General features: G+C 71.7%; 85 protein-coding genes, 1 pseudogene and 1 riboswitch (1 of these 87 only partly in view). Of the genes and pseudogenes, 33 read left to right on the top strand and 53 right to left on the bottom strand.

Going from position 1 to position 115,343, the window contains the following annotated elements:
• Positions 1–795: the 5' end (the start) of a class I adenylate-forming enzyme family protein gene (locus AC07A4_RS14910; RefSeq protein WP_478597849.1), read on the bottom strand. Its footprint begins 861 nt before the window's first position; the window shows 795 of its 1,656 coding nt (coding positions 1–795); its start codon is at positions 793–795; its stop codon lies beyond the left edge, outside the window.
• Between the two features lie 297 nt (positions 796–1,092).
• Positions 1,093–2,925 carry a CoA transferase gene (locus AC07A4_RS14905; RefSeq protein ID WP_478597846.1) on the bottom strand — a complete coding sequence of 611 codons (1,833 nt, stop codon included), beginning with the start codon at positions 2,923–2,925 and terminating at the stop codon, positions 1,093–1,095.
• Positions 2,926–3,116: 191 nt separating this feature from the next.
• Between AC07A4_RS14905 and AC07A4_RS14900 the strand changes: the two genes are divergently transcribed.
• Entirely contained in the window at positions 3,117–4,325 is a 1,209-nt protein-coding gene (locus AC07A4_RS14900) for an acyl-CoA dehydrogenase family protein (protein WP_478597843.1), read from the top strand.
• 73 nt (positions 4,326–4,398) lie between these two features.
• Here the strand turns inward: AC07A4_RS14900 and AC07A4_RS14895 are convergent, their stop codons facing one another.
• Both AC07A4_RS14895 and AC07A4_RS14890 read right to left on the bottom strand, forming a co-directional pair.
• A complete protein-coding gene (locus tag AC07A4_RS14895) occupies positions 4,399–5,703 on the bottom strand; it encodes a sugar ABC transporter permease (RefSeq protein ID WP_478597841.1) in 1,305 nt (434 codons plus the stop codon).
• 211 nt (positions 5,704–5,914) lie between these two features.
• Complete coding sequence (locus tag AC07A4_RS14890) at positions 5,915–7,045, bottom strand: MFS transporter (RefSeq protein ID WP_478598895.1); 1,131 nt, start codon at positions 7,043–7,045, stop codon at positions 5,915–5,917.
• A gap of 410 nt (positions 7,046–7,455) precedes the next feature.
• Here AC07A4_RS14890 and AC07A4_RS14885 point away from each other — a divergent pair, with 410 nt between their 5' ends.
• The 7 genes from AC07A4_RS14885 to AC07A4_RS14855 all read left to right on the top strand — a co-directional run bounded on the left by AC07A4_RS14885 (position 7,456) and on the right by AC07A4_RS14855 (position 14,898).
• Complete coding sequence (locus AC07A4_RS14885) at positions 7,456–8,373, top strand: hypothetical protein (protein ID WP_478597839.1); 918 nt, start codon at positions 7,456–7,458, stop codon at positions 8,371–8,373.
• Positions 8,374–8,627: 254 nt separating this feature from the next.
• Positions 8,628–9,374 (top strand): sigma-70 family RNA polymerase sigma factor, encoded by a 747-nt coding sequence (locus AC07A4_RS14880; RefSeq protein ID WP_478597837.1) that lies wholly within the window; start codon positions 8,628–8,630, stop codon positions 9,372–9,374.
• 255 nt (positions 9,375–9,629) lie between these two features.
• On the top strand, positions 9,630–10,847 hold the full coding sequence (locus tag AC07A4_RS14875; protein WP_478598893.1) for a glycosyltransferase 87 family protein: 1,218 nt from the start codon (positions 9,630–9,632) through the stop codon (positions 10,845–10,847).
• Between the two features lie 150 nt (positions 10,848–10,997).
• Positions 10,998–12,251, top strand: a complete 1,254-nt coding sequence (locus tag AC07A4_RS14870) for a sensor histidine kinase (RefSeq protein ID WP_478598892.1) — start codon at positions 10,998–11,000, stop codon at positions 12,249–12,251.
• Positions 12,239–12,922 (top strand): response regulator transcription factor, encoded by a 684-nt coding sequence (locus AC07A4_RS14865; RefSeq protein ID WP_478597835.1) that lies wholly within the window; start codon positions 12,239–12,241, stop codon positions 12,920–12,922. Before AC07A4_RS14870 ends, AC07A4_RS14865 begins: the two co-directional genes overlap by 13 nt.
• Positions 12,923–13,030: 108 nt before the next feature.
• Positions 13,031–14,110 carry an ATP-binding cassette domain-containing protein gene (locus AC07A4_RS14860; protein WP_478597833.1) on the top strand — a complete coding sequence of 360 codons (1,080 nt, stop codon included), beginning with the start codon at positions 13,031–13,033 and terminating at the stop codon, positions 14,108–14,110.
• On the top strand, positions 14,107–14,898 hold the full coding sequence (locus tag AC07A4_RS14855; protein WP_478597831.1) for an ABC transporter permease: 792 nt from the start codon (positions 14,107–14,109) through the stop codon (positions 14,896–14,898). The genes AC07A4_RS14860 and AC07A4_RS14855 overlap by 4 nt, the downstream gene beginning before the upstream one ends.
• Here AC07A4_RS14855 and AC07A4_RS14850 read toward each other — a convergent pair.
• The 10 genes from AC07A4_RS14850 to AC07A4_RS14805 all read right to left on the bottom strand — a co-directional run bounded on the left by AC07A4_RS14850 (position 14,840) and on the right by AC07A4_RS14805 (position 32,112).
• Positions 14,840–17,995, bottom strand: coding sequence for an ATP-binding protein (locus AC07A4_RS14850; protein WP_478597829.1), 3,156 nt, complete (start codon positions 17,993–17,995; stop codon positions 14,840–14,842). The genes AC07A4_RS14855 and AC07A4_RS14850 overlap by 59 nt on opposite strands.
• A 181-nt stretch (positions 17,996–18,176) precedes the next feature.
• Positions 18,177–19,862 (bottom strand): SWIM zinc finger family protein, encoded by a 1,686-nt coding sequence (locus tag AC07A4_RS14845; protein WP_478597827.1) that lies wholly within the window; start codon positions 19,860–19,862, stop codon positions 18,177–18,179.
• 88 nt (positions 19,863–19,950) lie between these two features.
• Positions 19,951–22,536, bottom strand: a complete 2,586-nt coding sequence (locus AC07A4_RS14840) for a GmrSD restriction endonuclease domain-containing protein (RefSeq protein ID WP_478597824.1) — start codon at positions 22,534–22,536, stop codon at positions 19,951–19,953.
• 152 nt (positions 22,537–22,688) lie between these two features.
• Positions 22,689–23,921, bottom strand: a complete 1,233-nt coding sequence (locus tag AC07A4_RS14835) for a TIGR02679 domain-containing protein (RefSeq protein ID WP_478597822.1) — start codon at positions 23,919–23,921, stop codon at positions 22,689–22,691.
• Positions 23,914–28,149, bottom strand: a complete 4,236-nt coding sequence (locus tag AC07A4_RS14830; RefSeq protein ID WP_478597820.1) for a TIGR02680 family protein — start codon at positions 28,147–28,149, stop codon at positions 23,914–23,916. The genes AC07A4_RS14835 and AC07A4_RS14830 overlap by 8 nt, the downstream gene beginning before the upstream one ends.
• Positions 28,146–29,300, bottom strand: a complete 1,155-nt coding sequence (locus AC07A4_RS14825) for a TIGR02678 family protein (protein ID WP_478597818.1) — start codon at positions 29,298–29,300, stop codon at positions 28,146–28,148. Before AC07A4_RS14825 ends, AC07A4_RS14830 begins: the two co-directional genes overlap by 4 nt.
• Entirely contained in the window at positions 29,297–30,841 is a 1,545-nt protein-coding gene (locus AC07A4_RS14820) for a DUF2397 domain-containing protein (protein ID WP_478597816.1), read from the bottom strand. Before AC07A4_RS14820 ends, AC07A4_RS14825 begins: the two co-directional genes overlap by 4 nt.
• A gap of 66 nt (positions 30,842–30,907) precedes the next feature.
• Entirely contained in the window at positions 30,908–31,330 is a 423-nt protein-coding gene (locus tag AC07A4_RS14815) for a DUF6907 domain-containing protein (RefSeq protein WP_478597814.1), read from the bottom strand.
• A gap of 97 nt (positions 31,331–31,427) precedes the next feature.
• Positions 31,428–31,859 (bottom strand): hypothetical protein, encoded by a 432-nt coding sequence (locus AC07A4_RS14810; protein WP_478597812.1) that lies wholly within the window; start codon positions 31,857–31,859, stop codon positions 31,428–31,430.
• A gap of 37 nt (positions 31,860–31,896) precedes the next feature.
• Complete coding sequence (locus AC07A4_RS14805; protein ID WP_478597810.1) at positions 31,897–32,112, bottom strand: helix-turn-helix domain-containing protein; 216 nt, start codon at positions 32,110–32,112, stop codon at positions 31,897–31,899.
• Between the two features lie 343 nt (positions 32,113–32,455).
• On the opposite strand from AC07A4_RS14805, the gene AC07A4_RS14800 reads away from it, so the two are divergent.
• Together AC07A4_RS14800 and AC07A4_RS14795 are read left to right on the top strand one after the other, a co-directional pair.
• Positions 32,456–33,019: an IS110 family transposase gene (locus AC07A4_RS14800; RefSeq protein ID WP_478597808.1), complete on the top strand. Its 564-nt coding sequence runs from the start codon at positions 32,456–32,458 to the stop codon at positions 33,017–33,019.
• Between the two features lie 119 nt (positions 33,020–33,138).
• Complete coding sequence (locus tag AC07A4_RS14795) at positions 33,139–33,654, top strand: transposase (protein ID WP_478597805.1); 516 nt, start codon at positions 33,139–33,141, stop codon at positions 33,652–33,654.
• 8 nt (positions 33,655–33,662) lie between these two features.
• Here AC07A4_RS14795 and AC07A4_RS14790 read toward each other — a convergent pair whose 3' ends face one another.
• From AC07A4_RS14790 to AC07A4_RS14780, 3 genes are all read right to left on the bottom strand, one after another.
• Positions 33,663–34,451, bottom strand: coding sequence for a hypothetical protein (locus AC07A4_RS14790; protein WP_478597802.1), 789 nt, complete (start codon positions 34,449–34,451; stop codon positions 33,663–33,665).
• 15 nt (positions 34,452–34,466) lie between these two features.
• On the bottom strand, positions 34,467–35,081 hold the full coding sequence (locus AC07A4_RS14785) for a hypothetical protein (protein ID WP_478597799.1): 615 nt from the start codon (positions 35,079–35,081) through the stop codon (positions 34,467–34,469).
• Between the two features lie 440 nt (positions 35,082–35,521).
• Positions 35,522–38,512, bottom strand: a complete 2,991-nt coding sequence (locus AC07A4_RS14780; protein ID WP_478597796.1) for an AAA domain-containing protein — start codon at positions 38,510–38,512, stop codon at positions 35,522–35,524.
• Positions 38,513–40,104: 1,592 nt separating this feature from the next.
• Between AC07A4_RS14780 and pglW the strand changes: the two genes are divergently transcribed.
• Together pglW and pglX are read left to right on the top strand one after the other, a co-directional pair.
• Complete coding sequence (gene pglW, locus AC07A4_RS14775) at positions 40,105–44,781, top strand: BREX system serine/threonine kinase PglW (RefSeq protein WP_478597793.1); 4,677 nt, start codon at positions 40,105–40,107, stop codon at positions 44,779–44,781.
• A 72-nt stretch (positions 44,782–44,853) separates the two neighbouring features.
• Positions 44,854–48,546, top strand: coding sequence for a BREX-2 system adenine-specific DNA-methyltransferase PglX (pglX, locus tag AC07A4_RS14770; protein ID WP_478597791.1), 3,693 nt, complete (start codon positions 44,854–44,856; stop codon positions 48,544–48,546).
• A 46-nt stretch (positions 48,547–48,592) separates the two neighbouring features.
• On the opposite strand, the gene AC07A4_RS14765 is transcribed toward pglX, so the two are convergent.
• From AC07A4_RS14765 to AC07A4_RS14755, 3 genes are all read right to left on the bottom strand, one after another.
• Positions 48,593–48,781 carry a DUF397 domain-containing protein gene (locus AC07A4_RS14765; protein ID WP_478597788.1) on the bottom strand — a complete coding sequence of 63 codons (189 nt, stop codon included), beginning with the start codon at positions 48,779–48,781 and terminating at the stop codon, positions 48,593–48,595.
• Between the two features lie 154 nt (positions 48,782–48,935).
• Entirely contained in the window at positions 48,936–49,247 is a 312-nt protein-coding gene (locus AC07A4_RS14760) for a Scr1 family TA system antitoxin-like transcriptional regulator (protein WP_478597785.1), read from the bottom strand.
• Positions 49,244–49,597: a helix-turn-helix domain-containing protein gene (locus AC07A4_RS14755; RefSeq protein ID WP_478597782.1), complete on the bottom strand. Its 354-nt coding sequence runs from the start codon at positions 49,595–49,597 to the stop codon at positions 49,244–49,246. Before AC07A4_RS14755 ends, AC07A4_RS14760 begins: the two co-directional genes overlap by 4 nt.
• 110 nt (positions 49,598–49,707) lie before the next feature.
• Between AC07A4_RS14755 and AC07A4_RS14750 the strand changes: the two are divergent.
• A pseudogene (locus AC07A4_RS14750) lies at positions 49,708–50,064 on the top strand (ATP-binding protein); the annotation flags it as partial.
• 97 nt (positions 50,065–50,161) lie between these two features.
• Here AC07A4_RS14750 and AC07A4_RS14745 read toward each other — a convergent pair.
• Both AC07A4_RS14745 and AC07A4_RS14740 read right to left on the bottom strand, forming a co-directional pair.
• The gene (locus AC07A4_RS14745) at positions 50,162–50,662 is read right to left on the bottom strand and encodes a hypothetical protein (protein WP_478597779.1); all 501 of its coding nucleotides are present in this window, start codon (positions 50,660–50,662) and stop codon (positions 50,162–50,164) included.
• Positions 50,659–50,958, bottom strand: a complete 300-nt coding sequence (locus tag AC07A4_RS14740) for a hypothetical protein (protein ID WP_478597776.1) — start codon at positions 50,956–50,958, stop codon at positions 50,659–50,661. The genes AC07A4_RS14745 and AC07A4_RS14740 overlap by 4 nt, the downstream gene beginning before the upstream one ends.
• 149 nt (positions 50,959–51,107) lie before the next feature.
• On the opposite strand from AC07A4_RS14740, the gene pglY reads away from it, so the two are divergent.
• The 5 genes from pglY to AC07A4_RS14715 all read left to right on the top strand — a co-directional run bounded on the left by pglY (position 51,108) and on the right by AC07A4_RS14715 (position 61,978).
• A complete protein-coding gene (gene pglY, locus AC07A4_RS14735) occupies positions 51,108–55,004 on the top strand; it encodes a BREX-2 system ATPase PglY (RefSeq protein WP_478597774.1) in 3,897 nt (1,298 codons plus the stop codon).
• Complete coding sequence (pglZ, locus tag AC07A4_RS14730; protein WP_478597772.1) at positions 55,004–57,952, top strand: BREX-2 system phosphatase PglZ; 2,949 nt, start codon at positions 55,004–55,006, stop codon at positions 57,950–57,952. The genes pglY and pglZ overlap by 1 nt, the downstream gene beginning before the upstream one ends.
• A gap of 70 nt (positions 57,953–58,022) precedes the next feature.
• Positions 58,023–59,384 carry a BREX system ATP-binding protein BrxD gene (brxD, locus tag AC07A4_RS14725; protein WP_478597769.1) on the top strand — a complete coding sequence of 454 codons (1,362 nt, stop codon included), beginning with the start codon at positions 58,023–58,025 and terminating at the stop codon, positions 59,382–59,384.
• Between the two features lie 53 nt (positions 59,385–59,437).
• Positions 59,438–61,585, top strand: coding sequence for a DEAD/DEAH box helicase (locus tag AC07A4_RS14720; protein ID WP_478597767.1), 2,148 nt, complete (start codon positions 59,438–59,440; stop codon positions 61,583–61,585).
• Positions 61,586–61,771: 186 nt separating this feature from the next.
• The gene (locus AC07A4_RS14715) at positions 61,772–61,978 is read left to right on the top strand and encodes a hypothetical protein (protein ID WP_478597764.1); all 207 of its coding nucleotides are present in this window, start codon (positions 61,772–61,774) and stop codon (positions 61,976–61,978) included.
• Positions 61,979–62,205: 227 nt separating this feature from the next.
• Here the strand turns inward: AC07A4_RS14715 and AC07A4_RS14710 are convergent, their stop codons facing one another.
• From AC07A4_RS14710 to AC07A4_RS14700, 3 genes are all read right to left on the bottom strand, one after another.
• On the bottom strand, positions 62,206–63,537 hold the full coding sequence (locus AC07A4_RS14710; protein WP_478597761.1) for a class I SAM-dependent RNA methyltransferase: 1,332 nt from the start codon (positions 63,535–63,537) through the stop codon (positions 62,206–62,208).
• A 136-nt stretch (positions 63,538–63,673) separates the two neighbouring features.
• Positions 63,674–65,722, bottom strand: coding sequence for an APC family permease (locus tag AC07A4_RS14705; RefSeq protein ID WP_478597758.1), 2,049 nt, complete (start codon positions 65,720–65,722; stop codon positions 63,674–63,676).
• Positions 65,723–66,071: 349 nt separating this feature from the next.
• Complete coding sequence (locus AC07A4_RS14700; RefSeq protein WP_478597755.1) at positions 66,072–68,339, bottom strand: MMPL family transporter; 2,268 nt, start codon at positions 68,337–68,339, stop codon at positions 66,072–66,074.
• Between the two features lie 223 nt (positions 68,340–68,562).
• Here AC07A4_RS14700 and AC07A4_RS14695 point away from each other — a divergent pair, with 223 nt between their 5' ends.
• From AC07A4_RS14695 to AC07A4_RS14680, 4 genes are all read left to right on the top strand, one after another.
• Positions 68,563–68,898, top strand: a complete 336-nt coding sequence (locus AC07A4_RS14695; protein WP_478597752.1) for an ArsR/SmtB family transcription factor — start codon at positions 68,563–68,565, stop codon at positions 68,896–68,898.
• Positions 68,895–69,134, top strand: coding sequence for a hypothetical protein (locus AC07A4_RS14690; RefSeq protein ID WP_478597749.1), 240 nt, complete (start codon positions 68,895–68,897; stop codon positions 69,132–69,134). Before AC07A4_RS14695 ends, AC07A4_RS14690 begins: the two co-directional genes overlap by 4 nt.
• A gap of 192 nt (positions 69,135–69,326) precedes the next feature.
• Complete coding sequence (locus AC07A4_RS14685) at positions 69,327–69,995, top strand: potassium channel family protein (protein WP_478597746.1); 669 nt, start codon at positions 69,327–69,329, stop codon at positions 69,993–69,995.
• Entirely contained in the window at positions 69,995–70,657 is a 663-nt protein-coding gene (locus AC07A4_RS14680) for a potassium channel family protein (protein ID WP_030682399.1), read from the top strand. The genes AC07A4_RS14685 and AC07A4_RS14680 overlap by 1 nt, the downstream gene beginning before the upstream one ends.
• Before the next feature lie 109 nt (positions 70,658–70,766).
• Here the strand turns inward: AC07A4_RS14680 and AC07A4_RS14675 are convergent, their stop codons facing one another.
• The 11 genes from AC07A4_RS14675 to AC07A4_RS14625 form a co-directional block, all read right to left on the bottom strand.
• The gene (locus AC07A4_RS14675) at positions 70,767–71,510 is read right to left on the bottom strand and encodes a DUF3159 domain-containing protein (RefSeq protein WP_478597741.1); all 744 of its coding nucleotides are present in this window, start codon (positions 71,508–71,510) and stop codon (positions 70,767–70,769) included.
• 3 nt (positions 71,511–71,513) lie between these two features.
• Positions 71,514–71,924, bottom strand: coding sequence for an OB-fold nucleic acid binding domain-containing protein (locus tag AC07A4_RS14670; RefSeq protein WP_478597738.1), 411 nt, complete (start codon positions 71,922–71,924; stop codon positions 71,514–71,516).
• A gap of 117 nt (positions 71,925–72,041) precedes the next feature.
• Positions 72,042–72,725, bottom strand: a complete 684-nt coding sequence (locus AC07A4_RS14665) for a response regulator (RefSeq protein ID WP_478597737.1) — start codon at positions 72,723–72,725, stop codon at positions 72,042–72,044.
• A 74-nt stretch (positions 72,726–72,799) separates the two neighbouring features.
• The gene (locus AC07A4_RS14660) at positions 72,800–75,346 is read right to left on the bottom strand and encodes an ATP-binding protein (protein ID WP_478597734.1); all 2,547 of its coding nucleotides are present in this window, start codon (positions 75,344–75,346) and stop codon (positions 72,800–72,802) included.
• Between the two features lie 284 nt (positions 75,347–75,630).
• Complete coding sequence (locus tag AC07A4_RS14655) at positions 75,631–76,350, bottom strand: potassium-transporting ATPase subunit C (protein ID WP_478597731.1); 720 nt, start codon at positions 76,348–76,350, stop codon at positions 75,631–75,633.
• A gap of 6 nt (positions 76,351–76,356) precedes the next feature.
• A complete protein-coding gene (gene kdpB, locus AC07A4_RS14650) occupies positions 76,357–78,501 on the bottom strand; it encodes a potassium-transporting ATPase subunit KdpB (protein ID WP_478597728.1) in 2,145 nt (714 codons plus the stop codon).
• On the bottom strand, positions 78,498–80,162 hold the full coding sequence (gene kdpA / locus AC07A4_RS14645) for a potassium-transporting ATPase subunit KdpA (protein WP_478597726.1): 1,665 nt from the start codon (positions 80,160–80,162) through the stop codon (positions 78,498–78,500). The genes kdpB and kdpA overlap by 4 nt, the downstream gene beginning before the upstream one ends.
• Positions 80,163–80,170: 8 nt before the next feature.
• Positions 80,171–80,260 carry a K(+)-transporting ATPase subunit F gene (kdpF, locus tag AC07A4_RS14640; protein ID WP_033264828.1) on the bottom strand — a complete coding sequence of 30 codons (90 nt, stop codon included), beginning with the start codon at positions 80,258–80,260 and terminating at the stop codon, positions 80,171–80,173.
• 434 nt (positions 80,261–80,694) lie between these two features.
• The gene (locus AC07A4_RS14635) at positions 80,695–81,453 is read right to left on the bottom strand and encodes a DUF3710 domain-containing protein (protein ID WP_478597724.1); all 759 of its coding nucleotides are present in this window, start codon (positions 81,451–81,453) and stop codon (positions 80,695–80,697) included.
• A gap of 1 nt (position 81,454) precedes the next feature.
• Positions 81,455–81,985, bottom strand: coding sequence for a dUTP diphosphatase (gene dut / locus AC07A4_RS14630; protein WP_478597721.1), 531 nt, complete (start codon positions 81,983–81,985; stop codon positions 81,455–81,457).
• On the bottom strand, positions 81,982–82,566 hold the full coding sequence (locus AC07A4_RS14625) for a PaaI family thioesterase (protein WP_478597718.1): 585 nt from the start codon (positions 82,564–82,566) through the stop codon (positions 81,982–81,984). Before AC07A4_RS14625 ends, dut begins: the two co-directional genes overlap by 4 nt.
• Positions 82,567–82,624: 58 nt before the next feature.
• Here AC07A4_RS14625 and AC07A4_RS14620 point away from each other — a divergent pair, with 58 nt between their 5' ends.
• Positions 82,625–83,071: a DUF3093 domain-containing protein gene (locus AC07A4_RS14620; RefSeq protein ID WP_478597716.1), complete on the top strand. Its 447-nt coding sequence runs from the start codon at positions 82,625–82,627 to the stop codon at positions 83,069–83,071.
• Positions 83,072–83,180: 109 nt separating this feature from the next.
• On the opposite strand, the gene AC07A4_RS14615 is transcribed toward AC07A4_RS14620, so the two are convergent.
• The 4 genes from AC07A4_RS14615 to AC07A4_RS14600 form a co-directional block, all read right to left on the bottom strand.
• Positions 83,181–84,182 (bottom strand): hypothetical protein, encoded by a 1,002-nt coding sequence (locus AC07A4_RS14615; protein ID WP_478597714.1) that lies wholly within the window; start codon positions 84,180–84,182, stop codon positions 83,181–83,183.
• A 12-nt stretch (positions 84,183–84,194) separates the two neighbouring features.
• Positions 84,195–84,491 carry a DUF4193 domain-containing protein gene (locus tag AC07A4_RS14610; protein ID WP_003993510.1) on the bottom strand — a complete coding sequence of 99 codons (297 nt, stop codon included), beginning with the start codon at positions 84,489–84,491 and terminating at the stop codon, positions 84,195–84,197.
• 393 nt (positions 84,492–84,884) lie between these two features.
• Complete coding sequence (locus AC07A4_RS14605; RefSeq protein ID WP_478597707.1) at positions 84,885–86,132, bottom strand: sensor histidine kinase; 1,248 nt, start codon at positions 86,130–86,132, stop codon at positions 84,885–84,887.
• Between the two features lie 4 nt (positions 86,133–86,136).
• The gene (locus AC07A4_RS14600) at positions 86,137–86,790 is read right to left on the bottom strand and encodes a response regulator transcription factor (RefSeq protein ID WP_030680296.1); all 654 of its coding nucleotides are present in this window, start codon (positions 86,788–86,790) and stop codon (positions 86,137–86,139) included.
• A gap of 342 nt (positions 86,791–87,132) precedes the next feature.
• Between AC07A4_RS14600 and AC07A4_RS14595 the strand changes: the two genes are divergently transcribed.
• Positions 87,133–87,306: a hypothetical protein gene (locus AC07A4_RS14595; RefSeq protein ID WP_478597703.1), complete on the top strand. Its 174-nt coding sequence runs from the start codon at positions 87,133–87,135 to the stop codon at positions 87,304–87,306.
• A 221-nt stretch (positions 87,307–87,527) separates the two neighbouring features.
• Here AC07A4_RS14595 and AC07A4_RS14590 read toward each other — a convergent pair whose 3' ends face one another.
• Positions 87,528–88,379, bottom strand: a complete 852-nt coding sequence (locus AC07A4_RS14590) for an inositol monophosphatase family protein (protein WP_478597701.1) — start codon at positions 88,377–88,379, stop codon at positions 87,528–87,530.
• A 9-nt stretch (positions 88,380–88,388) separates the two neighbouring features.
• On the bottom strand, positions 88,389–89,528 hold the full coding sequence (locus AC07A4_RS14585; protein WP_478597699.1) for a ferrochelatase: 1,140 nt from the start codon (positions 89,526–89,528) through the stop codon (positions 88,389–88,391).
• Between the two features lie 505 nt (positions 89,529–90,033).
• On the opposite strand from AC07A4_RS14585, the gene AC07A4_RS14580 reads away from it, so the two are divergent.
• The gene (locus tag AC07A4_RS14580; protein ID WP_478597697.1) at positions 90,034–91,314 is read left to right on the top strand and encodes an MFS transporter; all 1,281 of its coding nucleotides are present in this window, start codon (positions 90,034–90,036) and stop codon (positions 91,312–91,314) included.
• On the top strand, positions 91,232–92,593 hold the full coding sequence (locus AC07A4_RS14575) for a D-arabinono-1,4-lactone oxidase (protein WP_478597695.1): 1,362 nt from the start codon (positions 91,232–91,234) through the stop codon (positions 92,591–92,593). The genes AC07A4_RS14580 and AC07A4_RS14575 overlap by 83 nt, the downstream gene beginning before the upstream one ends.
• A 44-nt stretch (positions 92,594–92,637) precedes the next feature.
• Here AC07A4_RS14575 and AC07A4_RS14570 read toward each other — a convergent pair whose 3' ends face one another.
• A complete protein-coding gene (locus AC07A4_RS14570) occupies positions 92,638–93,843 on the bottom strand; it encodes a hypothetical protein (RefSeq protein ID WP_478597693.1) in 1,206 nt (401 codons plus the stop codon).
• 593 nt (positions 93,844–94,436) lie between these two features.
• On the opposite strand from AC07A4_RS14570, the gene sepH reads away from it, so the two are divergent.
• On the top strand, positions 94,437–95,501 hold the full coding sequence (gene sepH / locus AC07A4_RS14565) for a septation protein SepH (RefSeq protein ID WP_478597690.1): 1,065 nt from the start codon (positions 94,437–94,439) through the stop codon (positions 95,499–95,501).
• Between the two features lie 265 nt (positions 95,502–95,766).
• Here the strand turns inward: sepH and AC07A4_RS14560 are convergent, their stop codons facing one another.
• Positions 95,767–96,597, bottom strand: a complete 831-nt coding sequence (locus AC07A4_RS14560) for a sulfurtransferase (RefSeq protein ID WP_478597687.1) — start codon at positions 96,595–96,597, stop codon at positions 95,767–95,769.
• Positions 96,598–97,046: 449 nt separating this feature from the next.
• Between AC07A4_RS14560 and AC07A4_RS14555 the strand changes: the two genes are divergently transcribed.
• A complete protein-coding gene (locus AC07A4_RS14555; RefSeq protein WP_478597685.1) occupies positions 97,047–97,901 on the top strand; it encodes a VOC family protein in 855 nt (284 codons plus the stop codon).
• On the opposite strand, the gene AC07A4_RS14550 is transcribed toward AC07A4_RS14555, so the two are convergent.
• From AC07A4_RS14550 to AC07A4_RS14535, 4 genes are all read right to left on the bottom strand, one after another.
• Entirely contained in the window at positions 97,898–98,566 is a 669-nt protein-coding gene (locus AC07A4_RS14550; protein WP_478597682.1) for a thymidine kinase, read from the bottom strand. The two genes, AC07A4_RS14555 and AC07A4_RS14550, sit on opposite strands and share 4 nt — an antisense overlap.
• A 96-nt stretch (positions 98,567–98,662) precedes the next feature.
• Positions 98,663–99,862, bottom strand: coding sequence for an alkaline phosphatase family protein (locus AC07A4_RS14545; protein ID WP_478597679.1), 1,200 nt, complete (start codon positions 99,860–99,862; stop codon positions 98,663–98,665).
• Positions 99,862–100,470, bottom strand: coding sequence for a DUF5998 family protein (locus AC07A4_RS14540; RefSeq protein ID WP_478597676.1), 609 nt, complete (start codon positions 100,468–100,470; stop codon positions 99,862–99,864). Before AC07A4_RS14540 ends, AC07A4_RS14545 begins: the two co-directional genes overlap by 1 nt.
• Before the next feature lie 85 nt (positions 100,471–100,555).
• Entirely contained in the window at positions 100,556–103,420 is a 2,865-nt protein-coding gene (locus tag AC07A4_RS14535; RefSeq protein WP_478597673.1) for a bifunctional acetate--CoA ligase family protein/GNAT family N-acetyltransferase, read from the bottom strand.
• 190 nt (positions 103,421–103,610) lie between these two features.
• Here AC07A4_RS14535 and AC07A4_RS14530 point away from each other — a divergent pair, with 190 nt between their 5' ends.
• The gene (locus AC07A4_RS14530) at positions 103,611–103,892 is read left to right on the top strand and encodes an HPr family phosphocarrier protein (protein WP_478597670.1); all 282 of its coding nucleotides are present in this window, start codon (positions 103,611–103,613) and stop codon (positions 103,890–103,892) included.
• Between the two features lie 286 nt (positions 103,893–104,178).
• Here AC07A4_RS14530 and AC07A4_RS14525 read toward each other — a convergent pair whose 3' ends face one another.
• The 4 genes from AC07A4_RS14525 to AC07A4_RS14510 all read right to left on the bottom strand — a co-directional run bounded on the left by AC07A4_RS14525 (position 104,179) and on the right by AC07A4_RS14510 (position 109,305).
• Entirely contained in the window at positions 104,179–104,853 is a 675-nt protein-coding gene (locus AC07A4_RS14525; protein ID WP_478597667.1) for a GntR family transcriptional regulator, read from the bottom strand.
• A gap of 269 nt (positions 104,854–105,122) precedes the next feature.
• Positions 105,123–105,968, bottom strand: coding sequence for a cell envelope integrity protein TolA (tolA, locus tag AC07A4_RS14520; protein ID WP_478597664.1), 846 nt, complete (start codon positions 105,966–105,968; stop codon positions 105,123–105,125).
• Between the two features lie 13 nt (positions 105,969–105,981).
• Positions 105,982–106,143: riboswitch (cyclic di-AMP (ydaO/yuaA leader) on the bottom strand.
• 298 nt (positions 106,144–106,441) lie between these two features.
• On the bottom strand, positions 106,442–107,809 hold the full coding sequence (locus AC07A4_RS14515; protein ID WP_478598890.1) for a M16 family metallopeptidase: 1,368 nt from the start codon (positions 107,807–107,809) through the stop codon (positions 106,442–106,444).
• A gap of 53 nt (positions 107,810–107,862) precedes the next feature.
• Positions 107,863–109,305, bottom strand: a complete 1,443-nt coding sequence (locus AC07A4_RS14510) for a M16 family metallopeptidase (protein WP_478597661.1) — start codon at positions 109,303–109,305, stop codon at positions 107,863–107,865.
• Between the two features lie 337 nt (positions 109,306–109,642).
• Between AC07A4_RS14510 and AC07A4_RS14505 the strand changes: the two genes are divergently transcribed.
• Complete coding sequence (locus AC07A4_RS14505) at positions 109,643–112,096, top strand: DNA gyrase/topoisomerase IV subunit A (RefSeq protein WP_478597659.1); 2,454 nt, start codon at positions 109,643–109,645, stop codon at positions 112,094–112,096.
• A 267-nt stretch (positions 112,097–112,363) separates the two neighbouring features.
• On the opposite strand, the gene AC07A4_RS14500 is transcribed toward AC07A4_RS14505, so the two are convergent.
• Complete coding sequence (locus tag AC07A4_RS14500) at positions 112,364–113,551, bottom strand: CobW family GTP-binding protein (protein WP_478597656.1); 1,188 nt, start codon at positions 113,549–113,551, stop codon at positions 112,364–112,366.
• Positions 113,552–113,935: 384 nt separating this feature from the next.
• On the opposite strand from AC07A4_RS14500, the gene AC07A4_RS14495 reads away from it, so the two are divergent.
• The 3 genes from AC07A4_RS14495 to AC07A4_RS14485 all read left to right on the top strand — a co-directional run bounded on the left by AC07A4_RS14495 (position 113,936) and on the right by AC07A4_RS14485 (position 115,240).
• Positions 113,936–114,436, top strand: coding sequence for a DUF6082 family protein (locus AC07A4_RS14495; protein WP_478597653.1), 501 nt, complete (start codon positions 113,936–113,938; stop codon positions 114,434–114,436).
• A gap of 128 nt (positions 114,437–114,564) precedes the next feature.
• Entirely contained in the window at positions 114,565–114,801 is a 237-nt protein-coding gene (locus AC07A4_RS14490) for a hypothetical protein (RefSeq protein WP_478597650.1), read from the top strand.
• A gap of 196 nt (positions 114,802–114,997) precedes the next feature.
• Complete coding sequence (locus tag AC07A4_RS14485; RefSeq protein ID WP_478597649.1) at positions 114,998–115,240, top strand: hypothetical protein; 243 nt, start codon at positions 114,998–115,000, stop codon at positions 115,238–115,240.
• Positions 115,241–115,343: the final 103 nt, after the last annotated feature.

Here is a 115,343-nt window from a genome sequence, read left to right as displayed (position 1 = left end):
GTCGAGCAGCACCAGCGTCCCGCCGTGCCGGGCGAGGGTGACGGCCGTGCCGTTGGAGCCGAACGCCGACGCCAGCGGCACCAGGAACAGACAGCGCGGCGGGGCCTGTCCCGCGGGCATCAGCGAGGCGAAGAAGTTGCCGCGGCCCCCGGCGAGGGCGTTGTGGGAGTAGGCGACCATCTTCGGCTCGGCCTCGGACCCCGACGACACGAGGATGCGGGCGGGGCCGTCCGGGTGGGGGCGCTCGGCGGTGAACTCCGCCGGGTCCGAGCGCAGCAACTCCCGGAAGGACACGGCGCCTTCGGGCACGGTACCGGGGGCCACGGCGATGACGTGCCGCAGCGCGGGCAGCGCGGCGGCCGCCTCCGTGAGCGCGGCCGCCGGGCTCGCGCCCCGGTGCTCCGCCGCCGCGACGACCGCGACGGCCTCCGCGCGGCGCAGCAGGCTCGCGGCCTCCGCGGGGGTGCGGCCCACCGGGTAGGGCAGCGCGACGGCGCCGAGGGCGGCGAGGGCGAGGTCCGTGACGACGGCGGCGCGGGCGTTCGGGAGCTGGACGCCGACGACGTCACCCGGGCGTATGCCCAGCCGTCTCAGGCCGACGGCCAGACATCGGACCTTGCGGTCCAGGGCCGTGTAGCAGAGCTGGCCCTTGGCGTCGATGACCGCGGGGTGGTGGGGGGCGGTGATCTGGCGTGCGCGGAAGAGGGCGTACAGGTCGAGGTCCGGGCAGGTGCCGTCCGCCGCCCAGCCGCGGCGGAGGGGGGCGGGGAGGAGGTCGTGGAGGGCGTGGGGCATGGGGGCTCCTTGGGGTGGGGTGGGTAGATGGGGTGCGGGGGGAGCTCCCCAACCCCGCCCCTTTCCCGAAACCAAGGGGCTCCGCCCCCTGGACCCCCGTATCGCCGCTCCGCGGCTCGTCCTCAAACGCCGGACGGGCTAGAGCGTTCCGGCCGGGGCTTGATCTCCCGGGTGCGGGAATTTCAGCCCGTCCGGCGTTTGAGGACGAGGCGCGAAGCGCCGAAAAGCTTTGAGCGGGGGAACGGGGGCAGCCGCACCCGGAGCGGGAAGGGGCGGGCCTGGGGCGCCCCGCGAGGGTCAGGCCGGGCGGAGGCTCCAGGGGTCCGGCACCACCGGCGCCCCATGTCCGTCGCGCCCCACCGCGGGGTGGAGGGCGGAGAGATCGGTGGCGACGGCGGCGGCCGCGAGCCCGTGGGAGGCCAGCAGCCGCAGCGCGTCCCCGGTAGAGAGCCCAAGGAAGTCGTACGCCGCGACCGCCCCCGCGCAGGACCCCGCGGCGGCGACCCACCCGTCCCCCGTCCGCACCGGACGCCGGAACCCGGCGGGCCCGCGCCCCCGCACGCCCGCGGTGAGCGTGTCGGCGGCACCGAGGAGGGAGGAGTCGACGCGCACCCCACGGCCACCGGTGCGCTCCCGCAGGAGCAGCCCCGCGAGCACGGCCTCCGTGCCGAGCAGCCCGCCGAGCACGTCGAGCAGCGTCATCAGGGAGGGGGCGGGCGGCTCGCCCTCGGGGCGGACGGCCTCGCCGACGCCGGTGCGCGCCTGGACCATGAAGTCGGTGCCCATGGGGGCGTCGTCGAGGCGCCCGGCCCAGCCGCTGGTGTACGCGTACACCAGGCCGGGGTTGACCCGGGCCAGGTCCTGCGCGTCCAGGCCGAGCTGTGCGGCCTTGCCCGGCGCCCAGTTGTGCAGGAACACATCGGCGCCCGCGGCGAGTTCGCGCAGGCGGCGGCGCCCGGAGGGCGACTTGATGTCGGCCTCGACGGCGTCCTTGCCCCGGTTGAGGGCGAGCCAGCGGGCCGAGATCCCGCCGCACGCGGGCGGCATGCCGCGCAGCGGGTCGCCGCCCGGGGGCTCGACGCGCACGACGTCGGCGCCGAGCAGCCGCAGCAGGTGCGCGGTGAGCGGCGCCTGGATGCGGCGGCCCGCCTCCAGGACGGTGAGGCCCGCGAGGGGGCGGTCGGGGGTGGCGGCCTGGGCGGGCCGGGGCGCGGCGGCGGGCCCGTGCGGGGTGAGCGTCCACGGCGGCGCCCCGTCGTGCTCGGCGGCCCGCTCGGCGAGCGTCCGCAGGGCGCACACCTCGGCGCCGGAGGCGGCGGCCGCCGCCTGGACGCGGCGCCAGGCGCTGGCGCGGGCGGTGGCGTGCAGGGCGTCGGGGAAGGGCGCGCAGGCCGTGGCGTACCGGAACTGGAAGGGGCGCCAGCCCGCGCGGATCGCGTCGGCGGGAGCGTCCAGGGCCCGCCAGAACGCGGCCCAGGCGCCCGGGTCGAGGGTCTCCAGCTCGAAGAGGACGCCTTCGGCGCTCGTGAACGGGGGCCCGCCGGGGGCGAGCTGCGCCGCCTCGCCCTCGTCGGCGCCCGCGGCCGCGACGTACTGGGAGACGGCGAGCAGCCCCGCGCGCACCGCGCTGGTGGTGACGTGGCCCGAAGTGCCGCCGCGCGCCTGGGCGAGCAGCCCGGCGAGCAGGCCCTGCACGGCGAGGACGCCCGCGGCGGTCGCCGTGTAGTCGACGGCGAGCCCGCGCGGGGCGCCGTCGCGGCGGCCGTGCACGGCCATCACGCCGGTGGCGGCCTGCGCGGTCGCCTCGTCGACGATGGCGCCGATGGTGTCGACGGCGCCGGGGTCCGGGTGCGCGGGCCCGGCGGCGGCCACCGCGTCCCGGGCGGGCCGCATCGGGTCCGTCCAGCGCACGTCCGCGGTCACCGGCGCGAAGTCGCCGCCGCCGACGGCCACCTGGCCGGGGCCGCCGTCGGCCTGGTGGGTCTCGGCGCCGAGCAGCCGCAGGTGCGCGGCGACGATCCCGGTCAGCTCGGGCGGCCCTCCGGTGTCGCAGCGCACCCCGGCGAGGGGGTGCGTCGCGGCCTGGGGGGCGAGGGCGGGTGACGCTGTCTCCGACGCATGGGCCGTCATAGGGGCCGTCATATGGGTCGTCATATGGGTCGTCTCTCCTTCGCCGTGCGGCGACGGGCCGCCGCCGGTGTCGTTCCGAAGCCGGGAACCCGGGGCCTTCGGCACCCGACCAGTTCCTTGGAGAGTCAGTCGGGCGCCCGGGCCCGTGGGTTCCCGGCGAAGGCGAGGAAGCGGTGACGACGGTGACGACGGTGACGGAATCGAGTCGGCGGAACGGGGCGGCGGGGGCCGAGGGCGCGGGCGGCGCGGGGCTCGGGCCGCTGGGGCAACGGGTCGAGGCGTTCGTACGCCAGCAGGTGATGCCCCGTGAGGACGTCCTGGACGCGGGCGGGCCCGAGGCCGCCGCCGCGCTGCGCGCGCTCCAGGAGCGGGCGCGGCGCGAGGGCCTGTGGGCGCTGCCGCTGCCCGTCGAACTCGGCGGGCGGGGCCTTGACCTGGCCGCGTACGCGGCGCACGCGGAGGCCGAGGGCGCGAGCGACCACGGGCCCGCGGCGCTGGGCTCGGCGCCGCTCCTCGATGTGACGATGCTGCGGCGGCACGGCAGCGCGGCCGTCCGCGACAGGTATCTCCACCGGATCGTCGCGGGCGACCTGCGCGCCTGCTACGCCATGACGGAGCCGGAGACCCCCGGCACCGACCCGTACCTCACCGCGACGTCGGCCGTCCAGCAAGGCGACGGGAGCTGGCTCGTCAGCGGCCGCAAGTGGTTCACCTCCGGCGCCGCGGACGCGGACCTGGTGACCGTGCTCGCCCGTACCGACGGCGCGGCGCCGGACCGTGACGGCCTGTCACTGTTCGTCGTGCCGACGCGCTCGCCCGGCTTCCGCGTCGTGCGCGAGCTGCCGGTGCTCGGCGCGAGCGGCCAGTGGGAGATCGCGTTCGACGGGGTGTGCGTGCCCGGCGACCACCTCCTCGGCGAGCGCGGCGCGGGCCTCGCGATCGCCGCCGAGCGCCTCCAGCTCGGCCGGACGCTGCGGTGTCTGCGCTGGCTCGGGCAGGCGCGGCGCGCCTTCGACCTGATGGCCCTGCGCTGCGTCACGCGCGAGGGCTCGCGCGGGCCGCTGGGCGCCCACCAACTGGTGCAGCGCCATGTCTTCGAGTCGCTGCTCGCGCTGCGGACGGCGCGGCCGCTGGTGCACGAGGCGGTCGCCCGGCTCGTCGCGGGCGCGGACGCCCACGTCGAGGTCGGTCTGGCGAAGGTCGCGGCGGCGCGCGCGCTGCAGCAGGTCGTGGACGCGGCCGTCCAGGTGCACGGCGCCGCCGGACTCGGCCCCGACACCCCGCTGCCCGCCCTGCTCCGCACGGCCCGCGCGGCACGCATCCTCGACGGTCCTGACGAGTTGCACATCACCTCGGTGGCGCGCAGGGTCCTGAAGGGCTACGCGCGGGACGGGGTGTGACGGGCGGGACAGCGCGCGCCTCTGACGGTACGTCTCCTGGTACGTCTCTTGGTACGTCTCTTGGTACGCCGCCTCACGCGTCGCCCGGCGCCACGCGGCCCGTCAGCAGGGCGAGGCCCAGGGCCAGGAAGTAGTCGCCCCAGACCAGTTCGTGCCGGACTGCGGTGCCCGAGGCGGCGTCGTAGCAGCCGTCGAGGAGCATCCCGGCGGGCCGTGGCCCCTCTCCGGTGGTGAGGTGCGCGGTCACCAGGCGGTGCAGGACGGCGGCGGCGCGCCGGGTGCAGGCCGCGGTGTCCGCGCCGGGCAGCGCGGCGAGCTTGAGCAGCGCCACGGCGGTGATCGCGGCGGCCGAGGTGTCCAGGGGTCCTTCGGGCCGCGCCTCGTCGGCGGGCGGTACGAGGGGTCCGGTGAGGTCGCCGCCGAGCCACGCGGCCGCCTGGCGCAGCCGGTCGGGGCGCCAGAGTCCGGCGTCGGCACCGTCGGCGCCGTCGGCGGCGGCAAGGGTCAGGGCGTCGGCCACGGCGAGGAGCAGCCAGGCCCGCCCCCGGCTCCAGCCAGGGCCGGGGTCGGGCAGCGGCCGCCAGCCGGTGGCGGCCTCGTACCGCCAGGCGAGGGCGCCCGCGCGGCACAGGTCCAGATGCCGGTGCAGGTGCGACGCGGCGGCCGCGACGCCGCGCGGGCCCGCCGTGGCGAGCAGCGGCACCAGGCCGGGAACGGCGTCCGCGCGCGCCACGAGCCGCGGCCCGCCGAAGGCCTCGCCCCAGGGGACGAGGCCGAGTTCGGGGTCGAGGTCGGCGAGGCAGGCGCGGGCGGCGCGGGCGCGCAGGGCGCGGGCGGTAGGGCCGGTGTCGGCCGCGCCTGTGCCGGGCGGCCCGCCGGGTCCTGAGCGGCGGGACCCGCCGGAAGCGGATGGGGCACCGCCCAGGGGGCGACCGCCGCCCGACGGGACGGCACGCCCGGCGGCAGCGCCCGGCTGTCCGCGATCGGCCGGTGGAGCCGTGCCGTCCGGGGCGGCGGTCGCCGTCGGTGGGGAACCGCCGGCCGCGCGGGCGGCCGGACCCTCGGGGATCGTCCGGCGCCCGGCGACGGGCTCCGTCAGCCCGCCGCCGTCCCCCAAGGCCGTCCCGTACCAGAAGATGAGGCCCCGCGTCGCGGTGTCGGCGGTCGCCCACGCGGCCAGTCGCGCCGTGGCACGCGCCGCTGCCGTACGGTCCGTCAGGGAGCCCGTGGTGTGGGCGCGCAGCCACAGCAGGCCGGTCCAGAAGCCGCCGGTCCAGGCGCCCCGGCGGGTCGTCGTCCACACGCCGGTCGCGGGGTCCGCGTACAGCGGGAAGCGGTGCCCGGAGTCAGCGCCGGTCGCGGCGGCCCGGTCGAGCACGGCGCGCAGGGCGGGCGCGGCCCAGGGGGTGTGCGGCTCGGGGGTGTGTGACGCCGGGGCGTGCGACGCCGGAGCATGTGACGCCGGGGCGTGCGACGCCGGAGCATGTGACGCTGGGGTATGCGACGCCGGAGCGTGCGGCGCCGGAGCGTGCGGCGCGGGGGCGTGCGACGCCGGGGTATGCGACGCCGGGGTGTGTGACGCGGGCATCTCAGCGGTTCCCCCCGCGCTCCCGTACCGCCCACGTCAGACCCACCGCGCAGGCGGCGGCGAACTCCGCCGCCACCACGGTCCAGGCGACGCCGTAGTGGCCCGCGGCCGCGAGGAGGCCGAACAGGGGCGGGCCGACGGCGAAGCCCGCGAAGAAGCCCGCCGAGACCAGGGCCGAGTCCTGGCCCGCGCGGCCGGGCGCCGCGCGCTGCATCACCAGGACCATGGAGACCGCGTTGGCCGACACCGCGAACACGCCGACCGCGACCGCGCCCGGCCACACCAGCGGGGCCGCGGCGGCCGCGGCGAGCAGCAGCAGCGCCGCGCCCACCGAGCCCGCGGCGAGCCAGGCGGGCAGCCACTCCGCGCGGCCGGGGCGGGCCGCGCGCGACCAGCCGACGCGGCCCGCGATCCCGGCCACGCCGAGAACCGCGACCAGCGCTCCGGCCGCCGCCGGTGACAGGTCGAGGCGGCGGACGCCGTACAGCGCGAGGTAGGTGTTGACGGAGGCGATGCCGCAGCCGAGGAACAGCGAGAAGGCCGCGAGCCAGGCGATGGCCCCGCGCGGCACGAACGAAGCGGCGACCGGAGCGCCGGGCCGCGCGGGGGCCGTCCCGCCGCCCGTCCTGGGCAGCGCGCGCAGCGCCCACGCCGCCGTCACGACGGCCGCGCCCGCCGCCGTCCACACCGCGGCGCGCCAGCCCGACCACGCGGCGAGCGCGGTGAGCGGCAGACCCGCCGCGAAGGCGCCCAGCTGGACGCCGGACTGCTTCAGGCCGGTCACCGCAGCGCGCCGCGCGGGCTCGACGGACGCCAGGATCGCCTTGTTCGTGGCCGGGTTGGCGAGCGCCTGCGGCAGTCCGCCGAGCGCGACCGCCGCGAGCAGGAACCCGGCCCCTGGCGCCGCGCCGATCAGCGCGAGTGCCGCGGCCGACAGCAGCAGCAGGGCGACCAGGGCGCGGCGCGGGCCCACCCGGTCGACGATCCGGCCGCCGACGGGCGACAGGACGGCGGCGGTGCCGAAGCCGATCGTGGTCGTCAGGCCGAGCACCGTCGGCGACACGTCCAGCTCGTCCACCAGGCGCGGCCCGAGCGCGCCGAGGAGGAACAGCTGGAGCATGGAGAAGGCCATCGCGCAGGTGAGCAGGGCGGTGGGGGCGGGGCGCACGCGAGCCGCCGCAGCCGGTGGCCCTGGCGAAGCCGTGCCCCCGGCTGAGTCCCCGGCGCCCGCCGGTCCCGTCCGCTGCGTCGCCACGCGGCTGCCCCCTCTGTTCGCCTGGTGTGTCCGCCCGGTCATCCGGTGGGTCCGTCCGGCCTGCTCGCCCGGTCCGTCCGTTCGCCGCACCGGCCGCACCCGCCGCACCCGGCACGCCCGCCGGTCCGGCCGTCGCGCCGGTCGACAGTCGGCCGCCGCAGTAGTCGGACGCGGGCCCGCCCCGGTTCCCGGCGATCTTCGTGACCCGCGCCACAGGCCGGGTCGTCGGCGGAACATTCCGGACCCGCCCGCTGGCGCCGTCGCGCGGATGCAAAGATGAGGCCGCCATGACTGGGGGCCGAAGCTGTCGCGCGGTACGGGCTGCGGTGTTCGCGGCCGCCTGTGTGCTGCTCGCGGCCACCGGCCACGCCCTGATGTCCGCGTCCCCGCTGCCCTGGTGGGCACTGCCCGGCGCGGGCGCCGTCACGTTCGCGGGCGCCTGGTTCCTCGCCGGGCGCGAGCGCGGCGTCCTCACCGTCACCTCCGCGTCCGTCGTCGCGCAGGCCGCGCTGCACGCGTGGTTCTCGCTGACGCAGGCCATGACCCAGGGCCAGGCGTCCGGCGGTCCCTCGCTGGCCCAGCAGTGGGCCCAGCACCTGCTGTGCGGGGCGGGCGGCGCGGGGAGCATGTCGGAGGCGGACGCCGTGCGCGCCGTCACCGACGCGGGCCTCGCGGAGCGGATGCACGAGGCGGCCGGACACACCCGGCACTCCATGGGCATGCAGCAGACGGCGCTCCCCCCGGACGCGCTCGGCGCCTCGGGCGCCTCGGGCCTCTCCGGCTCCGCGGGCGCCTCCGGCGGGCACGGCGGCGCGATGGACGCCGCCGACACGATGAGCTCGATGCCCGACATGGGCTCGATGTCTGACCTGGGCTCAATTCCTGACATGGGCTCAATGTCCGGCATGCACGCCGGGCACGACATGGGTGGCATGTCACCGCTCGGCATGCTGGCCGCGCACCTGCTCGCCGCGCTGCTGTGCGGCCTGTGGCTCGCGTACGGCGAACGCGCGGCGTTCCGCATCGGCCGGGCTGTCGCGGGCTGGCTCGTCGCACCGCTGCGCCTGGCGTTCCGGCTGCCGCCGCCCCCGCACCGGCCGCGCCTGCGCCCGCGCCACGACCACGGCGCGCGGCGGCTGCGGCGGCTGCTCCTCGTCCACGCCCTCACCTCACGGGGTCCGCCCCTCGGGATCGCTGTCAGCTGACAGCCGGTTCCCCGGCCCGCCACGACGGCGTCCGGTGCGGCGCGCGAAGCGCCGTACCGCCCCTCGTCGTACGCGCGGACCGGGCATCGGCCCGCGCCGCTCAGGCGGCGCGGAGCCGTACGACACCTCTCACCGGCCGCGCCCCGGCGCGGCCGGTCCCGAACTCCGGATTCCCGTAAGGACATCAGGCGATGACCCCTGCCCTGACGACACCACCTGCCCGAAAACTTCCCTCTGGCCCGGAATGTCGACCGATGCCGCCGCACCGCGCGGACCAGCCGGTGAAGCCGCACCGCGCGGACCAGCCGGTGAAGCCGTACGGAGCGGAGCGGCCGACCCAGCCGCTCGGCGCGGTCGGCGCGGTCGGCACCGACCAGCAGCCCGCCAAGACGCTCGGCGCGCAGCCCGTCCGGCCCGTCAGGACCCGCCGCGCGCAGCCCGCACCGGCCCGCCGCACCGACGCCGCCGACGAGCCCGTCACGCGGCTCGCGCTCGCCGCGCGGGACGGTGACCCGGAGGCCGTCGACCGCTTCGTGCGCGCGCTCCACCGCGACGTACTGCGCTACGTCGCGCACCTGAGCGCCGACCCGCAGGCCGCCGACGACCTGGCACAGGACACGTTCCTGCGGGCGCTCGGCAGCCTGCACCGGTTCGAAGGGCGGTCTTCGGCGCGGACCTGGCTGCTGTCCATCGCGCGGCGCACCGTCGTCGACAGCCTCCGGCACGCGGCCGCCCGGCCCCGGCTCTCGGACCGCGACGACTGGCAGACCGCCGCCGAGCAGGCCCAGCCGCGCGGCCTTCCCGGCTTCGACGACGGCATCGCGCTCGCCGAACTGCTCGCCGGGATACCGGCGGAGCGGCGGGAGGCGTTCGTCCTCACGCAGCTCCTCCAGCAGCCGTACGCGGAGGCCGCCGCCGCCATCGGCTGCCCCGTGGGCACCGTCCGCTCCCGCGTGGCCCGGGCCCGCGCCACGCTGATCGAGGCCCTGGCCGCCGCCTGACGGAGCCGTCGGCGGAAGGGGGCGGCGCCGTCCGGCGCCGCCCCCTTCGCCCGGTTCCCCACCAGGTCCGAGCTGGGGCTAGCCCCACCCCGAAGACTCCATCTGCCTGTCATGACCGCACCCGGGGCGCGCGGCTGCAATGGTCGGGTGCTGATCCATCGGACGAAGACCTCCCTCGCCGCGGCCCGTCGTACCGGGCTCGCGCACCGCCGTGCCCTATGGGTCGGCGGCTGGCTCGCGGCCGCCGTCTGGGCGCTGGCCTTCCCTCTCGTGTCGGGCCTCGGGACGCACCGCGCGTGGGGGCTCAGCGCGGGCGCCGGATACACCGGTGCCGCGCTCGCCGCGTGTCTGCTGCCCCGGCCCCGGGCCCGCGCCCTGTCGGTGGGGTGCGCGCTCGCGGGCGCCGTCGTCGTCCCCCTGTCGCTGTTCCTGGTGACCGGGCACGGGCAGAGCGAGGTCGGCGTGATCGAGCGGTCGGGGGAGCTGCTCGTCAGCCAGGCGAGCCCGTATCTGACGGACCCCCAGACCGTGGGCGACTACACCCCCTACCTGCCCGGCATGGCGCTGCTCGGGCTGCCCCGGGCCCTGCTCGGCGACGACACGGCGGCCGCGCGGGCGCTCGGCGACGCGCGGCTGTGGTGCGCGGCCGTGTTCCTGCTGTGCCTGGTGGCGGGGCGGGCCGTCCTGGCCCCGCGCGCCAGGACCGCCGCGAGGGCCTCGTACCGCACCGGTCTCGCCGTGCTCGTCGCCTCCCCCGTCGTCGCGCTGCCGCTGTGCGTCAGCGGGGTGGACCTGCCGCTGGCCGGTCTGTGCTGTCTCGGTCTCGCGCTCGCCGCGCGCGGGCGCCCGCTGGCGGCGGGCCTCGCGCTGGCCGCCGCGTGCGCCCTGAAGTGGACGGCGTGGCCCGCCGTCGCGGTCGCCGCCGCGCTGCTCGCGAGCGGGCCGGGGGCGCGGGCGGCGGCGCGCTGCGCGGGCACGGCCCTCGCCGGGACGGTGGCCGCGGTGCTGCCGAGCGCGCTGCTCGCGCCGGGGCCGCTGGTCCAGCAGGTGTTCGCCTTCCCCGCGGGGCGCGGCGAGGTGGCGACACCCGCGGCGAGCCCCCTGCCCGGGCGCCTGCTCGCGGACCTCGGGCCGCTCGGCTGGTACGCGGCGGTGGCGCTGCTCCTGTGCGGCGGGGCCGCCGTCGCCGTGTCCCTGGTCGTGCGGCCGCCCGCGGGCGCCGTCGCCGCCGCCGACCGGCTCGCGGCGGGCCTGTGCCTGGCGTTCCTGCTCGCGCCCGCCGGACGGTTCGGGTATCTCGCGCTGCCGCTGGTGCTCGTGGTGTGGACGCGGCTCGCCGCGGGGGCGCGCGCGGGAAGAGGGGCGGGAACGTGGGGGAAAACCCTCCCCTCAAGTCGGGGGCAAGCCCACTCCCCGGCTGTGACCTGCGCGACTACGCTTTTCCTTGTTCGTGGAGTTCTACGGTACGAGTGACGAGTACGGGAGTTCGATGTGTCGCCGCAGGCCGCGCTGGTGCCGGGGTGCCCGGGGGACGAGCCCGTGGGCGGGAGCGGGCCCGGCGACGGGAGCGGGCCCGACGGCGGGAAGGCCCCCGGCCCCGCCCCCGTCGCGGTCTGGGCCGCGCTGCGGCAGCCGCCCCACCGTTTCCTCCGCTCCTCCTGGCCGCCGCGCGCCTTCGCCTTCCTCCTCAGCGGCGCGCTGCTCGGCCTCGGCGTCCTGGTGCTGCTGGTCGTCCTCGTCGCCAGCGGCGTGCTCCTGTCGGTGGCCGGCGTCGGCCTGCTCATCCTCACGGCGGCCGCGCTCTTCGGCATCCCCCTGGGCCGCCTGGAGCGCCGCCGGCTGCGCCTGGTCGAGCCGGTGCCCCTCGCGGACCCGCACACACCGTTGCGGGACGCCGGGGTGCGCCGGACACTGCGGACCCGCTGGAACGAACGCTCTACCTGGCGCGAGTTGGGGTACGCCTGGCTGCTCGCCCTCGTCTTCTCCGCCGCGGGCCTCGGCCTCACGGCCCTGGTGTTCCTCGCGGGCCTGCTCATCGCCTCGCCCGTCGTCGTGTGGGCGCTCGCACCGGAATCGGTGATGATCATCCCGGGCCGCGCGGTGCCCCACCCCCTCGCGGCCCTGCCGTTCACCGTCGTGGGTCTGCTCGGCCTCGCCGCGGCCGCGTATCTGGCGGCGCTGCTCGCGGGCGCGCAGGTGCGGGCGGCGCACTTCCTGCTCGCGCCCCGCGACGAGCCGCTGTCCCGGCGCGTGGTCGAGCTGACCCGCTCCCGGGTGCGGCTCGCCGACGCCTTCGAGGCCGAGCGCCGCCGCATCGAGCGCGATCTGCACGACGGCGCGCAGCAGCAGCTGGTGGCGCTCACCATGACCCTGGGCCTGGCCGAGATGGAGCTCGGCACCAGCAATCCGGCGGCGGCCGAACTCCTCGCGCGCGGCCGGGGCGAGGCCCGCCGCGCCCTGGAGCAGCTGCGCGACCTGGTGCGCGGCATCCACCCCCAGGTCCTCACCGACCACGGCCTGGCCGCGGCCGTCACGGAGGTCGCGCTGCGCCACCCGGTGCCCGTCACCGTGGACATCGACCTGCCGCACCGGCTGCCCGACGCCGTCGAGACCACCGCGTACTTCACGGTGACCGAGGCCCTCGCCAACGCGGCCAAGCACAGCGGCGCGGCCCAGGTGCGGATCGTCGGCGCGCTGGCCCGCGCCCGGCTCACCCTGACGGTCACCGACGACGGGCGCGGCGGGGCCGACCCCGCGCGCGGCACCGGCCTGACCGGACTCGCCGACCGCCTGGCGATCCTGAGCGGGCGGCTCGTGGTGTCGAGCCCCGTCGGCGGACCGACCGAACTGAGGGTGGAGGTGCCGTGCTCCGCGTAGTCATCGCCGAGGACGCCGTCCTGCTGCGGGCGGGGCTCGTGGAGCTCCTCACCCGCGGCGGCCACGAGGTGACCGCCGCCGTGGGCGACGCCCCGTCCCTCGCCCGCGCCGTCGACGCCGCCCGGCCGGACGTGGTGATCACCGATGTGCGGATGCCACCGGACTTCCGCGACGAGGGCCTCAGAGCCGCGCTCGAACTGCGCGCCCGGCACCGGGAACTGCCGGTGCTCGTCCTCTCCCAGTACGTCGCGACGGCGTACGCGACGCAACTGCTCAGCGGCGGCACGGGCAACGCCGCCCAGGGAGGCCTCGGCTATCTCCTCAAGGACCGGGTGGGCGAGGTCGCGGACTTCCTCGACGCGCTGCGCCGGGTCGCCGCCGGGCAGACCGTCGTCGACCCGGAGGTCGTCCGCGTCCTCCTGTCACGGCGGACCCAAGGCCAGCCGCTCGCCCGGCTCACACCGCGCGAGCGCGAGGTGCTCGCGCTGATGGCACAGGGCTTCAACAACCAGGCCATCGCCCAGCGCCTGACCGTCACCGAGGCCTCGGTCGTCAAGCACTCCAGCAACATCTTCGCCAAGCTCGACCTCGACCCCACCGAGGGCAACCGCCGCGTCCTCGCGGTGCTCGCACATCTGCGGGACGCCGTGGAACCACCGCCGTCGCCCTGAGCCCGCCCCCTGAGCCCACCCCCGGCGTCCGCGCGCCGCCACGGCCTCCCGGACCGCTGAAACCGCGCTGAAGCCGCCGTGAACCCGGCCCGCCCCAAGCTGTGCGCCATGACAACGACCAAGACGCCGACAGCGCACACACCGGCCGCGAACGCCCTGGCCATCGCGGCCCGAGGGCTGCACAAGGCCTACGGCGAGAAGAAGGTCCTCGACGGCGTCGACCTGGCCGTGCCGCAGGGCACCGTCTTCGCCCTCCTCGGCCCCAACGGCGCGGGCAAGACCACCGCCGTGAAGATCCTCTCCACGTATGTCACCGCCGACGCGGGCGACGCGCGCGTCGGCGGCCACGACCTGGCGACCGACCCGCGGGCGGTGCGTGCGGCGATCGCCGTCACGGGGCAGTTCTCCGCCGTCGACGGCCTGATCACCGGCGAGGAGAACATGCTCCTGATGGCGGACCTGCACCACCTCCCGCGCCGCGAAGGCCGCCGCACCGCCGCCGGACTCCTCGAACGCTTCGGCCTGACCGACGCCGCGAAAAGGCCCGCCGCCACCTACTCCGGCGGCATGAGGCGCCGCCTCGACCTCGCCATGACGCTGGTCGGCGACCCCCGCGTCATCTTCCTCGACGAGCCGACCACCGGCCTTGACCCGCGCAGCCGCCACACCATGTGGGGAATCGTCCGGGAGCTGGTGGCCGGGGGCGTCACCGTCTTCCTCACCACCCAGTACCTGGAGGAGGCCGACGAACTCGCCGACCGGGTCGCGGTGCTGCACGACGGCCGGATCGCCGCCGAGGGCACCGCCGAGGAGCTGAAGCGGCTCGTCCCTGGCGGACACGTGCGGCTGTGGTTCGCCGACCCGGCCGCGTACCGCGCCGCCGCCACCGCCCTGCGCGAGGGGGCCACCCGCGACGACGAGGCGCAGGCGCTGCGCATCCCGAGCGCCGGGAGCCAGCGCGAACTGCGGAGTGTCCTCGACTGGCTGGACGCGGTCGGCGTCGAGGCGGACGACGTGTCGGTGCGCACCCCCGACCTGGACGACGTGTTCTTCGCCCTCACCGGCGGCCTCGACCAGCCCCGCGTCGGCCAGCCCGGCCCCGACCAGCCCGGCCTCGACCAGCCCCGCCCCGGCCAACCCGGCGCCGGCCAACCCGCCCCCGCCAAGCCCAAGGAGTCCGTCCGTTGAGCTCCCTGTCCCTCGCCGCGCGCGACACGGCCACGATGCTGCGCCGCAACCTCCTGCACGCCCGGCGCTACCCCTCCCTCACCCTGAACGTCCTGCTCACACCGGTCGTCCTGCTGCTGCTCTTCGTGTACGTCCTCGGCGACGTGATGAGCGCGGGCCTCGGCGGCGGCACCGCCGACCGCTCCGCGTACGTCGCCTATCTCGTCCCGGGCATCCTGCTGATGACCCTCGGCGCCATCCCGGCCGCGACCGCGGTCTCCGTATCCATGGACATGACCGAGGGCATCATCGCCCGCTTCCGCACGATGGCGATCCACCGCGGTGCGGTGCTCATCGGGCACGTCGTGGGCACCGTGCTGCGGGCGGTCATCAGCGTGGTCGTCGTCGGCGCCGTCGCGGTGGCCATCGGCTTCCGGACCACGGACGCCACGGCGGTGGAGTGGCTCGCGGCCCTCGGGCTGCTCACGCTGGTCGCCACCGCGTTCGCCTGGATCGCCGTCGCGGTGGGCCTGGCCAGCCCGAACGTCGAGGCGGCCAGCAACAACGCGCTGCCGCTGCTGATGCTGCCGTTCCTCTCCAGCGCCTTCGTCCCCGTCGAGGCGATGCCGGGCTGGTTCCAGCCGGTCGCCGAGTACCAGCCGTTCAGCCCGGCCATCGAGACCCTGCGCGGCCTGCTCCTCGGCGGCGGGATCGGCGGCGACGGGTGGCTCGCGGTCGGCTGGTGCCTGGTCATCGGCGGGTTCGGCTACGCCTGGTCGACGTCCCTGTTCCACCGCGACCCGCGATGAGCGCGCGGGCCGCCGCCCGCAACTCCTCGCGCCCCAGGGCGGCGTACTCCGACACCGCGTCGGCGTACGCCGCCCGGTCGGCGTCCTCGGCCGCCCGCCGCGCACGGGGCGCCGACATCGTCGGCTGGAAGTCCCGCAGCGCGCCAAGCCGTTCGGCGAGCGCGACCATCCGTACGGCGCCGGTGTCCCCCGACGCGAGCCCCACCACGCCGAGCGCGTGCAGCACCGTACCGATCACGGGGAGCCCCACGGCGGTGCCGCCCGGTCCTGACAGGAGCGTCCGCAGCCGCTGCCGCAGCCGGTCGACCGGCTCCGCGACGAGCTCGACGCGGTCGGCGTGGGCGTGCGCCGTCACCGCCGCCGACTGGAGCCGCAGCGCCCACGGGTCGAGCCACGGGTCGCCGACCGACATCGAACCGTCCACGGGCAGCCGCTCCAGGGCGCCGCGCCACAGGCCGAGCCCGGTCTCCGTGCGCCCCCGGGCGAGCGCGATCTCGGCGTGCCCGGCGGACTCGGGGCTGTAGAAGGCGTCAGGACCGGCGGCCCCGTCGTCGGCTGCCTGCCGCAGCCAGTGCTCGGCCTCGTCGGGTTCGCCGCGCTGCAGGCAGGCGAGGGCGAGTCCGTGGCGGATGCCGCTGTAGTCGTGCGCGTCACCGAGGCGCGGCAACGCCTCGCTGGCCGCCGTGAGATGCCGGTACGCGACGTCCCCGTGCCCCCGCTGCAGGCTCAGCTCGCTCATCCGGGCGTGCGCCATGACCTCGAGGGACGGATTGTCGGCCCCCGCGAGGGCGGCGACCATCCGACGGGCGGAGGCGAGCACGCGTTCGGTGTCGTGCTCGTCCGTCCATACGTACGTGGCGACGCACTCCGCGAGGCCCGCGACCAGCGGCAGTTCGCTGGCGCAGAGCGCGCGCAGCACGTCGTGGCCGGGCGGCCGCATCTCGGGGATGGCGCTCAGCACGAGCGCGGCGGCGCGCAGCGGCGAGTCGGCGGGGGCCGGGGGCAGCCGCCGCAGGGTGACGAGCTGGCGCACGGCCTGCGGGCCGTAGTCCATGAACAGGCTCCCCGTGCACAACGCCGCGGCGGCGCGGGCGACTTCGACGTACGCGGGCTCGGGACGGTAGTGCGAGAGCGGCGGTCCGGTGTCGGCGGCGAGCGTGAGGACGCGGGGGTAGCTGAGGTCCGTCGACCACAGCGCGGCGAGTACGGCGGTGAGGGCGGCGGTGGCGGGTCCGTCCCCGCGGGCGAGGGCGTGCCGCAGAGCCGCCACCAGGTTGTCCTGCTCGGGTGTGATCCGCTCCCTGGCGGCGGCCGGCGCCGGGCCGACCAGCGTGTCGTAGTGCGCGACCCCGAAGTCCCGCGCCCAGGCGAGGAACCGGCCGACGGCCTCCTCTTCCCCGCCCGCCTCCGCGCGGCGGGACGCGCTGAACTCCCGTACGGTCTCCAGCATCGCGAACCGCGCCCCGGCCGGGGTGTCGGTGACGGTGAGCAGCGACTGTCCCGCCAGCTGTTCGAGGACGAACAGCGCGTCCCCGCCGAGCACGTGCTCCGCGGCCTCGGCGCCGAAGCCGCCGGGGAAGAGGGAGAGGACGCGCAGCGCGGCCCTGGCGTCGTCACCGAGGAGGTTCCAGCTCCACTCCACGACCGCGTGCAGCGTGCGGTGGCGCTCGGGCGCGTCCCGGGCGCCGCCGCGCAGCAGCGCGAACCGGTCGCCGAGGCGGCGGGCGACCTCCGGCACCGACAGGACCCGTACGCGCGCGGCGGCCAGCTCCACGGCCAGCGGCAGCCCGTCGAGGTGGCGGCAGAGACCGGTGACCGCGTCGGGGGGCAGCTCCACGCCGGTCCTGGCGGCCCGGGCCCGCTGTGCGAACAGCTCGACGCAGGCGTCGAGGCCCAGTTCGGGCAGCGCGTACACCGCCTCCGACGTGAGGCCGAGGGGTGCCCGGCTGGTCACGAGCACCCGCAGCCGCGCCGCGGCCGAGACAAGGGCGTGGACGAGGCCGGCGGCGCCCCGGATGACGTGCTCGCAGTTGTCGAGCACCAGCAGCGCGTCCCCGGAGCCGAGCACGCCCCGGATGCCCGCCACCGGGTCGGCCGGGGCGGGGCCGCCCATGACGCCGTGCCGCCCCTCCCCCACGCCGAGCGCGGCGGCCACCTCCGTGGCCACGTCCTCGTCCGCGCTGACCCCGGCGAGCGGCACGAAGTACACGACGCGCTGCTCGGCCGCGCGGCTGACGGCGTGCGCGAGGCGGGTCTTGCCGAGGCCGCCGGGGCCGACGACGGCGACGGCGCGGGAGGTCCGAAGGAGCCGTTCCACCGCGGCGACGTCCTCGTCCCTGCCGAGCAGCGGGTTGGGCTCGTGCGGCACGCCGTGGCGCACGGGTGGCGCCTCGCCCCGCAGCAACTCCCCCTGGACGGCCTTGAGTCCGCTCCCGGGCTCGGCACCGAGCTCGTCGCGCAGCTCGCGCCGGTACGCCTCGTACCGCGCGAGCGCCGCGGCCGGTCCCGCCGTCGCGGCCTCGGCGCGCAGCAGTTCGGCGAGCACCTCCTCGTCGCGCGCGTGCTCCGCGGCGACCGCGGCCAGCGGCCCGGCGGCCTCCGCGTGCCGCCCGAGCCGGGCGAGCGCCAGGGCCCGCCCGCGCACGAGGGCGCTTCGCGCGGGGGCGCGCTCACCGCGAAGGACCGCCACGGGGTCGTCGCCCTCCTCGCCTCCCCCGTCCCACAGAGCGAGCCCGGCCTCGGCGGCGGCCAGCGCCCCCGCGTGGTCCCCCGCCCTGGCCCGCGCCGCGCTCTCCTCCACGCGCAGCAGCAGCGCGGAACTGTCGACCTGCTCTGCGGCGAGCCCGAGCCGGTACCCCACCGGCGTACTGACGACGACATCGGCCCCCAGCGCCGCCCGCGCCCGCGACACGAGCACCTGCACGGCCTTCACCGGCCGCTCCGGCAACTCCCCCGGCCACAACCCCGCCACGAGCCGCTCCGTACCGCACCCACCCCGCAAGTCCCCCGCGAGCAGCGCCAGAAGCCCCCGCAACCGAGGCGCGGTGACCTCCCGCCCGCGATAGGCGACACACGACAACAGGGTCAGCTCGATCACCCGATCACACTAACGAACCCGGCCCCGCGCCCAGCCCGGCCCGACGAGGGCCCTCCGACGGGCCTCCGCAGCCGCCCACCGACCACCGACCACCGACCACCGACCACCGAACGAACTCACAGGCCGAGCTCACGGGCCGAGCTCACAGGCCGAGCTCACAGGCCGAGCTCACAGGCCGAGCTCACAGGCCCAGCGCATCCAAGCGCGCCATCAGGTTCCGCTTCCGCCTCTGCCCGGCGCGCAGCGCGGCCACGTAGGCCATGAACTCCTGTTCCCCGCCCAAGCGCCGATGGCAGTCGCGCATGCTCAGGAGCAGGCTGGTCAGCCGCTCGTAGACCGCGTCGCCGGTCCGCCGCGTCAGGGGCTCGGCCAGCCGCAGGTAGACGGTGAGCGCGTCGTCGGGGCGACGGGCGCGGATGCCGTCCGCGAGGGCGAGCCACTGGCCTTCGTCGGCTCCGCTTCCGGTCGCGGCGTGCCAGGCGGCGTCGAGGTCCTCGTCATCGAGGAGCGCGTCGACGAGAACGGGTCCGCGGCCCCGACTCGGCCGGTCGGCCCCGGCCCCGGCCTCGGCCTCGGCGCGCAGCACGGCGAGGGCGCGCTCGCGCTCGGCCGGCCAGTCGTCAGCCGCCCGCGCGGCCTCCCGCAGCTGCCGGTAGGCGGCCAGGGTGGGGTGGGCGGCGAAGTACCGGCGGCGGAGCTCCACGGCCTGCCGGAGCTGGCCGTGGAGCGCGTAGCGGGAGCAGAGGTATTCGACCAGGTCGAGACAGACATCGACGAGGTCCGGGACGTCGGCGATGCCGCGCTCCGCCCAGCGCAGCGCCTCGTCCGGGCGACCGGCGGCGTCGAGCTCACGGGCGATGGAGGCATGAGTACCGCCGTCCGGGGCGAGGTCGGCCGCGTGCAGCGCGATCACCGCGTCCACATCCCCCTCCCTCCTGGCCAGGCGCTCCATCAGGTCCTTCTCCGCCCAGCCGCCGGGACAGCGTCGCCACGCCTCGGCCGCGAGGTTCCGCACCGTGGTGACCCCTTGGGCGCCGAGCACGTCCTCGTAGTCGAGCGGGTCGATGTCGATGAGTTCGCCCGGGTCGCCGAGCGCGTGCTCGACCAGCCAGCGCGCGAGGTCGTCCGGGTCGGGGCGGGCGGCGCGGCAGGCGGCGAGGTGAGCTTCGGCGAGGCCGGTCATCACCGCGCCGAGCAGCCCGTCGGAGTCGTCGACCCGCTCGTACGCCTCCGCGAGCTGTCGCAGGGCGTCGCGGCTCAGTCTGATCGCCTCCTCGGCGCGTCCCGTGCCGCAGAGCGCGGTGATCGCGAGCACCGCTTGCTCCGCCTGCTCGCCGTAGGCCCGCGCATCGGCGTGCTCGACGTATCCGTACCGTGCGTACGGGCCGATGTCGAGGAGTTCGCGGATACGGGCCCGCACTTCGTCGAGGTCTCCCCGGGCGCCCGCGGCACGCAGCTCCAGGCGGCGGCGGAGCTGTCGGTCCTGGTCGACCTGCTCCCGTACCAACGCGAGCAGTTCGGCCTGGGAGAGCCCCGCCAGCCAGCCGTCGAGCCCGGCGGTGCGCGCCCGGGCACGAGCGCGTTGCCGGGGCAGGCTCCGCTGTCCGGCGAGCAGGTTCAGTCCGACCGCCACGAGGTGCTTGCAGAAGTTGCCTTCCACGCCGTACGGACAACTGCACTGCCCCCGCGGTCCGTCCGCCGTGTCGAACTCCAGCTCCACCTCATAGGGGTCGGTTCCCTGAACCCTCGCGGTGGCCCAGCCGTCGCCGATCTCGGTCACGGTGACCGCGTCCCGATACCTCTGAGCGCGCTCGAAGGAGCGCGCACCCGCCCGCGCCCGCAGGTCCGCCTCGGTGTATCCGCTCATGGCCCGCCCTGCTCTCGCTCTCGCTCTCGTGCCGGGACATCCCCCGAACGACTCCGCGGCGCGACGGAACCGCGGAGCGGTCCGCGCGTCAGTCCGTCTCCCTGTTCTCCCACCGCTCGCTGAACCAGCCCAGCGTCTCGATCAGCAGCTGTCGACTGCCCGGGTCCTCCAGCACGGAGAGCCGGAAGCTGGGGCGGAGCTCCAGCTTGCCCTCGGGGATGGCGACACCGTCCAACCGGTTCAGCCTCTCCAGCAGTTCGGCCCGGTGCGCGCGGTCGGTGAACGGCTCGCGGTTCGCCAGGTATTGGAACACGACCTCGGCCACGCCGCCGCGTCCACCGCCCGGATACAGGACCAGCGGCCAGATGCCCGAGCCCGGACCGCCCGCGCTGCCGAGCATGAGGAACGCGCTGGTCGTGACCTCGCCGGAGCCGTGACCGACCCAGCCGCCGAGCTCCTCCCAGCCCGCCAGCAGCTCCCGCACGGCGGACACCGTCTCCGGGGTGTCGTCGGCGGCCAGCTGACGGAAGAACCTGGCGGCGCGGGTCTCCTCACCCCGCGACTCCCCACCGCCCCGCTCACCCGCCGCCTCCCCAGCCTCGGCTTCGGCCTCGGCCTCCACGACGAGCTGAGCGAGGTCATCACTCACCAGGCGCTGAGCGGGATCAGCCGCCCCACCAGCGGTGAAATGCACACCATCGGCCCTCAGCCGAGCACGCACATCACCACGGTCCTCCCCGCTCCACCGGAACCCTTCGGCGACCTTGCCGTCGGCGTTGAGCACCCGGTAGGCGTTCACCACCCCGTCGGTCTTGGCGAGATGGGTGCCCACGGCCTGGGCTCCGGACCCGATGAACGCCGCCAGGTCTCCGTACGACGTCCAGGTGCCGTGCGGAAGCGCCGCGAGGACCTGGTGGGCGAGGTGCCAGTCCCGGCTGCGCTCGGCACGTCCGACGCCGCTCAGGGGTGCGGGCCACAGCCGGACGGCCCGCTCCGCGAGGTCGTCGGCCCGGGCGAGGATCTCCCGGGCGCCCCAGCGCTCGGTGGCCGCGATGCGCCGGTTCAGCTCCAGGTGGCTGCCGTTAAGGAGCCCCTGCTTGCGCTCGAAGGGATGGTTCGACAGCTCGGCGTTCACCGCCGTCAGCGTCAGATTGCCGAGCGTGTGCTGCAAGCGGGCGTGCAGCTCCTCCGGGCTCTCGCCGTCGGCCGCGTCCTCGCGCAGCATCCGCATCCACTCCTCGCCCGGCGACTGCGGCATGACGTGTTCGATGGTCAGCCGCGCCGAGCCGAAGTCCACCGGCTCGGGGTGCTCATGGCTTTCCTCCAGACGCTGGAGCACGAGCCTGCGCTGGTTCGGCCGACCGTACTGATAGAAGGGCGCGGTGCGGATCTTGTCGCGCAGCTCCTCGTCGTCCGGCCAGAAGCGGTTGTCGGCGGAGAGGAGCTGACGCAGCCCGTCAGCCACCGGCAGGTCGCCGGGGAGCTGGGCGGGCACCGACTGGAAGATCCGGTTCAGGTTGTTCGCCGGCACCCGGCAGATCGTCCGCCGTACCAGGAAGCTCTCGACGTACGACATGGCCCGGGCGGTGTCGCGCTGGTCCAGCTCCCCTCGCGCCCGCCGGTCGAGCAGCAGCATCAGCGCGGGATGGGTCACCACGGCCTGCCAGTCGTGCAGTCGGCTCAGATGACCACGGACCGAGGGGTCGCCCTCCTCCGCCGGGTGGATCACCTTGCGGTAGTGCGCACTGCGCCGATGCAACTCCTTGATGTAGGCCTCGATGTCCGCCTCGGTCTGGGCGGCGCTCGTCTCCCGCCGCTCGAAACGCTGCTGCTGCGCGGCGTACAGATCCTGACGGCGGACCCGGTCGTCCCCGTCGAGCACCAGCTGCAGCCACATCAGCTGTTCGAGCTCATCGTTACTGAGGCTGCCCTGCAGCGGCAGCCAGTACGTCTCGTACACGTACTCACCACGCGTAGGCAGCCGCATGAACAAGTAGTTGCGCAGCAGATCCGCCTGACTGAGCTTCAGCCCGGTGTTGTTGAGCGACTCGAAGATGCGATGGACGTTGTCACCGCGCTCGGCGGTGACGGCCACCAACGTGAGCCGTGAGGTGATCGCCTCCTCGATGCGCAGGACGTCCTGCGGACTCGCCGGATCGGCCGCCTCGACGAGCTTGCGCCGGAAGAAGCGGTACGCGGTGGCGACCCTGTCCCCGGCGGCCTGCTCCTCCTGAACGCTGTGGATGTGCGCGGCGAACTGCGGACGATCCGCCTGAGTGGGCAGCAGCCTGAAGCGGTCGTCCCCCGTCTTCCGCTTGTTGATCAGATACTCCTCGTCGATCCGCTCGGCCTCATCCGGCCGCGCCGCGGCGATGTGATCGCGGATCGCCGCCAGCGCGAGGGACAGCGTGGTCAGCCGCTGCTGACCGTCGACGACGAGCCACCGGGGAAAGGTCGCCTCGTTCTGCGGGGACGGCGCGAGCACCACCGACCCCAGAAAGTGCGTACTCGCCGACGCCCCGCTCTCCAGCAGCTCGGCCTGCTCGAGAACATCGCTCCACAGCTGCCCCAGCTGCCGCTCCGACCAGGAATACGTCCGCTGATACAACGGCACCTGGAACTGCTGGGCCCGCCCCTGAACCAGATCAGCGAACAGTGTCTCTTTGGCCTGCATAGCGCCGCCCGTCCTCCCCTACCTCGCCCGGCCAGAGCCGTTTGGGAAGACGATAGGACCTACCGCCGACAGCCGTTCACCAACACCCCAACCGGACAACTACCCACGGCACCCCCTCCGGGCGCTCTGACCCGTCAAGAACGCGGCAGCCGTCACGCATGCGCCTGATCCAAGTCATCGAGGAGCGTGGCGAGGAGGGCCTCCTCGTGCAGTGGGGTGCGGTGCTCGGTGTAGAGGTCACGGAGCTGACGGAGTTCGGCTGCCTGATCTCCGGCGTGGGCCGGACAGTCCGTGAGGCCAAGGTGGCTGGCATACGTCCAGCTGTCGTATCGCCAGGTACTGGCAGCTGGCGCCGCGGAGCGAACCTGATCGACCACGACGAACCCCGCATCGTCGACGTCGGCCCGGACCGCGATCGTCCGCGTGCAGGCGGCGAGGCCGGACACCAGGTCGAGGGCCGCGTGGGACGGCATGCCGTCCGTGCAGATCAGCGCAGGGCACCGCGGACCCAGTTCGTCCGCGGCGGCCTCGACCACCGTGGGGTTCTCACAGACGTAGACCTTGATGTCAGCGGAAACCGACCAGGTCCCGGTGAGCGAGCGCAGCGACAGCCACAGCGGCTCACCACGAGCCGCAGCGCTCCACCGTGCGGCGGGCGCCTCACCGCGCAGGGGGAGATTCAGCACCAGAACACGCGAGGACACGCCGTCACACCGCACTCCCGCAGCGGCCCATGCGCGTCGCCAGTCCCGTCCTGCCCGCAGCGGCCGCGGCACACCGTACGCATAGGCGATCAGCCTCGACACCGCGCGGCCGAGTTGTTCCTTGTAGTCCAAGGCATGCGCGTCTCCGAGCACGGTCGCGGCCAGTTGGGCCAGCCGGACGCCTGGCCGGTCCGCGCCCGGGAGATGACGCCAGACCCGAACCGTCTCGTCCGCCAGGGCGCGGAGGTGACCGTCGCCTGGGCGTGGCATGCCGGGGTCAGCCAGCCACGCCAGTGCATGAGCGGCCTCGATTCCAGCGTCAGCCAGCTGCGCGACCGCGGCTGACCGCTCGGCGTCCGCCGTGGCCCGCTGCGCGGCGCGCACGCGCGTCAAACTGCCGAGAGGGGATCCGTCGAGGTTCTCCACGAACTCCCGTACGGTCAGTCCGTGGTCGTGCAGGGCGGCAGCGAGGTCCTTCAGTCGAACCGGTCGGCCGGAGGCATCCCAGGCCGCGCCTACCAGTCTGGCTACCTCGCGGCGCTGCGAGGCAGTGAGGGTGATCCGCAACGTGCCGTTCTCCGTATGGAAGCCTCGTTCGGCCCGCCGCCGTACGGCATCCAGCACGAGGGACGGTCCAGTCAGCCGGGCCCAGGCCATCAGCCCCTCGGGGAGTTCATTCATCGCCGTACGCTCCGAACAGCCCCTCGGCCATGGGCTCCGCCGCTTCGGCCGACACACCGAGACGGTTCACGTCCACCTGGGTCATGGCGCCGCCGCACCACAGGTAGGGCATCGCGTCCACGCCGGGCAGGTGTCGCTGGCGGGCCAGGTCGTACACCGCGACTGCCGGCACCGTCGGGTAGGTGCACCACTCGTCGTGTGCCGTGAGCATGATGTCCAGTTCGAAATCGACAGTGAGACCCATGAATGACGCCTTGATCGCGGCGTCCACGCCCGTCATCGCCTCGTCCAGCCACACCCAGCGCGGGGCATGCGGACCGGCCGCGTCGTAGGCGACGACCACGGCGGCGAACAGCGGCTGGGACAGCAGTACGACCTTCTCCCCACCGGACTTCGCGGCGTGCCTGGCCGAGTCGAACGCCGCCCACGTTCCGCCGGCACCCAGCCTGTACTTCAGTGAAAGGCGGAGCCAGTCCCGGTAGTCCAGGGCCCGCGCGAGCTGTTCCTTCCAGTCGGCTACGCCCTCGGCGGTCGCATCACCGCGGGCTTCATCGATCTTGCGGGCGAGGAAGGAGCGCACCAGTTCCTGCCGATCCGCCGAGAGCTCGGCGTACCCGCGCCCGAGCGCCGAGACGACCGCGCCGGCGTCGGGGTCCGTGGGATCGGCCTCGCAGTCCACCCTGACCACATGACCGTGCCGGGTCGGGTGCCTGGCCAACTGAGTGTTGATCTTGGCGAAGGTGTGGGTGGTGTGGTCGAGGCGATCCTTCAGGTGCTCGATGAACGTCGAGCCGAGGAGGGTGGTGAGTACGCGCTGCTGCTCGGCGTCGTATCCGTCCTGCTGCTGGCGCACGCGCTCCGCCAGCGCGTCGGCGGCTCTGTGCGGAGGTTGCCAGCCGTCCACCGGGTCAGCCAGGATCACGATCTGCTCGATGCCTGGGGTGCCCCGTTCGTCTTCCTCATCGAGCGCTCGGGCATCGCGGTTGGGGAGCAGTTCCTGTCGCAGCTCCTCCAGTTGCTGGTAGCAGCGGCGCCGCACCCGGTCCTCGTCCACGGCCAGCGCTGGAACGTCGAGCTCTCTCCGCGCGGTGGCTGCGAACTCGCGTGCGGACTGTACGTTGCGCCGTTCAGGCGACGTCAAGCCCACCGGTTCCGCCAGGCCTCCGTCCACAGCGGCCCAGAGCGCTGTCATCGCCGCGTCTCTCGCTTGTTCGGCCCGCTCCCGCCGCTCCTCGTGACCGTCCAGGACTTCCTCTGCGCGGGCGGCGGAGATCTTCGCCTCGGACAGGGTCTCCGAAAGCCGTTCGATCCGCCTTTCCAGGGCTGCGGTTTGGAGGTCGAGCTCGTCGCGTCGACGCAGCTGCGCCTGATGGTCGGTGCCGAGTACCGACTCCGCCGTCGTCAGTTGCACGGCGGCCTGCCGCAGCCTTCCTTCCAGCTCGGCGACCTCGGACTCGGCCGACTGCCGCTCACCTTGGCGTTGCTCGAGCACCAAGGAAGCGGCATCCAGTGCGTCCTGACGGGCCGCCAATACCTCCAGCTCGCCGGACAGCGAAAGGAGACACGACCGGAGGTCCTGCAGAGCCGCGGCCTGCCCGTCGAGGTCGCGCAGACCGAAGCGGTGGGCACCGGCGTAGTCGGCGAACCGCGCCCACGCCTCGTCCCGCCGGGTCAGGTGGGCCGCGTGTCGCCCTCGCTCGTCGCGGGCTTCGTCTTCACGGTCCAGATGGCGCCGGGCACGGTCGGCCAGCCTGACCACGGTCGCACCCAACCCCTGCTCGACCTTGTCGGGGAGCGCACGGTCCTGCTCGTCCAAATGCCCCCTCATTTCCGAGAGGCCCAGCAACTCGTTGTCCAACAACGCGAGTTCATCACCCAGCTCAGAAAGTTCCGCTTCGAGCCGTACGATCCTCCGCTGCCGGGCAGCCGCACGCGCCGCCGCGCCCAGATAGGCGGCGGGCCCGGTCGGCTCAGCGCGACCGACGAGTCCTCCCACCCGCCAGCCGCCGTCCGCAGCCACCCAGTCAGCGCCCTCATCACCAACCGGCTCAGCGGTCTCGCGCCAGCCGATTCCGGCGAGAAGACGTCGTACGACATCACAGCCCACTCCCCCTGCCGAGTCCGGCCGCAACACACTCAACAAGCTCTGCCCCGGCAGTACCTGGGCGGGCACCGGCTGCACATCGGCGACCGGCACGCCCTCCCGCGTCGACAGACATCCGTCCGGCGTGACCCATGCGTCGAGCAGCCCCGACGCGGCCAGAGCCGCCTCAAGCAGTGCCAGCCGGTCCTCCGCCACGTCCCGCGCGGGGTTGACGAGACGCCAGAACGGGGCGCCTTGCCCCTCCGCGAGGTCCGGCCGCTCGCGTCGCGCCCACACCGCCGGCTCCGGCGGTGAACTCTCGGTGCGCTCCCGCACAGCGGCCAGATCGGCTTCGGCTACGTCGCGACGGCCCTGCAGCGGAGAGCGTCGCAAGCGGAGCCGTTCCACCCGCCCGGCCAGCTCGTCGCGGGCCGCCGCCACGTATGCGCGCATCGCCTCAATGGGCGACTCTCCCTGCTGGACCTTCCCCGTCCGGGCATCGAAGACGGTCAGCTCATCGACCCTGTCGCACCAGCTGTCGACGAGTTCGACCGGGCAGCGGACAACGCGGGTGTCCACGGCCCAGTCACGAATCTGCTCGCGCAGCTCGCCTACCTGCCGCTCGGCCTCGGTCCGTGCCTCGTCATCTTCTTGGCGGGCCATGTCCAGGTGCTGTTCCGCACGCTCCACCGCATGAGCGGACCGCTCTGCCACGCGCTCGGTCTCGCCGTGTCCGGCCCGTAACTGACGCAGGGTCTCGAAGCGTTCGGCACGAGTGCCGTAGTCGGCCAAGAGCGCTTCGACGTCGCGGGCGGGCCAGTGCCGTTCGACGGAGTCCGCCAATCCGGATGGGTCAGCCAGAGCGCGCAACGGCTCCCCGTACGACCGTGCCTTCTCCTCAGCCTGACCGACCGCGTTCCGTGCCTTCTCGGCCTGTCGACCGGCATCGTCCATAGCGGACTGCCGACGGTCCGCCCGGTCCCGCGCCGCGTCCGCCTGATCCGACAGGCCGGACGCCATGCGGCGCAGCCCCTCCACTCGCTCGGCCGCGGACACCGCGTCCTGGTACGGGCGGGAGTCGAGCAACTCGCGCAACTCCGTACCACGGTCCTGCTTCTCCTGTTTGGCCTCGACGAGCTGGGATTGGGCAGTCCCCACCTGGGACCGGGCGGTCTCCAGGTGAGTCGCCGCCTTGTTCTTGCCGCGTGTGGTGTTGTCCAGAGTGGTGGTGGCCGTGGTGAACTCGTCGGCGCGTCGACGTATCACGACTCGCACCCACGGCCGCCACCCGTTGCTGACGAACCGCGCCACCGCCGTGGCAGCGGCCTCGGTCTGCTCCACCGCACGGCGCAGTTGCTCCAGGTGATCCCAGCCCTCGGCGAGCTGGGTGATCTCATGGCCCGACAGGGGCGGCAGGGCCGCGCGCAGTGTCTCGGCCAGGCTGACCGGGTTGAGCCGTTCCCCGAGTTTGGGCTTACGCAGCTGCTTGAGCAGGTCCGTGAGGTTGTCGTACGACTCGCTCGTCAAGCCGAACAGCTCCTCGGCCAGCCGTGCGCGGTACGCGAGGGCAGTGCTCGGCACCGCCATTCCGTCGATCTTCTTGAGTTCCTTCTCCTCGATCGCGCGGCCCGCTGAGACCAGCACGAAGTCCTTGCCGGGGCGCTGCGCGGTAGTGAAGTGCCAGGTGGCGACGGACCCACCGCCTGTTCCTCGCCGGGCACTCGCGCCCATGCCGCACACGAAGAACCGCGAGGCGCCGGCCTCGTCCCGGCGTCCGAACTCAGCCCAGGCATAACCGAGTCCCGAGTCAGCGGGGCCGCGTGGATCATCGCCCTCTCCTGTGGGCAGCAGGTTGAACCGCATGGTGCGGTGCTGTGAGCCGAAGGGGTCGAGCACCGAGGCGGCGATCTCGCCACGCAGCAGCATCAGCGTGGTCAGTTCGAGGACCTTGGTCTTACCCGCCCCATTGCCGCCGCGCAGCACCAATCGCCCGTCGGCGAACCAGAATTCCGCGTCGTCGTACTCCCAGAGATTGACGATGCCGACGCGCAGCGGCTGCCAGCGGGACCGGGTCGGCTCGGGCAGCCCGCCACCAGTGGCCGCGGCGAGCCACGCAGGTTCCAGCTCGGGCTGATGCGACATCATGGGTTGCGCACCTCCTCGAAGCTCGCTGCCACCGACGTCACCTTTGGGTCGCGGAACCGTGCCGCCGCTGGTGAGATCCGCCACCGGTGGGGCTCTGCCGCGGGCCGCAGCAGGTCCAGGGCTTGCAGCAGTTCCACGGCGTGCTCACGGATCGCCTGGCCCGTCTGGAGTTCCTTCGTCATGGCCTTGAGGTGGCGTCCGCGTACTTCGGCAGCGGAGCGGTCGAGCTGATCGTCGTCAAGCAGGCCCTCGTCGTCCTGACGGTCCAACAGCTCGCCCAGCATCATCAACGTGGCGAAGTCCACTCCTCGCAGGCGCGGGAACGGCAGGTCCGTGTCGCGCTCGTCGGTGACCACAAGGGCCAGCCCTTCGGCACGCTGTTCCGCCACCCAACCCGTCATCTCCGTACACCAGGCCACAATCCGATGCCGCTGACCTGCCAAGTAGCCGCGCTCGTCAGAGGTGAGGTCTTCCCAGAGGCAGACCGGGAGCTCGATGAGCCGACGCATCACGCCGAACCGGGCGGCCGGATCGGCCACCGCCCCCTCGCTCTCGTCGCCTTGGGTCAACGTCGCGCGCAGCGCGGCAGGATCCACCAGGCGCAGCAGCAGCTCCCGTCGCACCTCGTACGCTCCGCCGATCGCGTCCCGGTTGTGTGCCCAGCCTTCGCGCTGTTCGTCGGTGCCCCGGGCGACGGGCTGCAGCGCCCCGCTGTCCACCAGCAGCCCGATGGCCTTGACGAAGAGCTGCCGTTCGGCGAAGCGGTCCGGCTCGTACGGGGCGAGGCCGACGTCCTCATACCGAGTCAGTGCCCGCACCCGGTCCGAAAGGTCTTGGGTAGTCGTCACGTCCTCGGCGTCCTCAGCGCCTGCGGCGGCGAGGATCGCGAGCACCAGAACGCGCCGGGAGGGCGCGGCGAACCGTCGTGGCGCCGTGACCGTACGGCCCAGGGGCAACCGAAAGAGCCGTGCGGCGGAGTCGGTGACGACGAGCCGGTACGCCAGCCGGGAGGCGAACCACTCTGTCAGCACCGGCCGGTGCCGCGGATGCCGGATCAGGGCGAACAGCTCCGGATCCCGTCGGCGATCGACCACCGGACGCGCCAGCAAGCCGGTGAAAGCGCGCCGTCTCTGCTCCATGTCGCCGCTCATCGTGCGGGCTCCAGTTCGAACAGCCAGTTCGTCGTCACGAATCGCCCCCGGGGACTGTGCAGCACGGTGGTCGCGGGGCCGCCATCCGGTGGCGTCAGGCTCACCCGCCATCTCCCGTCTCCGGTCACCGCCGTCCGGGCTCCCGAGCCGGTCCTGCAACGGGCCCCACCGAGCAGTTCGAGCAGCAGGTCCAACTCCGGCTCGGACACCCGGTCCCACCCGGCGAGGCGGCTGCCGGAGCGGGCCCGGAGGGTCGCCTCCGCGTCGGCACGTGCGGCCAGAGCGGCGGCGCGTGCCCGCCGTGCGGCCATGCGTCCCGCGCTGTAGTCCACCGTGCTGGTCCTGCGGCCCACGGCGGACCGGGCTCCCTGCTCCCGAAAGCGTGCGGTGACCGGCGCTGCGGGCGCGTCGGCCCACGAGCGCGTGTGGTCGTCGGCGGCATCGGCGGGCAACATCAGGTGCCGCGCGGAGAAGAGGGCCGTCGCGGTGTCCCACATCCGCCAAGCGCTCTCCTCATCGGGCGCCTGCTCGATGGCCCGCGCCAGTCGCAGCAGTTCGGCCCGGCGCGTGACGGTGCCCCCGGTGTCCATCAGGATGTGCATGTTGCGTGCCCAGGGCGCCACCAGATCGCGCAGCTGACGCCGCAGTCGCCGCGCCTGCCCGGCGGCACCGGTGAACCAGCTGGACAGGGCCGCCCACGTCCGCGCCCACCTTTCCGCCTGGGTTCCCACGACGTCGTCTGTCGTGTCCTCGGCCAGCGCGGTTCGTGCGCAGGCCCGCCACACCGACTCGCTGAGGGCCGGGCCCAACTCGTCGATCAAGGCGGCGATCCGCGGAGTGTGTACGTCCACCTGCTCGCCCCACATGGCGACATAGGACTGCAGCGTGCGCCACAGAACCTCTTGCTTCTCCGGATCGGGGCCGCCGGACAGAGCGTGCGCCAGACTGCGCTGCCAGACGCGCGCGGCTGCCGCCATCCCCTGGTGCACCACGATGACCTGCTGGTATTCGGCCGCTGCCGCGGGGTAGCGCCGTTCCCGGACTGCCCGCGCGAACATCTCTAGGCGATCGTGGATCGCCCGCGGCGCGAGCGTCAGGTCCGCCGCGGCGTCCTCGTCAGCCCTCAGCTCCGACGCCCAGAACACATGCAGGCGAGCGGCCACTGGGGTGAGCTGGTAGCGGTCTCGGCGGCGCAGAAAGTCGTCACCAGTGCGCGCCGCGTCCTGCCAGCGCGTGAGGACGCCCCATCTGACGAGCTGGTCGAGCCGGGTATCCAGGCTGAAGCCCTCGGCGGCGGCCAGTCGGCCAACGGTCTCGGGCGGCAACCTCGCGGACAGATACCCGGGAACGCGTGCGTTGATGTCCTCGTACGACACTCCGACCAGGCTGGCGTCCTGCGCCTCCAGCAGGATGTCGAGGATCACCCGGTACTGGGCGGCGTACCGGGAGACGAGGTACGCGGGTACCAGCTCCTGGCCGGGCAGATGCCCCGCCCATGGGTCCGGTCGGCTGGGCTCGGGCAGCACCTCGTCCTCCGGCATAGCCATCAGCGTAGGTTCAACTGCCTTCCGTTTAAGGCAGGTTGGCCTGACTGCCGCTTGGCCATGTCAGGCAGCCGACCTCGGCGGCCTGCGAGCGGAGTGCGCGTCGGCGCCCCCGGACATGCCGGTGACCACGGTCACTCCCGCGAGGATCGCGGCGTACCGGGTCCGTAGCGCACGCAGTCGCAGCGCATGGCTCTCCACATCCCGGATGTGATCGTCGAGCTGCTGCAAGTTCAGTTCGGCGCTGCCTCCGTCGGAGAACACCCAGATTTCCGGTGTGCGGCCGTCGGCCCCCTCTTCATCCTCGTGCAGCCAGGCGAGGTGTGCCGTGATCATCGGCGGCGAGGGCCGTCCGCCCTGCTCCCCGGGCACCTCCAGGTGCACCGGAGCACCCCAGTGCGCGCCGTCGCGGTCCGGGCCGCAGTTCTCGACACACCAGGACGGGCACCGGCGCGGCTCGTGTTGTCTGTTTTCCTTCCGCGACATGACAGGGCCCCTTCCTCAGGAGTCGTCGGCTCAGCGCCTCGGCAGTGACGTCCACGGCCTTCTACGTGTACGTCCAAGACGGCAGCGGCTGTGTCACTCATGCCGCCCGCCGTAGCGGATCCGCCATGTCGGCCATGTTCCGGTACACACGGAAGTCGCAGTCTCCCGGCCGCCCGCCGAGCCGCTGGACGATGAGCGCGGCGACCAGTCCCCATCCAGGCCGTACGACGGGGTGGCGCTCGCGGCCGACCAGCAGGATTCCCCCCGCTCCGGGCCCGACGCAGCGGTCGGCCAGCGCGCCTGCCAGCGCCGTGCCGAAACCCCAGAGATCGACCCTGAGGCTGGTCGGCAGCTCGGCCCTGACGGACACATACGGCCTCGGCACACCATTCCTACGGGGGGCCGCCACCACCGCTCCGAGAGCATCCGGGACCAGGCCGTCCGAAGGCAGGATGTCCCCGGCCTCACCGCCCAGGCGTTCGGTGATGACCGCTCTGACGGCGAGGATGACGTCACGGTCGGACCTCAAGCCGTGGCGGGGCGCCCGTCCAGCGCCCCGGAATTGATCACGGCCGCTCATCGCCAGGGCCCTTGGGGCCGGGCAGGCCCACCAGGCTGATCAGGTGCGCGGTAGGAACGCGGTAGCTGTTGCCGATCCTCAGGAGCGGACAGGGGAACCTGCCTCGGCGGGCCAGGTCGTACGCCCTGGTCCTGCCCAGCCGCAGCACCTTGGCGGCCATACACAGATCCACCACGACCGGCAGAGCCAGCAGTTCCCGCACGGTGATCCCCTGTGTGGCGGTTCCTTCCTCAGCCAGGTGGTCTGATGCCGCATCGGCGCCTCCCCGCGCGGGTTCTCGCCGCGTGATCCGCGGAGTTTCCGTTTCGTTCTTCATGTCATGCCGCCCTAGCTTCTTTCGCACGGCCCGGTCGTTCGCGACGATGGGGTCGCGCGAGCGGGGCAGGGATGGGTTTCATGCTTGCTGCCATGGATGGCTGCGGAGGCTGTTCCCCCTGTCCCGCCACCTCTTCTGAACTGCTGATTAGGCTCTGCGGACCATCGCTTGGTAGGGCGAGGACAGGCGGAAGGGGACGCGCCGCACATTGCACGGCGAGGGGAACATCATGGTCGCCACCGCAGGATTCGACACCGCCAAGGACTTCCACTGGCTGACGGTCATCGACGACCGCGGCCGACACTTGCTCAGCCACCGCGTCGACAACGACCCCGAGTCGATCGACCAGGCCATCACCGAACTGCTCACCGTTCAGGACGAACACGGTGCTCTCACCGTGGGTCTGGACCTGTTGGGAGGCATCGCGGGACTGCTGACCGCCATGCTGCTGAACGCCGATCTGCGCTGCGTCCACCTGCCCGGCCTGGCAGTCAACCGCGCCCGGCGCGGCACCCGCGGCGGAGAGAACAAGTCCGACCCCCGGGATGCGAGGGTCATCGCCGAACAGGCCATGCTCCGGGACGACTTGCGCGTCATCGAACTGCCCGAGGAGACTACGGCCGAACTGCGGCTGCTGGTCAGCCACCGCAAGGTGCTGGTGAAGGAGACCACCGCCCGCGTCAGTCGCCTGCGCGACCTGCTGACCAGCATCCATCCTGGTCCGGAACGCATCGTCGACCCCACCCAGAAGTCGAGCCTGCATCTGCTCTCGCGCTACATCACCCCAGACTAGATCCGGCGTGCCGGCACCACACGAATCACCGCATACCTGCGCCGCCAGGGCGTCTACCAGCCCATGGCCGGCAAGCTGGCCGACGCTCGGTCACCGCTGCCCGCGCCCAGCACACCAGCGTGGTCGGCGAACGCCGCACCGCCCAGCTCATCCGGGAACTCGCCGCCGACCTGCTGGTCTCCAAGGACCGGCTGCGGACCGTGGAAGCTGAGATCGAGCAGAGGGTGGACGCACACCCTGACGGGGCCCTCATCCGCAGTCTGCCGGGGATGGGGGCCAACCTCAGCGCCGAGTTCATCGCGATGGTCGGCAGCATCAACCGGTTCACCAGCGGCGACGCCCTGGCCGCCGCTGCCGGACTCGCCCCCGTCCTCGCCCAGTCCGGGAAGATCCGCTACTCGCGCGGTGCCCTGGGCGGTGACAAGGCTCTCAAACAGGTCTTCTACCAGTCCGCGTTCTGTGCCATCCAGCGAGACTCCGTCTCCCGAGCCTTCTACGACCGCAAGAGAAGCGAAGGCAAGCGGCATCACCAAGCCCTGATCACCCTGGCGCGCCGCCGCGTCAACGTCCTCTACGCCATGCTCCGCGACCGCGAGCCCTACAGAGCACGCCCTCAACTGCGCCTGATCGCTTGACAACAGCATTAGGCAGCCTCTGCCAGTTCCGCGAGGGTCGGGCTTGCGGGAAGATTCCGCCTCGTGTCAGCTCCCGGGACCAGCAAGTAGCGGGCGAGGCGTTCTTCGGCGACCGCGCGCCGGACGCGGCACGCGGTGTATCCGATACCGAGGCGACGTGCGGCGTCCGCCAGTCCCTCGTTCTCCATCCGGGTGCGGCCGATCAACTCGGCCTCGTCGGGGGTGACAGCGCCGGCACGCACCGCTCGGTCCAGGACGAAGTCCGGGTGACCCGAGGTCGGGCGGTGGGCGTGCAACACCCACCGCTCGATCAGGGGGACGGCTCGTAGCCCACCCGTGTAAGTCGCCCGGGCGCGCAGCCCGGCCCGGTAGCCGGCCCACCACAGTCGCGACGCCACGCCGCGCACATCGACGTCGATCGACTTGAGTTCCTTCAGGAAGCCCTCGATCACTTCGGCCTCCGCGTCCGGAAAGGGCAACCCTCCGCCTCGTACCACCCGGGCCGCGGCTCCACGAAGCCCGGGCGCCATCATCCATACCGCGGCGAGGGGCCAGTCCCCTCCCTCGCTCTGTGCCCGGAAGACCAGTTCCTTCCACACGTCCTCGCGGACCGCGTAGGGTGTCGCCCTGCCCAGGAGCCGAGTGCGAAGGTCCCGCAACGGAGCCTGCTTTTCAGGGAAATCATGCTCGATGTCCATGCCGTCGACATCGAGTGAGAAGATTGCCGACTTGGAATCAAGGTCCCGGAATGCCGCTTCGATCGAATCCAGCGGCGTCCATTCACCTGCCCACGGCATCTGGACTCCTCGCTCTTACGCCGCGACGGGGCGTGCGCTGAAAGGCTCGGTTCCGCGCCCGTTCTCGCTCGTGGACAGTTGCCTCTGCCCGATGTTCCGCAGGGTGAACGGTCGAGCGGCACTAGCTGCCCTAGGCGGACGCCACTCTGATTCACTTCGGGTCAGATGTTCCACGACGCGACGTTCCGCCCGACCGCGTCGCTTACTACATGCCTCGTAACTGATGCCGAGTCGCCGTGCGGCAACCGCGAGCCGTTCACCTTCGATGCGCGTCCGGCCGATGAGGTCTCCTTCGGCTTGGCTGATGACTCCCTCCTTACACAGCCTGGCCAGCGCGAGATCCGGATGGCTGGGGACATGTGGCGCCGAGGGCACGCACTCACCGAGATCCGATGCGAGATGCCGAACGGCATCCAGATCGTGCAGCCGGGCGCGGTGTGCGCCTCGGAACGCTGCCCACCACAGTCGCTTCGGCAGGCCGTCGGCCGTTGGATCGACCTTGTTCAGTGCGGACAGAAAGGCGGCGACGGCCTCGGAGTCCAGATCTCCTCGGTCCACCTGTGGTGCGCTCGCCTGGTTCTTGCTGATGCGGCGCAGGCCCGGCAGCATGACGCCGATCGCGGCGAGCATCCACACTTCCCGATCCGTACCTCTGTGAGCGCGGTGGACGAGCGCTCGCCAGACGGCGTCCCGGGTCTCCGCTTCCGCGGACTCCAACAGCCGTGTCCTCGCTTCGTCCACCGGAACCGGCCTGGACAGAGCGTCCTGCCCGAATACGTCTCCGTCGAGGGTGAGTGGATTGGGGTCGGCAGCGAGTGCTTGAAAGACGGATTCGACTGTGTCCAGCAGTGAGCGGTTCACGGCAGGCGACATCGCCTATCTCCCTCTGGATTTCCTCACGGCGCCGGGCGGCTGGCACCCCCGGCGATCACCCCCCACTACATAAGACCGCCCTATCCATCCTGCGGGGACACGGGTGACCGGAATTCCTCGGTCTTGTCTTCCAGAACTCGAAGTGCGACTGCATCTGATGCGTTCGGCACTCGAGTCGGACCACCGAGATCAGCCCCTCAAGGCGACGGCGGCAGCCATCGCGCCGCCTGTTCACGACTGACCCGCTCGGCATCCACGTACCACTGACGACGCTCCTTGTCCCAGCGGGCGCCGAGAGACCGCTTCGCCTCGTCCTTCTCCGCGTACGGAACGTTCAAGTACAGCCGCTTCCCGCCCTGCACCGGGGCCCTTCCGCCCGCGGACCTGGGGTTCCACGCGGCCCGCTCCTTGCGCGCCCGCTCGATCACGCGGCCCACCCGCTCGCACGCCTTAGGGTCCGTGAGTCGCATCATGAGGTCGGTCGGGCCCGCATTCGCCAGCAGGTTGAGGGAACCGTGCCACAGCACGGCACCGTCGAGGATGAGCACCTTCTCGTGCATGCGCTCGCGGAACTCCACTTGGCAGCCGATCGACCGCAGCTCATCAGTCAGTCCCTTGACGCGTTCAGCCGCGGCGTCCGTGGTCTGCTCCTCGGCCGGACGCGTCCGGACGATCACGCGGACCCCGTCGGATATCCGCTTGGCCAGCTGTGCCGACCACGCACGTACGGGCCGGGGATCGAGGAACGGGCAGTAGATGTCGATGCTGCGCCGCGCCCTGTCGATGTCCCACCCCACCGCCCTGGGCACTTCGTCGGCGGGGAAGAAGGCCGGACGGGCCAACTCGTCGTCCGGAAGCGAGGCCAGTTGGGCGGCTTCGCGCACGGGGATGAGTTCATCGACGGACATGCACTGGGCGTGGGCCTCAAGGTGGTCCAGCATGCGCCGCGCTTCGCTCTCGACCGGCAGGTGCTGGCGAAGGTGTTCGACGTCGGCGAGGACGATGAGGTGGTCCTGAGCACGACTCAGGGCGACATTGAGCAGCCGACACGTGTGCGAGGACAGACCTGTGCCTTGGAAGAAGTAGCCGGGCTTCGCTCCGGCACCGGCTGTGGTGTCGAGAATGACGATGGGCCGTTGGCTTCCCTGGAACCGGTGCACCGTGTCCACCAGCCCCTCGAACTGCTCCCCGAAGCGGTAGCCGAGGCTGCTCTTCAGCGCCTTCACCTGCGCCCGGTACGGAGCGATCACAGCCAGCCGGTCGGTGGCTCGCTCGCCGGCTGGCACGCTCTCCCATTTGCGGCCGGGCAGCACCCCTTCGTACTGCAGGCCGCGGACGAGTTCATGCACGGCCGCCTCGTGGACGGTGTTGGTGAGGTGGTCACGGTTGGGGATGCGTTGACGCGAGGTGTCGATGAGGATCAGTGGAGAGTCGACGAGGGTATTGAACGGGATGCGGGAGTCGTCCCCGCGGCCGGTCCGCAGTGGCGCGTCGGGATAGGCGACTGTGTTCACGAGGGCGCAGATGGCGCTGTGCATGCGGTACTGCGTGTCCAGGGCCACGAGCCGTGTGTCGCGGTTCACCGACCCTCCGGCGCCGACTAGACCGGCCGTGTGGAACACGTCGTGGGCGGTCCATCGCCGGGCATGGTCACGCTCGGGGCCGGTCGCCTTGCGGTCACCGTCGCCCTTCGTCACGGCGGGCAACTGCCGGAAGTCGCCCGCCACCACGACTCGCTTGCCGGCGAGCCCGGCCGCGTACCAGGCCGACGGCAGGTCGACCATTCCCGCCTCGTCGATGACGACGACGTCGACCCGGTCGAGCAGCTTCCGGGACTGCACGGCCTTGGCGACGGTCGCGCCGAGCACTCGGCACTTCGACCGGACCGTGTCCTCGATCCCCCCACGCTGCTTCTCAAGTGCGTCGACGTCCGCCTGGAGTTGCTCGGCCTGCTTGTCCAGGGCCACCCGGTTCGGCAGTACCGCCAGCTTCGGCAGCTCGGCCGAAAGCGCCGCCCTGATCCGCGTGATCTCACCCGTTGCCCGGCGCAGGTCCCGGTCGGCGGCGGCCAGGACCGAGGCCGCGTTCCGGATCAAGGCCTGAGCTTGGGCAATTGCAGCCTGCGCGGTGTCCAGCTGGCTCCGCTTCCGAGCCGCGAAGATCCCGCTCGGGGCCCCGATCCGCGCCATCACCGCCTCCTGGGCGGATATGTCGGCACGGGCCGCGTCCTGCGCCTGGGTCCACATCACCCGTGCTTGCCCCGCCCCTCCGTAGGCACTCTGCGCCGAAGCAAGGTCGCCCCGAAGCCCCTCCACCTTGTCGTGGGTGGCGATGCCCTCGCGCACCTGCCGGAGCGCCGCGGCGTTCTCGGTCAGGGCGGCGTCGATATGCGCGGTCAGCCGTGCGGCGATGCGCTCCGGGTCCACCTCATCCCCGTACTTCTCACTGAGTGAGGCAACGGTGATGTCACCAGCACGCTGTACGAGACCGTCGGCGAAGCCCTCTTCTCCGGAGAGGAGCTCACAGATCCGTTCGAGGGCTTGGTCCACGGCGACCTTGGTGGGCGCGAGGAAGAGCACCGAATGGCCCTGCCGAAAGGTGCCTTCGACGATGTGCGCAACCACGTCGGTCTTGCCGGTCCCCGGCGGCCCCCAAAGAAACAGCACCTCGCTGGCGAGCGCCTGCTCGACGGCCTGCCGCTGACGCGGATTCAGCTGGAGCGAAGCCCAGTCGGCCACCCAGCGCCCGGCCGTGCCGTCATTCAGAAGCTTGGGGGCACCGCGCCCGAGCATCCACCCCGCGCTCTCCACCCGCACCGGGTGATTAGGCTGCCCCACCGTTTCAAGCCGCTCCGAGAGGACCCGCCACGAAGCCGCGTCGTCCTCCCGGATCTGCACATGGGCCGGCGTCTCCCCGAGATCACCCTCGGTGACGAGCCGCACCTTGCCCTCGGGCATACGCGTCACCTCGGCCGGAGCCCAGACGCCGGTGGACCGCGACGCACGGACCAGAGCCGGCTTGCCGTTCATGGCGTCGAGCCACTTCCGGTACTCGAACAGATATTCGTTCCACCCTTCGATAACCGAGACCCTGCGCCCCGCGGACAGGGAAACCTTCTGGCCGTCCTTTCCCTCACTGCGCAGCTCGGCGGCGATTTCCAGCCGTACCGCCGTCAGCAATTCGGTCACCGGATACGGCCGTGCCGATTCCCCACCCATTCCGCCCCCTGTCATCCCACAGCCGCGGCAGCTGTGCGTTGCACATGCCATGCAGTCCGACTGTAGACAGAGCGAACCGCAGGACTCAGGCTTTCTGGCCAGGACCTGCCCATACCCCACGAGCAACCCGGACACCGGGACGAAGCCCCACAACGTGCGGGCCGAACGCCTCGTGGCGCAGCAGCTACTCGCCGCCCACTCTCCAACAGCACAAAAGGGGACACACCCCCGGAGAGCCCCAGGCAGGCTGCTGTTGCCATGACGGAACTCGCGGTTACCGGCAAGTACTCCTAGTTCAGGCCTCCTCGCTACGGCTACTCCCCGCTGACCGCTTGTACCGAGCAACTTGCCGAGATCGTGCAGGAGGTCCGCATCAGTGGAGAGGCAACCGAACGCGAGCGCCTGTCCGACTTGAAGGAAGCATGGTGGAAGTGCCAGCGATGGGAAGCCTCGAAGCACAGCCCGCAGCGTGGAAGCACGCCACGCGCTTCGTCGAGCGCACAGGCGCACTCCGACCTGTACAGAAGGTCTACCGACCGGGCCGACCATGGCCGAAGCACAGGCGTGGATCGAGTAGGCCGAGTGCTACGCGAAGCGCCTGAACCCACTCAACGGTTCACCATTGCAAGAAGCGACCAACCTTCGCAACCGAGTGACGCCCCGCCGGGGCGGGCGTCAAATGTGCGCCACGGGTCCAGGCTCCGCCCGTCGCGACCCTGCGCCCCAGCCCTCCACCGACCTGTCGCGGTCCCATGAACACGCACGGTCCAGGACCACTCTCTGCGGGAGAGAAGAGCGGACTCCGGCAGGTCCCTGCGGCAAGCACCGAGCGGCCAACTCGCATCATCACGGCCGACCGCCTCGGCTCCTGCCAGGCCTCCCAGCCCCCACGCCCACCAGGGAATCGCAGCCCATCCTCCTTGGCTGCGGCTCCGCCGCATCAGGTGGCTGCCCCGAAGAGCGTCCACACTCCGAAGGCCAGGCCGAACAGTGCGAGTTCCGCCAGGTCGGTAACCGTGACAAAGGTGAAGCCGTGATCCTGGCAACGGGTGAATAGTCCTTTGCGCCTACGGCGGCACGACCGGTGGTATGGCGTCGTTCCACCACAACGAGAAACTCGCACATATCCACCTATACCTAACAATCCCACGACAAGTGGTACTGAACCCCTCGATATCCCGCTCAATCTCTCACACGTACAGAAGAGTTGCGTGTTCCGACCCGTACGTCTTCGGACGAACCGCAAGGCCCACATTCCGGTCACTCGCCCATGGCCCTCACCCACGCCGCCCCGCTCAGCCACCGCAACGCTCACCGAACACCCCGCCGACTTCGACGGGACCCGTCCTGTCGCTCACCTCGACTCCCGGCTGACCCGACACGGCCGGCTCCCCTCCAGCCCTCTGGACTGCCCTTGTATGGCCGCTGTCACATCTGGCCCGCCTGTTGTCAGTCTCACCGTCTAGGATTTCTTCCAGGGATTTCAGCCGGGTTGCCTGGGCCGCACCAGCAGGAATGCGACCGGCATACACGCAGATGAGCCGAGACGGGGCAGGAGCCGCATGGAGGATGGCCGGTGGACGACGGTCACCGAGTCCGAGTTCGAGCACGAGCGCCGCGGTCTTGAGGCGATCCGCAGGCTCCTGCCGAACGAGGAGCCTTGGCGCGCCTGGTCGAACTTCACCTTCACCGCGAACAGCGGGCACGTCCGCGAGATCGACCTCATGGTCACCGCGCCGGCCGGTGTGTTCCTGGTCGAGCTGAAGGACTGGCACGGGTCGGTGAGCGGCGGCGGCAACAGCTGGGTGCAGACGACACCCGGCGGCACCCAGCGTCGGCACGGCAATCCGCTCCACCTGACGAATCAGAAGGCCAAGGAGCTGGCAGGTCTGATCGGCAACGTCGTGGGGCGTGGCCCCGGACGGCCGAGGATCTGGGTGGGTGAGGCGGTCTGCTTCACCGACGACAGGTTCCAGGTGAATCTGGCGGGCGCCGACCTGAACGGCGTGTACAAGGTCAGGCAGCTGGTGGAGATGCTCGCCGTTCCACCGGACGACACCCGGGGGCAGGTGACTGCCGGGGTCGCGCGCCAGGTCGACGCGGCCCTCAAGCAGCTCGGCATCGCGTCCGTCCGCCGTCAGCACGAGGTCGGGTCGTACCTCCTGGAGACGAAGTCGTTCGACTCCGGCCCCACCTGGGCTGACTACCTGGGACGTCACACCCAGTTGCACGACCTGGCGCGAGTGCGGGTCTTCCTCAGCGAGCGGGGCGCTTCGGACACCGAGCGCGCCTCGGTGGAAAAGGCCGCCGCACGCGAGGCGACGGTGCTCAGCCGGTTCCGGCACCCGGGCGTCGTCCAGCTGAAGAGCTACCTGCCGTCGGGGCACCCCGCAGGCCCGACGATCCTCTTCGACTACCACCCGGAGACCCTCAGACTCGACGACTACCTGGTGGAGCACGGCGAGCGCCTCGGCCTGCCGGGCCGTCTCGCACTGGTCCGCCAGCTCGCCGAGACTCTCCGTTCCGCGCACTCCAACCGGCTCCATCACCGCACGCTGTCGGCGCATGCAGTGCACGTGATCCCGCGCAACCGTGGTCCGCGCGGGCGCGAACTGGGCGAGGAGCAGCGCTGGCTGAGCCCCCGGCTGCAGATCGCGGACTGGCAGATCGCCTCCGGGCACAGCGCCAGCCAGGGCAAGCCGCTGACCCTTGCCACCTCCCATGTGTCCGGTCTGCACGTCTCCCAGCAGGCCGACCCGTATCTGGCGCCCGAGCTGCGGATCCCGAAGGCGGACCCGGTCCGGCTCGATGTGTACGGGCTCGGCGTCCTCACCTATCTCCTGGTCACCGGGCAGGCGCCGGGTGCGACCCAGAGCGAGGTCCTGTCCCGTCTGGAGGCGGGCGAGACCCTTGCGCCGAGCGCGCTGGTGGACGGCCTCAACCCCGACATCGACGACTTGGTGGAGGCGTCCACCGCGTACGAGCCGAACCGCCGCCTCTCCACGGTCGACGACTTCCTGGAGATGCTGGAATACGTCGAGGAGGCGTTCGCCGAGAAGGCTGAGTCCCCCGACGACGCGGCGGGCGGCGGTTCGGCCGGCGCCGGTCAGCCCCCGACATCCGGCGGGGAACAGCCAGAGCCGGAGAAGGACCCGCTGGAAGCCGTGGCCGGTGATGTGTTCGCCGGGCGCTGGGAGATCGTGCGCCGTCTCGGTACGGGCTCGACGTCGCGGGCGTTCCTGGTCCGTGACCTGGCCGGTGAGCCCCGTCGTAGCGGCAGCCTGCCGGTCGCGGTGCTCAAGGTCGCGCTCAGCGAGGCGAAGCACGTGGTGCTCGACCGGGAGGCCGATGTCCTGGGCCGGATCCACCGGGATTCCAGCATCATCGCGCTGTACGAGCGGGAGCCGCTGACCCTCGCGGGCCGCAGGGTGCTCGCCCTGGAGTACGTGGGCGACAGCCGCGCACTGGACACGGAGGGCACGGGCAAGCCCGCACGCCGACGCGAGGACACCGTCGCCCGTCAGCTGCGGGACTACGGCCGCCTCCGCATGGACCAGCTGGAGACGTACGGAAAATACCTGTTCGGCGCGGTGGAGCACCTGGAGGCGGAGGGCATCTGGCACCGGGACCTGAAGCCGGACAACATCGCGATCCGGATCCGCCCCAATGGCACCCGCCAACTCGTGATGATCGACTTCTCGCTCGCCGGTTATCCCGCGAAGGAGATCGAGGCGGGCACCGAGGGCTATCTCGACCCGTTCGTCGGGATCATCACGCGCGGTTCGTACGACGGCCACGCCGAGCGGTACGCGCTGGCTGTCACGCTGCACGAGATGGCGTCCCGCGAGCTGCCCCGCTGGGGTGACGGCTCGGTCACGCCCCGGCAGACAGATCCGGAGGAGTGGCCGTACCCGCAACTGGCCGCCGACGCCTTCGACGACCCGGTGCGGGACGGCCTGGTGGCCTTCTTCCGCAAGGCCCTGGCCCGGGACGTGAAGGACCGCTTCCCGGACCTGAAGCCGATGGAGCGCGCCTGGAACGCGATCTTCCTGGACGCCCAGCGGACGACAGCGCCGAGCTCCGGGCACGGCAACAAGGTGGTGGCGGTAGAAAGCGCTGCGCCGCAGATCGGCCAGAGCGACGACGACACCTCGGCCGAGGAGATCCGCGACGAGCAGGCGGAGCGGGCCGCCCGTTCCACACCACTGTCGGTGGCGGGCCTGACCCTCGCGGCGCAGTCCCAGCTGTTCGACCTGGGCCTGAACACCGTGGGGGACGTCCTCGACTACTCGGTGCGGAAGTTCCTGACCGCGCCGGGCATGGGCGCACGGACCCGCACGGAGATCCAGAACCGGCAGAAGCAGTGGAACCTGCGACTCGGCAAGACACCGGCGCCGATGAGCAAGGAGGCGCTCAAGGCCGCCCGCGAGGAGGTCACCGAGCTGGAGCAGGCGGTCGCCGAATCGGTCGCGGCGGGCGGCGGCAACACAGGGCCGGAGGTGCTGCGCGCGCTGAGCCTGGACGCGCTGGCGTCCCGCCTGGTGCCGCGCCCGTCGGGCGGCAGCGCCCGTTCCAACGCGAAGGAGCGCGAGGCCGTCCGGCTGCTGCTCCGGCTTCCCGATGAGAACGGTGATCTGCCCGAGGGACTGCCCTGGGTCCGGCAGACGGACGTCGCCAAGGCCCTTGCCCTCACCGTGGGCCGCATCCCGCAGATCGTGAAGAAATCGCGCGAGCGCTGGTACAACGATCCCGCGCTGAAGCTGCTGAGCGAGCAGGTGATCGAGCTGGTCGCCGATCGCGGCCGGGTCGTGCCGGTGCTCGAACTCGCCGACGCGCTGCTCGCCCAGCGCGGCAGCAAGGTGGCGAAGCGGCGCGACCGGCGTGCGCTGGCGCTGTCGCTGCTGCGTGCGGTGGTGGAGCGGGAGCAGTTCCGGGAGCAGTACGAGGAGACGCCGCCGCGGTTCCGGTACTTCCACGCCCGGCTGCCCAAGGGTGCAGAGCCGGTGCTCGGACTGATCGTCATCGACGTCCGCGACGGGGAGGACAGTGACGACGGGGCGGACACCCCGACCCTGCCTGCCCTCCAGGAGTACGCGCTCAAGCTGGGTACGCAGGCGGACGAGCTGGCGGGCCTGGAGTCCCTGCCGACGGCGAGCACGGTTCTCACCAAGCTGGCCGCGGTCCGGCAGCCGCCGGGGGCGCTCGGCTGGGACGAGCGGCGGACAGCCGAGATCGCGGTCGCGGCTTCCCCGGGTGCCGCGCTCACGCCTCGCCTGGAGATCTATCCACGAGATCTGGATCTCGTACGTGCACTGCGGATCACGCAGGCCGGTGTAGTCGCCGTGCAGCCGGGTGTCGAGGAGGAGCGCCAGCCGGGCCTCACCGTCGACGCCCTGCACAAGCGGGTCTTCACCCGCTTCCCCGACCTGGGCGACGATCCCCTCGTCCCGTGCGAACTGCCGGTCGGCAGCGCGCTGGTGCGGTTGCTGAAACAGGCCGGTTTCGAGCTGAAGCTGGCGACCCGCTACGACAAAACCCTCCGGCTCGTCCCAGACCGCCCCGCCGGGGAGTTCACCAGCGGGCTGACGTCCGCGAGCTGGGGTATCGCCGCCTCGGCGGCGCGGCGGTCCGCGCCCACGCAGTACGACGCGGACGCGGCGGTCGCGGCGGCGGTGAAGGCCGAGCAGCGGCTCGTGCACTCGGCGGGGCAGGACGGGTTCCGGGTCCTGACCGTGCCGGACCGGGGTGCGGAGACGGCGGTACGACGGCTGGCCGGCCAGCCGTACGGGGCGGCGGTGGTGTCGCTGACCGGGCTGTTCCTCGCCGAGCTGCGCGGCGTGATCGCCGAGGCGGCCAAGCCGATCTGGGAGACCGTCCTCAAAGCGGACGCCACCGAGGCGGGCACGCGGCCCCACCAGCAGTTGCGGGTCCGTACGGACAAGGCGTGGGGCCGGGTCGAGCCGCTGCTCCGCGACCGCCTGGCGCAGGGCAGCGGTCCGCTGCTCCTCACCGACACGGCGGCACTCGCCCGGTACGACGCGTTCGACCTTCTGGGCCGGCTCGCCGAGGAGTCGCGGCAGGGCGGCAACCCGCTGTGGCTACTCGTCGCCCAGTCCGACCCGGCGCGCGCGCCGAGGCTGGCCGGGCAGAGTGTTCCGTACCAGGCTGGCTTCGACGAGTGGATCGTCGTGCCGGACGCGTGGGTGGCGCGGAAACATCTGGCGCCGGACGCCGTCTGACGTACGGCGGATCGTCGCCTCTTCTCTCCTCCTTCTCGTCTCGCCTTTTAGTCACAACTTCGGGAGCAGTCCGTGATCGACCGCAAGAGCCTCCTCAGTGACCTGCAGAAGCAGGTCAAGGCGGCAGAGACCGACCTGGACGCGCAGGTCAAGGCCGTTCCCGAGGTCGGGGCGCGACTGCGCGGCGAGTACGACCAGGCGAAGAAGCTCGGCCGCACGGCGGCGACCTGGAACAGTTGGCTCGGGGAGCGGGTCACTCAGGTCGCGGTGGCGTGGGTGCTCGGCACGGTCTTCGTGCGGTTCAGCGAGGACAACCGGCTGATCGCGGAGCCGTACATCACGGCGCCGGACGTGGCGGGGCGGGAGGTCGCCCAGGCGCGGTACGAGGAGTACATGGCGAAGGACGCCGACCCGACGTATCGCGGCTGGCTGGAGACGGCGTTCGCGGAGCTGGGCACGGGGCAGGCGGGGCGACTGCTGTTCGACCGGGATCACAATCCGCTGTACCAGATTCCGCTGTCGCATGACGGGGCGGGAGCGCTGCTGGCGTTCTGGCGGGAGCAGAAGTCAGTGGCGGCGGAGGCGGAGGACGACTCCGGCAGCACGTCGGCCGCATCAGTGCTGGTGCACGACTTCACGGACCCGCTGAGCGAGGACGGTACGGAGGGGTGGGACACCCGGTTCCTGGGTGACCTGTACCAGGACCTGAGCGAGGCGGCGCGCAAGACCTACGCGCTGCTCCAAACCCCGGAATTCGTCGAGGAGTTCATCCTCGACCGGACGATGACGCCTGCGGTACGGGAGTTCGGCTTCGAAGAGCTGAAGATGATCGACCCGACGTGCGGGTCGGGCCACTTCGTGCTGGGCGCGTTCCGGCGGCTCGTGCGGATGTGGGCCGAGGAGCGGCCGGAGGTCGGGGCGTACGAGCGGGTACGGGCGGCGCTGAAGTCGGTTCACGGAGTGGACCTGAACCCGTTCGCGGTGGCGGTGGCGCGGTTCCGGTTGCTGGTCGCGGCGATGGCGGCGAGCGGGATGCGGACGTTCGGGGCGGCGCGGGAGTACGAGTGGCCGATCCAGTTGGCGGTGGGCGACTCGCTCATCAAGGACCGGCAGTTGGAGCTGCAGCTGGGGCTCGGGGAGGAGGGGGCGGGTCGCGACCCGCTGGCGGAGTTCTCGTATGCGACGGAGGACGTGCAGGAGTTCCCGGGGATTTTGCGGGAGGGGCGGTACCACGTGGTGGTGGGGAACCCGCCGTACATCACGGTCAAGGACAAGAAGCTCAATGAGCTGTATCGGGAGCTGTACGACGCCTGCGCTGGGACGTACGCATTGTCCGTCCCCTTTGCCCAGCGCTTCTTCGAGCTAGCCAAGCGGGGCGGAGGTGACGGGCACAGCTACGGCATGGTCGGTCAGATCACCGCGAACTCCTTCATGAAGCGAGAGTTCGGGACGAAGCTGATCGAGGAATACTTCGCGCACAAGGTCGAGCTGACCGAGGTCATCGACACGTCGGGAGCGTATATCCCAGGGCACGGAACGCCGACGGTGATCCTAGTGGGACGGCCCAAGGACGGGGCGAAGCGACAGACAACGATCCGGACAGTCCGAAGCGTACAGGGCGAGCCTTCAGCACCGGACAACGCGGAGAATGGCCTCGTCTGGCGGGCGATCGTGGACCAGATCGACCAAGCCGGGAGCGCGGGGCAGTGGGTATCGGTAGACGACTTGGAGCGACGTCGGCACTTCGAGAAGCAGCCGTGGATCCTGACTGACGGCGGGTTGGAGCTCAACGAATCAATCGCAAGTTCGGCACGTAACAAGTTGCGGGACACCCTGTCTCGCCCAATTGGATTCGCTAGCTTCCCCGGCCAAGATGACGCATTCATCAGTACGCCCGATACCTTGCAGCGCAGGGGTGTTTCCGATTCTGTATCACGTAATTTTGTCACGGGTGCAGTAATCAGGGACTGGGCCGAGAACTACATCGAGTCCGCGATCACCCCGTATGCCGCAGACTTGAAGCCCCTTGATTGGGATGAACACACTCCGTGGGGGCGGATCCTGTGGCCACTGCGCTCACAACTGAAGTCCACGAAGGACTTCGATGGCAAGTCCCATGCCGATACAGGAAAGGCTTGGTGGGCGTGGTATCGATGGGTCCCTGAGCGATATCTCACTCCCTTGTCACTCACATTCGCCTCCGTAGCGACGCACAACCACTTCGCCCTTGACCGCGGCGGCAACGTGTTCAACAGGCATGCACCTGTAATTAAGCTGCGGAAGGGTTCGCCGGAGGAGGAGCACGTCCGGCTGCTCGGGCTACTCAACAGCTCCACGGCCGGATTCTGGCTCAAGATGGTGAGCCACAACAAGGGAAGCACCGTAGACGCACGAGGGGCACGCCAGTCAACAATCCCCTTCGAGGATTTCTACGAGTTCACTGGAACCAAGCTCCAGGAATTCCCTCTTCCCGCCGAGTTTCCTACGGCCCTCGCCACCGAACTCGACACCCTCGCCCAGCAAATCTCCGCCACAACCCCCTCCATCCTAGCCGCCAAAGCCACCCCCACACCTCCAGTCCTCCGCGACGCCCAAACCCGCTATGCCTCAGCCCGCGCCCGCATGATCGCCCTCCAAGAGGAACTCGACTGGCAGGTCTACTCCCTCTACAACCTGCACTCCGAGGACCTCCGCCTGCCCGATTCCTCCGCGGTCCCCGAACTCACCCTCGGCGAGCGCGCCTTCGAGATCGTTCTCGCGCGCCGGGTTGCCGCCGGTGAGGCCAGCGGCGAGTGGTTCAAGCGGCACAACTCCACCCCCATCACCGAGATCCCCGCCAACTGGCCCGACGACTACCGCGCCCTCGTCCAGAAGCGCATCGACGTCATCGAGTCGAACCGAGCCATCGGCATGATCGAGCGCCCCGAGTACAAGCGCCGCTGGGCTACCGAAGGCTGGGACTCGATGCGTCAGAAGGCGCTGAAGTCCTGGTTGCTCGACCGGATCGAGGACCGCTCGTACTGGTTCGACGCGAACGGCAACCCCACCGTCACCACCCTCGCCCGGCTGACCGAATCCCTGTCCGCCGACGAGGACTTCACCTCCGTCGCCGACCTCTACGCGCCCCGCCAGGACCTCGCCAAGACCGTCCGCGACCTGCTCTCCGAGGAGCACGTCCCGTTCATCTCGGCTCTCCGCTACAAGCCCGCCGCGCTCAAGAAGCGGGCTGACTGGGAACACGTCTGGGATCTCCAGCGCGAGGAGGACGCCGCGCCGGACGAGCCCGCCAAGCGGAAGATCCGGGAGCGGACGCCCGTACCACCGAAGTACACGTCGGCCGACTTCCTCAAGCCCAGTTACTGGCGCGCCCGCGGCAAGCTCGACGTGCCCAAGGAGCGGTTCGTCTCGTACGGCACGGTGAACGCGCAGTCGCCCGAACTGTACGGGTGGGCCGGCTGGGACCACCTGGAGCAGGCACTCGCGCTCGCCTCGTACATCCAGACCGCCGGTCTCGGCAGCGAGGAGATCGTGCCGTTCCTGGCCGGGCTCCTTGAGCTCCAGCCCTGGCTGGACCAGTGGTACGGCGAGTACGACGCCGAGTTCGGTGCCTCCCCCGCCGCCGAGATCCTCGCCTTCCGACAGCAGAAGCAGGGCGAACTCGGCCTGACCGACGACACGTTGCGCGCCTGGCGCCCTGCCCCCGCCACCCGCGCGAAGAAGGCCGCCGCCCCGAAGAAGACGGCGGCCTCCGCAGAGTCCGACTGAGCAGTGTGTCTGTGAGGCGGCGGATCCGCCGCCTCACAGACGACAGTCAGAAAGCCGACACGTGCGTGGTGAAAGCCGCCCAGGCACTGGAGGTGACGGCGAACGAGTCACGGCCGAGGTCCTTGGAGTCCCGAACGCGGACGGCTTTGGCGTCCAGCGCGACCTCGATGCAGTTGTCGCCTTCGCTTCCGCTGTAGCTGCTCTTGAACCAGTCCAGGTCTTCCGTGGTGCTCATAGCGCTCCTCGCGCCTGATTTCCAGCAAGCTCACCGTAGCCCAGCAATCCAGAGCCTGGGAACGCAGCTTGCCATAGCGTTGGAGGAGAACACTTACGTCGTTCGGAGCGGCGATCAGGCTGCTGGAGCGCTGGCCTTCGACGTAGCCGATCCACTAATGGCCAGGCCGCTCGGCCAAGTACATCTGACCGTCGACGCCGGTGTGATCCTCCTGCCAAAGCGGCATGACCTGGATCTCCACGTTGCGAGTGACCTCAACTCCTCCCAAGCGGCGTTCAAGAAGCGCTTGCTCGATGACAAAGCTGAAGACGGTGTTCGGCCGCTGAGTGAGGAGTTGCTGCCGGTCCAGTCGAGCGGCGACCTCGCGTTCCAGTTGCTCCTCGGTTACAGGCGGGAGCCTGCAGTCGAACACCGCCCGGATATATCCCTCTGACTGCAACAGCCCTGGGAATCCCCCGGCACTCATACGCGTACAGCGTGATCGCCTCTTCCTCGATCCCCGCCCGTTGCAGGAACCAGGACGCCAGCCCGGCCTTCCTCCGCAGGGTCTTCGCCGCTACGGCAAGGACCTTGCCCGCGACCGGCTCCAGCACTTCGGCCGTCCGGTCCGGAAGGTTCTCTGGAAGGGAATCGCTCGCCCTGCTCGATCTTCGCGACGTACGCCGCCGAATACCGCACCCGGACCGCGAACTCCTCCTGGGTGAGCTCTCCCGCCTCCCGCAGCGCCTTTAAGACGGCCCCGAACGTCCTGAGGCTGTCCGACAGTTCGGGTTTGCCACCCGCCGCCGTACCGCCGTCGTCCTGGTCCGCCGTCATCGCCGCCCCGCTTTCCGTGCCATGCGCCCCGCGCCCCGCGTCGGCCAACCTGCCTATGGTTACGGCTAGTTACCCGCCCAGTCCAGGACGTTAACCTCCCCGCCACCCCACTCGGCGCGAGCCTCGCCCGCCGGACCGCCGTGGCCCGGCTCGACGACTGGGGCGTCCCGCCCGGCAGCCCGTTCTCCGACACCGTCGCCCTCCTCGTCGCCGAGCCCGCGGCCAACGCCGCCCGCCACGGCCACGTACCGGGACGGAACTTCGAGCTACGCCTCCTCCACAAACACGCGCACACGACCGCAGTCGTACGCGTGGAGGTGTCCGACACCCACCCGCGACGGCCCGACCCCACGACGGTCACCACGGCCGACGGGGACGCCGACGGCGGCCGAAGACTCGCCCTCGTACCGGCCGTCGCCGACGACTGGGGCGTCGAGGATTGCACCGGCCCCGGCAAGACCGTTTGAGCACAGACCGGGCCGACCGGCCACCCGGACCCGAGCGGACCGGACCGCCCCTGACACCGGCATCGCTCACCGACGCCCGGCGAGGGAACCGGACGACTCAGAGCAGCACACGCTTGCCCTCAAGGAATCCCGCCAGCTCCGGCACCGGCAGAATCCGCACGCCCGTGCCGCCCTGATCCAGAGCGTTCCGGTAGGCGCACAGCCCCCGAGGGTCGGACGTGACCACGACCGCCTCCGGGTGACGCGCCGCGACGACGACCGCGAGCGCGTCCACCGCGTCGGGGCGCTCCTCGTCCGGCAGACCAGTCAGTGCGAGGACCTGCCCGGACCGCTTGGCGTCATCGGTCACGTGTCCGCCCTGGCACACACCGCACGGCGGCGGCTCGGCACTCCGGGCTCCGAAGACCACGCACTCCGAGATCAGCCTGGTCAGCGGCGTCCACCTGCCGGGCCGCCACGCCTGCGCGAGGACGGGCAGCGGGATCACCGGCGGGTGGCCCGGGCCGAGCAGCGCGCGGTGCAAGAGGAGTGCGGGGCGGTCCTGGCGGTCGACAGCGAGGAGCATTCCGGCGTCGTAGACGAATACCGGGTGGTTCACGCGACGTGGTCCTCCGCGGCGGCCAACGCCTGAGCCATGCCGGCCCGTGCTGCCGCGACGTCCTCCTCCGTGATGTCCACCGCAGCCTCGACCGGCACCGGAGCGGCGTCCGTGGCCGCGATCGCGGCGTCTATGCCCGCGAACCGGCGCACCACGACCTCATCCTCCGCCATCTGCCGCCGCACCGCGGCCGTGACGTACGCCGAGACATCAAGGCCCAGCGCCTCGGAGGATTTCTTGACCGCCGCGTGCAGCACGGGGTCCATGCTGATGCTGAAACGCGCCTTCATGGCCATACCCCAAAACGTAACACGCCGTGTTACGCGGTTGCTGCGAATCGGCGAATCGGACGGCCGGGTGTCAGTACCACCCTTTACGATTAATCGCGCAGCTCAGTTCCTGATCGAGCTGAAGGACCGGCCGGGCGAGGAGCATCACAGACACCATGGCGTTCATGAGCAGGAACACCCCGCGTCCCGAGGACCGCCCCCTCCTGCGCGAGCTGATCCGCATCCCGGAGCGGGTGTCGACCTCCGACTTCGTGCTGAAGCTCGGTGAGGCCGTCACGCCCGGGGGCGCCGAGGCCGCCCTGCGGGACTATGTCGTCACCGACCGCCTGCGCGGCAACTTCGACGAGGCCCTTGACCTGATCAAGTCGGCGCTCGACAGCCACTCCTCCAAGGCTGCCTATCTGCACGGTTCGTTCGGTTCCGGTAAGTCGCACTTCATGGCGGTGCTCTACGCCCTGCTCTCCGGCCATCAGGCCGCCCGCTCCAAGACGGGCCTCGATCCTGTCCGCGCCCACCACTCCTGGCTGGACGCGGGAGATCGTAAGTTCCTTCTTGTCCCGTACCACATGCTCGGAGCCAAGTCCCTTGAGCAGCGAGTTCTCGGCAAGTACGTGGAGCACGTACGCAAGGTGCACCCCGGCTGCGATCTGCCGCAGGTCTATCTGACCGACGGCCTCTTCGAGGACTTCGCCGCCCATCGCCGTGGCAGCGGCGACGACCGTGTGATCGCGCAGCTCGCCGAGGCGGACAGCGGCGAAGGCGACGAGTGGGGCGAGGCGTTCGCCTGGACCACCGAACTGCTCGACCGGGCCGTCGCCGCGCAGGAGGAGCACGAGAACACCAAGGGTTTCGACCTGGACAACCCGACCACCCCGCAGGAGCTGCGGGCCCGGCTCGTCCAGGACCTGACCAAGACCCTCTTCCCGTCCTTCGCCCGCAACGCCTCGGAGAACGCCGACGGTTTCGTCTCCCTGGACAAGGGCCTCGGCATCATCGCCGCGCACGCCAAGTCCCTGGGCTACGACGGCCTCGTCCTCTTTATGGACGAGCTGATCCTGTGGCTGGCCACCCTCATCCACGACCAGAAGGCGCTCGGCCGCGAGGCAGGCAAGGTCACCAACTTCGTGGAGGGCGCCGACGAGCGCCGCGCCATCCCCGTCGTCTCGTTCATCGCCCGCCAGCGTGACCTGCGCGAGCTGGTCGGCGAGGAGATGTCCGGCGCCGCCGAGGCCGCCGTGCAGGACACGCTGAAGCTCAACGGCGGTCGGTACGACTCGATCGTCCTGGAGGACCGCAACCTGCCGACGATCGCGCAGGCCCGTCTGCTGCGTCCCGTCGACGACGAGGCCGAGGCGAAGGTCGCGGCGGCCTTCGACGAGGCCAAGAAGCTCGGCCCGGACGTGTGGCAGACCCTGCTCGGCCACAAGGACTCCACCACCGGTGCGGACGAGGACGCCTTCCGGCGCACGTACCCGTTCCCGCCGGCGTTCATGGACACCCTGGTGCACATCTCCGGAGCGCTGCAGCGCTCCCGCACCGGCCTGAAGCTGATGAGCCAGCTCCTGGTCGACCACCGGGACGACTGGCGGCTCGGCCAGCTCGTACCGCTCGGCGATCTGTACCCGGCGATCGTCGGCGGCGGCGACAAGGCGTTCAGCGGCGAGACCAGCGTCCACTTCGAGGCGGCGGACAAGCTGTACCGCGAGAAGCTGCGCCCGTACCTGCTGAAGACCAACCAGGTCACCGAGGACGACGTGGAGACGTACAGGCGTCGTCCGGAGACGATCAACGACCCGCAGGTGAAGGCCCGTTGCCGGGACTTCACCGGTGACAGCCGGCTGATCCAGACGCTGCTCCTGTCCGCGCTCGCACCGAGCGTCCCCGCCCTGTCCGACCTGACCCTCGCCCGGCTCAACGCGCTCAACCACGGGTCCATCACCACCCGGATCGCCGGAACCGAGATCGGCCGTCTGGAGCAGAAGGCGAAGGAATGGGCGGCGACCTTCCCCGAGATCAAGGTCGCCGGCACCGGTCCCGGCGCGGTGGTCCGCCTGGAGCTGACCGGTGTCGACCTCGACGCGGTGCTCGCCAACGCCCAGGTCCACAACAACCTGGGCAACCGCCGGACCAAGATGCGCACCCTGCTCAAGGAGTCGCTCGGCGTCACCGACGGGACCGGCGGGTTCGACCCGTACGACACACTCGACCTGGTGTGGAAGGGCACCGAGCGGCAGGTCGAGGTGGTGTTCGGGAACGTCGCCGACGTCGACTCGCTGTCGGATGCGGCGCTGCGGCCCAACCAGGAGGACGCCTGGCGGCTCGTCGTCGACTTCCCTTACGACGAGGGCGAGTTCGGGCCGATGGACGACCTCCAGCGGCTGCGTACGCTGCGGGAGAAGGCGGGCGGGGACTCGCGGACCCTGGCCTGGCTGCCGACTCATCTCACCGACGCCACCCGCGGCGACTTCGAGCGTCTCGTCGTCATCGACAAGGCGCTGTCCGACGAGGCCCGCTTCGACTCCGAGTTCGCGCGCAGTCTGAACGCCGACGATAAGGCCCGCGCCAAGGGGATGCTGCAGTCGCAGCGGGAGGTCCTCACCGAGCGGGTCCTGGGCGCGCTGAAGCAGGCGTACGGACTCGCGCAGAAGCAGGAAGGCGTCGTCGACCTCGGCTTCGGCAATCACCTGGAGGCCCTGCAGCAGGTGGCGGACCTGCAGCTGCCGATCGGCGCGCAGATGGACGATGCCGCACGTCAGCTGTCCGGGAAGCTGCTCACCCACCAGTTCCCCGCCCACCCCGACCTGGATCCGGAAGGCACCGGGAAGCCGCTGCGGGCCACCGAGGTCAAGACCGTTTTCGAGTACGTGCGCAAGGCCGCCGAGGACCGTGACGGGCAGGTGGAGGTCGAATCCAAGGACCGCAAGGTCATGGCGCGGATCGCGGGCGGCCTGGGGCTCGGTGTGATGCAGGAGGCGTACTACCGGCAGTCCACCGCCTGGCTCGACCACTTCAACGGGCAGGCCCGGCGGGACGGCGTCGCCGAGCCGACCCTGGTCAAGCTCGCCCACTGGAGCGACCAGCCCGACCCGCGCGGCCTGCCCGAGCCGCTGCGCCGACTGCTCGCCGCCGCGTATGCGGAGATGTCCGACCGCGTGTGGGTGCGCGGCGGGGTCGCCGTCGAGCCCGCACCTCTGCCGAGCGATCTGAAGCGTGACTACGCGCTGCGGGAGCAGCCGCTGCCCACCGAGGCGGAGTGGGCCGAGGCCCGCAAGCGGTACGAGACGGTGTTCGGCACGCCCGCACCGCAGTTGCGGCGCGGGCGGATCGTGAACCAGTTCGCCGGGGAGATCCGTAAGGCTGCGAACGCGTTCGCCACCGATGCGGGACGGCTCGTCACGGAGCTGGAGAAGCACCGGCAGTTCCTGCACCTGGACGACGCCTCGCCCCGCCTCGTGCTCGCCCGGCGGGCCCAGGAGCTGGTGGACGCGGTGCGGGCGGAGAACCTCGGCGCCAAGGCTGTGGTGGACCGGCTGGCCGGCTTCGACCTCGGCGGGTTCACCGCGCACCGGTACAGCATGTCGCTGACCAGTGCCAAGGCCGTGGCCGATGCGCTGCAGAACACCAGCTGGGGTGAACAGCTGGAGCTGGCCGACACGCTCGGCCGGGACGGTGCGGCGATCCTGGAGCGGGTGCGCGACGCCGCGGCCGGTGATCCCGGCGACTACCCCGACCTGCCTGCCGTACTGAAGAAGGGCAGCCGGGAGGTGATGGCGCTGCTGCGGTCCCGGCAGAGTCCGCCGTCGGCCCCGCAGCAGCCCGCCGCCCCGGCGCCCAGCTCCGACACAGTGCCCCTGGACGGCGGCTCCGCCCATCCGCAGGTGCTGCCGACGCCGCCGCCCGCGCCGCGTGATCCGTCGCGCCCGGTGGCCCGCTCCGGCGGGGGCCGGACGACGGCCGCCCGGGCGGCTGCGGAGTTGCAGGCCGAAATCGCGGCACTCGCCGCGGCACACCCCGACGCCACCGTCGAGGTCACCTGGAAGGTCGTCGGCTGATGTCCGGTACGATCACCACCGCGCCCACCGTCGGGCCGGGCCCCTCGGCTGCGGGTCCCGCCCGCCTGTCGGTGAGCACGGTCCGCCAGTTCGTCGCCGCACGCAGCAAGCTCTGCGATGGCGCGGTCCGCGTCATGCTGCTCCGGGCCGCCCCGCAGTGGGACGGGGCTGCCGAGCAGCCGACGGTGGGCGGGACGCAGGTACGGGTGACTGTCGCGCCGTCCGTCCTCGCGGTGCACGAGCAGATCCTGGACCACCTGGAAGCGCAGGTCCCGCCGGAACCGCGCGTCCTCATCGTCCTCACCGACCGGGAGAACACCGAGCTCGACCCCGGTCTGCTCGCCCGCGTCTACAGTCGCCGCATCAGGTCCGTCGACAACTGGGAGGTCGTGCAGGAGGCGTTCGGCGCGAGCGGCCTCGACACCCGCCTGCGCGGCGAGACTTGGGCCGCCGAGGCGCTCCTGGACGCGGCGGGCACCCGGGGCTGGCGCTCGATCGGCAGGGGCGTGCTCTCCCGCGACGAGGCCCTCACCCGGCTGACCCGGCGGCGTCTGCGCCTCGACGACAGCAGCGGGGATGCACCGGCGGGCCGCGCCCTGCCGGGAGAGTCGGACCGGGTCGACCCCGTCGCCCTGTTCCGGTGGACCCTCACCCCCGGCGGCCCGGACCTCCTGCGCGAGCTGCGCGGACCGGAGAAGGCCGGCCTCGCCCGCTTCCTCGCCGCACCCGAGCAGGGCGGCTCCGCGGGCAGGGTGATCACTGCCCTGGTCGATGCCGAACACGGCCCCGACGCAGCTGCGTACGCGGTGGTCTGCGCCGCCCTGTGGGGGCACGCGGAGGCCGACCACGACCTGTACCGCGCGCGCGGCCGGGCCGAGCGCTGGCTCGGCGAGCAGCCGCCCGCCCAGGGCGACGAACTCGACCGGCTCCTGGCCTCCTTCGCCCGCAGCGGTGAGGCGTACGTACGCGATCTCATCGACCGGGGCGAGCATCGCCTCGCCGACCCGGTCCTGACCCGGGCCGCACAGCTGGTCGCCCAGTTCGGGGCGCAGGCAGCCGCCACCGCCAGTCCGCTGCTGCCCGCCGGGCTCGACGCCCGGTTCACCGCGGCCGGTCACGCGCTGACCGGCGGCTCCCCCGAAGCCGTCACGGAATCCGTCACCGCGCTCCGCGCGCACGCCCTTGCCACCACAGACGGCGAGACCCGGGCCCGCATCGAGCGGGTCCGGATGGCCGTACGGCTGCGACGGTGGCTGGCCGGGAACCCGTCGGACGAGATCGAGTCGGTGACCGACGGGACGGACCGCCAGATCCGCGAGCTCGGCTGGGCCGACCGCGCCCTGGAACACCTGGAGGCGGGCGGCGACCCCGACTCCGTACTCGCCGCCGCGTACAGCAGGATCGGCGACCAGGCGCGGCGGACCCGCCGCACGCTCGACCACTCCTTCAGCGAACGGCTCGCGGTGTGGACGGCGGACGGCAGCTCCCCCGGTTCCCTGCTCACCGTCGAGTCCCTCCTGACGCGGGTCGTCGCGCCGGTCGTCGCCGAGCCGGGGCGCCGGGTCCTGCTGCTGCTCCTGGACGGGATGAGCGCGGCCATAGCAGCCGAACTGGGGCAGGAACTGCGAGAGCAGTGGGCCGAGTTCGACCCGCTTCCCGGGGCTCACGGCGCGCCGGTGCGGCGGGCCGTGGCCGCAGCACTGCCCACACTCACCGCTGTCTCGCGCACCTCGCTCTTCACCGGAACGCTGATGACGGGCGACCAGAACGACGAGAAGCGCCTCTTCCCTCAGCACTCCTGCTGGCGGGGCGCCCCGGCGGCCGTCTTCCACAAGGACGACCTGCGCGGCCCCGACACCGGCTCGCCCTTCTCCACCGCCCTCGGTGAGGCCCTCGCCGACGAGCGCATGCATGTCGCCGTCGTCCTCAACACCGTCGACGACCGGCTTGCCAAGGAACAGAAGCTCGGGGACGGCGCCTGGCAGGCCAAGGAGGTCGGCGGTCTCGAACCGCTGTTGCGGGCCGCGCGGGCGAACGGCATGACCGTGCTCCTGACCTCCGACCACGGCCATGTCATCGAACGGCGGGGCAGCAAGCTCGACGCGCCCGCAGGCACCATCGGTTCGGCGCGTCACCGCGGCCCCGGCGGCCCGCTCGCGCCCGCCGAGATCGCGTTGGCCGGGCCGCGGGTGGTCTGGCCGGAGCCCGGTTCGAGCATCGTCGTTCTGCGCGACCACGACGCCCGGTACACCGCTCTCAAGGCGGGTTACCACGGCGGCGCGACCCTCGCCGAATTCGCCATCCCGCTGCTCGCCCTGCTGCCCTTCGGCACCGAACCACCGCAAGGATGGCGGGAGTTGGGCGATCCGGCGCCGCTGTGGTGGTCGGACGAGACAGGCATCGAGACGGAATCCGGCGCCGAGGCCGTCGCCTCGTCCGCCCCCGCTGCCCCCGTCGCCACGCCGTCGCGTCCGGGCGCCAAGCGGTCCAAGAAGGCCGCCCCGCCCGTGGCCGAGGGCGTCATCGGTCTCTTCGGCGAGGAGGAACTCGCCCCTCCGACCCCTCCCGCGCCCGAGAAGCCCGCCGGCCCCGAACCCGAGACCGAAGCCCCCTCCACCCCGGCCCAGCCGCCCGCCGTCGCACTCGTGGAACGTCTCGTCGCCACCGAGCTGTACGCGGCGCAGCTGAACCTGCTCGCCCGGAAGCCGCGGGAGCCGTCCGTCCTGCCCAAGGCGCTGGTCGCCCTCGTCGAAGCAGGCACCCTGCCCATGACCGCCCTGGCCGAACGCGCGGGCCAGCCCGCCGCCCGCGCCCCCGGCTTCGCCGCGACCCTGGCCCAGCTCCTCAACTACGACGGAGCCCAGATCCTGGAGATCCTCCCCGACAACCGCACCCTGCGCCTGCACCGGGCCCAGCTGATCGAACAGTTCGGACTGCGCACCCCGTGAGCACGACGAACCGGATCCGCCCGCCGGCATTCCAGCGGTCCGGCGACCTCCCTGATGGGAGACTGTCCGGGTGAACGCGTTCGGACCCTCAGCCCCTCGTGCCGGTACACCCGTCGGCGCCGTACGCCGCCGCGCCGTCGTGGACGCACTGCGGCGCGGCGCCGTCCCCGAGAGCGGTCTCGACCTGCTCGCCACCGGCCTGGGCCGCTTCGAGCAGGCGGTCGACGAGGAACTGGACACCGTCGCCGCCGGAGGCTCGGTGTTCAAGGCGGTGCGCGGTGAGTACGGATCCGGCAAGACCTTCTTCACCCGCTGGCTCGGCGAGCGCGCAAAGCGGCGCACCTTCGCCGTGGCTGAGGTACAGGTGTCCGAGACCGAGACCCCGCTGCACAAGCTGGAAACGGTCTACCGGCGGCTCACCGAACGCCTGACCACCGCGAGCTTCCCGCCCAGCGCCCTGCGGCCCGTCGCCGATGCTTGGTTCTACGCCCTTGAGGAGGACGCGCTCTCCGACGGCGCGGCCGAAAGTGAACTGCCGCAGGCCGTGGACCGGCTGCTCACCGCCCGCCTGGCCGAGGTGTCCCGCCAGGCCCCCGCCTTCGCCACCGCCCTGCGCGGGTACAAGCAGTCCCTGGACGCCGGCGACGAGGCGACCGCCGCCGCGGTGATGGCCTGGCTCGGCGGCCAGCCGCACGTCGCCGCTGCCGCACGTCGCAGCGCAGGAGTCCGCGGCGACCTCGACCACTTCGGCGCCTTCGGCTTCCTGCAAGGCCTGCTGACCATGCTCAAGGACGCGGGGCACGCCGGGCTCGTCCTCGTCCTGGACGAGGTGGAGACACTGCAGCGGGTCCGCTCCGACGCCCGTGACAAGGCCCTCAACGCCCTGCGTCAGCTCATCGACGAGGTTCATTCCGGCCGCTTCCCCGGCCTCTACCTCGTCATCACTGGCACGCCCGCCTTCTACGACGGACAGCAGGGCGTCCAGCGTCTCGCCCCGCTCGCCCAGCGCCTGGCCACCGACTTCACCACCGACCCGCGCTTCGACAACCCGCGTGCCGTGCAGATCCGGCTTCCCGGATTCACCGAGGAGTCCCTGACCGGTCTGGGCGCCACCATCCGCGACCTGTACGCGGACGGCGTCTCCTCCTCCGACTCCGCCGAGCGGATCAAGCGGCTCGCCGACGACGCGTACCTTGCGGACCTGGCAAGAGCCGTGGGCGGGGCGCTGGGCGGGAAAGTCGGAGTGGCACCGCGCCTGTACCTAAAGAAGCTGGTCGGGGACGTACTCGACCGGATCGATCAGTTCGACGACTTCGATCCGCGTACGCACTACAAACTGACCCTCGGCACCAGAGATCTCACTGCCACCGAACGCAACCTCGCCGCGCCCCCGGCGGCCGCGTCGGCCGACGACCTCGACCTCGACCTCTGATCTGACGCCTTCCCCTCCCGTTCCCGGAAGACCAAGCGCAGGGAGCCACCCACGTGCAGGACCAGCCGCCCGGCGCCGACCCGCTCGAACGCCTCGATCCGGTCGTCCTGCACCACATCGTCAACACTCTCGGATGGCCTGATCTGCGCCCCCTGCAGAAGGCCGCCGTGGAACCACTGATGGACGGCGAAGACGCGATCCTGCTCGCGCCGACCGCGGGCGGGAAGACGGAAGCCGCCACCTTCCCCGTCCTGTCCGCCATGCGGAAGCAGCACTGGACCGGCACCTCCGTCCTCTACCTGGCCCCGCTCAAAGCCCTCCTCAACAACCTCGTCCACCGCGTCGACACCTACGCACAGTGGCTGGGTCGCCGCGCCGCGCTCTGGCACGGCGACACCCCGGAGTCCGTACGCCGCCGTATCCGCACCGAGTCGCCCGACTTCCTGCTCACCACACCCGAGTCGCTCGAAGCGATGCTGATCAGCGTCAAGACCGACCACACACACATGCTCGGCCGCGTCCGTGCCGTGATCATCGACGAGGTGCACGCCTTCGCGGGCGACGACCGGGGCTGGCACCTCCTTGCCGTACTCGAACGGCTGGAGCGGCTGGCCGGTCACCGGATCCAGCGGATCGGGCTCTCCGCCACCGTCGGCAACCCGGACGCACTGCTCACGTGGCTGCAGGGGGCACGCCCCGCCGAACGCCCTGGACGGGTCGTCGCGCCCGGCATCACCCTGCCGGACACGGCCGTGGACACCTCCCTGCCGAGGCCCGTGGGAGACGTCGAACTCGACTACGTCGGCTCACTTGCCAACGCCGCCAAGGTGATCTCCGCCCTGCACCGTGGCGAGAAGCGTCTGGTCTTCTGCGACTCCCGCAAGCAGGTCGAGGAACTCGGTGCGGCGCTCCGGGCCCGCAATGTCACCGTGTTCCTCTCGCACGCCTCGCTCTCCACCGATGAACGGGCCCGCTCCGAGCAGGCGTTCGCCGAGGCGCGCGACTGCGTCATCGTGTCCACCTCCACCCTGGAGCTCGGCATCGACGTGGGCGACCTCGACCGAGTACTCCAGATCGACTCCCCTGGCACCGTCGCCTCGTTCCTGCAGCGAATCGGCCGCACCGGCCGCCGCGCCGGCACCTCCCGCAACTGTCTCTTCCTCGCCACCCGGCCCGAGTCGCTTCTGCAGGCCGCCGGACTGCTCACCCTGTGGGCCCGGGGCTGGGTCGAGCCCGTCACCCCGCCACCGTCGCCCCGTCACCTCGTAGCCCAGCAGCTGCTCGCGCTCACCCTGCAGGAGCACCGCATCGGCGACCGGCTCTGGCCGGACCGGTGGAACGGCCTCGCGCCCTTCGATCGGTCGGCCGCCCCGCTCCTGAAGCATCTGGTCGACGAGGGCTTCCTGGACAGCGACGACGGCATGCTCTTCATCGGCTCCGAGGCCGAGAAGCACTTCGGCCGCCGCCACTTCATGGAACTCACCGCCTCCTTCACCGCGCCGCCCGAGTTCACCGTCCTCGCCGGGCGCACCGAGATCGGCACCACCGACCCCACCGTGCTCACCGAGGAACGCCCCGGCCCACGCCGTCTCCTGCTTGCCGGGCGCAGCTGGCAGGTCACGTTCATCGACTGGGCCCGCCGCCGTGCCTTCGTCGAACCCGTCGAGGACGGCGGTGTGGCCACATGGCAGGGCAGCGAGGCGCGCGGTCTGTCGTTCGCCCTCACCCGCGCCATGCGTGAGGTACTCCTCGGCACCGATCCCGACGTCCTGCTCACCCGCCGCGCCACCGCTGCCCTCGCCGAGCTGCGCACCGATCGCGCCGCTCACGAGGTCCACCCGGCCGGCACTCTCGTGGTCCGCGATGCCGACGCCACACGCTGGTGGACCTGGGCCGGCTACCGCGCCAATGCGACCCTCGCCGCCTCCCTCGGCAACCTCGCCGATCCCGTCCAGCGGCCCTCCGACACCGATCTCCGCCTGCGCCAGGACCTCTCCCCCGCCGACTGGAAAACCGCCCGCGCCGAACTCCCGGGCTCCCTCACCCTGCCCACCGTCGACCCGCGCGCCGTCCGCGGCCTGAAGTTCTCGGCTGCCCTCCCGCCGCGCGTGGCAACCGCCACACTGGCCGAACGTCTCGCCGACTTCGACGGGGCACTGACCACGGCGCGAGAGCCGGTACGGCTCGAATGGGGGATGTGAACTCCGCTCCTGGCAGGGCGAGTTCCGCTACCGCCCCAGGTCTCTTCGCCTCTCCTCCAGGCACCGCTGCCACCTCCGCCACGCCCGCCGAGCCTCGGCCAGTGAGGCCCGCGAGAACTCCTCCTGTGCAAAGCCCGACCTGGCTGCGGGCACCACATGTTCGACGGTTCGGGAGATCCGTTCCGCATGGGCGAGTTCGAGCATGAGGGTCGGCTGCTCCTCCCGGGCTGCGACGGCCAGCAGGTCATCGAATGCCTTGCAGTCGTCGTAGGCGGACGGAAGCGCGGGCAACGCATCCTCGCCGAGCCTGCCTCGATTCCGCACGCCGCATCGGCCGCGTCACGACCGAGGGTCCGGTTCAACATCTGCAGTACGGGTACCGACGCCCAGTGAAAGCCACCCGTGCCCACACACGACCCCATCTGAAAGCCCGTCGGAACGAGCGTCATGCCAGCGTCAGGACTCCCAAGACACCCCGTCCGCAGACCAGGCAACAATCAGCCACCGCACCGGAAAAGCCCAGGCCGGAGCCCATAAGGCCAAGCCATCACGCCTCGAACCGTTCCCTCCAGGGAAAGGCGTCGAACTTCAGCCCCCCCTCCCCCCCGCAAAACTGCAGGTCAGCGACCCTTCGCGGCGGGCTCAAGAATCGCCACGCACTCCACATGATGAGTCATCGGAAAAAGATCAAACGCCCGCAACATCCGCACCCGATACCCCACCCCCCGGAAATACCCCAAGTCCCGAGCCAACGCCGCCGGATCGCAGGCCACGTAGGCGATGCGGCGGGCGCCCAGGCCCGCCAGGTGGTGGACCGTTGACTTGCCCGCGCCCGCGCGGGGCGGGTCCAGGACGATGAGGTCGACCTCGGTGATGCCGGTGCGCGGCAGGACCGCCTCGACCTTGCCCTGCTCCACGCGGACGCGGTCGAACGCGGCGAGGTTGTGGCGGGCGTCCTCGACGGCCCGCTTGGAGGACTCGATGCCGAGCACCGCGCCCTCGTCGCCCACCCGGTCCGCGATCGCGCCCGCGAAGAGGCCGACGCCGCAGTAGAGGTCGAGGGCCGTCTCGCCCTTGCGCGGGAGGAGGCCCTGCATGACGGCCGTGACCAGGGTGTCCGCCGCCTTGGGGTGGACCTGCCAGAAGCCGCCGCTGCCGACGCGGTACGTGCGGCCGTCCGCGCGCTCGCGGACGAAGGGGCGGCCGTGGACGCGGTGCGTGCCGCCGTCCTTCTCGCCGACGCGCATCACGGAGACGGGGCGGTCGAGTTCGACGATGGGCAGGCGGGCGCCGGGGCGCGGGGTCAGGATCACCTGGCGGTCCTGGGAACCCGTCGCCGCGATCGCCTCGACGGTCTCCATGCCGGACCAGTCGCGCCGCTCGACGCCGAGCTCCGTGACGCCCTCCGCCGCGATCAGGCAGCGGTCCACCGGCTCGATCTCGTGGGAGCGGTGGCGGCGCAGTCCCGCGCGGCCGGAGTCGGCGTCCACCGCGTACTGCACGCGGGTGCGCCAGGACGGGACCTCGCCCGCGGGCAGCTTGTCGCCCTCGGCGGGCATGACCGTGCCGTCCCAGCCCGCCTCCTCCGGCGTGAGCCCGGCGAGGTGGGCCAGCTGTTCGGTGATGACCTCGCCCTTGAGGCGGCGCTGCGCGCCCGGCTTCGCGTGCTGCCAGTCGCAGCCGCCGCAGCGGCCCGGGCCCGCGTAGGGGCAGGGGGCCTCGACGCGGTCCTTGGACGGCTCCAGGACGGTCACCGCGTCGGCGCGCAGGAAGCGCGAGGACTCGTCGCCCTCCGTCACCCGGGCGACGACCTTCTCACCGGGCAGGGTGTGCCGTACGAACAGGACGCGGCCGTCCTGCGTACGGGCGATGCAGTGGCCGCCGTGGGCGACGGGGCCGACCTCGACCTCGTACTCCTCCCCGACCAGCGTGTTCTTCGGTTCTGCCTGCATGGCGGGGTGACTCCACTACATAAGGGGAAAGCGGCCGGACAACAGCCCACCAGTCTACGTGGGTGTCGCCCGGCCGCTCGCCGGGGCCGATCGCACAGAAGATCACACAGAAGATCACACAGAGGGACGCGAAGGGTCAGGCCTTCTTGCTGGGCTCCTTCGCCCGCTTCTCCACCGGACCGCGCCGCACCGAGCCCGGCGCGTTCCACTCCTGGCGCTTGCGGGCCCGCTTCTTCGCGGCCTCGGAGGACTCCAGCTGGTAGGGCACGGAGGTGACCATCACGCCGGGCGTGAAGAGCAGCCGGCCCTTGAGGCGCAGCGCGCTCTGGTTGTGGAGGAGGTGCTCGTACCAGTGCCCCACCACGTACTCGGGGATGATCACGCTGACCGCGTCGCGCGGGCTCTCGCGGCGCAGCGACTTCACGTAGTCGATGATCGGGCGCGTGATCTCGCGGTAGGGGGAGTCGAGGACCTTGAGCGGAACGCTGATGTGGCGGCGCTCCCACTCCTCGCGCAGGGCCTTGGTCTCCGCCGCGTCGACGTTGACGCTGAGCGCCTCCAGGGTGTCCGTGCGCATCAGCCTGGCGTACGCGAGGGCGCGCAGCGTCGGCTTGTGGATCTTGGATACGAGGACGATGGAGTGGACGCGGGAGGGGCGGACGCTGTCGTCGGAGGGGCCCTCGGGGGCCGCGATCTCCTCGGAGACGCGGTCGTAGTGGCGGCGGATCGCGCTCATCGTCACATAGAAGATGACCATGCCGAGCAGGGCGACCCAGGCGCCGTGGGTGAACTTCGTGACGAGGACGACGATCAGGACCAGGCCGGTGAAGAAGGCGCCGAAGGTGTTGATCGCGCGGGAGCGGATCATGTGGCGGCGCTTGCCGGGGTCGCGCTCGGTGGCCAGGTGGCGGTTCCAGTGCCGGACCATGCCGATCTGGCTGAGCGTGAAGGAGACGAAGACGCCGACGATGTAGAGCTGGATGAGGCGGGTGGAGTCCGCGCCGTAGATCCAGACGAGCAGCGCGGCGGCGCCCGCGAGGAGCACGATGCCGTTGGAGAACGCGAGGCGGTCGCCGCGGGTGTGCAGCTGGCGCGGCAGGTAGCGGTCCTGCGCGAGGATCGAGCCGAGCAGCGGGAAGCCGTTGTACGCCGTGTTGGCGGCGAGGAAGAGGACCAGGGCGGTGGCCGCGGCGAGGACGATGAACAGGAAGCTGCCGTTGCCGAAGACCGCCTCGGCGACCTGGGAGATCACCGGGTTCTGGACGTAGTCGCCGCCGACGGGGACGCCGTTCTCCAGGAGGTCCTTGGCGGGCTTCTCCGCCATGTGGACGTTGGTCGCCATGGCGAGGCCGATGATGCCGCAGAACATGGTGACGGCGAGCGCGCCCATCAGGGCGAGGGTCGACGCGGCGTTCTTGGACTTGGGCTTGCGGAAGGCGGGCACGCCGTTGCTGATCGCCTCGACGCCGGTGAGCGCGGCACAGCCGGAGGAGAAGGCGCGCAGGAGCAGGAAGACGAGGGCGAAGCCCGCGATGCCCTGGTGCTCGGCCTTGATCTCGAAGTCGGCGGTCGGGGCCTTCATAGTGTCGTCGAGGACGAAGCCGCGGAAGGCACCCCAGGCGATCATGAGGAAGACGCCGACGACGAACACGTACGTCGGGATCGCGAAGAGCTTGCCGGACTCCTTCACGCCGCGCAGGTTCATCAGCGTGAGCAGCACGATGACGATCACCGCGCACAGCACCTTGTGCTCGACCACGAACGGGACGGCGGAGCCCAGGTTCTCGATGCCCGAGGAGATCGACACGGCCACGGTCAGGACGTAGTCGACGAGCAGGGCGCTCGCGACGGTCAGTCCCGCCTTGGGGCCGAGGTTGGTGTTGGCGACCTCGTAGTCGCCGCCGCCGCTGGGGTACGCGTGCACGTTCTGCCGGTACGAGGCGACGACGGTGAACATCAGCACGACGACCGCGGCGGCGATCCAGGGGCTGTAGTGGTACGCCGACGCGCCCGCGATCGACAGGACGAGCAGCACCTCGCCGGGCGCGTACGCGACGGAGGACAGCGGGTCGGACGCGAAGACGGGGAGGGCGATGCGCTTCGGCAGGAGCGTTTCTCCGAGCCGGTCGCTGCGCAGTGCGCGCCCGATGAGGATGCGTTTGGGCACGTCGGTCAGTTTGGACACGCAGAGGATCGTAAGCGTTGCATCAAGATGCCGCCCACCCAGTACCCCCGTCCGCCAGGGAATACCAGCCACAGGGGTGCGGAGGCCGCGGCGGGCGGCCGCGGGCCCGGGATTCCGGGCCCGCGGCCGCTGTTCGGGGGGCCTCGCACACCCCCGGTGACCAGGCCTTCGACCGCGGGGGCGGGTGGTCGGACGTCACGGCTTCCGACCACCCGCCCTCGCGGATCGATGTCCCCTCCCCCTTATCTACGGGCGATTACCTACGGTTATCCCTGGGCCCGCGGCGGGCCCTGATCCGCCGGTCGTAAAAACCCGGCAAATTCCCAGCCGTGCGGCGTCAGGTGCGGCGTCAGGTGCGTACCGGGTGCGGCTCCGCCGCGGCCCCGGCCCCGGCCGAGGCCCCGTACCCCCGCGTCAGCCGCTCCTCCGCGCGCCGCACCGCCTTGGACGGCCACCACGTGGCGCGGCCGAGCAGGAGCAGCGCCGCGGGCAGGATCATGACGCGGATGACGAAGGCGTCCACGAGGACCGCCACCGCGAGCACGAAGCCCATCTGCTTCATCTCCAGGATGTGCAGCATCACGAAGCTGGCGAAGACGGTGACCATGACGATCGCGGCGCTGGTGACGACCTTGGCGGAGGAGGCGATGCCGTCGATGACGGCCTGGCGCGTGGGCACCCCGTTCAGGGCCGCCTCGCGGATGCGGCTCACCACGAACACCTGGTAGTCCATCGAGAGCCCGAAGAGGATCACGAAGAGGAACAGCGGGACGCGCGAGGAGATGCCGTGCAGTGACACGAAGGACAGCAGGTCCTCGGCCCACTCGCCCTGGAAGACGAGGACGAGAAGCCCGAGCGCGGAGGCGGCCGACAGCAGGTTGAGGCCGACGCCGAGCAGTCCGAGGACCACGGACCGGAAGGCGTACACGGTCATCGCGAAGGTCAGCAGGAGCAGCACGCCGAGGACGAGCGGCAGCTTGTCGTTCTGGTGGGCGACGTAGTCGACGCCGCGGGGCACGTCGCCGCTGACGGCCGTCTCGACGCCGTCGAGCTTGCCGACGGTCGCGGGCAGGTAGTCGTCGCGGAGGTGGTCGAGGGTCCGTACGGCGTCGTCGGAGTACGTGACGTGCCGGGCGCCGAGGTCCAGGGTGCTGATGCGGCGGTCCTTGGACGTCTTGATGCGCGGCTTGGCGTGGTCGGCGAACAGCGGGTCGGCCGCGGCCTCCCGGTCGAGGGCGCGCAGGGCCCGGACGACGTCGTCGGACCGCTCGGGCGTGGAGCGCGCCACGACCTGGAAGCGCAGGCGCTCGTCGGGGAAGGATTCGAGCAGCCGGTCGTACGCCCGCATCGCCGCGATGTCGCGCGAGAAGCTGTCCCTCGCGGGGTCCTTGAGCTTCAGGTCGAGGGCGGGCAGCGACAGGCCGACCAGGGCGAGGACGGCGAGGCCGAGGGTGAGCGCGGGCCGCTTGCGGGCGGGCGCGAGCAGGATGTTCCAGACCCGGCCCGGCTTCTTGTCCTCGCGGAGCCGCACGGGCTTGCCCCGCGCGCGCCGCTTGGCGGCTCTGCGCTCGGCGCGCAGGCCGAGCTTCACCAGCATCGCGGGCAGCGCGGTCACCGAGCTGGCGACGGCGACGGCCACGACCAGGATGGTGCCGAGGGCGAGCGAGTCGAAGATGACGTCGTCGGCCAGGAACAGCGCGGCCGTGGAGACGATCACGGCGAGACCGGAGACCACGATCGCGCGGCCCGCCGTCGCGGCGGCGGCCTCGACGAGCGCCTCGGAGGAGAGCCTGCCGCCCGCGCGGGCCCGCTCCTCGCGCTCGCGCTTGAGGTAGAAGAGGGTGTAGTCGACCCCGACGGCCATGCCGATGAGCAGGATCATGCTCAGTCCGACGCCGGTGTCGGGCAGCAGGTGCGAGGCCAGCATCGCCAGGCCCATGGTCGCCATGATCGAGGTGACGGCGAGCAGCAGCGGCACCCCGACCATCAGCAGCGAGCCGAACACCAGGGCCAGCGTGATCAGCGTGATGGGCAGCGTGATCGCCTCGGAGAACGCGAGGTCCTTGTCGCGCTGGTCGTCGACGCCCTTGCTGACGGAGGCGACGCCGGTCTCCTCGATCACCAGGCCGGGGTGGGCCTTCTTGACCTTCTCGGTCTGCTCCTGGAGCGGGACGACGTTCTTCTTGCTGTCCTGCTCGGGGCCCTTGAGGCTCACCGGTACGCGGATGACCTTCCCGTCCTTGGAGCGGACCGGCGCGGCCACCTCGTCGACCCCGGGCAGCGCCGTCATCCGCCGGGTGACGTCCCGCACGGCGGCGTCGGCCGCCGCCTGGTCGAGGGGCCCGGACCTGGCCTTGATCAGGATCTGTTCGAGGGGCCTGATCTGCAGGCCGCCCTCGGAGGCCATGGCCTCGGCGCGCCCGGCCTCACCGACCTGGAAGTCCTCGGAGGTCGCGCTGTTCATCCCGGCGGTGATGCCGAGGCCGAGGCACAGCGCCACGAACAGGAACCACCCGACGATCGCCCGCCACGGGTGCAGCGCGCTCCACCGGGCCACGCGCACGGTCACGGACCGCCTGCCCCCGCCCGGCTCTCCGCCGGATCCTCGTATCCCCATCGCCGACCCCCTCATTTCCGACCCCCTCGTCTTCACGGCCGCCCCCGTCCTTCATGTGTAAGAGCAGGCTTACGGGTGATGTGTAAGCGCAGACTGACAGGTGAAGGATGAATGCGTCAACTGTCAGAGGAAGGCGAAGTTCGGGCCGACGAAGGGTTTGACAGTGGTTCACGGCGTGCGTAAGCCTTGGCTGACAGGTATCGGGACGGCACAGAGGCGGGCCATGAACAGCGAGGAGCTGCTTGCCTTCCTCTCAGCGGTAGGCCACGCGCAGCGCATCCGGATCATCACGGAGCTCGCCCCGGGGCCGCTGTACGTCAGCGAGCTGGCGCGGCGCCTGGGGGTCTCGCGCCCCCTGCTCTATATGCACCTGGAACGCCTGGAGAAGGCGAGCCTGGTGATCGGCCGCCTGGAGCTGTCCGACGACGGCAAGGCCCTCAAGTACTTCGAACTCGCTCCGTTTGACGTGCAATTGAACGTCGATACGATTCTGGCTGCTGCCCGGCAGGACGGGGCGAGCGAGCACGGACAGCACTCTCCCGAGGGGACGCCCCAATGAGCGACGCGATCATCCCGATCGCCTTCTTCCTGATCCTCGCCGGCGCGATAGTCGCCGTCGCGTACTTCCAGACGCAGCGCAGCCGCGAGCGCGACCGGGAGTACAAGGAGGCCATGGACGCCTACCACAAGGCGGTGGAGAGGTCCCGGGCGGAGGCCGAGACGATGCGCACGCAGCTCGTCGAGCTGAACGTGCGGGTCAGGTCGATGGAAGGCATGTTGCGCGACGTGGAGTGAGGGCGCACTCGGGCTCCGACCCCCTCGCGAAGCCGTTAACGTGGACTCTGCACACGCACCGGGAGATACACCGGACCGGCCGGGAGCGCCCCGCGAAGCGGATGGCGCCGCGCTGGAACGCGTGCCGAAAGAGAGTCATGAGTAGGGCATTTACGCAGGTCAAGTGGGCCATGAGGAGCGCGGGGTAACGACGTGCACATCGTCATCATGGGCTGCGGAAGAGTCGGTTCGGCTCTCGCGCAGACCCTGGAACAGCAGGGGCACACGGTCGCCGTGGTCGACCAGGACCCCACCGCCTTCCGCCGCCTGGGCTCCGGCTTCGGCGGCCGCCGCGTGACCGGCGTCGGCTTCGACCAGGACACCCTGCGCGAGGCCGGCATCGAGGACGCGGGCGCCTTCGCCGCCGTCTCCAGCGGCGACAACTCGAACATCATCGCCGCCCGCGTGGCCCGCGAGATGTTCGGCATCGAGAACGTCGCGGCCCGCATCTACGACCCCCGCCGCGCGGAGGTCTACCAGCGCCTGGGCATCCCCACGGTCGCCACGGTCCGCTGGACCGCCGACCAGATGCTGCGCCGCCTGCTTCCGTCCGGCTCGGAGCCGCTGTGGCGCGACCCCACCGGCGGCGTCCAGCTCGCCGAGGTGCACGCGTCGCCCGCCTGGATCGGCCAGAAGATCAGCCGCCTCCAGGAGGAGACCGGCGTGCGCGTGGCCTTCCTCACCCGGCTCGGCGAGGCGGTCCTGCCGACGTCGCAGACGGTGCTGCAGGAGGGCGACCTGGTGCATGTGATGATGCGCACCGACGAGGTCGAGAAGGTCGAGGCGGCGTTCGCCGAGGGCCCCGAGGAAGGCGGTCACTGATGAGGGTCGCCATTGCCGGAGCGGGCGCGGTGGGCCGTTCCATCGCCGGAGAGCTCCTGGAGAACGGGCACGAGGTCCTGCTCGTGGACAAGGCGCCGACGGCCATCTCCGTCGAGCGCGTGCCGCAGGCCGAGTGGCTCCTCGCCGACGCCTGCGAGATCACCTCCCTGGACGAGGCGGCGCTCCAGCGCTGCAACGTCGTGATCGCCGCGACCGGCGACGACAAGGTCAACCTCGTCGTGTCGCTGCTCGCCAAGACCGAGTACGGCGTCCCGCGCGTCGTCGCCCGCGTCAACAACCCGAAGAACGAGTGGCTCTTCAACGAGTCCTGGGGCGTCGACGTCGCGGTCTCCACGCCGCGCCTGATGTCCGCGCTCGTCGAGGAGGCCGTCAGCGTCGGCGACCTGGTGCGCCTGCTTCGCTTCAGCCACGGCGACGCGAACCTGGTCGAGCTGACGCTGCCGCCGGAGTCCGCGCTCGCGGGCACCCGCGTCGGCGACGTCCAGTGGCCCGAGGACACCTCGCTCGTCACGATCATCCGGGGCACCCGCGTGCTCACGCCGACCCCGGACGACTCGCTCGAAGCGGGCGACGAACTGCTCTTCGTGGCCGCGCAGGCCCGCGAGGAGCAGCTGGAGGACCTGCTGTCGGCGCGCAACTAGAGCCGTAGGGCTTTGTACGCAGGTGGGGGCGCCCGGAAGATTCCGGGCGCCCCCACCTGCGTTGCCGTGTATCGGCCCTTCGGGCCTCGTCCTCAAACGCCGGACGGGCTTAGTTCTCCGCGGCCGTCCTGCGGCGTTCCTCCTCGGCCTTCTCCTCTGCCTCCATCTCGGCGAAAACGTCGATCGGCGGCGGGGCCTTGGCCAGGAAGACCCAGGTGAAGTACACCGCGAGGACCATCGGGGGCAGCTTCAGGGCGATCAGGACCCAGCCGAGCTGCTCGGTGTCACCCCACCAGTAGAGCGGGAAGAGGATCGCGTACTTGGCGAGGAAGATCAGGCCCCAGGCGAGCGACGCCTTCGTGTAGGCCTTCTTGCGGCCCGGGTTGCGGGTGCGCCAGGACATGTTCTCCCGGAACACCGGGCCGAGGAGCATCCCGAGCAGCGGGTAGCCCACGAGCGCCGAGAGGAAGAACGCGGCGCCGAGCCCGACGCCGTAGATCATGCCCGGCAGATAGAAGTCCTTGGCGTTGCCCGTGAACATGGCGAAGGCCACGCCGAAGGCGACGCCGAAGACGCCGCTGAAGGCGTGCTTGACGGTGTCCCGGCGGACCAGGCGGACCACGACCAGGAGCAGCGCGACGCCGAGCGCCGCGATCGCCGAGACGTGCAGGTCCTTGGTGATCGTGTAGATGAGCACGAACAGCAGGCCCGGCACCATCGTCTCGACCGTGCCGCGGATGCCGCCGAAGGCGTCGAAGAGCGCGGCCTGCGTCATCGCCTTCGTGTCGGTGCCGTCATGGGCTTCGGGGTGCTCCCCCGCTGCCTGGTGGGTCGGCTTGTCGACTGACGTCACCGGCTACTCCCGTCCGAGCGGTCTGAGTTCGTACTTGGGGTTGAAGAGCACTCTGCGGCCGCGGTCCACGGAGATCCGCCCCGAGGCGATCAGCCGCCGCCCCGGCTCGATGCCGACGATGGAGCGCCGGCCGAGCCAGACCACGTCGAGCGCGGCGGAGCCGTCGAACAGCTCCGCCTCCAGGGCGGGGACACCGGCACGTGGCCGCAGGGTGACCGTGCGCAACGTACCAGTAACCGTGACGATCTGGCGGTCCTGGCAGTCTCCGATGCGGGTGCAGCCGGCCGTCTCCGCGTCCTCGCGGAGCTCCTGTGAGTCCAGGTCCTGCTGGGAGGACGACAGCCGGTCGAGCATGCGCCTAAAGCGGCTCCCCGGCTTACCGGAGCCGGCACCAGAAGCAGGGACAGCACTCATACCGAAAGCGTACCGGTGGGCACCGACGCTCCCGCAATGGGTGCGCTCACCTGTGCATATGCCGGGCCCATGGGGGCGGGGCGGAGGCAGCGCCCCCGCCCCGTCCTTCCCCTGGCGCTATCTCTCGAACCGGTACCCCATGCCGGGCTCCGTGATGAAGTGCCGCGGGTGCGCCGGATCAGCCTCCAGCTTGCGCCGCAGCTGTGCCATGTACACGCGGAGATAGTTCGTCTCCGTGCCGTACGAGGGTCCCCACACCTCCTGCAGGAGCTGCTTCTGGCTGACGAGCCTGCCCGCGTTGCGCACGAGGACCTCCAGGAGGTGCCACTCGGTGGGGGTCAGGCGTACGTCGCGCCCGTTGCGGTTGACCTTCTTCGCGGCGAGGTCGACGGTGAAGTCCTCGGTCTCGATCGTCACGTCGTCCTCCCCCGCGCCGGTGGGCTCCGCACGGCGCACGGCGGCGCGCAGGCGGGCGAGGAGCTCGTCCATCCCGAAGGGCTTGGTCACATAGTCGTCGGCGCCCGCGTCGAGGGCCTCGACCTTCTCGTCGGAGCTGTGCCGGGCGGACAGGACCAGGATCGGCACCCGTGTCCAGCCGCGCAGCCCCTTGATGACCTCCACGCCGTCCATGTCGGGCAGGCCGAGGTCGAGCACGATCACGTCGGGGTGGCGGGCGGCGGCGAGCTGAAGCGCCGTGGCGCCGTCCGGTGCCGCGTCCACCTCGTACTTGCGTGCCTTCAGGTTGATCACGAGGGCGCGTACGATCTGCGGCTCGTCGTCGACCACGAGCACCCGGGTCATTCCTACCTGCCTTTCGGGCTTGTCAGCGCCGCTCACGCGGCTGTCGTTGCCACGTACGCGGCTGTCGGTGGCGGTCACGAGATCATCTGGGCGGTGAGATCGGGCACGACGGGCGGTCGGCCGCTCGCCGCCTTCAGCGTGAGCACCATCGTGAGGCCGCCACCGGGGGTGTCCTCAGCGTTGAGGGTGCCCCCCATGGATTCCACGAAGCCGCGGGCGACGGCGAGGCCGAGGCCGACGCCACTGCCTCGTGGTGCGTCACCGTAGCGCTGGAACGGCTCGAAGATGCGGTCCTTTGCGTCATCGGGGACACCTGGCCCCCGGTCCACTACCCGCAGTTCCACGCGCTCCCCCAGCGCGCTCGCCGACACCAGGACGGGGGCGTTCTCTGGCGCGTACTTGACGGCGTTCTCCACGATGTTGGCGACGGCGCGCTCCAGGAGGCCCTTGTCGACGGCGACCATCGGCAGGTCCTCGGGGATGTCGAGGTCCGCGCTGCCGTCGGGTACGCCGCCCAGGGCCATCGGCACCACCTCGTCGAGGTCGATCTCGCGGATCAGCGGCGCGACGGTGCCCGTCTGCAGCCGGGACATGTCCAGGAGGTTGCCGACCAGGTGGTCGAGCCGGTCGGCGCCCGCCTCGATGCCTTCGAGGAGTTCGGCCTGGTCCTCCTCGGACCACTCCACGTCCTCGGAGCGCAGCGAGGTGACGGCCGCCTTGATCCCGGCGAGCGGGGTGCGCAGGTCGTGGCTGACGGCGGCGAGCAGGGCGGTGCGGATGCGGTTGCCCTCGGCGAGGGTGCGGGCCTCGTCGGCCTGCGACTGGAGGCGCTGGCGGTCCAGGACCACGGCGGCCTGCGCGGCGAACGCGGCGAGCACGCGCCGGTCCTCGGCGGGCAGGACCCGTCCCGACAGGGCGAGCGCCATGTGGTCGCCGACGGGGACGTCCACGTCGGCGTCCTCGGGGCGGCCCACGTGGGCACGGGCGCCGACGCTGCCCGCGCAGGTCCACGGCGCCACGTCACCCTCGCGCTCAAGGAGGGCGACGGCCTCCATGCCGAAGGTCTCCCGGACGGTCTCCAGAAGCGCCTCCAGGCTGTTCTCGCCGCGCAGCACGCTGCCCGCGAGGTGGGACAGTATCTCGGACTCCGCCCGCAGCCGGGCCGCCTGGTGGGTGCGCCGGGCCGCCAGGTCGACCACGGAGGCGACGGAGACGGCGACGGAGACGAAGACGCAGATCGCGACGATGTTCCTGGCGTCGGAGATCGTCCACTGGTGCAGCGGCGGGGTGAAGTAGAAGTTGAGCAGCAGGGAGCCGAACGCCGCGGACGCGAGCGCCGGGAGCATGCCGCCGAGCAGGGCCGCCGCGACCGTCAGGGTCAGGAACAGCAGCATGTCGTTGGCGAGGCCGAGGTCGGCGTCGATGTGCGTGAGCAGCAGCGTGAGCAGCGCGGGGCCCACGATGCCCGCGAGCCAGCCCCAGATGATCCGGGAGCGCCCGAGCCGGGCACCGCGCGCGACGGGAAGACCGCGCCCCTTGGCGACCTCGCTGTGGGTGACGATGTGGACGTCGAGGTCGGGCCCCGAGTCCCGGGCGACGGTCGCGCCGACGCCGGGCCCGAACATGTACTGCCAGGCCTTGCGGCGCGAGGAGCCGAGGACGATCTGGGTGGCGTTGACGCCCCGGGAGAAGTCGAGCAGTGCCGCGGGGACGTCGTCGCCGATGACGTGATGGAACGTTCCGCCGAGGTCCTCCACGAGGGTGCGCTGGACCGCGAGTTCCTTGGGGGACGCCGCGGTCAGGCCGTCGCTGCGGGCGATGTAGACGGCGAGGATCTCGCTGCCGGAACCTTTCGCCGCCATCCGGGCGGCCCGGCGGATCAGGGTGCGGCCCTCGGGTCCGCCGGTCAGGCCGATGACGATGCGCTCGCGGGCCTGCCAGGTGGAGCGGATGTTGTGCTCGCCGCGGTACTGCTGGAGGTACTCGTCCACGCGGTCCGCGACCCACAGCAGGGCCAGCTCGCGCAGTGCGGTGAGGTTGCCCGGGCGGAAGTAGTTCGCGAGGGCGGCGTCGACCTTGTCGGCCTTGTAGATGTTGCCGTGCGCCATGCGGCGGCGCAGGGCCTGCGGCGACATGTCGACCAGTTCGATCTGGTCCGCGCGCCGCACCACCTCGTCGGGCACCGTCTCGCGCTGACGCACCCCGGTGATCGACTCGACCACGTCGCCGAGCGACTCCAGGTGCTGGATGTTCACGGTGGATATGACATCGATGCCGGCGTCGAGGAGTTCCTCGATGTCCTGCCAGCGCTTGGCGTTGCGCGAGCCCGGCACGTTGGTGTGCGGGAGCTCGTCGACCAGGGCGACGGCGGGGGCGCGCGTCAGGACCGCGTCCACGTCCATCTCCGTGAAGCGCGAGCCGCGGTACTCGAGCTCCTTGCGCGGCACCTGCTCCAGGCCGTGCAGCATCACCTCGGTGCGTGGCCGGTTGTGGTGCTCCACGAAGGCCACGACACAGTCGGTGCCGCGCTCGATCCGCCGGTGCGCCTCGGAGAGCATCGCGTACGTCTTGCCGACGCCCGGTGCCGCACCGAGATAGATCCGAAGCTTGCCGCGTGCCATGGCCTCATTGTCTTCCTGAAACTGCTGTGTACGCAGCGTCGACCTTACGGCCAATAATTACGGCAAATCGGGTGAGCGAGACGTTCCGGGGGCTCCTTGACGCAACCCTGATGCCCAGGGTTGCGTCAGGAGCCCTCATTTACGCGCGATTTTCGGCCTTTCCGGATACTCGGCCGCCGGTCGTCGGCCGGGTTGTCCGCGGGCGTGGGCGTCTCTCGGACGAGGAAAGGCCCGCGGGACCCGGATCATCCGGGTCCCGCGGGCCGTGCCCGTGAGCGGGGGTGTCAGCCCTTGTCCGCCACGAGGTGCTTCAGGGCGATGTTGAGCTTCAGGACGTTCACCCGGGGCTCACCCATGAAGCCGAGGATGCGGCCGTCGGTGTGCTCGTCGACCAGCTTCTCGACGTCCTTGACGTTCAGGCCGTTCTTCTCGGCGACGCGGTGCGCCTGGAGGTCGGCGTACTTCGGCGTGATGTGCGGGTCCAGGCCCGAGCCCGAGGAGGTGACGGCCTCCGCCGGGATGTCCGAGACCTTGACCTTGAAGCCGGCCGTCGAGTTGTCCTTGACGACGGCGTCCTGGGCGGCCTTCACCTGGGCGCACAGCCCTTCCGTGGCCTTGGGGTCACAGACCTGCTTGCCGTCCTTCTCGATGGCGCCGGAGTCGCCCGAGAGGTTGGTGGCACCCGACAGGATCAGCTTGTACTTCGTGTTCACGCTGTTCTCGCCGAGCCCGTTGGACGGCCGGGGCTGGAACCACTTCAGGTCCGGCTCCGGGGTCTCCTGGCCCTTCTTCAGGGGCAGGTCATAGCGCTGGCCGATGAGCTCGGAGCCGACGACCTTGCCGCCGTCCTTGATCTCCGAGCCGTTGGCCTTGTCGTTGAAGAGGGCCTGGGCGACGCCGGTGACGACGAGCGGGTAGATCACGCCGCAGACCACGGTCAGGACGAGCACGGCACGCAGGCCGGCGCCCAGCAACCGGGCGGTGTTTCCTACGGAGTTATTCATGCCAAGTCACCCAATGCCAGGGATGAGGGAGATGATCAGGTCGATGAGCTTGATGCCGATGAACGGCGCGACCAGACCGCCGAGGCCGTAGATGCCGAGGTTGCGCCTCAGCATCTTGTCCGCGCTCATGGGCCGGTACTGCACGCCCTTCAGGGCCAGCGGCACCAGGGCCACGATGATCAGCGCGTTGAAGATGACGGCCGACAGGATCGCGGACTTGGGGCTGGACAGGTCCATGATGTTGAGCTTGTCCAGGCCCGGGTAGACCACCGCGAACATCGCCGGGATGATCGCGAAGTACTTCGCGACGTCGTTGGCGATCGAGAAGGTGGTCAGCGCGCCACGGGTGATGAGGAGCTGCTTGCCGATCTCGACGATCTCGATGAGCTTCGTCGGGTTGGAGTCCAGGTCCACCATGTTCCCGGCCTCCTTGGCGGCCGAGGTACCGGTGTTCATGGCCACGCCGACGTCGGCCTGCGCGAGCGCCGGGGCGTCGTTGGTGCCGTCACCCGTCATCGCGACGAGCTTGCCACCGGCCTGCTCGCGCTTGATCAGCGCCATCTTGTCCTCGGGCGTGGCCTCCGCGAGGAAGTCGTCCACGCCCGCCTCGTCGGCGATCGCCTTGGCCGTCAGCGGGTTGTCACCCGTGATCATGACGGTCTTGATGCCCATGCGGCGCAGTTCGTCGAACCGCTCCCGCATGCCCTCCTTGACGACGTCCTTGAGGTGGATGACACCGAGCACCCGGGCGCCGTCGGCGTCCTCCCGGGCCACGAGCAGCGGCGTGCCGCCCGCCTGCGAGATCTTGTCGGTGAGCTCCTGCGCCTCGGCCGTGACCGTGCCGCCGCGCTCCTCGACCCAGGCGACGACCGAGCCGGTCGCGCCCTTGCGGACCTTGCGCCCGTCGACGTCCACACCCGACATGCGGGTCTGGGCGGTGAAGGCGATCCACTCGGCGTCCACGAGCTCGCCCTGGTGGCGCTCGCGCAGGCCGTACTTCTCCTTGGCGAGGACCACGATGGAGCGGCCCTCGGGCGTCTCGTCGGCGAGCGACGACAGCTGGGCGGCGTCGGCCACCTCGGCCTCGGTGGTGCCGCGCACCGGCACGAACTCGGCGGCCTGGCGGTTGCCGAGCGTGATGGTGCCCGTCTTGTCGAGCAGCAGCGTGGAGACGTCACCGGCGGCCTCGACGGCACGCCCGGACATCGCGAGGACGTTGCGCTGGACCAGGCGGTCCATGCCCGCGATGCCGATCGCGGAGAGCAGGGCGCCGATGGTCGTCGGGATGAGGCAGACCAGGAGCGCGCAGAGCACGATCATGGACTGCTCGGCACCGGCGTACACCGCGAACGGCTGCAGCGTGACGACCGCGAGCAGGAAGACGATGGTCAGCGAGGCGAGCAGGATGTTCAGCGCGATCTCGTTGGGTGTCTTCTGCCGGGCCGCGCCCTCGACCAGGTTGATCATCCGGTCGATGAAGGTCTCGCCGGGCTTCGTCGTGATCTTGATGACGACGCGGTCGGAGAGGACCTTCGTGCCGCCCGTGACCGCGGACCGGTCACCGCCGGACTCGCGGATGACGGGCGCCGACTCACCGGTGATCGCCGACTCGTCGACGCTGGCCACGCCCTCGACGACGTCGCCGTCGCCGGGGATGACGTCGCCGGCCTCGCAGACGACCAGGTCACCGATCTTGAGCGCGGTGCCGGGCACCTGCTCCTCGGTCTTGCCGTCGGCGGACAGGCGCCGGGCGACCGTGTCGGTCTTGGCCTTGCGCAGGGTGTCGGCCTGGGCCTTGCCGCGGCCCTCGGCGACCGCCTCCGCGAGGTTCGCGAAGATCGTGGTCAGCCACAGCCAGCCGGCGATCGCCCAGCCGAACCAGTCGCCCGGGTCCTTGACGGCGAGGATCGTGGTGAACACCGATCCGATCAGGACCACGAACATCACGGGAGACTTGACCATCACCCGCGGGTCGAGCTTCTTGATGGCGTCCGGGAACGACTTCAGGAGCTGCTTGGGGTCGAACAGACCGCCGCCGACCCTGCCGTCGTCCGGCTTGTGGCCGGTCGGCACGTCCTGGTGCGGCGCGCGCGTGGGAGTAGCGGTCGTCATGGAGCTGCGCTCCTCTTGCTTCTTGGTTTCGGTGGTCATGACGCCAGACCCTCAGCGAGCGGCCCGAGCGCGAGCGCCGGGAAGTACGTCAGACCGGTAATGATCATGATGGTGCCGACCAGGAGGCCCGTGAACAGCGGCTTCTCGGTGCGCAGGGTGCCCGCCGTCGCCGGGATGGGCTTCTGCTCGGCCAGCGATCCGGCGAGCGCGAGGACGAACACCATCGGCAGGAAGCGGCCGAGCAGCATCGCGAGACCGATGGTGGTGTTGAACCACTGGGTGTCCGCGTTCAGACCCGCGAAGGCCGAGCCGTTGTTGTTGGCTCCGGAGGTGAAGGCGTACAGGATCTCGGAGAAGCCGTGGGCGCCGCTGTTCGTCATCGAGTTCTTCGGCGTGTCCATGGCCATGGAGGCGCCGGTGAAGCCGAGGACGAGCGCGGGCGTGACGAGGATGTAGCAGGCCGCGAGCTTGATCTCGCGGGTGCTGATCTTCTTGCCCAGGTACTCCGGCGTGCGTCCGACCATCAGACCCGCGATGAACACCGCGATGATCGCCATGATGAGCATGCCGTAGAGGCCGGAGCCGGTACCACCGGGCGCGATCTCGCCGAGCTGCATGCCGAGCAGGTTGATGCCGCCGCCGAAGCCGGTGTTGGAGGAGTGGAAGGAGTTGACCGCGCCGGTCGAGGTGAGCGTGGTGGCGACCGAGAAGATCGCCGAGCCGCCGATGCCGAAGCGGGTCTCCTTGCCCTCCGTCGCGCCGCCCGCGAGGTCGAACGCCGGGCCGCCGTGGTGGAACTCGGTCCACATCATCAGGGCGGTGAAGCCGATCCAGATCGTCGCCATCGTCGCGAGGATCGCGTAGCCCTGCTTGACCGAGCCGACCATCTTGCCGAACGTGCGGGTCAGGGCGAACGGGATGACGAGGATCAGGAAGATCTCGAAGAGGTTCGAGATCGGGTTCGGGTTCTCGAAGGGGTGGGCGGAGTTGGCGTTGAAGTAACCGCCGCCGTTGGTGCCCAGCTCCTTGATGACTTCCTGCGAGGCGACCGCGCCGCCGTTCCACTCCTGCGAGCCGCCCATGAACTGGCCGACCTCGTGGATGCCGGAGAAGTTCTGGATGGCGCCGCAGGCGACCAGGATGAGCGCGCCGATCACGGAGATCGGGATCAGGATGCGGATGACACCGCGGACCAGGTCGGCCCAGAAGTTGCCGAGCTCACCGGTGCGCGAGCGCGCGAAGCCGCGGACGAGCGCCACGGCGACGGCGATGCCGACGGCCGCGGAGACGAAGTTCTGCACGGCCAGACCGGCGGTCTGCACGACGTGGCCCATGGCCTGCTCGCCGTAGTACGACTGCCAGTTGGTGTTGGCGGTGAACGACGCGGCCGTGTTGAAGGCCTGGTCGGGGTCGATCGCCTTGAAGCCGAGCGAGCCGGGCAGGGAGCCCTGGAGCCGCTGCAGCAGGTACAGGAAGAGCAGGCTGGCCGCGGAGAAGGCGAGCACGCCGCGCAGATAGGCGGGCCAGCGCATCTCGGTGCTGGGGTTGGCACCGATGCCCTTGTAGATCCACTTCTCGACGCGCAGGTGCTTCTCGGAGGAGTAGACGCCGGCCATGTAGTCGCCGAGGGGACGGTACGCGAGGGCCAGCGCGGCGATGAGCGCGAGCAGCTGGAGCACGCCAGCGAGTACGGGACTCATATGAGGACTCAGAACCTCTCCGGGAACACAAGGGCGAGGACGAGATAGCCCAGAAGGGCGACGGCCACGACGAGGCCGACGATGTTTTCGGCGGTCACAGCTTTGCCACCCCCTTGGCGACGAGGGCCACCAGCGCGAAGACCGCGATCGTGGTGACTACGAAGGCCACGTCGGCCATCGTGTGCTCCTAGATGAGATTCGGAATTACTGACGTGACGAGGAAACCGTCTCGATGGCGGGTTCCGATCGTCGTTGACGTCTCCCTTACGGCCATTGGCGCCGCGTTGACGAGTCTCTTACGGCATTCCCTACGGCCAGCGAAAACGCCAATGGGCCGCACCCCCTAAAAGGGAGTGCGGCCCATTGGCTCGCAACATTTGAGGCTGCTGTGACGCCTGCTACACGGACACGGCCGTGGCCTGCCACAACACGGCGGCGGCCGAATCGAACCCCTCGTTCCGCTTGAACCCGCCAGCGGTACGGGGGTCAGCGACCGGCACCGGCGCGGGCACCGGCGGCCGACGCGACGCCGTCAGCGGACCTCGGTGATCTCGGGGCCGCGCGCGAGCTGGCCCATGCCGCCCGAGAAGCGCGAGGTCTCCTGGTCCTCCTGCTGAACGCCCTCGGCGACCATCTGCGCGTCGTCCGGCAGCTTCAGGACGATCGGGTCGCGCGGGGCCATCGGGCCCTCGCCACGGACCACGACCGTGTCCCGGAAGATCTGCTCGAGAAGCCCCGCGGCCCCCGGCTGCACCGCGCCCTGCCCGGAGATCACTCCGCGCAGGAACCAGCGCGGGCCGTCCACGCCCACGAACCTGACGACCTGGAACCCGCTGGTCCCGTCCGGCAGCTGCACCGGCACCTGGGCGCGCAGCTCCCAGCCGAGCGGCCCCTCGACCTCGTCGATGACCCCGCCCTGCTGGGTGATGCCGGAGGCGATCTCCTCGCGCACCTCGCCCCAGATGCCCTCCCGCTTGGGAGCGGCGAAGCCCTGCAGCTGGACGGCGCTGTCCTGGAGCACGACGGTGGCCGCGACGATCGCGTCGCCCGCGACCTCCACCCGCAGCTCCATGCCCTCGACCCCCGGCACGAAGAGCCCGCCGAGATCCACCCGGCCCTCGCCGGGCTCGAGGACCTCGGAGACGTCCCACGGCCCGTCCGGGCGCGGCTCCGGCTCCAGGCGCACGCGCTGCGGCGCGGCGTCCTCGGCGTTCTCAGCGCTGTCGACGACCTGCTCGGCCTCGCTCGCCGCGTCCTCGGCGGCACCACTCTTCTTGCGACGTCCGAACACGTCACTGTCCTTCCCGGTCGGATACGACCGACGCGTATTGATTCCCACCCGTTTGTCCACCCGAGCTGACGCCCACGGCGGCGTGGCCGCCGGTGGACCCGAATCCCCCCTCGGCCCGCGCCGAGTCGGGAAGCTCCGCCACCTCCTGGAAGCGGACCGTCTCGACCTGCTGGACGACCAGTTGGGCAATCCGGTCGAAGCGCTCGAACCGCACGCTCTCGCGCGGGTCGAGATTCACCACGATCACCTTGATCTCCCCACGGTACCCGGCATCAATCGTCCCTGGGGCATTCACCATGGCGACACCGCAGCGGGCGGCGAGGCCGGAGCGGGGGTGCACGAAGGCCGCGTACCCCTCGGGCAGGGCGATGGAAACCCCCGTCGGCAGCACCGCGCGCTCACCGGGCGCGAGTTCGCAGGCCTCGGTCGTGCGCACATCGGCTCCGGCGTCGCCGGGCATCGCGTACGACGGCAGCGGTACGTCGGGGTCGACGCGCCGGATCAGCACGTCCAAGGGGGCTCGGTCGGTCACGGGTTCACCTCGAAAGCGCGGGCACGGCGGATCTGGTCCGGGTCGTTCATGGCCGCCCTGATCTCCTGGGGGCGGCCGTTGTCGATGAAGTGGTCGACCTTCACCTCGATGAAGAGGGCGTCGGCTCGCACGGCGACGGGCCCCTCGGGGCCGCCTATCCGTCCGGTGGCCTTCGAGTAGATCTTCCGTCCGGCGACGGCGGTGACCTCGGCCTCCAGGAACAGGACCGTGCCGACCGGCACGGGGCGTGCGAAGTCGGTCTCCAGGCGTCCGGTCACGGCGATCACCCGCAGCAGCCAGTTCAGGGAGCCGAGCGTCTCGTCGAGCGCGGTCGCGAGCACGCCGCCGTGGGCGAGGCCCGGCGCCCCCTGGTGCGCCTCGCGCACCGTGAACTCGGCGGTGACGGTGACGCCTTCACCGGCCCGCGCCGCGAGGTGCAGACCGTGGTCCTGGCCCCCGCCGCAGCCGAAGCAGTGCGCGTAGTGCGCGCCGATCAGCTCGCCCGGCGCGGGCGCGTCGGGGTGACGCACGGGGGGTATGGCGTCGGCCGGGGGCCGCAAGGCCGCTGTTGTACCACTCACAGGCGCAGACCTTACCTCCGCGTCAGCCGAGGTCGCGCACCATGCCAAGCTTGGCCGTATGCAGTCTTACGAAGAACGCCTGACCGCGCCCCGTTCGTGGTGGCTCATCTCGGCCCTCGTCGGTTTCGCGACGGGCCTGATGCTGCTGCCGCTGGGGACGCTGCCGCTCCTGTGCGGCCTGGTCGGCGGGACCGCGCTCGCGGCGGTGCTCACCAGCGCCTACGGCTCGGTCCGCATCCGTGTCGTCGCGGGTTTCCTGGTCGCGGGCGAGGCGAAGATCCCGGTCACGGCGCTGGGCGCCGCACAGCCGCTGGACGCCGCGGAGGCCCGCGCCTGGCGGACCCACAAGGCGGACCCGCGCGCGTTCATGGTCCTGCGCAGCTACATCCCGACGGCGCTGCGCGTGGAGATCACGGATCCCGAGGACCCGACGCCGTACGTGTACGTGTCGACGAGGAACCCGGAGGCGCTGGCGAAGGCGCTGGAGGCGGTGCGGGCCGCATAAGGGCCCTCTCGTAAGGGCCTGCCCATAAGCCTGCTCGTAAAGGGCTAAGCCTGCCCGCAAAGGGCCCGCTGATAAGGGCTCGCGGCCCCGCGGCCGCGGCCGTCGAAGACTAGGCGTCCAGCTCCTTGGGGCCCGGCAGCGGCGGCAGCTCGGTGAGGGCGTCCCAGGGCACCTGGGACCGGCGCAGGTCCGCGCGGATGCGCTCCGCGAGCTTCTTGGTGTCCCGCCGGTTCATGAAGGCGCCGGCCGCCGCGCCCACCATGAAGGGCATCAGGTTCGGCAGGTTCCGCACCATCCGCTTCATGATCTGCTGGCGCAGCTCGCGCTTCATCTGGCCGCCCAGGGCGGCGTTTATCGACAGCGGCTTGGCCACGTCGATCCCGCGCTCCTCGGTCCACGAGCGCAGATACGCGGAGCTGCGCTCCTTGAGGTTGCCGGGCGGGCGCTGTCCGTACACCTCATAGAGCTCGGCGATCAGCTTGAGCTCTATGGCGGCGACGCCGGTGATCTCGGCGGCGAGTTCGGCGGGCATGGCCGGGGGCACCGGCAGCATGGCCGCGGCGCCGATTCCGGCGCCCACCGTGGAGGTCGCGTTCGCCGCGCCGGCGATGAGCTTGTCCGCGAGCTGCTCGGGGCCGAGGCCCGGGAACTGCTTGCGGAGCGTGGCCAGGTCCCGCACGGGGACCCGGGGGGCGTTCTCGATGATCCGGTCGGCGAGATAGCCGATGCCGGCCTTGGCGCCGCGGCCGCCGCGGCGCACCCCGTCCTTCAGGCCGTTCGCGACGGCGGCGAAGCGCTTGCCCTTGGTCGTGGGGCCCTCGCCTCCCGCCGTCGTGTCCTGCTCCACGGCCTCGACGGCGGCCTGGGGCGACGTCCGCACCGCTGCCCGGTGCATGAGTGCGGGAACCGCCTCATAAGCCGCCTCAGCGCCGTTCTGCGCCCCGCTGGGGCCCAGGGGGCCCGCCGGGCCCGCGGGAGCCGCTCCCGGGGCGCCGACGGGCCTGAGCGAGGCCTCAGGGCCTCGCTCCGCGTCCGTCGCGCCGTCGGGCGCCTGCGCGTCCGCTTCGTGGTCGCCGAAGCGGTTCTTCCCGGGCGGGGTCGAGCCAGTCACGGCCGACCCCGCTCAGTCGCAGTCGCGGCAGATCGGCTGGCCGTTCTTCTCCCTGGCCAGCTGGCTGCGGTGGTGCACCAGGAAGCAGCTCATGCAGGTGAACTCGTCCTGCTGCTTGGGAAGCACGCGGACGGCGAGCTCCTCGTTGGACAGGTCCGCGCCGGGCAGCTCAAGGCCTTCGGCGGCCTCGAACTCGTCGACGTCGACGGCCGAGGCCGACTTGTCGTTCCGCCGGGCCTTCAGCTCTTCAAGGCTGTCCGAGTCGACGTCGTCGTCGGTCTTGCGTGGGGTGTCGTAGTCCGTTGCCATGTCGCTCTCCCCCTCTGGGTGTCTGCGGGTGTCTCAGCGCACGTAACGCGTGAGAGGCCGGACTTGTGCCCGACCTGAGGCGGAGATTTTGCCTCACATCAAGGTCTGTTACTCAATCGACACCCAACCGCACCCCTGAAGAGGTGATCGGTTTGGATGGCGATCGGGACCGTACACGGTCCGAATGTCGCACTTCACGGGCGCCACCCCGTGTACTTCCCGTGATCAAGACACCTGAAAACCCGGATTTTCCCGGCTTTCCGACGACTTTCGCGGTCACGGAGAGTAGAGGGCTAAAAATTCGCTCCTGTGATCGATCACACACGAAATCTCCGGGAACAGGTCCCGAAAATTCCGCTCAAAGCGAACATCCGCGCGCCACGCGGCAGCATCTCAGATCTGCAGGGTGACACGCATCACGAGCCCTCCCCCCTCGCGCGGCTCCGCGATGATACGGCCCCCGTGCGCCCGCGCCACCGACCGGGCGATGGACAGGCCGAGACCCACTCCCTTGTCGCTGCCCGTCCGCTCCGTGCGGAGCCTGCGGAAGGGCTCGAAGAGGTTGTCGACCTCGTACGCGGGCACCACGGGTCCGGTGTTGGTCACCACGAGCACGGCCTGGCCGTGCTGGGCCTCGGTGGTCACCTCGACCCAGCCGTTCTCCTTCACGTTGTACCGAACGGCGTTCTGCACCAGGTTCAGCGCGATGCGCTCCAGGAGGACGCCGTTGCCCTGCACGATCGCCAGATGGCGCTCGCCGCGGATCTCGACGCCCTTGCTGTCGGCCTCGGCCCGCGCCTGGTCGACGGCGCGGTCGGCGACCTCGGCCAGGTCCACGGGCTTGCGCTCGACGATCTGGTTGTCGCTGCGGGCCAGGAGCAGCAGGCCCTCCACGAGCTGCTCGCTGCGCTCGTTGGTGGCGAGCAGCGTCTTGCCGAGCTGCTGGAGCTCGGGCGGCGCGTTCGGGTCCGAGAGCTGCACTTCCAGGAGCGTGCGGTTGATCGCCAGCGGGGTGCGCAGCTCGTGCGAGGCGTTGCCGACGAAGCGCTGCTGGGCCGTGAAGGCCCGCTCCAGGCGGTCCAGCATCTCGTCGAAGGTGTCGGAGAGCTCCTTCAACTCGTCGTCGGGGCCGTCCAGTTCGATGCGGCGCGTCAGGTCCGTGCCCGCCACCCGGCGGGCGGTGCGCGTGATGCGGCCCAGCGGGGACAGGACGCGGCCCGCCATCGCGTACCCGAAGGCGAAGGCGATCACGGCGAGGCCGAGCAGGGCGAGCAGCGAGCGGCTCAGGAGGTTGTCCAGGGCGACCTGGCGCTGGTGGTCCGTGCACGAGCTGATCGCGGAGTTGAACTCCGTGAGCGTCAGATTGCCCGAGGCGGCCTGCGGGCAGTTGTCGCTGGTCACCCTGATCTCTCTGCCGCCCACGATCTTGAACAGCGGTTCGTTGCCCGTGTTCAGCGCCTGCGCGGCCAGCAAGTAGATGATCGAGAGCAGCAGGATGCCCGCGATCAGGAACATGCCGCCGTACAGGAGCGTGAGCCTTATGCGGATGGTGGGGCGCAGCCACGGGAAGGGCGGCTCGGCCTTCCTGGGGTCCCACGTGGGCTTCGGGGGCGCCGCTGGTGGCGCCGGGGTCGCGGCCACCGCGTCAGATCCGGTAGCCCGAGCCGGGGACCGTGACGATGACGGCCGGCTCGCCGAGCTTGCGGCGCAGGGTCATGACCGTGACGCGGACGACGTTGGTGAACGGGTCGGTGTTCTCGTCCCAGGCCTTCTCCAGGAGCTGCTCGGCGGAGACCACGGCGCCCTCGCTGCGCATGAGCACCTCCAGGACCGCGAACTCCTTGGGGGCCAGCTGGATCTCACGGCCCTCGCGGAACACCTCGCGGCGGTTCGGGTCGAGCTTGATGCCGGCGCGCTCCAGGACGGGCGGCAGCGGGACGCTGGTGCGCCGCCCGAGGGCGCGCACGCGGGCGGTGAGCTCGCTGAACGCGAAGGGCTTGGGGAGGTAGTCGTCGGCGCCGATCTCCAGGCCCTCGACGCGGTCGCTGACGTCGCCGGAGGCCGTGAGCATCAGGACGCGGGTCGGCATGCCGAGCTCGACGATCTTGCGGCAGACGTCGTCGCCGTGCACCAGGGGCAGGTCGCGGTCCAGGACGACCACGTCGTAGTCGTTCACGCCGATGCGCTCCAGGGCGGCCGCGCCGTCGTACACGACGTCGACGGCCATGGCCTCCCGGCGCAGTCCGGTGGCCACCGCATCGGCGAGCAGCTGCTCGTCCTCGACGACGAGTACACGCACGTCGCTGTCCTTCCGCTGTGCCCGGCTCCGGTTTCTCCCGTGAGCGAGGCAGGTCTGATCTGGGGGTGAGGCCTCCATCCTGCCCCTTTCGGCCATAAACCGGCTGTAAGACGGCTCCCCGTCCCAGGAGCACGGGAATTTCTCGGACTTCTCTCCGGGTTGAGGTTTCTCTGAGGAGGGGCGAGGGGAGGACGGCCTTACACCCCGCGATCACGCTTCGTATGTGACGCGCCACGACCTGCTTCACGCAGTGGGCGGCGTCGGACGTGATCGCCCCTTCTAAGACACACCGGCACACCCCCGTGCCACCGACCCACACGACCCAGCCGAGGGGGCGCAACCATGGACGCATTCACCGCAGGTCTCCTGCAGCGCATAAAGGCCACGGAATCCGACCTCGCGCAGGCCCGCGAAACGGGCGACGACTTCTTGGCCGAGGTCGAGCTGGCCGAGCTGGAGGATCTGCACCGCCTGGCCGCCGAACACGGCGTGGAAGTCGCCGTGTCGACCTCCTGATCAGCACCTGAGCTCGCACGACAGGGCCCCGGTTCCGCGCCCGCGGGACTGGGGCCCTGTCGTGTCTGGGGCGGGTCTGGCTCGGGTCTGGGGCGTGACTGGGGCGGGTCTGGGGCGGGTCCGTCTCCGCGTCGTGCCTGTCGTCGCGTCGTGCCTGTCGTCGCGTCGTGTCCGTCGTCGCGTCGTGCCTGTCGTAGCGTCGTGTCCGTCGTCGCTCGGCGTCAGTCGTGCCAGGCGCCGCGCTCGTCCAGGAACGCCCGCAGCGGCTCGAAGAGGCCAGGCGGGCCCGCCACCGTCAGTTCGCCCGACAGGGGCTCGCCGGGGCGGCCGCCGGTGAGCGCGCCCGCCTCGCGGGCCACCAGGTCTCCGGCGGCGAAGTCCCAAGGGTTCAGGCCGCGTTCGTAGTACGCGTCCAGGCGGCCCGTGGCCACGTCGCACAGGTCGATGGCCGCCGAGCCGCTGCGCCGGATGTCCCGCACGCGCGGCAGCAGCTCCCGGACCACCTCGGCCTGGTGGGCGCGGCGCTCGGCGACGTACCCGAAGCCCGTGCCGATCAGCGCCTGGTCGAACGGCGGTGCGGGGCGGGTGCGCGCGAGGCGGTCGTTGACGTACGCGCCCTGGCCGAGCACCGCTCGGTACGTCTCGCCCCGCACGGGCGCGTGCACGACGCCCACCAGGGTCTCGCCGCCCTCGCCGGTGCGGCGGGCCGCGATCGACACCGCCCAGTCCGGGCGCCCGTACAGATAGTTCACCGTGCCGTCGATGGGGTCGATCACCCACTGGATGCCGCTGCTGCTCTCGGTGCTCGCGCCCTCCTCGCCGAGCACGCCGTCCCCGGGTCTGCGGGCGGCGAGGAAGTCCGTGATCAGCTTTTCGGAGGCGATGTCCATCTCGGTGACGACGTCGACGGCGCTGCTCTTGGTGGCGGCCACCCCCAGGTCGTCAGGGCGGCCGTCGCGCAGCAGCTCACCGGCGCGGTGCGCGGCCTCCAGGGCGACGACGAGGAGTTCGGCCTTCAGGGCGTCGGAGGCGTCCGAGGCGGCGCGGTCGGCGGGGGCGGCGGGGTCCGTCACGGGGGCTCCTTACGCGAACGGGCTGTCGGCGCCCGCGGCGGCGGGCTTCGGGCTGCGTGCGGGGCAGCAGCCCACCGGGCACAGGTCGTGGCTCGGGCCGAGCGCGCCCAGGGCGCAGGGCGCCACGGGACGGCCGCTCTCGGCGGCGGCGCGCTCCAGGACGAGCTCGCGCACGGCCGCGGCGAACCGCGGGTCGGCGCCCACGGTGGCCGAGCGCCGGACGGGCAGGCCCAGCTCCGCCGCCTTGGCCGTGGCCTCGGTGTCGAGGTCGTACAGGACCTCCATGTGGTCCGACACGAAGCCGATCGGGACCATCACCACGGCGGGCGCGCCGGCGGCGTGCCGCTCCTCCAGGTGGTCGCAGATGTCCGGCTCCAGCCACGGGATGTGCGGCGCTCCGGAGCGCGACTGGTAGACGAGCTCCCAGGGGCGGTCGACTCCGGTCTCCGCGCGCACCGCCTCCGCGATGACCCGCGCGACGTCCAGGTGCTGTCGCACATACGCCCCGCCGTCGCCGTGGTCCGCCGCCGGGCCCGAGGTGTCGGCCGCGGCGGTCGGGATGGAGTGCGTGGTGAACGCCAGGTGCGCTCCGTCGCGCACCTCCTCGGGGAGGTCGGCGAGTGACTTCAGGACGCCGTCGGTCATGGGGCGCGCGAAGCCCGGGTGGTTGAAGTAGTGCCGCAGCTTGTCCACGCGCGGCACGTCCAGGCCCTCCTCCTGGAGCGTGGCCAGGGCGTCCGCGAGGTTCTCGCGGTACTGCCTGCAGCCCGAGTACGAGGCGTAGGCGCTGGTGGCGAGGGTGAGGACGCGGCGGCGGCCGTCGCGGGACAGCTCGCGCAGGGTGTCCGTCAGATACGGCGACCAGTTGCGGTTGCCCCAGTACACCGGCAGGTCGAGGCCGTGGTCCGCGAAGTCCTTGCGCAGGGCGTCGAGCAGGGCGCGGTTCTGGTCGTTGATGGGGCTGACGCCGCCGAACTGGAAGTAGTGCCGCCCCACCTCCTTGAGGCGCTCCTTGGGGATGCCGCGGCCCCTGGTTACGTTCTCCAGGAACGGGACGACGTCGTCCGGGCCCTCGGGCCCGCCGAACGAGAGCAGCAGCAGGGCGTCGTACGGAGTGGGATCCAGTGGGGCATCGAGCGCATCGGACATGTCTTTGATCCTGCCACCCACCACTGACAGCCGAAAACGGCGGTCCGCGCCTGCGGAGGGTGACGATCCCGTCCATCGGAACATGACGGTCCGCATCGCGGGCGGCACACCTAGGGAACGCGGGCGGCACACCTGAGAAAGGCGCTATGGGAAAACGGCTGCCCCTAGGACTCGCCGTGGCTGTCTACGGCGCCGTCTATGGCGCTGTCTATGGCGCTGCCTACGGCCGAAAAGTGGCCCTCCAGCCGTCGAAATCCGGTCGTAGTCGGGCTGGAAAGCACGCCTCGCGCTCTCCTGGAAACGGCACCCCACGCGCCCGGAAAAACGGCACCCCACGCGCCCGGAAAACGGGTGCCCGCGCCACGGGAGAACAGGTGACCGCTCCTCCTGAAAAAGACGGTGCGTTCCCGGCTCGGCGGCCGTAACATGTACCAGCCATCTTCACGCCTTACCGGAGCCGCACACCCGACCCAGGGAGCCGCCCCGGCCCCTCTGCGGAGTCCACGTGCCAAGCCCCTACCGCGCCATCTTCGCCGCCCCCGGTACCAAGGGGTTCTCCGCCGCTGGCCTCCTCGGCCGGATGCCGCTGTCCATGATGGGCATCGGGATCGTGACGATGGTCTCCCAGATCACCGGTCGGTACGGCCTCGCGGGCGCGCTGTCGGCCACCGTCGCGCTGTCCGCCGCGGCGATCGGCCCGCAGATATCCCGGCTCGTGGACCGGCACGGCCAGAGCCGTGTGCTGCGGCCCGCGACCCTGGTGTCGCTCGTCGCCGTGGCGGGCCTGCTGCTGTCCGCGCGCCTGGAGCTGCCGGACTGGACGCTGTTCGTCTGCGCCGCGCTCGTCGGCTGCGTGCCGAGCCTCGGTTCGATGGTCCGCGCGCGCTGGGCCGCCCTGTACCGCGACACTCCGCAGCTGCACACGGCGTACTCCTTCGAGTCCGTCGTGGACGAGGTCTGCTTCATCTTCGGGCCGATCATCTCGATCGGCCTGTCCACGGTCTGGTTCCCCGAGGCCGGGCCGCTCCTGGCGGCCGTGTTCCTCGCCACCGGCGTCTTCTGGCTGACCGCGCAGCGGGCCACCGAGCCGGTGCCGCACCCGCGCGAACACCACACCAAGGGCTCGGCGCTGCGCTCTCCTGGACTGCAGGTCCTGGTGGCCGCGTTCGTCGCCACGGGCACGATCTTCGGCGCCGTGGACGTGGTCACGGTCGCCTTCGCGGAGGACGAGGGCCACAAGAGCGCGGCCAGCCTGGTGCTCGCCGTGTACGCGTTCGGCTCGTGTCTGGCGGGCGTGGGCTTCGGGCTCATGCACTTCAAGGGGTCGCCCGCGCGCAGGTGGCTGCTGGGTGTCTGCGCGATGGCCGTGAGTATGATCCCGCTGCAACTGGTCGGGAGCCTGCCGTTCCTGGCCGCGGCGCTCTTCCTCGCGGGCCTGTCCATCGCACCGACGATGATCACCACCATGGCCCTCGTCGAACAGCACGTACCACGCGCGAAGCTGACCGAGGGCATGACCTGGGTCAGCACCGGCCTCGCCGTCGGGATCGCGCTCGGCTCCTCCGCGGCCGGCTGGGTGATCGACGCCGCGGGACCGAGCGCCGGGTACGGCGTGGCGGGCGTGGCCGGGGCGCTCGCGGCCGCGGTCGGATTCCTGGGGTATCGCCGGCTGAAGCAGCCGGATCCGCGACGGGGAGGGACCCATGGGCACGGGAACGGGCAGGGGCACGGACGCGGCAGCGGAAGCGGAAGCGACCAGCGCGAGGAGTCGAGCGGCGTGGCGTAACTGGGCGGGCACCGTCGCCGTGCGCCCCGCGCGCGAGGCGACGCCCGCCTCGGTCGACGAACTGGTGGCGGCGGTGCGCCGCGCCAGGGAGGACGGCCTGACGGTGAAGCCCGTCGGCACCGGCCACTCCTTCACCGCCGCCGCGGCCACCGACGGCCTGCTGATCCGCCCCGACCTGCTCACGGGCATCCGCCGGATCGACCGCGCCGCGGGCACCGTGACCGTCGAGGCGGGCACCCCGCTCAAGCGCCTGAACGCCGCGCTCGCCCGTGAGGGCCTGTCGCTGACGAACATGGGCGACATCATGGAGCAGACGGTCTCCGGGGCCGTCAGCACCGGCACGCACGGCACCGGCCGCGACTCCGCGTCGCTCGCCGCCCAGATCACCGCGCTCGAACTCGTCACCGCCGACGGCCGCGTCCTGACCTGCTCCAAGGAAGAGCACCCCGACGTCTTCGCCGCCGCCCGCCTCGGGCTCGGCGCGCTCGGCGTCATCAGCGCGATCACCTTCGCCGTAGAGCCCCTGTTCCTGCTGCGGGCCCGCGAGGAGCCGATGGGCTTCGACGAGGTCACCGGCGCGTTCGACGAACTCGTCGCCGAGAACGAGCACTTCGAGTTCTACTGGTTCCCGCACACCGGCAACTGCAACACCAAGCGCAACAACCGCAGCCTCGGCCCCGCCGCCCCGCCGCACGCGGTGAGCGCCTTCGTAGCGGACGAGTTGCTCTCCAACGGCCTCTTCCAGGCGGTCAACTCCCTCGGCCGGGCCGTCCCCGCCACCATCCCCGCCATCGCGAAGATCTCCAGCAAGGCCCTGTCCGCCCGCACCTACACGGACATCCCTTACAAGGTCTTCACCAGCCCGCGCCGGGTGCGCTTCGTGGAGATGGAGTACGCCGTGCCGCGCGAGGCGCTCGTCGAGACGCTGCGCGAGCTGAAGGCGATGGTCGACCGCTCCCCGCTGCGCGTCAGCTTCCCCGTGGAGGTCCGCACGGCGCCCGCGGACGACATCACACTGTCCACGGCGTCCGGCCGCGACAGCGCGTACATCGCCGTCCACATGTACAAGGGCACGCCCTTCCGTACGTACTTCGGCGCCGCGGAGCGGATCTTCGTCGCCCATGACGGGCGGCCCCACTGGGGCAAGCTCCACACCCGCGACGCCGCGTACTTCGCCAAGGCCTACCCGCGCTTCGCCGAGTTCACGGCCCTGCGCGACCGCCTCGACCCGGACCGGCTCTTCGCCAACGCCTATCTGCGGCGCGTGCTCGGCGACTGACGCGACGGCCTAGGGGGCGTGGCACCGCACCAGGGGCCGCGCCCTCACTGCTCCGGAGACCGCTGCTGTTCCTGCACGCCGTTGTCCGAGCCGTTGTCTGAGCCGTTCCCGCCACCGTTCGACGGCGTGGGGGTCGGCGTCGGCTTGGGGGTGGGCGTGGGGGTCGGCGTCGGGTCGACCTTCGAGCCGTCGTCGTCCTTGTCCCCGCCGTCGTCCGGCTTGCCGCCCTGGTCCTTGTCGGTGTCCTTGCCGGTGTCCGAGCCGGTGTCGTCGTTCGGCGAGGGCGTGCCGCTCGGGTCCTTGGACGTGCCGTCGTCCTGCTGCGAGCCGTCGCCCTCACTGGGCGTGGCGTCACCGGAGGGCTGGTCGGAGTCGCCGGCCGGCCGCTCGTCGTGGGACGACGACGAGTTGCGCCCCTTGAAGGCATCGCTGATCGTCGTGCTCTTGCCGTCCCCGCTGAAGCTCTGCCCGCTCACCAGCTCGTACGTGGTGATGCCGGTGAGCGCCACGCCGAAGACGACGGCGGCGGCGACCAAGGGCCGCTTCCAGCTGGTCACCCGCGCGCGGTGCGTCGTCCCCTCGGTGAACTCCTCGGACGGGAGCGGCGGTTCGCCGGGACCCGCGGGGGCCGCCTGGCGCAGCACCTGGGTCCGCTGGTCGCGCGGCAGCATCCGCGTGGCGTCCACGGCACCGAGGAGCTGGGTCGCGTCCGCGTCGGAGGCACCGGCCCCGGCCTGCGGCAGCATGGTCGTGGGGTCGGCGTCACCGACGTGTGGGAGCACGGTGGTGGGGTCGGCGTCCGGGGCGGCGTGGTCGGCGTACTGCCGTCCCCACGTCGTGGTCACCGGGCCCGTGCCCGCGGCGTAGGGCACGGAAGGCGTCGGGGGTGCGGAAGGCACCGAGGGCGCGGCTCTGAACGCCTCGGGCACCGGGGCGTTCGCTCCCGCCGGAACCTGCTGCGCCTTCGGCTTGGCCTGCACCGCGACGTCGCGTATCTGCTCGCCCGTGCGCTTGAAGAAGTGCTGGAACACCGTGCCGCCGCAGGTGGCGATGCCGCTCACCACACCGGCGCCGAGGATCGTTCCGTACACGCCGAAGCTGGACGCGAGCTTCGCGGCCAGCACGGCGGCCACGGCGCTCCCCGCCACCTGCGGCACGCTCAGATCGAGCCGCCTCTTGCCCTGCGTGTCCTCCGACGTGTCCTCCGACGTGTCCTCCGACTCCCCGCCGGAATCCGGCTGTCCGCGCATCTCCCGCCCTTGCCTGCCCTTCTCGCTTTCTCGACATCTCGACTTCTCCGTATAGTTCGGCGCATCCCGGTTCTTCTCGGCTCATCTAGGCGCGTTCGCCCTGAAAGCCACGAGTCATGCGTCAGCGGAGATAAGGCCCGTCGTCGTACGATCTACGCGAGCCACATGAGATAGGGACGTACACCCGAAGGAAATAGTTCCGATTCAGGTGATTACGTGAAGAGCGCCACTCGCGCGCGGGCGCATCGCGCCCCTTGACGCCATCAACTCCCTTCACCCGGGAGAAGTTCGGCAGCGTGCCGGTCCACCCGGGTGGCCCGAATGGAGTAGTGTTGCGAGCCCTGGGCCCGGTCTCCAGCCAGGGTGCCCGGGGCCAGCCAGGACCGCCGGGAGGGGGCTCGCTGCACAGAGTGACGAGTTTGGTCACTTAGCGTTGCGAATAGGTAACCGTGCCATAACGGCGATCCAGGGCCCATGCCCGACACGCCGGGCAAATCGGCAAGGTTGTGGCAGGCTGCACCCGGGCAGGCCACACTCGACTAGCGGAAGCAGCGACGCACGTGACGTCGGCAGGCACCACCCGGGAGGTCCCCATGCCCGAACTGCGTGTCGTGGCCGTCAGCAACGACGGCACACGGCTGGTGCTGAAAGCTGCCGACAGCACGGAGTACACGCTTCCGATCGACGAACGGCTCCGCGCCGCCGTGCGCGGCGACCGGCCCCGGCTCGGCCAGATCGAGATCGAAGTCGAGAGCCACCTCCGGCCCCGCGACATCCAGGCACGTATACGCGCCGGAGCCAGCGCGGAAGAAGTCGCCTCGCTCGCCGGCATCCCCGTGGACCGCGTCCGCCGCTTCGAGGGCCCCGTGCTCGCCGAGCGCGCCTTCATGGCCGAGCGCGCCCGCAAGACCCCCGTGCGCCGCCCCGGCGAGAACACCGGCCCCCAGCTCGGCGAGGCCGTCCAGGAGCGGCTGCTCCTTCGCGGCGCCGACAAGGAATCCGTCCAGTGGGACTCCTGGCGCCGCGACGACGGCACCTGGGAAGTGCTGCTCGTCTACCGCGTCGCCACCGAGCCGCACTCCGCGAGCTGGACCTACGACCCGCCGCGCCGCCTCGTCCAGGCCGTCGACGACGAAGCGCGCGCCCTCATCGGCGAGACCGACGACATCGCCGCGCCCGAACCGAGCTTCCCGTTCGTGCCGCGCATCGCCCGGCTCCCCCGCGAGCGCTCCCTGGAGCGCGCCCTCGACCGCCCCGGCGGCCCCGAGACCACCGAGGAACCCGCGAGCACCGGCGCGAGCGCGACCATCGGCGAGCAGGAGCGCGACTCGCTCACCAGCCTCCTGGAGGCCGTCCCGAGCTTCCGGGGCGACATGGTCGTCCCCGAGCGCCCCACCACCGCACCCGCCGAACTGCCGCCCGCGCAGGAGGAACCGGAGCAGGAGCCCGAGGCCGAAGAGGCCCCGGCGACCGCCGCGTCGGCCGGATCCGCGTACGCGGACGTGCTCATGCCGCGCGCCGTGGCCAGCCACCGCGAACGCCTCGTCGGCTCCACGGACCGCCAGGCGGAGGCCGACGGCGTCCGCCCCGGCCGCCGCGCCGCCGTGCCGAGCTGGGACGAGATCGTGTTCGGCACCCGCCGCAAGAAGCAGGAATAGCCGCCCCGGAAACAGGGAAGAGCCAGCCGCCCGCGCCTCGCACGGGCACCGCGAAGGGCCCGTACGCAAGATCCGTACGGGCCCTTCACATGATCCCCACGCGTCACGGAGCGTCACGACGTCCGGGACGTGTCACGGAACGTCACAGCGAACCGTCACTGCGGTCTGACCCAGCGGTCTGACCCAGCGATCGTCATGGCGACACGGCAATCCGTCACAGCGGTCTGACACGACGGTCTGACACGACGTCCGGCGCGCCGCGGTGCTAGCTCGGCTCCGGGCCCGTCGCCACCGGGCGGGAGGCGTCCGAGGACCACTCCGACCAGGAACCCACGTACAGCGCGGCCGGAACGCCCGCCACCGCGAGCGCGAGGACCTCGTGCGCGCCGGAGACGCCCGAGCCGCAGTAGACGCCGACCTCCCCCGCCTCGGCGGCCCCCAGGGACGCGAAGCGGGCCGCGAGTTCCTCGGCCGACCGGAACCGGCCGTCCTCCGCCACGTTCTCCGTCGTGGGCGCCGAGACCGCGCCGGGGATGTGGCCGCCCACGCGGTCGATCGGCTCGACGTCGCCCCGGTAGCGCTCGGCCGCCCGCGCGTCCAGGAGCAGGCCCGACCGGGCCAGGGCAGCCGCGCCGTCCGCGTCCAGGCGCCCGATCGAGTCCGGCACCGGCGTGAACGTGCCCTCGGCGGAGGGGCGCACGTCACCGGACTCCAGCGCGCCGTCCCACACCGCGAGCCCGCCGTCGAGGACCCGCACCGAAGGGTGCCCCGCCCAGCGCAGCAGCCACCAGGCGCGCGCCGCCGCCCAGCCCTGGCCGCCGTCGTACACGACGACGTCCCGGTCCGCCGACACGCCCGCCGCCCGCATCGCCGCGCCGAACCGCTCGGCGTCCGGCAGCGGATGCCTGCCCGCCGCACCGGCCGGGCCCGCCAGCTCGGCGTCCAGGTCGACGAAGACCGCCAAAGGCAGGTGCCCCTTCTCGTAGGCGGGCCGCTGGTGCGGGCCGCCGAGCTGCCAGCGGACGTCGAGCAGCACTGGCGGATTCTCGCCCGCCAGGTCGCTCGCGAGTTGGGATGCGGAGATGATGGCATTCATAAGCCCCAACCTTGCCCACAGGGTGGCCGCCACGTCCAGGTCCGGCTACCCTGCTCGGCCGGACCACGCCCGAACACGTGACGTACGGGACCGGGCACACCGCGTACCGCCAGCGGACACAGCCCGGCAACCGCGCGTTCACGGATGCGAAACGGCCCACCGGGCATCCTCCGCCAAGAGACCGGAAAAGGCGGCGCGGCCGGGGAGCGCGGGGCGACCGGTGATGCAAGCATCTGCACGGACGGGCATGCGCGCGGCCTGAGTACGCGCGTTCGAAAAGCGAATCGAAGCGGAAGCGAAGCGGAGTGGCGACGGCTGAGCGACGACGGACGGCAGCGGCGGACGGCGGGCGACGGGTGGCGGCCTTCGGCATCCGTTGACCGGCCCGCCCACCGATGCCTGCCGTCGCCCGGCGGCCGACGCCCCATGGGCCCGAGGAGAGAGTGACGATGACCAAGGCACGGTGGCCGGAGAGCCGACGCGTCCCGACCGCGCGGCCCGCACCCGGCACGCCCTGCTGGGTGAGCCTGATGGCGCACGACCTGGCCGCGACCCAGGAGTTCTACGCCTCGCTCTTCGGCTGGACGTATCAGCCAGGACCCCAGCAGCTCGGCCCCTATGTGCGCGCCGTCCTCGACGGCCGCGAGGTGGCCGGGATCGGACAGCTTCCCCACGACCGGCACCTGCCCATCGCCTGGACCCCGTATCTGGCGTCGGACGACGCGGACGCCACGGCGGAGTGCGCGCGGCACTGCGGCGGCACCGTGGGCGTCGGGCCGCTGGACGCCGCGGAGGCCGGGCGGATGGCGATCGCCTCGGACCCGTCGGGCGCGGTGTTCGGCGTCTGGCAGGGCGCCGGGCACATGGGCGCGGGGGTGGCCGGAGTGCCCGGCGCGCCCGCCTGGAACGAGCTGCTCACGCGGGAGACGGCGGAGGTCGCCAAGTTCTACCGGACCCTGTTCGGCTACACCGAGGAGGCGTCCGACGTCGCCGGCCTGGACTATCTGACGTTCTTCCTCGACGGCGAGGCGGTGGCGTCCGCGCACGGCGTCGGGAGCGCGCTGCCGCGCGACCGGGGCGCGCACTGGATGACGTACTTCGAGACCGCGGACGTGGACGCGTCCGTGGAGCGGGTCGACGCGCTGGGCGGTCGCGTCGTGGAGCCCGTGCGCGTCGGTACGCACGGGCGGGTCGCGACGGTCGCCGACCCGGAGGGGGCGGTGTTCACGCTCGTGCACTCAGAGGAGGGCACAGCATCTGAGGGGTCCGGGCACACCGGCCAGGAGCAGGCCGGACGCGGTTAGGAGCGGACCGGCGCGTCGGCGGGGTCGACCGGCAGGACGTCGGGCGAGAGGGCACCGGCGCGGGCGGAGGCGGCGGTCATGCGGCGCCGGTGGTGACGGCGGCACAGCACCTCGTAACCGACTTCGTCGGCCGCCTGGTTGACGTCCCCGACGACGACCTGGGCGCCTTCGACGACCATGTGGCCGCCGACGGTGCGGGCGTTGTGGGTGGCGCGGGCGCCGCACCAGCACAGGGCTTCGACCTGGAGGACCTCTATGCGGTCGGCGAGTTCGACGAGCCGCTGCGAGCCGGGGAAGAGCTTGGAGCGGAAGTCGGTGGTGATGCCGAAGGCGAAGACGTCGAGGCCGAGGTCGTCGACCACGCGCGCGAGCTGGTCGATCTGCTCGGGGGCGAGGAACTGCGCCTCGTCGGCGATGACGTAGTCGGCGCGGCCGCCCTGGGAGAGGTGGTCGACGAGGTGGGCGTAGAAGTCGAGGTCGTCGGCGACCTCGATGGCCTCGGTGACCAGGCCGAGGCGCGAGGAGAGCTTGCCCGCGCCCGCGCGGTCGTCGCGCGCGAAGATCATCCCCTGGAGTCCGCGGGTCGAGCGGTTGTGCTCGATCTGCAGTGCGAGGGTGCTCTTCCCGCAGTCCATCGTTCCGGAGAAGAACACCAGCTCAGGCATGGGAGGGTGAGGGCCTTTCATCGTGTGCGGGGGGTGCGGGGGGCGTGCGCGGGCAGGTCAGCGGCGCGGGTCGGCTAGCCGCGCACCAGGTACGTACTACGTGCGTACTTCGAGGAGCGGTACGAGCTGTTCCGCCGGGGTCATGGAGCCGTGGTTGCCGACCATCGCGGACTCCTTCGGCTCCGTCCGCGAGGCGATGATCACGGCGTCGTCGTGGGCGGCGGCGACGACGTCGCCGATGCGGCCGTGCACGCGCTCGTCGACGTGGCGTCCGAACCAGCCCGCGGCGATGGCCTCCTCGCGGCTCGCGACCCAGAAGCGGTCGCCGAGGACCTCGCGCCACACGGTGAGGACGTCGGCCTCGGCGCCGGGGACGGCGTAGACGTGCCGGGCACGGCCCTCGCCGCCGAGGAGGGCGACCCCGGCGCGCAGCTCCCAGTCCTCGTCGAAGTCGATCCGGGAGTCTTCGTCGAAGGCGATGTCGATCATGCCGTGGTCGGCGGTGATGTAGAGGGCGCTGCGCGGCGGCAGTCGCTCCGCGAGGCGCTGGGCGAGGCGGTCGACGTACATGAGCTGGCCGCGCCAGGCGTCGGAGTCGATGCCGAACCGGTGGCCCTTGCCGTCGACTTCGGCGTAGTAGGTGTAGACCAGGGCGCGGTCGGCGGCCGCGAGCTGCTCGGCGGCGAGGTCCATGCGGTCCTCGCCGGAGAGGCGGCCGCGGAACGTGCCGCCGCTGAGGGCGACCTTGGTGAGCGGGGTGTGCTCGAAGGTCGGCGAGGAGACCTGGGCGGTGCGCACGCCCGCGTCGTGGGCGCGCTGGAAGATCGTCGGATACGGCTGCCAGGCGTGCGGGTCGGTCCAGGGCTTCCAGCGGAGCTGGTTCATCAGCTCGCCGGTGGCGGGGTCGCGGACGGTGTAGCCGGGCAGGCCGTGGGCGCCGGGGGGCAGGCCGGTGCCGACCGAGGCCAGGGAGGTGGCGGTGGTGGCGGGGAAGCCCGCGGTGATGGGGCGTCCGGTGCCGCCGCGCGAGGAGCCGAGCAGCGACGTCAGGAAGGGCGCTTCGGCGGGGTGGGCGCGCAGCTGCTCCCAGCCGAGGCCGTCGATGAGGAAGACGCAGGCGCGGTCGGCGGGGGCCAGCTCGGGGATGACGGGGGCGAAGCCGTCGACCTCCTGGTGGGCGACCAGCGTGGGCAGCAGGTCGGCGAGCGATCCCGCGCCGTACTCGGGCAGGGGTGCGGTGGCGAGGTCCAGCGGCCGTACGTCGTCCCAGCCGCCGGCCCAGTCGGCCGTGGTCATCAACGGCCGGTGCCCGTGCCGGTGGCGCCGGTGGCCGCCGTGATCTCGGAGAGCGCCTGGGCGAAGACGAGGGTCTGCCGGACGGTGTCGGGGCCGTCCCCGGCCTCGCTGACCCGCAGGCTGAGGTCGTCGGCGGTGGAGCTGCCGGTGTAGCCGTGGTCGGCCTCGCAGTTGGGGTCGCCGCAGGCGGCGGGTTCGAGGTCGATGCGCGATACGGCGCCCCAGCCGATGGTGAGGACGACCTCACGGGGCAGGGAACCGGGGACGTACTTCTCGGGGTTGGCGACGACGCGGCTCACCACGACCGACGAGATCCGGCCGATCTTCACGGATTCCGTGGAGGTCGTGGCGTACGGGGTCGGGGAGGTGCTGTCGGCCGCCTGCTCGTCGGTGTGGCTGACGATGAAGCGGGTGTCGGTGAGGACGAGGACCGTCACGTGGCGGCGCACTTCGTTGGCGTCGAACGTGGTCTCCTGGTGGACCAGATACGACCCGATGGCCTCGCCGCCGACCGCGGCTTCCACCGCCTCGGCCACGAGGGCCGGGTAGTAGCCGCTGCGCTCGATCGCCGCGCGCAGCCCCTGGGTCGTGGTACCGGTCTTTGCCATGCGGTCCATCCTACGGCCCGACGCCCGCCCCGAGGCGCGCGGTGGCGGCCTCGGGGCTTCGCCCTCCGGCTCGCGACGACCTCGGCTAGTAGGCGGGCAGGGTGCGCGGCCCCAGGTCGTCGCGGGCCGGGGGCGGGGCGAGGCGGACGGTGCCGCTGAGTACGGACAGGCCGTGCTGGGCGACGACCACCGGTTCCAGTGAGACGGTGACCACTTCAGGATGGTCGTCGACGAGCCGGGAGACGCGCTGGAGGAGCTCCTCCAGGGCCTCGACGTCGACGGGGGCGGAGCCGCGCCAGCCGAAGAGGAGGGGCGCGGTCCGGATGGCTCTCACGAGGGTGCGGGCGTCGCGGTCGGTGACCGGGATCAGTCGGTGCGCGGTGTCGCCGAGGAGTTCGGAGGCGGCGCCCGCGAGGCCGAAGGAGAGGACCGCGCCCGCGGCGGGGTCGTGCCCCGCGCGCACCACGGTGTCGACGCCGCGCGCGACCATGGCCTGGACGACGGGCCGCAGCTCGGCCGGGCGCCCGAGGGCGTGGGTGAGCTCGCGGTAGGCGCGGCGCAGCTGTTCCTCGTCGGCCAGGTCGAGGCGTACGCCGCCGAGGTCGGGGCGGTGGCGCAGGTGGGGGGCGGTGGTCTTGAGGGCGACGGGGTAGCCGAGCTCGCGGGCGGCGTGCGCGGCGGCGTCGGCGTCGGGCGCGGGCAGGGCGGGGCGGACGGCGATGCCGTAGCGGCCGAGGAGGTCGCGGGCGTCGTGGACGTCGAGGGTGAGGCCTTGGGCAAGGCCTTGAGTGACGCCTTGGGTAAGTCCTTGGGTGAGTCCTTGGGGGTCGTCGCCCTTGGTGAGGAGCGCGGCGATGAGGTCGGCGGCTCCCTGTTCGTCGATGTCGTCGTACTCGGGCACCTTGCCGGGGTCGGCGATGTCGTGCCGCCATTGGGCGTAGGCGACGGCTTCGGCGAGGGCGCGGACGGCGCGCTCGGCGGCCGGGTAGGCGGGGATGCGGGCGTGCGGCGGCGGGGCTTCGGCCGCGGGCGGCGCGGCGGGCGCCGGGTCGGCGGGGCGGGCGGCCGCCCGGGGCTTGGTGCTCGCGGCCGCGGAGAGGGCCTCGGCGAGCTCGCCGAGCTCCACGTGGACGACGGCGACGGGCTTGGTCGGGCAGGAGGCGGCCGCGGCCCGCAGCGCGGCGGCCAGGGTCTCCCCCTGGCCCTCGCGGCTGGACTCGCCGAGGGAGGGGATGACGGTGACGACGGCCGCGTCGCAGGTGTCGGCGGCGAGCGCGGCGCCGAGCGCGGCGCGGAAGTCCTCCGGGGTGGCGCCGGTGGTCAGGTCGCGCGGGGGCAGCGGACGCAGCCCTTCGGCGACGCAGGCGTCGTACGTGAGCAGGCCGAGGGACTCGGAGTTGCCGAGGATGGCGACGCGGGGTCCCGCGGGCAGGGGCTGGCCGGCGAGGAGGAGACCGGCGTCGACGAGTTCGGTGACCGTGTCGACGCGTATGACGCCCGCCTGGCGCAGCAGCGCGGAGACGGTGGCGTGCGGGAGGCGGGTCGCAGCGCCCGCGTGGCCGGTGGGGGCGATGCCGCTGTGCCGGGCGCCCTGGACGACGACGAGGGGCTTGGCGGCGGCGGCGCGGCGGGCGAGGCGGGTGAACTTGCGGGGGTTGCCGATGGATTCGAGGTACATGAGGGCGACGTCGGTGTCCGGGTCCTCGTACCAGTACTGGAGGACGTCGTTGCCGGAGACGTCGGCGCGGTTGCCCGCGCTGACGAAGGTGGAGACGCCGGTGAGGCCCGCGCCGCGGCGGTGCAGCCGGGAAAGGAGGGCGATGCCGATGGCGCCGGACTGGGTGAACAGGCCGACGCGCCCGGTGGCGGGCAGCTCGGGGGCCAGCGAGGCGTTGAGGCGCACGTCGGGGGACGTGTTGAGGACGCCGAAGGCGTTGGGGCCGATGAGGCGCATGCCGTAGGAGCGGGCCTGGCGGACGAGCTCGCGCTGCCGGTCGCGTCCTTCGGGGCCGCTCTCGGCGTATCCCGCGCTCAGGACGACGAGCCCTTGGACGCCGTGTTCGCCGCAGTCGGCGACGGCTTGTGGGACCCGCTCGGCGGGAACGGCGATGACAGCGAGGTCGACGGGCTCGGCGACGGCCCGCACCGAGGGGTGGGCGGGGACGCCCTCGACGCCCTGGGCGGTGTCCTCGTCGGTGAAGGCGTGGTTGATGGCGTACAGGCGACCGGTGAAGCCGGAGCGGCGCAGGTTGCGCAGGACGGTGCGGCCGACGCTGTCCTCGGCGCGGCCGACGCCGATCACCGCGACGGAGCCGGGGGCCAGGATGCGCTGCACGGAGCGGGCCTCGGCGCGCTGTTCGCGGGCGCGCTGGACGGCCAGGGAGCGGTCGGTGGGCTCCAGGTCGGCTTCGAGGCGGACGACGCCGTCCTCGAAGCTGCGCTCCTGGCGGTACCCGGCGTCCGTGAAGACCTTGACCATCTTGGTGTTGGCGGGCAGCACCTCGGCGGTGAAGCGGCGCACGCCACGCTCCCGGGCGACGGCGGCGAGGTGTTCGAGCAGCGCGGAGGCGACGCCCCGGCCCTGGTGGGCGTCCTGGACGAGGAAGGCGACCTCGGCCTGGTCGGCCGGGGACGAGGCGGCCCGGCCGTCGGCGTCGACGCGGTCGTAGCGGACGGTGGCGATGAACTCGCCGCCGACGGTGGCGGCGAGCCCGACGCGGTCCACGTAGTCGTGGTGGGTGAAGCGGTGCACGTCCTTGGCGGACAGGCGCGGGTAGGGCGCGAAGAAGCGGTAGTACTTCGACTCGTCGGAGACCTGCTCGAAGAAGCTGACCAGACGGTCCGCGTCGGCGGCGGTGATGGGCCGGATGCGGGCGGTACCGCCGTCGCGCAGCACCACGTCGGCTTCCCAGTGCGAGGGGTACGCGTGGCCGTCCGCCGGGGTGTGCATGGGGCCAGGGTACGGGTCGCGCGGCCGCGCGGGCCGGGGCAGTGTAGGAGGCGTCGCACGGCGGTCGGGTGGCGGCACGGCGCGGGACGAGGGGCCGCGGGCAGCCGCGGCGCCGGTCCGGCCGGAGCACCCGGGTCGGCATGAGACACTGGTCTAGACAAGTGTGAGACACCTGGAAGGGCAGCAACACATGGCTGAGCGCCGCGTCAACGTCGGCTGGGCCGAGGGCCTCCACGCCCGGCCCGCCTCCATCTTCGTCCGTGCGACCACGGCCTCGGGCGTGCCCGTGACGATCGCCAAGGCCGGCGGCAACCCCGTCAACGCGGCCTCGATGCTCGCGGTGCTCGGCCTGGGCGCGCAGGGCGGCGAGGAGATCGTGCTCGCTTCGGACGCCGAGGGTGCGGACGCCGCCCTGGACCGTCTCGCGAAGCTGGTCGCGGAAGGGCTTGAGGAGCTCCCCGAGACCGTCTGACACCGTCTGACACCGTCGGACATCGCGGTACGGAGCCGCGCGAACCCAAGGGTTCGCGCGGCTCCGTCGTGTTTTCGGGGGCGTGCCGCTTTCGGGGTGTGCCGCTTTCGGGGTGCGCCGGGGCTGCCGGGGTGTTCGGCGCGAATTGAACGACGTGCGGGCATGCCGCTTGAACGAAGCGCGACCATGCCGCTGTCAACGTGCCCGTGCCGCCGGGAAAGAAAGAAAGTGGCGCCGGGCGGGAAATCCGGTACGGAATTCCCGCTCTTTGTCTACGGGCTCGCCGTTAATTCCGCGCGCCCACCGTGTTTACGGCATGTTGCGGACCCCTCACACGACCGGCGCGCGGCCGGTGCGCGGACGCCGTGCGCTCGGCGCACAGGACGGTCAGCGCGCGGGCGCGGTCGGCGTCCTTGCGGGTGACCGCGTCGACGACGGCGGCGTGCCCGGCCCAGACCTCCGCGGGCGCGGCCGGGGCCTCCGCGACGTACATCCACGCGATCTTGTGGCGCAGCTGGGTGAGCAGGGCGATCAGGCTGGGGCTCGCGGACGCCTGGGCGAGCGTCTCGTGGAACCAGCCGTCCAGCGAGCGCAGGTCCTCGCCGCCGCCCCGGCGGGCCCGCTCCTGGCCGAGCCTGACGAGGCCGCGCAGCACCTTCAGATGGGCCTCGGTGCGGCGCTGTGCCGCGCGGGCGGCGGCCAGGGGCTCCAGGAGCGTGCGGACCTCCAGGAGGTCGGCGGCGTCCTGTTCGGTGGGCTCGGCGACGCACGCGCCCGCGTGCCTGCGGGTGACAACGAAGCCCTCGGCCTCCAGGGTGCGCAGGGCCTCGCGCACGGGGACGCGGGAGACGCCGTAGCGGCGGGCGAGCAGTTCCTCGGTCAGCCGCGTGCCGCGTTCGTAGACACCGGCGACGATGTCGTCCCGGATGGCCGTGCACACCGAGTGCGCGGGAATGCGCATGACGGACCTCCGCTTTACTGCCCTTAATGCCCGTGAAACGCGTCGCACGACGCACTGAATGACGCTTGCGCCACGAACCTATGGACTCTGCCACGACGGACTCTATTGCAGGCAGCCACATTTTCCGATGGTGCGCGGTAATCCATGGATATCTTTTGGCCAAGGGTGTGCGCCCAGGACGCGTGCGCGCGGAGCGCGTGCGCGGCGTACGCACGCGGAAAGCCCCGGCTCGGGGAGCCGGGGCTTTCGGAAGCGTGGGTGACGGCGGGTCAGACGCTGACGCCGTGGGAGCGCAGGTACGCCACCGGGTCGATGTCCGAGCCGTAGTCGGCGCCGGTGCGGGCCTCGAAGTGCAGGTGCGGGCCCGAGGAGTTGCCGGTGGAGCCCGAGAGGCCGATCTGCTGGCCGGGGGTGACGGCCTGGCCGACGGTGACGCTGATGGACGACAGGTGGCCGTACTGGGTGTACGTGCCGTCGTTCATCTTGATCACGATGTTGTTGCCGTAGGCGCCGCCCCAGCCCGCCTCGACGACGGTGCCCGCGCCGACGGCCTGCACCGAGGTGCCGGACCCGGCGTGGAAGTCGATGCCGGTGTGGCTGCCGGAGGACCACATGCCGCCGCCCGCGCCGTAGGAGGTGGAGACATACGAGCCGTTGACCGGGGCCACGTAGGCGTTCAGGCGCTTGCGCTCGGCGTCGCGGGCGGCGCGCTCGCGGGCCCGCTCCTTGGCCTCCTTCGCCGCCTTGGCCTCGGCCTCCTTCTTGGCCTTCGCCTCGGCCTTCGCCTTCGCCTCGGCCTCGGCCTTGCGCTTCTGCTCGGCGGCCTTGTGGCGCGCGGCCTCCTCGGCCTTCTGCTGCGCGGCGGCGTCGTTGGCGGCCTGCTTCTGGGCGTTGGCCTGCGCGTCGATCTCGTCGGCCAGCGTGTCGTTGATGGCGATGGCCTGGGTGAGACCAGTGCTGCCATGGTCGGCGGAGCTGTCCGCGGCGAGCGCGGGAGCGGCCAGGCCCGAGATGACGCCGGTGGTGGTGAGGGCGGCGACGCCCGCGGCGCTCGCGGTGGTGCGGGTGATGCGGCTCGGGCGACGGTGCTTGCCGGTCGGGCGGATGAGCGCCATGAAGCGGCTGGTCCTTTCCTTCCTTCTCGCCTACCGGGTTAGCTGACGGGTTCGGAGCAGGAAGGTCTCCTACGGGCTCCTCGCCTCGCGGCAAGGGGTCCGATTCACCCCAGGGGACGTGTGGGTCCCCGGCTCCCCTGGCTCGCGCCGTACGGGGACTCGGCGATGACTGTCCGGTGCCGCGGACGCGGCGTACTGCCTTACGGACAGCCGCACTGACGCTAAACGCCTCATCTTTCAATCGACAAACGGATCCCGGCTTTTGTAGCGCACGCCACACGGCAGACGCCCAACCTCCATGTCAATTCGGACATATGGCGGCATGACGGGACCCCGGGGGCATCTCTAGCCTCCGGGGTCCCATGAGTCAGGCGATGTTGGTGCCGGTTTGTCCGTGGCGTGTTGGTGCCGGTTTATCCGTGGCGCGTTGGGGCGGTTTGTCCCTGGCGCGTTGGGTCGGTCCGGCCTTGGCGTCAGCCGGTGACTACGGTCACCTCGCCGATGCCGAGTGCCTTCACCGGCTCCGCGATCTGCGCGGCGTCGCCCACGAGGACCGTCACCAGCCGGTCGCTCGGGAAGGCGCTCACGACGGCCGCGGTGGCCTCCATGGTGCCCGTGTCGGCCAACTGCCGGTACAGGTGCGCCTGGAAGTCGTCCGGCAGCTGCTGCTCGACCTGGTCGGCGAGCGTCGACGCCACGGCGGCGGCCGTCTCGTACTTCAGCGGGGCGACGCCCACCAGGTTCTGCACGGCGACGTCGCGCTCGGCGTCCGTGAGGCCCTCGGCGGCGAGGGTGCGCAGGACCGTCCACAGGTCGTCCAGGGCCGGGCCCGTGTTCGGCGTGTCCACGGAGCCGCTGATGGCGAGCATCGCGACGCCCGTGCCGCCCCGGTCGGAGCGCAGCACCTGGCCGAACGCGCGCACGCCGTACGTGTAGCCCTTCTCCTCGCGCAGGACGCGGTCCAGGCGGGAGGTGAGGGTGCCGCCCAGGCAGTAGGTGCCGAGGACCTGGGCCGCCCACACGCGGTCGTGCCGGTCGGGGCCGACGCGGCCGATGAGCAACTGCGTCTGGACGGCGCCGGGGCGGTCCACGATGACGACGCGGCCGGTGTCGTCGGCCGTCACCGGCGGCATCGGGCGCGGTTCGGCGCTGCCGCCCGTCCAGGCGCCGATGGTGTCGGCGAGGATGGCGTCCAGGTCCGTGCCGGTGAGGTCGCCGACGACCACGGCGGTGGCCGTGGCGGGGCGCACGTGCTTCTCGTAGAAGGCGCGCACGGCCGCGGAGTCGATCGCCGTGACCGTCTCCTCGGTGCCCTGGCGCGGGCGCGACATGCGCGCGTCGGCCGGGAAGAGCTGCTTGGCGAGCTCCTTGGCGGCGCGGCGCGCGGGGTTGGCGGTCTCGTGCGGGATCTCGTCCAGACGGTTGCGGACGAGGCGCTCGATCTCGCTGTCCTCGAAGGCGGGCGCGCGCAGGGCGTCGGCGAGCAGGCCGAGCGCCTTCGGCAGCCGGGAGACGGGCACTTCGAGCGAGAGCCGGACACCGGGGTGGTCGGCGTGCGCGTCGAGCGTGGCGCCGCAGCGGTCGAGCTCGGCGGCGAACTCCTCGGCGGAGTGCTTGTCGGTGCCCTCGGAGAACGCGCGCGCCATGATCGTGGCCACGCCGTCCAGACCCTGGGGCTCGGCGTCCAGCGGCGCGTCGAGGTGGACCTCGACGGCGACGAGCTGCTGGCCGGGGCGGTGGCAGCGCAACAGCGTGAGGCCGTTGGCCAGGGTGCCGCGCTCGGGGGCGGGGAAGGCCCAGGGCTTGGCGGTGCCCGCCTGGGGCTGCGGGTGGAGATCCATCGTCACGGACGTCTCAGTCTCAGTTGTCTCAGTCTCAGTCGTCTCAGCCTCAGTCACTTCGCCGCCTCCCCTGCCTGCTCGGTGTTCTGCTCTGCGTCCTGCTCAGTGGCGTCGGTGGCGTCCGTGGCGTCCTCCGCGGGGGCCACGGGCTCGTACACGAGCACCGCGCGGTTGTCCGGGCGCAGACGGGCCTTCGCCACCTCCCGCACCTCCTCCGCCGTGACCTCCAGGACGCGCTGGACGGCGGTGAGGGCGAGCTGCGGGTCACCGAAGAGCACGGCGAAGCGGCACAGTTCGTCGGCACGGCCCGCGACCGTGCCGAGGCGGTCGAGCCATTCACGCTCCAACTGGGCCTGGGCGCGTTCCATTTCCTCCGGGGTGGGGCCCTCCTCGGCGAACCGGGCGAGCTCCTCGTCGACGGCGGCCTCGATGACGGGGACCTCGACGTCGCCGGAGGTCTTCACGTCCAGCCAGCCGAGCGAGGGCGCCCCGGCGAGCCGCAGCAGGCCGAAGCCCGCGGTCACGGCGGTGCGGTCACGGCGCACCAGGCGGTTGTAGAGCCGCGAGGACTCGCCGCTGCCGAGCACCGTCAGGGCCAGGTCGGCCGCGTCGGACGCGCGCGTGCCGTCCTCCGGGAGGCGGTAGGCGGCCATCAGGGCGCGGGCCGGCACGTCCTCCTCGACGACCTCGCGCAGCTCCTGGCCGATGCGCTCGGGCAGCGAACCGTCACGCGGCGGCTGCTTGCCGTCGTGCGAGGGGATGGAGCCGAAGTACTTCTCGACCCAGGCGAGCGTCTGCTCCGGATCGATGTCGCCGACGACGGAGAGGACCGCGTTGTTGGGCGCGTAGTACGTACGGAAGAAATTCCGGGCGTCGTCGAGGGTCGCCGCGTCCAGGTCGGCCATCGAGCCGATCGGGGTGTGGTGGTAGGGGTGGCCCTCCGGATACGACAGGGCGGTGAGCTTCTCGAAAGCCGTGCCGTAGGGGACGTTGTCGTAGCGCTGGCGGCGTTCGTTCTTCACCACGTCGCGCTGGTTCTCCATGGACTCCTCGTCGAGGGCCGTCAGGAGGGAGCCCATGCGGTCCGCCTCCAGCCAGAGGGCGAGCTCCAGCTGGTGGGCGGGCATCGTCTCGAAGTAGTTGGTGCGCTCGAAGCTCGTCGTGCCGTTCAGCGAGCCGCCCGCGCCCTGCACCAGCTCGAAGTGGCCGTTGCCGTGCACCTGCTTCGAGCCCTGGAACATCAGGTGCTCGAAGAGGTGAGCCAGGCCCGTACGGCCCTTGACCTCGTGGCGCGAGCCGACGTCGTACCAGAGGCACACCGCGGCGACCGGGGTCAGGTGGTCCTCGGAGAGCACCACTCGCAGGCCGTTGGCCAGCCGGTGCTCGGTCGCTGTCAGGCCGCCGGAGCCTGCCTCGGCTGTGGCCGTGTGACCCATGGGCATGTACGTCCCTTCGATCGCGGAATCCTCGATAAGTGCTGTCGGTCCTGCCACCATATGCAAGGCTGCAGACACCTGGCGAAGTTCCCGCTCCGCCCTCGGCGTAGTCGGTGTTCGCCGTGGGCGTGATCGCGGCGAGGCGGGGCACGGGGGCGGGAGCGCGGGCCGCGCCCCTCGCGCCCCCGCACGGCGGACCCGTGGGAGGGCTCGCCGGGAGCGTCCCGTCGGCTGCCTCGCGAGGGCGGCTCGTCGGGGCGTCCGGACCGCCTCGGGCACCGCCGACCGCCTGGTCGTGGCGCGGCCACGCCCGGGTCGTGGTCGGCGTTGTCAGTGGGACGGTCCACAATGGTCGGCGTCAGATCCCGCACTTGTTGGTGAAGGAGCCGCAGCAGCGATGGCCCGCCGCAGCACGAAGACCCCGCCGCCCGACGACGCGTTCGAGGAGAAGATCCTCGACATCGACGTCGTCGACGAGATGCAGGGCTCCTTCCTCGAGTACGCCTACTCGGTCATCTACTCCCGCGCCCTGCCCGACGCCAGGGACGGCATGAAGCCGGTCCAGCGCCGCATCGTCTACCAGATGAACGAGATGGGCCTGCGCCCCGAGCGCGGCTATGTGAAGTGCGCCCGCGTCGTCGGCGAGGTCATGGGCAAGCTGCACCCGCACGGCGACGCGTCGATCTATGACGCCCTCGTCCGCATGGCACAGCCCTTCTCCATGCGCCTGCCCATGGTCGACGGCCACGGCAACTTCGGCTCCCTGGGCAACGACGACCCGCCCGCCGCGATGCGGTACACGGAATGCCGCATGGCCGACGCCACCTCCCTGATGACGGAGTCGATCGACGAGGACACGGTCGACTTCACGCCGAACTACGACGGCCAGGAGATGGAGCCGGTCGCCCTCCCCGCGGCCTATCCGAACCTGCTGGTGAACGGCTCGTCCGGCATCGCCGTCGGCATGGCGACGAACATGCCGCCGCACAACCTGGGCGAGGTCATCGCCGCCGCCCGCCACCTGATCAAGCACCCGGGCGCCGACCTCGAGACGCTCATGAAGTTCATCCCGGGCCCGGACCTGCCCACGGGCGGCCGGATCGTCGGCCTGTCCGGCGTCAGGGACGCGTACGAATCGGGGCGCGGCACCTTCAAGATGCGGGCGACGGTCGCCGTGGAGGCGGTGACCGCGCGCCGCAAGGGCCTGGTCGTGACGGAACTTCCGTTCAGCGTCGGCCCGGAGAAGGTCATCTCCAAGATCAAGGACCTGGTGGGCTCCAAGAAGCTCCAGGGCATCGCCGATGTGAAGGACCTCACCGACCGCGCGCACGGCCTGCGCCTGGTCATCGAGATCAAGAACGGCTTCGTCCCGGAAGCCGTCCTGGAGCAGTTGTACAAGCTGACGCCGATGGAGGAGTCCTTCGGCATCAACAACGTGGCTCTGGTCGACGGCCAGCCCCTCACGCTCGGCCTCAAGGAGCTCCTGGAGGTCTATCTCGACCACCGCTTCAACGTGGTGCGCCGCCGCAGCGAGTTCCGCCGCGGCAAGAAGCGGGACCGGCTGCACCTGGTGGAGGGCCTGCTCGTCGCCCTTCTGGACATCGACGAGGTCATCCGCCTCATCCGCTCCAGCGAGAACAGCGCGCAGGCCAAGCAGCGCCTGATGGACCGCTTCTCCCTGAGCGAGGTCCAGACGCAGTACATCCTGGACACGCCGCTGCGCCGTCTCACCAAGTACGACCGCATCGAGCTGGAGTCAGAGCGCGACAAGCTGAACGCGGAGATCGAGGAGCTGACCCGCATCCTGGAGTCGGACGCCGAGCTCCGCAAGCTGGTCTCGACGGAACTGGCCGCCGTCGCCAAGAAGTTCACCACGGAGCGGCGCACGGTCCTGCTGGAGTCCTCCGGCGCCACCACCACCGCCGTGCCGCTCCAGGTGGCGGACGACCCCTGCCGGGTGCTCCTGTCGTCGACGGGCCTGCTGGCGCGCACGGCCAACGGCGAGCCGCTGGCGGACGCGGACGGCAAGCGCGTCAAGCACGACGTGATCGTCTCGGCCGTGCCGTCGACGGCGCGCGGCGAGGTGGGGGCCGTGACGTCCGCGGGGCGCCTCCTGCGGATCTCCGTGGTCGACCTGCCGCAGCTGCCGGAGACGGCGTCCGCGCCGAACCTCTCCGGAGGCGCGCCGGTCACGGAGCTGCTGTCCCTGGAGTCGGACGAGAAGCTGGTGTGCCTGACAACGCTGGACGAGTCCTCGCCGGGCCTGGCCCTCGGCACCGAGCAGGGCGTGGTCAAGCGCGTGGTCCCGGACTATCCCTCCAACAAGGAGGAGCTGGAGGTCATCACGCTGAAGGACGGTGACCGCGTCATCGGCGCCGTCGAGCTGCGCACGGGCGAGGAGGACCTGGTCTTCATCACGGACGACGCGCAGCTGCTGCGCTATCCGGCGGGTCAGGTCCGCCCGCAGGGCCGCCCGGCGGGCGGCATGGCGGGCATCAAGCTCTCGGACGGCGCCAAGGTCATCTCCTTCACGGCGATCGACCCCGCGGTGGACGCGGTGGTGTTCACGGTCGCGGGCGCGCGCGGCACGCTCGACGACTCGGTGCAGACGACGGCGAAGGTCACCCCGTTCGACCAGTATCCGCGCAAGGGCCGCGCCACGGGTGGCGTGCGCTGCCAGCGGCTCCTGAAGGGTGAGGACTGCCTGAGCTTCGGCTGGGCGGGGCCGACGCCCCCGCGCGCGGCACAGCGCAACGGCACGCCGACGGAGCTGCCCGAGCCCGACCCGCGCAGGGACGGCTCCGGGGTCTCCCTGGCGAAGCCGGTGGCGGCGGTGGCGGGGCCGGTTTAGCGACGCGTTCGGGGCGGGGCCCGGCGTCCGGCTGGGCTCGGCTTCGGCTCGGGGTCGGGTCGGGCTCGGGCTCGGGCTCGGGTCAGGCCCGGGCAGGGTTCCGCCTCATCCAGAGTTCGGCCTCAGCCTCAGCCTCAGCCTCTGCCTCTGCCGTGGGCGCTGGGACTCGGCCCTGGACTGGCACTCGGCCCTTGGCTGGCACTCGCCTCTGGGCCAGGGCTCATCCGTCGGCCAGGGCTCATCCGTCGGCCAGGGCTCATCCGTCGGCTAGGGCTCGATCTCGGTCTCGGGGTCGAGATCCGTTCCGGGGTCCAGACCCGGCTCGGTCGCGGCCCCCGCGCCCGGCACTCCCCCAGCCACGGCATCAGGGTCGGCGCCCGCCTCCGGCTCCTGTACGTAGCGCAGGACGCCCCACATCCCGAACTCATCGGCGTGCGGGGCGTCCTCGTCGTTCTCCCTGCACAGGGTCAGCCGCGCGTGCAGCGCCGGTACGTCGATGCCGGACCCGATGAGGACGAGCTGGGTGAGCCGCTTCTCGCCGGGCGCCCACGGCTCGGGATAGAAGCGCAGGAACCGGCCCACGGCGTGCACGGCGTACCGGTTGCGGGCGTCCGCGGACCCGAAGTCGACATGGCCCTTGATCCGGTAGAGCCCCTCGGGCCTGCTGTCGAGGAAGGCCATCAGCCGCCGGGGGTTCAGCGGCGCCTCGGAGGTGAAGGCGAGGCTGTCGTACGCGGCGTGCAGGTGGGCGTGCCCGGGGTCGCCGCACTGGCAGTCGCCGCCGTCCTCACCCCGGTCGCCCTCGCCGTGGTCGTGCAGGTCGTCGAACGACAACTGCCCGACGCGCTCCCCCACGGGCTTGCGGTCGAGGACGAGCCCCACGTCCACGCGCCCGTACGAGGCGGCGACGACGGCCGCCCGGTCGGTACGGCCCCTGACCGCGTCGAGCACGCGATCACGCTCCGGGGCGGGCACGCGGTCGGTCTTGTTGACCACGACGAGGTCGGCGATCCTCAGATGCCGGTCCACCTCGGGGTGCCGCTCCCTGGTGGCGTCGAATTCGGCGGCGTCGACCACCTGCACCAGGCCTCCGTAGACGATGCCCGGATTCTCGCTGGCGAGCAGCATCCGCACGAGTTCCTGCGGCTCCGCGAGGCCGCTCGCCTCGATGACGATGACGTCGATGCCCGTGGAAGGGCTCGCGAGCCGCTCCAGGTACACGTCGAGTTCGCTGGCGTCCACCGCGCAGCACAGGCATCCGTTGCCGAGGGACACAGTGGAGTCGCCGAGTTGCCCGGCCACGGCCATGGCGTCGATCTCGATGGAACCGAAGTCATTGACGATCGCGCCGATACGCGTACCGCCGCTGCGGTGCAGCAAATGATTGAGCAGTGTCGTCTTGCCGGACCCGAGGAAGCCGGTCAGGACAACGACTGGAATCTGCTGCTCACTCACGCGTGGCCCCTCGCATCAACACACATCAAGATGGATCAAGTCGTCAATGCGCGTACACCTCACTGGGGACGACCATGTGACGTCCATGTGCGGTCCATGTACAGCCATGTACGGCATTTGAAGACGGCTCCAGGATATGTGCGCGTAGACGTGCCGGTAGGCGAACGATTCTCCGTGGCGCTCTTGGGGCACACATTGGGCACGGCCCAGGGATGTGTGAGCCCGGTCCCCTGCCGTGCTTCCGTGCGCCTCTTCTCCGCCTCCCGGCCGATCAGAGCCGCTCGGCACCCTGGGAGACGGCAAGCGCCGCCCATCGCTCGCCGGTCGCACCCTGCCGCCCCGCACCCGAAGACCGGCGGACGGCCGCCCGATTCGGGGGTTGACATGGCCACACAGAAATACTGGATACGGGGGATCGGTCCGGCCGCCATGGCGGGGCTCGCGATCACGACCGGAGCACTGACCCTCGCGGCCGCCCGGCTCCGCAGGCACCTGGCTCTCGCCGAGCAGCACCGTCTGCACTTCGCCCTGCTCTGCAAGGCCATGGAGGACGAGGCGCTCGCCGCCGTCCTGGACACCTACGAAGACGAGGTGCCCCCGGAGCGGCAGCGGCAGTTCCTGTTCGCCAACGCCCTCTACACCAACGCTCTCCACGCCTACCGGACCGGGGCCATGAACCTGGGAGAGCTGTACGGACACCTTCGAGTGATGTGCCAGAACCCGGTCTTCCGCGCGTACTGGGAAGCCACCCGCCACCACCGCGCCAGCCTGCGCTCCTCCTCCGAGGAAGCGGAGCTGGGCCGCGTCATGGATCGCCTGGCCCGAGACCTCCGGGAGGCGGACACCGACGAGTGGTGGGTCGTGGGGAATCCGCCCGGCGACTGACCGGCTCTAACCCCCCTTGGGATGAGTCCAGTTGGAGCACGCCACAACGCGCTCCGGCGAAAAACAGCGGCTAATCTGTCGTCGCCTCAACACCCCCATTCCCTCATCCCCCAAGGACCACGATCCCCTTGAACATCCTGCGCCGTATCGGCGCCTCTCCCCGCCAGCGAGGCAGCGCTACTGGCCAGACTTGCCCCGACATCTTCGAACTGAGCACGGGCGATTTCGCCGTGATCGGAACCGAGATGACCGCCGCTCTGGAGGGCGTCCTGCCCGCCGACGCGGCCCGCGCCGACTACGAACGCATCGTCGTGATCAGCCGAGACACCCTCATCCGGGCCAAGCCGGACATCCCCAAGGCCTGATCCGCTCCCGGAACCGGACGCGGCGCCCGACTCCGGCGTTCCGCCTCCGAGCCGCCTTCATGTGGGCGATCCCCCACCACAGGCGCCTCCACTCTCCACGATTACCTCCGCGCGCCATTCCCACCGCGCGCCCTTTCCTCACGCGGCCGCGTTCCCTCTCGCAGCTGTTTTCCCTCTCGCGCAACGGAGCTTTGTCATGCCCGAAAACCCTCTCCGCCGAATAGGTGACACTCCGCGCGAGCGGGGCAGCCTCGGCGGCGCCAACTGCCCGGATATCTTCGAACTGCCCCACGGTGATTTCGCCGTGCTCGGCACGGACATGACCACCGCGCTCGAGGACTCACTGCCCGACGGCGTGACCCGCGCCGACGATCAGCTCATCGTCGTGATCAGCCGAGACACCCTCATCCGGGCCAGGCCCGACATCCCCGACGCCTGACCGGCCACGGGTCACACAGCCCTGCGGCGCCCGCCACCTCGGGCGCCGTTTCTCGCCCCCACCCCTGGGAAGAATCCCGCCCAGGGGTGACTGATGCCGGGTC

Source organism: Streptomyces sp. NPDC043996 (assembly GCF_056435225.1).
Note: the sequence above shows the minus strand (reverse complement) of the source record. Positions and strands in the feature narration are given on the sequence as shown.

Coding starts and splice junctions, on each gene's coding strand:
- AC07A4_RS14670 (WP_478597738.1), bottom strand. CDS start 71,924: ATGAGTGCTGTCCCTGCTTCTGGTGCCGGCTCCGGTAAGCCGGGGAGC.
- AC07A4_RS14680 (WP_030682399.1), top strand. CDS start 69,995: ATGAGGGTCGCCATTGCCGGAGCGGGCGCGGTGGGCCGTTCCATCGCC.
- AC07A4_RS14890 (WP_478598895.1), bottom strand. CDS start 7,045: ATGGCCTTCTCCATGCTCCAGCTGTTCCTCCTCGGCGCGCTCGGGCCG.
- AC07A4_RS14905 (WP_478597846.1), bottom strand. CDS start 2,925: ATGACGGCCCATGCGTCGGAGACAGCGTCACCCGCCCTCGCCCCCCAG.
- pglW (WP_478597793.1), top strand. CDS start 40,105: ATGGAGGATGGCCGGTGGACGACGGTCACCGAGTCCGAGTTCGAGCAC.
- AC07A4_RS14515 (WP_478598890.1), bottom strand. CDS start 107,809: ATGGATCTCCACCCGCAGCCCCAGGCGGGCACCGCCAAGCCCTGGGCC.
- pglZ (WP_478597772.1), top strand. CDS start 55,004: ATGTCCGGTACGATCACCACCGCGCCCACCGTCGGGCCGGGCCCCTCG.
- AC07A4_RS14570 (WP_478597693.1), bottom strand. CDS start 93,843: ATGCGCGGACAGCCGGATTCCGGCGGGGAGTCGGAGGACACGTCGGAG.
- AC07A4_RS14660 (WP_478597734.1), bottom strand. CDS start 75,346: ATGGCACGCGGCAAGCTTCGGATCTATCTCGGTGCGGCACCGGGCGTC.
- AC07A4_RS14740 (WP_478597776.1), bottom strand. CDS start 50,958: ATGGCCATGAAGGCGCGTTTCAGCATCAGCATGGACCCCGTGCTGCAC.
- AC07A4_RS14860 (WP_478597833.1), top strand. CDS start 13,031: ATGACAACGACCAAGACGCCGACAGCGCACACACCGGCCGCGAACGCC.
- AC07A4_RS14505 (WP_478597659.1), top strand. CDS start 109,643: ATGGCCCGCCGCAGCACGAAGACCCCGCCGCCCGACGACGCGTTCGAG.
- AC07A4_RS14485 (WP_478597649.1), top strand. CDS start 114,998: ATGCCCGAAAACCCTCTCCGCCGAATAGGTGACACTCCGCGCGAGCGG.
- AC07A4_RS14820 (WP_478597816.1), bottom strand. CDS start 30,841: ATGCCGGAGGACGAGGTGCTGCCCGAGCCCAGCCGACCGGACCCATGG.
- AC07A4_RS14620 (WP_478597716.1), top strand. CDS start 82,625: ATGCAGTCTTACGAAGAACGCCTGACCGCGCCCCGTTCGTGGTGGCTC.
- AC07A4_RS14610 (WP_003993510.1), bottom strand. CDS start 84,491: ATGGCAACGGACTACGACACCCCACGCAAGACCGACGACGACGTCGAC.
- AC07A4_RS14585 (WP_478597699.1), bottom strand. CDS start 89,528: ATGTCCGATGCGCTCGATGCCCCACTGGATCCCACTCCGTACGACGCC.
- AC07A4_RS14825 (WP_478597818.1), bottom strand. CDS start 29,300: ATGAGCGGCGACATGGAGCAGAGACGGCGCGCTTTCACCGGCTTGCTG.
- AC07A4_RS14700 (WP_478597755.1), bottom strand. CDS start 68,339: ATGGGGATACGAGGATCCGGCGGAGAGCCGGGCGGGGGCAGGCGGTCC.
- AC07A4_RS14530 (WP_478597670.1), top strand. CDS start 103,611: ATGGCTGAGCGCCGCGTCAACGTCGGCTGGGCCGAGGGCCTCCACGCC.
- AC07A4_RS14800 (WP_478597808.1), top strand. CDS start 32,456: ATGGTCGCCACCGCAGGATTCGACACCGCCAAGGACTTCCACTGGCTG.
- AC07A4_RS14525 (WP_478597667.1), bottom strand. CDS start 104,853: ATGCGCATTCCCGCGCACTCGGTGTGCACGGCCATCCGGGACGACATC.
- AC07A4_RS14835 (WP_478597822.1), bottom strand. CDS start 23,921: ATGAATGAACTCCCCGAGGGGCTGATGGCCTGGGCCCGGCTGACTGGA.
- AC07A4_RS14760 (WP_478597785.1), bottom strand. CDS start 49,247: ATGAGTGCCGGGGGATTCCCAGGGCTGTTGCAGTCAGAGGGATATATC.
- AC07A4_RS14560 (WP_478597687.1), bottom strand. CDS start 96,597: ATGAATGCCATCATCTCCGCATCCCAACTCGCGAGCGACCTGGCGGGC.
- AC07A4_RS14555 (WP_478597685.1), top strand. CDS start 97,047: ATGACCAAGGCACGGTGGCCGGAGAGCCGACGCGTCCCGACCGCGCGG.
- AC07A4_RS14595 (WP_478597703.1), top strand. CDS start 87,133: ATGGACGCATTCACCGCAGGTCTCCTGCAGCGCATAAAGGCCACGGAA.
- AC07A4_RS14545 (WP_478597679.1), bottom strand. CDS start 99,862: ATGACCACGGCCGACTGGGCCGGCGGCTGGGACGACGTACGGCCGCTG.
- AC07A4_RS14880 (WP_478597837.1), top strand. CDS start 8,628: ATGCCGCCGCACCGCGCGGACCAGCCGGTGAAGCCGCACCGCGCGGAC.
- AC07A4_RS14885 (WP_478597839.1), top strand. CDS start 7,456: ATGACTGGGGGCCGAAGCTGTCGCGCGGTACGGGCTGCGGTGTTCGCG.
- AC07A4_RS14785 (WP_478597799.1), bottom strand. CDS start 35,081: ATGCTCGCCGCGATCGGCGTCATGCTGCCGGGCCTGCGCCGCATCAGC.
- AC07A4_RS14755 (WP_478597782.1), bottom strand. CDS start 49,597: ATGACGGCGGACCAGGACGACGGCGGTACGGCGGCGGGTGGCAAACCC.
- AC07A4_RS14495 (WP_478597653.1), top strand. CDS start 113,936: ATGGCCACACAGAAATACTGGATACGGGGGATCGGTCCGGCCGCCATG.
- AC07A4_RS14540 (WP_478597676.1), bottom strand. CDS start 100,470: ATGGCAAAGACCGGTACCACGACCCAGGGGCTGCGCGCGGCGATCGAG.
- AC07A4_RS14575 (WP_478597695.1), top strand. CDS start 91,232: ATGGGCACGGGAACGGGCAGGGGCACGGACGCGGCAGCGGAAGCGGAA.
- kdpA (WP_478597726.1), bottom strand. CDS start 80,162: ATGAGTCCCGTACTCGCTGGCGTGCTCCAGCTGCTCGCGCTCATCGCC.
- AC07A4_RS14550 (WP_478597682.1), bottom strand. CDS start 98,566: ATGCCTGAGCTGGTGTTCTTCTCCGGAACGATGGACTGCGGGAAGAGC.
- AC07A4_RS14715 (WP_478597764.1), top strand. CDS start 61,772: ATGGGCGAGTTCGAGCATGAGGGTCGGCTGCTCCTCCCGGGCTGCGAC.
- sepH (WP_478597690.1), top strand. CDS start 94,437: ATGCCCGAACTGCGTGTCGTGGCCGTCAGCAACGACGGCACACGGCTG.
- AC07A4_RS14790 (WP_478597802.1), bottom strand. CDS start 34,451: ATGCCGTGGGCAGGTGAATGGACGCCGCTGGATTCGATCGAAGCGGCA.
- AC07A4_RS14695 (WP_478597752.1), top strand. CDS start 68,563: ATGAACAGCGAGGAGCTGCTTGCCTTCCTCTCAGCGGTAGGCCACGCG.
- kdpB (WP_478597728.1), bottom strand. CDS start 78,501: ATGACCACCGAAACCAAGAAGCAAGAGGAGCGCAGCTCCATGACGACC.
- pglY (WP_478597774.1), top strand. CDS start 51,108: ATGGCGTTCATGAGCAGGAACACCCCGCGTCCCGAGGACCGCCCCCTC.
- AC07A4_RS14830 (WP_478597820.1), bottom strand. CDS start 28,149: ATGATGTCGCATCAGCCCGAGCTGGAACCTGCGTGGCTCGCCGCGGCC.
- AC07A4_RS14655 (WP_478597731.1), bottom strand. CDS start 76,350: ATGAATAACTCCGTAGGAAACACCGCCCGGTTGCTGGGCGCCGGCCTG.
- tolA (WP_478597664.1), bottom strand. CDS start 105,968: ATGGCGCTCATCCGCCCGACCGGCAAGCACCGTCGCCCGAGCCGCATC.
- AC07A4_RS14815 (WP_478597814.1), bottom strand. CDS start 31,330: ATGTCGCGGAAGGAAAACAGACAACACGAGCCGCGCCGGTGCCCGTCC.
- AC07A4_RS14710 (WP_478597761.1), bottom strand. CDS start 63,537: ATGCAGGCAGAACCGAAGAACACGCTGGTCGGGGAGGAGTACGAGGTC.
- AC07A4_RS14535 (WP_478597673.1), bottom strand. CDS start 103,420: ATGCACACCCCGGCGGACGGCCACGCGTACCCCTCGCACTGGGAAGCC.
- AC07A4_RS14845 (WP_478597827.1), bottom strand. CDS start 19,862: ATGAGCGGATACACCGAGGCGGACCTGCGGGCGCGGGCGGGTGCGCGC.
- AC07A4_RS14665 (WP_478597737.1), bottom strand. CDS start 72,725: ATGACCCGGGTGCTCGTGGTCGACGACGAGCCGCAGATCGTACGCGCC.
- AC07A4_RS14765 (WP_478597788.1), bottom strand. CDS start 48,781: ATGAGCACCACGGAAGACCTGGACTGGTTCAAGAGCAGCTACAGCGGA.
- AC07A4_RS14510 (WP_478597661.1), bottom strand. CDS start 109,305: ATGGTGGCAGGACCGACAGCACTTATCGAGGATTCCGCGATCGAAGGG.
- AC07A4_RS14690 (WP_478597749.1), top strand. CDS start 68,895: ATGAGCGACGCGATCATCCCGATCGCCTTCTTCCTGATCCTCGCCGGC.
- AC07A4_RS14840 (WP_478597824.1), bottom strand. CDS start 22,536: ATGCAGGCCAAAGAGACACTGTTCGCTGATCTGGTTCAGGGGCGGGCC.